114 protein-coding genes and 1 tRNA gene (2 of these 115 running past the window's edge) are annotated in these 109127 nt (G+C 68.3%); 66 read left to right on the forward strand and 49 right to left on the reverse strand.

Annotated features, from left to right (window positions below; all coding sequences use genetic code 11):
- On the forward strand, nt 1–831 hold the 3' portion of the coding sequence (locus ABIE19_RS12580) for an acetamidase/formamidase family protein (RefSeq protein ID WP_354089534.1). 465 nt of this gene lie to the left of the window's left edge; the window shows 831 of its 1296 coding nt (coding positions 466–1296); its start codon lies off the left edge, out of view; it ends in the stop codon at nt 829–831.
- A gap of 66 nt (nt 832–897) precedes the next feature.
- Here ABIE19_RS12580 and gltA read toward each other — a convergent pair whose 3' ends face one another.
- Both gltA and gltX (ABIE19_RS12590) read right to left on the reverse strand, forming a co-directional pair.
- A complete protein-coding gene (gltA, locus tag ABIE19_RS12585) occupies nt 898–2199 on the reverse strand; it encodes a citrate synthase (protein ID WP_354089535.1) in 1302 nt (433 codons plus the stop codon).
- 63 nt (nt 2200–2262) lie between these two features.
- Nucleotides 2263–3678, reverse strand: coding sequence for a glutamate--tRNA ligase (gene gltX, locus ABIE19_RS12590; RefSeq protein WP_354089536.1), 1416 nt, complete (start codon nt 3676–3678; stop codon nt 2263–2265).
- Between gltX (ABIE19_RS12590) and ABIE19_RS12595 the strand changes: the two genes are divergently transcribed.
- A complete protein-coding gene (locus tag ABIE19_RS12595) occupies nt 3650–5851 on the forward strand; it encodes a ComEC/Rec2 family competence protein (RefSeq protein WP_354089537.1) in 2202 nt (733 codons plus the stop codon). The two genes, gltX (ABIE19_RS12590) and ABIE19_RS12595, sit on opposite strands and share 29 nt — an antisense overlap.
- Here ABIE19_RS12595 and lexA read toward each other — a convergent pair.
- The 4 genes from lexA to ABIE19_RS12615 all read right to left on the reverse strand — a co-directional run bounded on the left by lexA (nt 5832) and on the right by ABIE19_RS12615 (nt 9591).
- Entirely contained in the window at nt 5832–6524 is a 693-nt protein-coding gene (gene lexA / locus ABIE19_RS12600; RefSeq protein WP_354089538.1) for a transcriptional repressor LexA, read from the reverse strand. The two genes, ABIE19_RS12595 and lexA, sit on opposite strands and share 20 nt — an antisense overlap.
- 640 nt (nt 6525–7164) lie before the next feature.
- Nucleotides 7165–7962 (reverse strand): indole-3-glycerol phosphate synthase TrpC, encoded by a 798-nt coding sequence (gene trpC / locus ABIE19_RS12605; RefSeq protein WP_354089539.1) that lies wholly within the window; start codon nt 7960–7962, stop codon nt 7165–7167.
- Nucleotides 7959–8996, reverse strand: a complete 1038-nt coding sequence (gene trpD, locus ABIE19_RS12610) for an anthranilate phosphoribosyltransferase (protein ID WP_354089540.1) — start codon at nt 8994–8996, stop codon at nt 7959–7961. Before trpD ends, trpC begins: the two co-directional genes overlap by 4 nt.
- A gap of 4 nt (nt 8997–9000) precedes the next feature.
- A complete protein-coding gene (locus tag ABIE19_RS12615; protein ID WP_354089541.1) occupies nt 9001–9591 on the reverse strand; it encodes an anthranilate synthase component II in 591 nt (196 codons plus the stop codon).
- Between the two features lie 109 nt (nt 9592–9700).
- Between ABIE19_RS12615 and ABIE19_RS12620 the strand changes: the two genes are divergently transcribed.
- Nucleotides 9701–9889, forward strand: coding sequence for a hypothetical protein (locus tag ABIE19_RS12620; protein WP_354089542.1), 189 nt, complete (start codon nt 9701–9703; stop codon nt 9887–9889).
- On the opposite strand, the gene trpE is transcribed toward ABIE19_RS12620, so the two are convergent.
- Together trpE and ABIE19_RS12630 are read right to left on the reverse strand one after the other, a co-directional pair.
- The gene (gene trpE, locus ABIE19_RS12625) at nt 9886–11427 is read right to left on the reverse strand and encodes an anthranilate synthase component I (protein WP_354089543.1); all 1542 of its coding nucleotides are present in this window, start codon (nt 11425–11427) and stop codon (nt 9886–9888) included. The two genes, ABIE19_RS12620 and trpE, sit on opposite strands and share 4 nt — an antisense overlap.
- Nucleotides 11424–13349 carry a peptidylprolyl isomerase gene (locus ABIE19_RS12630; RefSeq protein WP_354089544.1) on the reverse strand — a complete coding sequence of 642 codons (1926 nt, stop codon included), beginning with the start codon at nt 13347–13349 and terminating at the stop codon, nt 11424–11426. Before ABIE19_RS12630 ends, trpE begins: the two co-directional genes overlap by 4 nt.
- 141 nt (nt 13350–13490) lie before the next feature.
- Between ABIE19_RS12630 and tpiA the strand changes: the two genes are divergently transcribed.
- The 3 genes from tpiA (at nt 13491) to pyrG (ending at nt 16539) form a co-directional block, all read left to right on the forward strand.
- Complete coding sequence (gene tpiA / locus ABIE19_RS12635; RefSeq protein WP_354089545.1) at nt 13491–14240, forward strand: triose-phosphate isomerase; 750 nt, start codon at nt 13491–13493, stop codon at nt 14238–14240.
- Between the two features lie 103 nt (nt 14241–14343).
- Nucleotides 14344–14766, forward strand: coding sequence for a preprotein translocase subunit SecG (gene secG, locus ABIE19_RS12640; RefSeq protein WP_376856484.1), 423 nt, complete (start codon nt 14344–14346; stop codon nt 14764–14766).
- Between the two features lie 120 nt (nt 14767–14886).
- The gene (gene pyrG / locus ABIE19_RS12645; protein ID WP_354089547.1) at nt 14887–16539 is read left to right on the forward strand and encodes a CTP synthase; all 1653 of its coding nucleotides are present in this window, start codon (nt 14887–14889) and stop codon (nt 16537–16539) included.
- A 131-nt stretch (nt 16540–16670) separates the two neighbouring features.
- Here pyrG and glnA read toward each other — a convergent pair whose 3' ends face one another.
- Both glnA and ABIE19_RS12655 read right to left on the reverse strand, forming a co-directional pair.
- Nucleotides 16671–18080 (reverse strand): type I glutamate--ammonia ligase, encoded by a 1410-nt coding sequence (glnA, locus tag ABIE19_RS12650; protein ID WP_354089548.1) that lies wholly within the window; start codon nt 18078–18080, stop codon nt 16671–16673.
- 68 nt (nt 18081–18148) lie between these two features.
- Nucleotides 18149–18487 (reverse strand): P-II family nitrogen regulator, encoded by a 339-nt coding sequence (locus ABIE19_RS12655; protein WP_292082843.1) that lies wholly within the window; start codon nt 18485–18487, stop codon nt 18149–18151.
- 119 nt (nt 18488–18606) lie between these two features.
- Here ABIE19_RS12655 and ABIE19_RS12660 point away from each other — a divergent pair, with 119 nt between their 5' ends.
- Nucleotides 18607–19431, forward strand: a complete 825-nt coding sequence (locus tag ABIE19_RS12660; RefSeq protein ID WP_354089549.1) for an NAD(P)H-hydrate dehydratase — start codon at nt 18607–18609, stop codon at nt 19429–19431.
- Nucleotides 19432–19435: 4 nt separating this feature from the next.
- On the opposite strand, the gene ABIE19_RS12665 is transcribed toward ABIE19_RS12660, so the two are convergent.
- Together ABIE19_RS12665 and ABIE19_RS12670 are read right to left on the reverse strand one after the other, a co-directional pair.
- Nucleotides 19436–19520, reverse strand: a tRNA-Leu gene (locus tag ABIE19_RS12665).
- Nucleotides 19521–19712: 192 nt separating this feature from the next.
- Entirely contained in the window at nt 19713–21371 is a 1659-nt protein-coding gene (locus ABIE19_RS12670; protein ID WP_354089550.1) for an amino acid permease, read from the reverse strand.
- A gap of 157 nt (nt 21372–21528) precedes the next feature.
- On the opposite strand from ABIE19_RS12670, the gene hrpB reads away from it, so the two are divergent.
- Together hrpB and ABIE19_RS12680 are read left to right on the forward strand one after the other, a co-directional pair.
- Nucleotides 21529–23964: an ATP-dependent helicase HrpB gene (hrpB, locus tag ABIE19_RS12675; RefSeq protein ID WP_354089696.1), complete on the forward strand. Its 2436-nt coding sequence runs from the start codon at nt 21529–21531 to the stop codon at nt 23962–23964.
- A 65-nt stretch (nt 23965–24029) separates the two neighbouring features.
- Entirely contained in the window at nt 24030–25316 is a 1287-nt protein-coding gene (locus tag ABIE19_RS12680; RefSeq protein ID WP_354089551.1) for an MFS transporter, read from the forward strand.
- Here the strand turns inward: ABIE19_RS12680 and ABIE19_RS12685 are convergent.
- Complete coding sequence (locus ABIE19_RS12685; protein WP_354089552.1) at nt 25313–25861, reverse strand: cytochrome b; 549 nt, start codon at nt 25859–25861, stop codon at nt 25313–25315. The genes ABIE19_RS12680 and ABIE19_RS12685 overlap by 4 nt on opposite strands.
- Before the next feature lie 58 nt (nt 25862–25919).
- On the opposite strand from ABIE19_RS12685, the gene ABIE19_RS12690 reads away from it, so the two are divergent.
- Nucleotides 25920–26573 (forward strand): dioxygenase family protein, encoded by a 654-nt coding sequence (locus ABIE19_RS12690; protein WP_354089553.1) that lies wholly within the window; start codon nt 25920–25922, stop codon nt 26571–26573.
- On the opposite strand, the gene ABIE19_RS12695 is transcribed toward ABIE19_RS12690, so the two are convergent.
- From ABIE19_RS12695 to ABIE19_RS12705, 3 genes are read right to left on the reverse strand one after another with little or no spacing between them, the layout of a single operon-like run.
- Nucleotides 26570–27373, reverse strand: a complete 804-nt coding sequence (locus ABIE19_RS12695; protein WP_354089554.1) for a TrmH family RNA methyltransferase — start codon at nt 27371–27373, stop codon at nt 26570–26572. The two genes, ABIE19_RS12690 and ABIE19_RS12695, sit on opposite strands and share 4 nt — an antisense overlap.
- Nucleotides 27373–28269, reverse strand: coding sequence for an RsmD family RNA methyltransferase (locus ABIE19_RS12700; RefSeq protein ID WP_354089555.1), 897 nt, complete (start codon nt 28267–28269; stop codon nt 27373–27375). Before ABIE19_RS12700 ends, ABIE19_RS12695 begins: the two co-directional genes overlap by 1 nt.
- Before the next feature lie 16 nt (nt 28270–28285).
- Nucleotides 28286–29701 (reverse strand): glycosyltransferase, encoded by a 1416-nt coding sequence (locus ABIE19_RS12705; protein WP_354089556.1) that lies wholly within the window; start codon nt 29699–29701, stop codon nt 28286–28288.
- A 120-nt stretch (nt 29702–29821) separates the two neighbouring features.
- Between ABIE19_RS12705 and ABIE19_RS12710 the strand changes: the two genes are divergently transcribed.
- The 6 genes from ABIE19_RS12710 to recO are packed head-to-tail and all read left to right on the forward strand — an operon-like array spanning nt 29822 to nt 34235.
- Entirely contained in the window at nt 29822–30454 is a 633-nt protein-coding gene (locus tag ABIE19_RS12710; protein WP_354089557.1) for a TetR/AcrR family transcriptional regulator, read from the forward strand.
- The gene (locus ABIE19_RS12715) at nt 30451–31260 is read left to right on the forward strand and encodes an ABC transporter substrate-binding protein (protein ID WP_354089558.1); all 810 of its coding nucleotides are present in this window, start codon (nt 30451–30453) and stop codon (nt 31258–31260) included. Before ABIE19_RS12710 ends, ABIE19_RS12715 begins: the two co-directional genes overlap by 4 nt.
- Complete coding sequence (locus ABIE19_RS12720; RefSeq protein WP_354089559.1) at nt 31257–32237, forward strand: FecCD family ABC transporter permease; 981 nt, start codon at nt 31257–31259, stop codon at nt 32235–32237. Before ABIE19_RS12715 ends, ABIE19_RS12720 begins: the two co-directional genes overlap by 4 nt.
- A complete protein-coding gene (locus ABIE19_RS12725; RefSeq protein ID WP_354089560.1) occupies nt 32234–32989 on the forward strand; it encodes an ABC transporter ATP-binding protein in 756 nt (251 codons plus the stop codon). Before ABIE19_RS12720 ends, ABIE19_RS12725 begins: the two co-directional genes overlap by 4 nt.
- Before the next feature lie 47 nt (nt 32990–33036).
- The gene (locus tag ABIE19_RS12730; RefSeq protein WP_354089561.1) at nt 33037–33504 is read left to right on the forward strand and encodes a nuclear transport factor 2 family protein; all 468 of its coding nucleotides are present in this window, start codon (nt 33037–33039) and stop codon (nt 33502–33504) included.
- The gene (gene recO / locus ABIE19_RS12735; RefSeq protein ID WP_354089562.1) at nt 33504–34235 is read left to right on the forward strand and encodes a DNA repair protein RecO; all 732 of its coding nucleotides are present in this window, start codon (nt 33504–33506) and stop codon (nt 34233–34235) included. Before ABIE19_RS12730 ends, recO begins: the two co-directional genes overlap by 1 nt.
- Here the strand turns inward: recO and ABIE19_RS12740 are convergent.
- Nucleotides 34232–35962 carry a cytochrome c biogenesis protein DipZ gene (locus ABIE19_RS12740; RefSeq protein ID WP_354089563.1) on the reverse strand — a complete coding sequence of 577 codons (1731 nt, stop codon included), beginning with the start codon at nt 35960–35962 and terminating at the stop codon, nt 34232–34234. The genes recO and ABIE19_RS12740 overlap by 4 nt on opposite strands.
- A 51-nt stretch (nt 35963–36013) precedes the next feature.
- Nucleotides 36014–37084: an NAD(P)H-dependent flavin oxidoreductase gene (locus tag ABIE19_RS12745; protein WP_354089564.1), complete on the reverse strand. Its 1071-nt coding sequence runs from the start codon at nt 37082–37084 to the stop codon at nt 36014–36016.
- Between the two features lie 102 nt (nt 37085–37186).
- On the opposite strand from ABIE19_RS12745, the gene parC reads away from it, so the two are divergent.
- The 3 genes from parC to ABIE19_RS12760 all read left to right on the forward strand — a co-directional run bounded on the left by parC (nt 37187) and on the right by ABIE19_RS12760 (nt 41101).
- Nucleotides 37187–39400: a DNA topoisomerase IV subunit A gene (gene parC / locus ABIE19_RS12750; protein ID WP_354089565.1), complete on the forward strand. Its 2214-nt coding sequence runs from the start codon at nt 37187–37189 to the stop codon at nt 39398–39400.
- Between the two features lie 90 nt (nt 39401–39490).
- A complete protein-coding gene (locus tag ABIE19_RS12755) occupies nt 39491–40060 on the forward strand; it encodes a LemA family protein (protein WP_354089566.1) in 570 nt (189 codons plus the stop codon).
- A gap of 6 nt (nt 40061–40066) precedes the next feature.
- Nucleotides 40067–41101, forward strand: coding sequence for a M48 family metallopeptidase (locus tag ABIE19_RS12760; protein WP_354089567.1), 1035 nt, complete (start codon nt 40067–40069; stop codon nt 41099–41101).
- Nucleotides 41102–41103: 2 nt separating this feature from the next.
- On the opposite strand, the gene ABIE19_RS12765 is transcribed toward ABIE19_RS12760, so the two are convergent.
- Nucleotides 41104–41838: an arginyltransferase gene (locus ABIE19_RS12765; protein WP_354089568.1), complete on the reverse strand. Its 735-nt coding sequence runs from the start codon at nt 41836–41838 to the stop codon at nt 41104–41106.
- A gap of 115 nt (nt 41839–41953) precedes the next feature.
- The gene (locus ABIE19_RS12770) at nt 41954–42856 is read right to left on the reverse strand and encodes a flagellar motor protein MotB (RefSeq protein WP_354089569.1); all 903 of its coding nucleotides are present in this window, start codon (nt 42854–42856) and stop codon (nt 41954–41956) included.
- A gap of 130 nt (nt 42857–42986) precedes the next feature.
- On the opposite strand from ABIE19_RS12770, the gene ABIE19_RS12775 reads away from it, so the two are divergent.
- Nucleotides 42987–43490 carry a flavin reductase family protein gene (locus ABIE19_RS12775; RefSeq protein ID WP_354089570.1) on the forward strand — a complete coding sequence of 168 codons (504 nt, stop codon included), beginning with the start codon at nt 42987–42989 and terminating at the stop codon, nt 43488–43490.
- Here ABIE19_RS12775 and hemB read toward each other — a convergent pair.
- On the reverse strand, nt 43487–44488 hold the full coding sequence (hemB, locus tag ABIE19_RS12780; protein WP_354089571.1) for a porphobilinogen synthase: 1002 nt from the start codon (nt 44486–44488) through the stop codon (nt 43487–43489). The genes ABIE19_RS12775 and hemB overlap by 4 nt on opposite strands.
- A 341-nt stretch (nt 44489–44829) precedes the next feature.
- On the opposite strand from hemB, the gene ABIE19_RS12785 reads away from it, so the two are divergent.
- Genes ABIE19_RS12785 through ABIE19_RS12795 form a run of 3 tightly spaced genes read left to right on the forward strand, consistent with a single transcriptional unit; the run spans nt 44830 to nt 46689 of the window.
- The gene (locus tag ABIE19_RS12785; protein WP_354089572.1) at nt 44830–45966 is read left to right on the forward strand and encodes an isobutyryl-CoA dehydrogenase; all 1137 of its coding nucleotides are present in this window, start codon (nt 44830–44832) and stop codon (nt 45964–45966) included.
- A gap of 53 nt (nt 45967–46019) precedes the next feature.
- Nucleotides 46020–46289, forward strand: coding sequence for a type II toxin-antitoxin system Phd/YefM family antitoxin (locus tag ABIE19_RS12790; RefSeq protein ID WP_354089573.1), 270 nt, complete (start codon nt 46020–46022; stop codon nt 46287–46289).
- Nucleotides 46267–46689, forward strand: coding sequence for a type II toxin-antitoxin system VapC family toxin (locus tag ABIE19_RS12795; protein ID WP_354089574.1), 423 nt, complete (start codon nt 46267–46269; stop codon nt 46687–46689). The genes ABIE19_RS12790 and ABIE19_RS12795 overlap by 23 nt, the downstream gene beginning before the upstream one ends.
- Before the next feature lie 15 nt (nt 46690–46704).
- Here the strand turns inward: ABIE19_RS12795 and ABIE19_RS12800 are convergent, their stop codons facing one another.
- Nucleotides 46705–47133, reverse strand: coding sequence for a hypothetical protein (locus tag ABIE19_RS12800; RefSeq protein WP_354089575.1), 429 nt, complete (start codon nt 47131–47133; stop codon nt 46705–46707).
- 105 nt (nt 47134–47238) lie between these two features.
- Here ABIE19_RS12800 and ABIE19_RS12805 point away from each other — a divergent pair, with 105 nt between their 5' ends.
- From ABIE19_RS12805 to ABIE19_RS12835, 7 genes are all read left to right on the forward strand, one after another.
- Complete coding sequence (locus ABIE19_RS12805) at nt 47239–48294, forward strand: enoyl-CoA hydratase/isomerase family protein (protein ID WP_354089577.1); 1056 nt, start codon at nt 47239–47241, stop codon at nt 48292–48294.
- Nucleotides 48295–48345: 51 nt separating this feature from the next.
- Nucleotides 48346–49716, forward strand: a complete 1371-nt coding sequence (locus ABIE19_RS12810) for a class II 3-deoxy-7-phosphoheptulonate synthase (protein WP_354089578.1) — start codon at nt 48346–48348, stop codon at nt 49714–49716.
- Nucleotides 49713–50282, forward strand: a complete 570-nt coding sequence (locus ABIE19_RS12815) for a prephenate dehydratase domain-containing protein (protein ID WP_354089579.1) — start codon at nt 49713–49715, stop codon at nt 50280–50282. Before ABIE19_RS12810 ends, ABIE19_RS12815 begins: the two co-directional genes overlap by 4 nt.
- A 421-nt stretch (nt 50283–50703) precedes the next feature.
- Entirely contained in the window at nt 50704–51465 is a 762-nt protein-coding gene (locus ABIE19_RS12820) for a chorismate mutase (RefSeq protein WP_354089580.1), read from the forward strand.
- A 79-nt stretch (nt 51466–51544) separates the two neighbouring features.
- On the forward strand, nt 51545–52171 hold the full coding sequence (locus ABIE19_RS12825) for an SPOR domain-containing protein (protein WP_354089582.1): 627 nt from the start codon (nt 51545–51547) through the stop codon (nt 52169–52171).
- A 99-nt stretch (nt 52172–52270) separates the two neighbouring features.
- Nucleotides 52271–53104 (forward strand): division plane positioning ATPase MipZ, encoded by an 834-nt coding sequence (locus ABIE19_RS12830; RefSeq protein WP_354089583.1) that lies wholly within the window; start codon nt 52271–52273, stop codon nt 53102–53104.
- Between the two features lie 7 nt (nt 53105–53111).
- Entirely contained in the window at nt 53112–53531 is a 420-nt protein-coding gene (locus tag ABIE19_RS12835) for a J domain-containing protein (protein WP_354089584.1), read from the forward strand.
- 36 nt (nt 53532–53567) lie between these two features.
- Here the strand turns inward: ABIE19_RS12835 and cobS are convergent, their stop codons facing one another.
- Genes cobS through ABIE19_RS12850 form a run of 3 tightly spaced genes read right to left on the reverse strand, consistent with a single transcriptional unit; the run spans nt 53568 to nt 56130 of the window.
- A complete protein-coding gene (cobS, locus tag ABIE19_RS12840; protein ID WP_354089585.1) occupies nt 53568–54572 on the reverse strand; it encodes a cobaltochelatase subunit CobS in 1005 nt (334 codons plus the stop codon).
- Between the two features lie 10 nt (nt 54573–54582).
- On the reverse strand, nt 54583–55689 hold the full coding sequence (locus ABIE19_RS12845; protein ID WP_354089586.1) for an FAD-dependent oxidoreductase: 1107 nt from the start codon (nt 55687–55689) through the stop codon (nt 54583–54585).
- Between the two features lie 12 nt (nt 55690–55701).
- Nucleotides 55702–56130 (reverse strand): organic hydroperoxide resistance protein, encoded by a 429-nt coding sequence (locus ABIE19_RS12850; RefSeq protein WP_354089587.1) that lies wholly within the window; start codon nt 56128–56130, stop codon nt 55702–55704.
- Between the two features lie 132 nt (nt 56131–56262).
- On the opposite strand from ABIE19_RS12850, the gene ABIE19_RS12855 reads away from it, so the two are divergent.
- Nucleotides 56263–56547 (forward strand): hypothetical protein, encoded by a 285-nt coding sequence (locus ABIE19_RS12855; protein ID WP_354089588.1) that lies wholly within the window; start codon nt 56263–56265, stop codon nt 56545–56547.
- Here the strand turns inward: ABIE19_RS12855 and ABIE19_RS12860 are convergent.
- Nucleotides 56507–57175 carry a J domain-containing protein gene (locus ABIE19_RS12860; RefSeq protein ID WP_354089589.1) on the reverse strand — a complete coding sequence of 223 codons (669 nt, stop codon included), beginning with the start codon at nt 57173–57175 and terminating at the stop codon, nt 56507–56509. The two genes, ABIE19_RS12855 and ABIE19_RS12860, sit on opposite strands and share 41 nt — an antisense overlap.
- 45 nt (nt 57176–57220) lie before the next feature.
- On the opposite strand from ABIE19_RS12860, the gene ABIE19_RS12865 reads away from it, so the two are divergent.
- From ABIE19_RS12865 to ABIE19_RS12885, 5 genes are all read left to right on the forward strand, one after another.
- Entirely contained in the window at nt 57221–57529 is a 309-nt protein-coding gene (locus ABIE19_RS12865; protein ID WP_354089590.1) for a BolA family protein, read from the forward strand.
- A 78-nt stretch (nt 57530–57607) separates the two neighbouring features.
- Nucleotides 57608–59428, forward strand: coding sequence for a response regulator (locus ABIE19_RS12870; protein ID WP_354089591.1), 1821 nt, complete (start codon nt 57608–57610; stop codon nt 59426–59428).
- 78 nt (nt 59429–59506) lie between these two features.
- Nucleotides 59507–60400 (forward strand): mechanosensitive ion channel family protein, encoded by an 894-nt coding sequence (locus ABIE19_RS12875; RefSeq protein WP_354089592.1) that lies wholly within the window; start codon nt 59507–59509, stop codon nt 60398–60400.
- 3 nt (nt 60401–60403) lie between these two features.
- Nucleotides 60404–61420, forward strand: a complete 1017-nt coding sequence (locus ABIE19_RS12880) for a beta-eliminating lyase-related protein (protein ID WP_354089593.1) — start codon at nt 60404–60406, stop codon at nt 61418–61420.
- Nucleotides 61421–61469: 49 nt separating this feature from the next.
- Nucleotides 61470–63359: an ABCB family ABC transporter ATP-binding protein/permease gene (locus tag ABIE19_RS12885; protein WP_435521151.1), complete on the forward strand. Its 1890-nt coding sequence runs from the start codon at nt 61470–61472 to the stop codon at nt 63357–63359.
- Here the strand turns inward: ABIE19_RS12885 and ABIE19_RS12890 are convergent.
- The 6 genes from ABIE19_RS12890 to ABIE19_RS12915 form a co-directional block, all read right to left on the reverse strand.
- On the reverse strand, nt 63341–63829 hold the full coding sequence (locus ABIE19_RS12890; RefSeq protein WP_354089594.1) for a chemotaxis protein CheE: 489 nt from the start codon (nt 63827–63829) through the stop codon (nt 63341–63343). The two genes, ABIE19_RS12885 and ABIE19_RS12890, sit on opposite strands and share 19 nt — an antisense overlap.
- Nucleotides 63826–64401, reverse strand: a complete 576-nt coding sequence (locus tag ABIE19_RS12895) for a response regulator (RefSeq protein ID WP_354089595.1) — start codon at nt 64399–64401, stop codon at nt 63826–63828. Before ABIE19_RS12895 ends, ABIE19_RS12890 begins: the two co-directional genes overlap by 4 nt.
- Before the next feature lie 87 nt (nt 64402–64488).
- The gene (locus tag ABIE19_RS12900; protein WP_354089596.1) at nt 64489–65439 is read right to left on the reverse strand and encodes an acetyl-CoA carboxylase carboxyltransferase subunit alpha; all 951 of its coding nucleotides are present in this window, start codon (nt 65437–65439) and stop codon (nt 64489–64491) included.
- A 34-nt stretch (nt 65440–65473) separates the two neighbouring features.
- Nucleotides 65474–65710, reverse strand: coding sequence for a type II toxin-antitoxin system HicA family toxin (locus ABIE19_RS12905; protein ID WP_354089597.1), 237 nt, complete (start codon nt 65708–65710; stop codon nt 65474–65476).
- Nucleotides 65711–65811: 101 nt separating this feature from the next.
- On the reverse strand, nt 65812–66036 hold the full coding sequence (locus tag ABIE19_RS12910; protein WP_354089598.1) for a DUF1902 domain-containing protein: 225 nt from the start codon (nt 66034–66036) through the stop codon (nt 65812–65814).
- Between the two features lie 17 nt (nt 66037–66053).
- Nucleotides 66054–66956, reverse strand: a complete 903-nt coding sequence (locus ABIE19_RS12915) for a site-specific tyrosine recombinase XerD (protein ID WP_354089600.1) — start codon at nt 66954–66956, stop codon at nt 66054–66056.
- A gap of 60 nt (nt 66957–67016) precedes the next feature.
- Here ABIE19_RS12915 and ABIE19_RS12920 point away from each other — a divergent pair, with 60 nt between their 5' ends.
- From ABIE19_RS12920 to ABIE19_RS12930, 3 genes are read left to right on the forward strand one after another with little or no spacing between them, the layout of a single operon-like run.
- Complete coding sequence (locus tag ABIE19_RS12920; protein ID WP_354089601.1) at nt 67017–67598, forward strand: shikimate kinase; 582 nt, start codon at nt 67017–67019, stop codon at nt 67596–67598.
- Entirely contained in the window at nt 67595–68704 is a 1110-nt protein-coding gene (gene aroB, locus ABIE19_RS12925; RefSeq protein WP_354089602.1) for a 3-dehydroquinate synthase, read from the forward strand. The genes ABIE19_RS12920 and aroB overlap by 4 nt, the downstream gene beginning before the upstream one ends.
- Entirely contained in the window at nt 68701–69288 is a 588-nt protein-coding gene (locus ABIE19_RS12930; RefSeq protein WP_354089603.1) for a GNAT family N-acetyltransferase, read from the forward strand. Before aroB ends, ABIE19_RS12930 begins: the two co-directional genes overlap by 4 nt.
- 1 nt (nt 69289) lies before the next feature.
- Here ABIE19_RS12930 and ABIE19_RS12935 read toward each other — a convergent pair whose 3' ends face one another.
- Entirely contained in the window at nt 69290–69703 is a 414-nt protein-coding gene (locus tag ABIE19_RS12935) for an MliC family protein (RefSeq protein ID WP_354089604.1), read from the reverse strand.
- Nucleotides 69704–69735: 32 nt separating this feature from the next.
- A complete protein-coding gene (gene tadA / locus ABIE19_RS12940; protein WP_354089605.1) occupies nt 69736–70218 on the reverse strand; it encodes a tRNA adenosine(34) deaminase TadA in 483 nt (160 codons plus the stop codon).
- Between tadA and ABIE19_RS12945 the strand changes: the two genes are divergently transcribed.
- Genes ABIE19_RS12945 through ABIE19_RS12960 form a run of 4 tightly spaced genes read left to right on the forward strand, consistent with a single transcriptional unit; the run spans nt 70207 to nt 73780 of the window.
- Nucleotides 70207–71745 carry a pseudouridine synthase gene (locus tag ABIE19_RS12945; protein ID WP_354089607.1) on the forward strand — a complete coding sequence of 513 codons (1539 nt, stop codon included), beginning with the start codon at nt 70207–70209 and terminating at the stop codon, nt 71743–71745. The two genes, tadA and ABIE19_RS12945, sit on opposite strands and share 12 nt — an antisense overlap.
- Before the next feature lie 17 nt (nt 71746–71762).
- Nucleotides 71763–72191, forward strand: a complete 429-nt coding sequence (locus ABIE19_RS12950; protein WP_354089608.1) for a GFA family protein — start codon at nt 71763–71765, stop codon at nt 72189–72191.
- 1 nt (nt 72192) lies between these two features.
- Nucleotides 72193–72759, forward strand: coding sequence for a 16S rRNA (guanine(966)-N(2))-methyltransferase RsmD (gene rsmD / locus ABIE19_RS12955; protein WP_354089609.1), 567 nt, complete (start codon nt 72193–72195; stop codon nt 72757–72759).
- Between the two features lie 40 nt (nt 72760–72799).
- Nucleotides 72800–73780, forward strand: coding sequence for an acyl-CoA thioester hydrolase/BAAT C-terminal domain-containing protein (locus ABIE19_RS12960; protein ID WP_354089610.1), 981 nt, complete (start codon nt 72800–72802; stop codon nt 73778–73780).
- Nucleotides 73781–73796: 16 nt separating this feature from the next.
- Here the strand turns inward: ABIE19_RS12960 and ABIE19_RS12965 are convergent, their stop codons facing one another.
- The 4 genes from ABIE19_RS12965 to mutL all read right to left on the reverse strand — a co-directional run bounded on the left by ABIE19_RS12965 (nt 73797) and on the right by mutL (nt 77364).
- On the reverse strand, nt 73797–74435 hold the full coding sequence (locus ABIE19_RS12965) for a hypothetical protein (protein WP_354089611.1): 639 nt from the start codon (nt 74433–74435) through the stop codon (nt 73797–73799).
- Nucleotides 74436–74524: 89 nt separating this feature from the next.
- A complete protein-coding gene (locus ABIE19_RS12970; protein WP_354089612.1) occupies nt 74525–74800 on the reverse strand; it encodes a YjhX family toxin in 276 nt (91 codons plus the stop codon).
- Between the two features lie 175 nt (nt 74801–74975).
- A complete protein-coding gene (locus ABIE19_RS12975; protein WP_354089613.1) occupies nt 74976–75443 on the reverse strand; it encodes a low molecular weight protein-tyrosine-phosphatase in 468 nt (155 codons plus the stop codon).
- A 4-nt stretch (nt 75444–75447) separates the two neighbouring features.
- On the reverse strand, nt 75448–77364 hold the full coding sequence (gene mutL / locus ABIE19_RS12980; RefSeq protein WP_354089614.1) for a DNA mismatch repair endonuclease MutL: 1917 nt from the start codon (nt 77362–77364) through the stop codon (nt 75448–75450).
- 181 nt (nt 77365–77545) lie between these two features.
- On the opposite strand from mutL, the gene ABIE19_RS12985 reads away from it, so the two are divergent.
- From ABIE19_RS12985 to ABIE19_RS13030, 10 genes are all read left to right on the forward strand, one after another.
- Nucleotides 77546–78259: a YceI family protein gene (locus tag ABIE19_RS12985; RefSeq protein WP_354089615.1), complete on the forward strand. Its 714-nt coding sequence runs from the start codon at nt 77546–77548 to the stop codon at nt 78257–78259.
- Nucleotides 78260–78332: 73 nt separating this feature from the next.
- Nucleotides 78333–79628 (forward strand): YceI family protein, encoded by a 1296-nt coding sequence (locus tag ABIE19_RS12990; protein WP_354089616.1) that lies wholly within the window; start codon nt 78333–78335, stop codon nt 79626–79628.
- An 85-nt stretch (nt 79629–79713) separates the two neighbouring features.
- A complete protein-coding gene (gene serS, locus ABIE19_RS12995; protein WP_354089617.1) occupies nt 79714–81222 on the forward strand; it encodes a serine--tRNA ligase in 1509 nt (502 codons plus the stop codon).
- The gene (surE, locus tag ABIE19_RS13000; RefSeq protein WP_354089618.1) at nt 81222–82013 is read left to right on the forward strand and encodes a 5'/3'-nucleotidase SurE; all 792 of its coding nucleotides are present in this window, start codon (nt 81222–81224) and stop codon (nt 82011–82013) included. Before serS ends, surE begins: the two co-directional genes overlap by 1 nt.
- A complete protein-coding gene (locus ABIE19_RS13005; RefSeq protein ID WP_354089619.1) occupies nt 82010–82654 on the forward strand; it encodes a protein-L-isoaspartate(D-aspartate) O-methyltransferase in 645 nt (214 codons plus the stop codon). Before surE ends, ABIE19_RS13005 begins: the two co-directional genes overlap by 4 nt.
- A 127-nt stretch (nt 82655–82781) precedes the next feature.
- On the forward strand, nt 82782–83885 hold the full coding sequence (locus ABIE19_RS13010; RefSeq protein ID WP_354089620.1) for a peptidoglycan DD-metalloendopeptidase family protein: 1104 nt from the start codon (nt 82782–82784) through the stop codon (nt 83883–83885).
- Nucleotides 83886–84007: 122 nt separating this feature from the next.
- On the forward strand, nt 84008–84322 hold the full coding sequence (yajC, locus tag ABIE19_RS13015) for a preprotein translocase subunit YajC (protein WP_354089621.1): 315 nt from the start codon (nt 84008–84010) through the stop codon (nt 84320–84322).
- 42 nt (nt 84323–84364) lie between these two features.
- Nucleotides 84365–85963 (forward strand): protein translocase subunit SecD, encoded by a 1599-nt coding sequence (secD, locus tag ABIE19_RS13020; protein ID WP_354089622.1) that lies wholly within the window; start codon nt 84365–84367, stop codon nt 85961–85963.
- A complete protein-coding gene (gene secF, locus ABIE19_RS13025) occupies nt 85963–86934 on the forward strand; it encodes a protein translocase subunit SecF (protein ID WP_354089623.1) in 972 nt (323 codons plus the stop codon). The genes secD and secF overlap by 1 nt, the downstream gene beginning before the upstream one ends.
- A 128-nt stretch (nt 86935–87062) precedes the next feature.
- On the forward strand, nt 87063–87695 hold the full coding sequence (locus ABIE19_RS13030) for a squalene/phytoene synthase family protein (RefSeq protein WP_354089624.1): 633 nt from the start codon (nt 87063–87065) through the stop codon (nt 87693–87695).
- A gap of 9 nt (nt 87696–87704) precedes the next feature.
- On the opposite strand, the gene ABIE19_RS13035 is transcribed toward ABIE19_RS13030, so the two are convergent.
- A complete protein-coding gene (locus tag ABIE19_RS13035; protein ID WP_354089625.1) occupies nt 87705–88190 on the reverse strand; it encodes a MarR family winged helix-turn-helix transcriptional regulator in 486 nt (161 codons plus the stop codon).
- A 65-nt stretch (nt 88191–88255) separates the two neighbouring features.
- On the opposite strand from ABIE19_RS13035, the gene ABIE19_RS13040 reads away from it, so the two are divergent.
- Nucleotides 88256–89473: an MFS transporter gene (locus ABIE19_RS13040; protein ID WP_354089626.1), complete on the forward strand. Its 1218-nt coding sequence runs from the start codon at nt 88256–88258 to the stop codon at nt 89471–89473.
- Nucleotides 89474–89492: 19 nt separating this feature from the next.
- Here ABIE19_RS13040 and trmFO read toward each other — a convergent pair whose 3' ends face one another.
- Nucleotides 89493–90887: a methylenetetrahydrofolate--tRNA-(uracil(54)-C(5))-methyltransferase (FADH(2)-oxidizing) TrmFO gene (gene trmFO, locus ABIE19_RS13045; RefSeq protein WP_354089627.1), complete on the reverse strand. Its 1395-nt coding sequence runs from the start codon at nt 90885–90887 to the stop codon at nt 89493–89495.
- 100 nt (nt 90888–90987) lie between these two features.
- Between trmFO and ABIE19_RS13050 the strand changes: the two genes are divergently transcribed.
- On the forward strand, nt 90988–91914 hold the full coding sequence (locus tag ABIE19_RS13050) for a hypothetical protein (RefSeq protein WP_354089628.1): 927 nt from the start codon (nt 90988–90990) through the stop codon (nt 91912–91914).
- Nucleotides 91915–91935: 21 nt separating this feature from the next.
- Nucleotides 91936–92820, forward strand: coding sequence for a hypothetical protein (locus ABIE19_RS13055; protein WP_354089629.1), 885 nt, complete (start codon nt 91936–91938; stop codon nt 92818–92820).
- Nucleotides 92821–92850: 30 nt separating this feature from the next.
- Here ABIE19_RS13055 and uvrA read toward each other — a convergent pair whose 3' ends face one another.
- Entirely contained in the window at nt 92851–95793 is a 2943-nt protein-coding gene (gene uvrA, locus ABIE19_RS13060; RefSeq protein WP_354089630.1) for an excinuclease ABC subunit UvrA, read from the reverse strand.
- A 132-nt stretch (nt 95794–95925) separates the two neighbouring features.
- On the opposite strand from uvrA, the gene ABIE19_RS13065 reads away from it, so the two are divergent.
- A complete protein-coding gene (locus ABIE19_RS13065; protein ID WP_354089631.1) occupies nt 95926–96207 on the forward strand; it encodes a hypothetical protein in 282 nt (93 codons plus the stop codon).
- Nucleotides 96208–96368: 161 nt separating this feature from the next.
- Nucleotides 96369–96482, forward strand: coding sequence for a type II toxin-antitoxin system RelE/ParE family toxin (locus tag ABIE19_RS13070; RefSeq protein WP_354089632.1), 114 nt, complete (start codon nt 96369–96371; stop codon nt 96480–96482).
- Here ABIE19_RS13070 and ABIE19_RS13075 read toward each other — a convergent pair.
- A complete protein-coding gene (locus ABIE19_RS13075) occupies nt 96479–97039 on the reverse strand; it encodes a group III truncated hemoglobin (protein ID WP_354089633.1) in 561 nt (186 codons plus the stop codon). The two genes, ABIE19_RS13070 and ABIE19_RS13075, sit on opposite strands and share 4 nt — an antisense overlap.
- A 120-nt stretch (nt 97040–97159) precedes the next feature.
- Between ABIE19_RS13075 and ABIE19_RS13080 the strand changes: the two genes are divergently transcribed.
- Together ABIE19_RS13080 and ABIE19_RS13085 are read left to right on the forward strand one after the other, a co-directional pair.
- Nucleotides 97160–97297 carry a hypothetical protein gene (locus ABIE19_RS13080; RefSeq protein WP_354089634.1) on the forward strand — a complete coding sequence of 46 codons (138 nt, stop codon included), beginning with the start codon at nt 97160–97162 and terminating at the stop codon, nt 97295–97297.
- The gene (locus tag ABIE19_RS13085) at nt 97263–98846 is read left to right on the forward strand and encodes an ABC-F family ATP-binding cassette domain-containing protein (RefSeq protein WP_354089635.1); all 1584 of its coding nucleotides are present in this window, start codon (nt 97263–97265) and stop codon (nt 98844–98846) included. Before ABIE19_RS13080 ends, ABIE19_RS13085 begins: the two co-directional genes overlap by 35 nt.
- Here ABIE19_RS13085 and ABIE19_RS13090 read toward each other — a convergent pair.
- From ABIE19_RS13090 to ABIE19_RS13105, 4 genes are read right to left on the reverse strand one after another with little or no spacing between them, the layout of a single operon-like run.
- Complete coding sequence (locus ABIE19_RS13090; RefSeq protein WP_354089636.1) at nt 98843–100426, reverse strand: EAL domain-containing protein; 1584 nt, start codon at nt 100424–100426, stop codon at nt 98843–98845. The two genes, ABIE19_RS13085 and ABIE19_RS13090, sit on opposite strands and share 4 nt — an antisense overlap.
- 45 nt (nt 100427–100471) lie before the next feature.
- A complete protein-coding gene (locus tag ABIE19_RS13095) occupies nt 100472–100912 on the reverse strand; it encodes a flagellar basal-body protein FlbY (protein WP_354089637.1) in 441 nt (146 codons plus the stop codon).
- On the reverse strand, nt 100909–101229 hold the full coding sequence (locus ABIE19_RS13100; protein WP_354089638.1) for a rod-binding protein: 321 nt from the start codon (nt 101227–101229) through the stop codon (nt 100909–100911). Before ABIE19_RS13100 ends, ABIE19_RS13095 begins: the two co-directional genes overlap by 4 nt.
- Entirely contained in the window at nt 101229–102347 is a 1119-nt protein-coding gene (locus ABIE19_RS13105; RefSeq protein ID WP_354089639.1) for a flagellar basal body P-ring protein FlgI, read from the reverse strand. Before ABIE19_RS13105 ends, ABIE19_RS13100 begins: the two co-directional genes overlap by 1 nt.
- Nucleotides 102348–102528: 181 nt before the next feature.
- Between ABIE19_RS13105 and ABIE19_RS13110 the strand changes: the two genes are divergently transcribed.
- The 4 genes from ABIE19_RS13110 to gltX (ABIE19_RS13125) all read left to right on the forward strand — a co-directional run bounded on the left by ABIE19_RS13110 (nt 102529) and on the right by gltX (ABIE19_RS13125) (nt 105635).
- Nucleotides 102529–102951, forward strand: coding sequence for a flagellar assembly protein FliX (locus ABIE19_RS13110; protein ID WP_354089640.1), 423 nt, complete (start codon nt 102529–102531; stop codon nt 102949–102951).
- 230 nt (nt 102952–103181) lie between these two features.
- Complete coding sequence (dksA, locus tag ABIE19_RS13115) at nt 103182–103577, forward strand: RNA polymerase-binding protein DksA (RefSeq protein WP_354089642.1); 396 nt, start codon at nt 103182–103184, stop codon at nt 103575–103577.
- A 130-nt stretch (nt 103578–103707) separates the two neighbouring features.
- Nucleotides 103708–104067 carry a DUF4377 domain-containing protein gene (locus ABIE19_RS13120; protein ID WP_354089643.1) on the forward strand — a complete coding sequence of 120 codons (360 nt, stop codon included), beginning with the start codon at nt 103708–103710 and terminating at the stop codon, nt 104065–104067.
- 218 nt (nt 104068–104285) lie between these two features.
- On the forward strand, nt 104286–105635 hold the full coding sequence (gene gltX / locus ABIE19_RS13125; protein ID WP_354089644.1) for a glutamate--tRNA ligase: 1350 nt from the start codon (nt 104286–104288) through the stop codon (nt 105633–105635).
- An 83-nt stretch (nt 105636–105718) separates the two neighbouring features.
- Here gltX (ABIE19_RS13125) and ABIE19_RS13130 read toward each other — a convergent pair whose 3' ends face one another.
- Both ABIE19_RS13130 and ABIE19_RS13135 read right to left on the reverse strand, forming a co-directional pair.
- Nucleotides 105719–106015: a DUF8200 family protein gene (locus ABIE19_RS13130; protein WP_354089645.1), complete on the reverse strand. Its 297-nt coding sequence runs from the start codon at nt 106013–106015 to the stop codon at nt 105719–105721.
- A gap of 115 nt (nt 106016–106130) precedes the next feature.
- A complete protein-coding gene (locus ABIE19_RS13135) occupies nt 106131–106736 on the reverse strand; it encodes an LOG family protein (protein WP_354089646.1) in 606 nt (201 codons plus the stop codon).
- A 121-nt stretch (nt 106737–106857) separates the two neighbouring features.
- Here ABIE19_RS13135 and ABIE19_RS13140 point away from each other — a divergent pair, with 121 nt between their 5' ends.
- Together ABIE19_RS13140 and ABIE19_RS13145 are read left to right on the forward strand one after the other, a co-directional pair.
- The gene (locus ABIE19_RS13140) at nt 106858–107562 is read left to right on the forward strand and encodes a hypothetical protein (protein ID WP_354089647.1); all 705 of its coding nucleotides are present in this window, start codon (nt 106858–106860) and stop codon (nt 107560–107562) included.
- 223 nt (nt 107563–107785) lie between these two features.
- Entirely contained in the window at nt 107786–108580 is a 795-nt protein-coding gene (locus ABIE19_RS13145; protein WP_354089648.1) for a transporter, read from the forward strand.
- Here ABIE19_RS13145 and ABIE19_RS13150 read toward each other — a convergent pair.
- Nucleotides 108577–109127, reverse strand: the 3' portion of a protein-coding gene (locus ABIE19_RS13150; RefSeq protein ID WP_354089649.1) for an alpha/beta hydrolase family protein. Its footprint extends 466 nt past the window's final position; the window shows 551 of its 1017 coding nt (coding positions 467–1017); its start codon lies beyond the right edge, outside the window; the stop codon is at nt 108577–108579. The genes ABIE19_RS13145 and ABIE19_RS13150 overlap by 4 nt on opposite strands.

A 109127-nucleotide genomic window follows, 5' to 3' on the forward strand; every position in this document is an offset into this window, starting at 1 on the left:
GATTCCGGCGGCGTGGACGAGCACGGCCGCACGGTCGCCCTGTACGGCAATCCGCAGACCGGGCCCTTCTTCATCGCCGGGGCCAATCCGGGCGATGTCCTGGCCATTCACATCCGAAAGCTGGCGCTGAACCGCGACTATGCGGACAGCCTGGACGGCTTCGCCAGCAGCGCCATGTCGCTACGATTGGCCGCGCGGGCTGCCGATCTGGGGCAGAGGGTGCGGTGGCGCCTGGATCGCGTCGCGGGAACGGCCCGGCTGGAGAACCCGCCCGCCGCGCTGAAGGACTATGTCGTCCCGGTGCGGCCGATGCTGGGCGGCGTCGGCGTGGCGCCTGACTTCGGCTTCGCTCCCTTCTCAACCGGAGACACAGGTCGTTTTGGCGGCAACATGGACTTCAATCAGGTGGGGCAGGGCGCGACCCTGTACCTGCCGGTCTATCAGCCGGGCGCTCTGCTCTTCCTTGGGGACGGTCACGCGCTGCAAGGCGACGGGGAGACGACGCAGTGGGCGCTGGAAACCTCGTTGGACGTCGAGTTCAGCGTGGAGGTTCTTCCGAGCCGGCCGTTGGCCGGTCCGCGTGTCGAAACGGCAGACGCCGTCACGGTCATCGGTCAGGCCGGTTCCCTGGATGAGGCCGTGCGGGCGGCGACCGGCGCCATGGTCCAGTGGCTGGAGCAGGACTACGGCCTCAGCGTCTCGGAAGCCTCGCTGATCCTGGGGACGGCGGCGCAGTATCGGGTCGTGACCCTGGCAGGACGAAACGCAGGCATGGCCCTGAGCCTGGACAAGGCGCGATTGAGCCATCTGCCCAGAAAACCGAAGGCATAGCCTTCGACAAACAAAAAGGCCGGGGCGTGAACCCCGGCCTTTTCCATTTCAGCCTGTGGCCGTCGATCAGCCGCGCTGTTCGATCGGCACGTAGTCGCGTTGCGTCGGGCCGGTGTAGAGCTGGCGCGGGCGGCCGATCTTCTGGGTCGGATCCGACATCATTTCCTGCCACTGCGAAATCCAGCCCACGGTGCGGGCCAGGGCGAACAGGACGGTGAACATGGTGGTCGGGAAGCCCATCGCCGACAGGGTGATGCCCGAATAGAAGTCGACGTTCGGGAACAGCTTGCGCGAGGTGAAGTACTCGTCCGACAGGGCGACCTTCTCCAGTTCCTTGGCGACCTGGAACAGGGGATCGTTCTCACGACCCGTGGCGGCCAGCACTTCATAGGCCGACTGCTGCATGACCTTGGCGCGCGGGTCGTAGTTCTTGTACACGCGGTGGCCGAAGCCCATCAGCTTGTAGCGCTTGTCCTTAACGCCCTGAATGAACTCAGGAATACGGTCCGGCGTGCCGATTTCCTTGAGCATGTTCAGCGCCTCTTCGTTGGCGCCGCCGTGCGACGGGCCCCACAGGCAGGCGATGCCGGCGGCGATACAGGCGAACGGATTTGCGCCCGACGAGCCGGCCAGACGGACGGTCGAGGTCGAGGCGTTCTGCTCATGGTCGGCGTGCAGGGTGAAGATGCGGTCCATGGCGCGAACCAGGGCCGGATCGACGTGGTAGTCCTCGGCCGGCACGGCGAAGCACATGCGCAGGAAGTTCTCGGCGTAGGACAGGTCGTTGCGCGGCGAGATGAAGGGCTGGCCGACGTGGTACTTGTAGGCGCGGGCCGCGATGGTCGGCATCTTGGCGATCAGGCGGATGGCCGAGATGTCGCGCTGCACCGGATCATGGATGTCCAGGCTGTCGTGATAGAAGGCCGATAGGGCGCCGACGGTGCCGACCATGATCGACATGGGGTGGGCGTCGCGGCGGAAGCCTTCGAAGAAGCGGTCGAACTGAGCGTGCAGCATGGTGTGCCGCGTGATGCTCTCCTCGAACTTCTCATATTGCGCTGCGGTGGGCAGTTCGCCGTGCAGCAGCAGGTGGCAGACTTCGATGAAGTTCGATCGTTCGGCCAGTTGGTCGATCGGATAGCCGCGGTGCAGCAGCACGCCGGCGTCGCCGTCGATATAAGTCAGGGCCGACTCGCAGGCGGCGGTCGAGGTGAAGCCCGGGTCGAAGGTGAAGGCGCCGGTCGCGCCGTACAGCTTGCGGATGTCGATGACGTCCGGACCGGTCGAGCCCGCCAGGACGGGAAGTTCGACGTTCTTGTCGCCGTAGGTGAAGGTCGCCGTGCCGGCGGGTTTCGCTTGTTCAGTCATCTAGGCCCCTTTGTTTTCTTCGGCCGGGCGCGGGGAGGCGTCAGCCTGTATGGTTATGGGTGATCACTTAGTCTGTTGCAGCGCATCATCCAAGCGCCCCAGACCTTCGTCGCGTCCCAGGGCGGCAAGAATTTTTGCAATGTCTGGGGAAATGCTGCCGCCGGTCAGGGCTCCGCGCATGGAAGGGCCTATTTTTCCGAAGCCTACGCCTTCTTCTTCGGCGAAGTTCTTAAGTTCGGCTTCGAGGGCGAAGACGTCCCAGCTCTGGAAAAGCTGAAGACGTTCACGGAGTCGTGAAATTCTTTCGCCACCTTCGCCGGTCAAAAGACCCTGGGTTTTCTCGTCCAGGGCGAGCGGGCGGGCCTTCAGCACGAACTCCGTCTGGGTCGCCAGTTCCAGGATGGTCTTGGCGCGATCCTTGACGAAGGGCATGGCGCGCAGAAGCCGTTCCTCGTCGTCGGGCTGGATCGTGCGGCCGCGCGCCAGGTGGGCGTCCAGGGTCAGCTTGGCCAGGCGGTCGTCGTCGGCCAGGCGAATCCAGTGGGCGTTGACGTGGGCCAGCTTGTCGAAGTCCAGGCGAGCCGGAGCCTTGTTCACGCCCGACAGGTCGAACCAGGCGACGGCCTGTTCGTCGCTGAACAGTTCATGGTCGCCGTGGGCCCAGCCCAGACGGGCCAGATAGTTGCGCATGGCCTCGGGCAGGTAGCCCATCTCGGCGTATTCGTGCACGGCCTGGGCGCCGTGGCGCTTGGACAGCTTGGCGCCGTCCGGACCGTGGATCAGGGGGATGTGGGCGAAGGTCGGGCGCGTCCAGCCCAGGGCGTCGTAGATCAGGCCCTGGCGCGCGGCGTTGTTCAGGTGGTCGTCGCCGCGAATGACGTGGGTCACGCCCATGTCGTGGTCGTCCACCACCACGGCCAGATTATAGGTCGGAGCGCCGTCGGAGCGCAGGACGACCAGGTCGTCCAGCGACGAGGATTCCCAGCGCACGGTTCCCTGCACCGCGTCCTCGACCACGACGGCCTGATCCAGCGGGCGGCGGAAGCGCACGGTGTGGGGCTTGGCCAGGTCGTCCACCGTGGGCGCGCGGTCGCGCCACGGCGAGACGAAGTCGCGCCCCTCGGCCTTGGCCTGGTCGCGAAGGGCCGTGGTTTCCTCGGCGCTCAGGAAATCGCGATAGGCGTGACCCGAGGCCAGCAGTTCATCGACGACTTCACGATGGCGCTCGGCGCGGGCGAATTGGAAGACGGGCTCCTCGTCGCCGAACAACTCCAGCCAGGACAGGCCGTCGAAGATGGCCTTGACCGCCTCGTCGGTCGAACGCTCGCGGTCCGTGTCCTCGATGCGGATCAGGAACTTCCCGCCCTGGCTCCTGGCGTAGAGCCAATTGAATAACGCGGTTCTCGCCCCGCCGATATGCAGGTAGCCTGTGGGCGAGGGGGCGAAGCGGGTGACGACAGTCGAGGAGGGGGAGGTCATAAACAAGGGGTCCGTTGCGGAGGCCCTTATACGCTCGCGCGCGCCAAAACGAAGCCTTGCCGTAAGGCTTCTTGATGTCGCGCGGGCGGAGGCGGCGGATCAGACGGATCGCTGGCGGCTGTGGGCGCCGGTCTTTTTCGGCGCGGGATGCGCAGCCTATTTCGCCCTGAAGACCGAGCCTCCGGCCTGGCCCCTGATCCTGGCGGCCGTGGTTACGGGCGGCGTCTGGATTGCGGCGAGGCGGCGAGGCCTGGGGCGGCGGTGGACGCTGATCCTGTTGATGCTGGCCTGTCTGTGCGGCGGGCTGGCGGTCGCCAAGCTGAGGACGGAGGCGGTCGAGGGGCCGATCGCGCCGAGCATGGACCGGCCGACCCTGGTCGAGGCCTGGGTGATGGACGTGGACAGTCCGGGGGAACGCGGGGCGCGCATCGTCATGGCGCCGGTCCGTATCCGTGGACTGGCGCCGGAGGCGACGCCGGTGCGTCTGCGCGCCACCGTGCGGGGCGAGCCGCCACGTCCGGGCGAGGCGGTGCGGCTGTACGGCATACTGAACCCGCCGCCCGCGCCGGCGTCGCCCGGCGCCTACGACTTCGGGCGCAACGCCTTCTTCCAGGGCATGGGCGGGACTCTGTTCGCGTTGAGCGATACGCGGGCCGCGACCCTGTCGCCGCCGCCGTGGCGGGTCCGCATGGCGATGAAGATCAACGCCGTCCGCTACGCCCTGGCGCAGCGAATCGTCGAACGTCTGGGGCCGCGCATCGGCGGGATCGCCGCCGCCATGACCACGGGGCACGAAACCTGGATCGGTCAGGAGGATCTGGACGCCATGCGGGATTCCGGCCTGGCGCACATCCTGTCAATCTCGGGCCTGCACATGGCCGTGGTGGGGGGATTCGTCTTCTTCGCCGTTCGTCTGGGCGTGGCGGCATGGCCATGGCTGGCCTTGCGGGTTTCGGGAAAGAAGGTCGCCGCGATCGCGGGTCTGGCGGCCGTCGCGACCTATCTGGTGATTTCGGGCGCGCCGCCGCCCGCGGAACGGGCGGCGATCACGGCGTCCATCGCCTTCGCCGCCATTCTGCTGGATCGGCAGGCGGTGACCATGCACGCCCTGGCGGTGGCGGCCTTCGTGGTCCTGGCGCTTCAGCCCGAGGCCGTGGTCACGCCGGGGTTCCAGATGTCCTTCGCGGCGACGGCGGCCCTGGTCGCCCTGGTCGAGGCCTGGCCGAAGCGCATCAAGGAGATTTCCGCGCCATGGCCCATCGTGGCGGCCCAGAGGTTGGGAAGCTGGCTGGTCGCGGCCTGCACGGCCAGCCTGGTGGCCGGGTTGGCGACGGGGCCGTTCGCCATGCAGCATTTCAATCGCACGGCCATGTACGGCCTGTTCGCCAACCTGAGCGCCGCGCCGGTGGCTGACTTCGTCCTGATGCCGGCCCTGGCCCTGGGAGCAGCCCTGGAGCCTCTGGGTCTGGGCGCGCCCTTCCTGTGGCTGGCGGGCAAAGGGGTGGAGGTCATGCTGGCCGTCGGGCACTGGACGGCCGATCTGCCCGGAGCGGTGCGCACCGTGGCCAGCGCGCCGACGGCGGCCCTGCCGCTGGCCTTTGTCGGCGTCCTTTTCATCTGCCTGTGGCGCGGACGATTGAGGTGGTTGGGCCTGCCCCTGGCCGCGGCGGTGCTGATCTGGCCGCGTCCGGCGGCGCCGGATGTCTGGATCGGCGACGGCGGGACCAACGCCGCCTTTCGTCGAGGGGAGGTGGCCGTGGTGATCCGTCCCCAGGTGAGGACCTTCGCCGTTGATCTCTGGTCGAGGCGACGGGGCCTGACGCCTGCGCCTCGAGCGGAGGAGGGCTGGGCTTGCAAGCGATCCTTCTGCGCGCCGGAAACGGCTGAGGCGGGACCCGTGGCCCTGTGGTGGGGCAAGGCGGCGCCTGGGATCGAGCAGATGGACGCCCTGTGCCGATCGGCGCAGATCATCAGCAGCCGCGCCGAAATCCGCGCCCTGCCGCCCTCATGCGAGGGGCGGCTGGTGCTGGACGGCGTGGACTATGGGCGCGGCGGCTCTGTCGAGCTGTGGCGCGAAGGCGCGGGGTGGAAGGCGGTGTGGGCGGCCGACGTGCGGGGGCGGCGCCCCTGGACCCGTCAGGCCGATCCCGACTTCAGTGATAGCGGCGGATAAGGCCGACCAGCTTGCCCTGAACCGCGACCTGGTCCGAGCCGTAGATCTTGGTCTCGTAGTTGCGGTTGGCGGGCTCCAGGGCGATGGAGGCGCCCTTCTTGCGCAGGCGCTTCAGCGTCGCCTGTTCGCCCTCGACCAGGGCCACCACGATCTCGCCGGAGGAGGCGTCGGCGGTCGACTTGATGATGACCATGTCGCCGTTGAGGATGCCGGCCTCGATCATCGAGTCGCCCTCGATCTCCAGCAGATAGTGTTCGCCCGCGCCCAGCATGGTCTCCGGCACCGGATAGCGGGCGGTTTCATGCTCGATGGCGTCGATGGGGGTGCCGGCCGCGATCTTGCCCATCAGCGACAGTTCGCGGGTGTCGTTAGCCGGTTCGGCGGCCTTGGGACGGCCGCCGCCCTCGATCACGCCGGGCTTGAAGCCCGCATGGCCGCGCGGCGCGCCCGCCGTGGCCTGTTCCGGCAGCTTGGTCACTTCCAGGGCCCGGGCGCGATGGGCCAGGCGGCGGATGAAGCCGCGTTCCTCCAGCGCCGTGATCAGGCGGTGGATGCCCGACTTGGACGCCAGATCCAGCGCCTCCTTCATCTCGTCGAAGGAGGGCGAGACGCCCGTTTCCTGAATCCGTTCGTGAATGAACATCAGGAGTTCGTGCTGCTTCTTGGTGAGCATGGGCGCAGGGCTTCCAGAACAAGGCGTGAACCGTTGAGGATGTTCTGTAAGTGTTCTCGCCGAATGTCAACTCGGCTGCAATCAGTCGGCCTTTGCGCCTGAACGCAATAGCAACGGGATTTCCTTCGTCAGAGACCTTGCCGTTTAAAACAGTCCCTCTGAATGTCGTCTAAGGGGCAGGAAGCCGGCCTTGCAGAAGGCGTTTAATCCTTATCACGGGGAGCTCCGTGTCTGGCGGCCTTAGGTTTTCCAGCGAACTTCGCGATGCCCCACAAGATAGGAAGCGGAATCCATAGCACCGCAAACGTGATTAGAGCGGGCACGCTGCCGTCGAGCAGTAGCTTTGGGCTACTCAAAATCCATGGCAGCAAGCACTTGCGGCTGCATATGACATTGTATGAATCGGGCCAGCCGCTCCATTTAGAAGCCCACTCCATGGATGGTATCCAAAGCAACGCGACCAATCCGCAACTGAGTATTGTTATCCAATACCGGTACGGTCCGATTTTTTTTAAATGCGCTTTTTGATCCCTGATCCAATTCATATGCAGATGTTATTGCCCTTTCTTCAAAATGTGAATGGCGCAACAATTCGCTACGGAACGGATGCGAATATTCTCTGCCGAGCCAATATCTGACACTAGCCCGCCGACAGCAGCGCCCTTGTCGCGGCCTCCACATCCTCCTGACGCATCAGGCTTTCGCCGACGAGGATGGCCTGGGCGTGGGCGTCGGCGACGCGCTGGACGTCGTCGGGGGTGAATATGCCGCTTTCGGCGACCAGCAGGGCTTTCACGGGGCTCAGCATCGACAGGCGTTCGGTGGCGTCGAGATCGACCTCGAAGGTGCGAAGGCTACGGTTGTTGATCCCGACCAGATCGCCGCCCAGCTTGCAGGCGCGGGCCATTTCGGCCTCGTCGTGGGTCTCGATCAGGGCGTCCATGCCGAATCGTTCGGCCTCGGCCAACAGGTCGGCGGCCAGGGCGTCGTCCACCATGGCCAGGATGATCAGGATGCAGTCGGCGCCCAGGGCGCGGCTCTCGGCCACCTGCCACGGGTCGACCAGGAAGTCCTTGCGCAGGCAGGGCAGGGCGACCGCGTCGCGGGCGGCGGCCAGGAAGGCGTCGTCGCCCTGGAAGCTGGGGCCGTCGGTCAGGACGGACAGGCAGGTCGCGCCGCCGCGTTCATAGGCTTTCGCTAGGGCGGGCGGATCGAAGTCGGCGCGGATCAGGCCCTTGGAGGGGCTGGCCTTCTTGATCTCGGCGATCAGGGCGGGGCGGCCGGTTTCCTCGGCCACGCGTTCCAGGGCGGCGCGGAAACCGCGCGGGGCGGAGGCCTGGGCGGCGAGCGCCTCGACTGCGTCCTGAGAGGTCGCGGCCTTGCGGGCGGCCACGTCTTCGCGCTTGTAGGCGGCGATCTTCGCCAGAACGTCGGTCATGCCGTCTCTTCGGGTTCGATGGGTGTGTGGGAGACGCGCGCCAGGGTTTCGAGAGCGGCGGCGGCCCGGCCGTCGTCGATGACGGCGGCGGCGGCTCTGGCGCCTTCGCGCAGGTCGGCGGCGCGGTCGGCCACCACCAGGGCGGCGGCGGCGTTCAGCACGACGATGTCGCGATAGGGACCGGGTTCGCCGGCCAGCAGGGCCTTGAGCGCCGCCGCATTATGCTCGGCGTCGCCGCCGCGCAGGTCGTCCAGGGTCGCCATGGGCAGGTCGGCGTCGGCGGGCGTGACAGTGAAGCGGCGGACGGCGCCGTCCTTCCATTCGGCCACCTCGGTCGAACCCGTGGTGGTCAGTTCGTCCAGGCCCTGGCCGTTGATGGTCCAGGCGCGCCGCGCGCCGAGGCGTCCCAGCACCTCAGCCAGGGGCTCCAGCAGGGCGGGATCATAGACCCCCATGACCTGGCGCGTCGCGCCGGCGGGATTGCACAGCGGACCCAGCAGGTTGAACACGGTGCGGAAGCCGATCTCCGTCCGCACCGGTCCGACGTGGCGCATGGCCCCGTGATAGGTGGGAGCGAACAGGAAGGCGATGCCGGCCTGATCCAGGGCCTGGGCCTGTTGCGCGGGCGTGGCGTCCAGGTTGACGCCGAGCGCGGCCAAGACGTCGGACGAGCCGGACTTGGAACTGATGGCGCGATTGCCGTGCTTGGCGACCTTGAGCCCCGCGCCCGCCAGGACGAAGGCGGCGGCGGTCGAGACGTTGTAGGTGTGCTGGCCGTCGCCGCCGGTGCCGCAGGTGTCGATCACCTCGTCGAATGAATGATTCAGCGACAGGGCGGCCTCGCGCATGGCGGTGGCGAAGGCGACGATCTCGTCCACCGTCTCGCCGCGGATGCGCAGGGCGGTGACGGCGGCGGCGACCTGGGACGGGGTCGGCTCGCCGCGCAGGCAGGCGGAGAAGAAGGCGTGGGCTTCATCCGGCGTCAGGACGCGCCCGTCCACCAGCTTGCCCAGCAGAGGCTTGAAACCGTCCATGGCGTCAGACCATCGCCAGTCGCTTGACGCCCGCCAGATCGAGGAAGTTGGCGATCATGTCGTGGCCGTGTTCGGTGGCGATGGATTCCGGGTGGAACTGGACGCCGTGGATCGGCAGGGTGCGGTGAGCCAGGCCCATGATCTCGCCGTCGGCGGTCCAGGCGGTGACTTCCAGTTCGTCCGGCAGGGTTTCGCGACGCACGGCCAGGGAGTGATAGCGGGTGGCGGTGAAGGGCGAGGGCAGGCCCTTGAACAGGCTGCGGCCCTCATGCTCGATCGGCGAGGTCTTGCCGTGCATCAGGGTCTTGGCGCGGATGACGTCGCCGCCGAAAGCTTGCCCGATGGCCTGATGGCCCAGGCAGACGCCGAAGATCGGCATGTCCTGCGGCGCGGTCGTGATCAGCGGCAGGCAGATGCCCGCCTGATCCGGCGCGCAGGGCCCGGGCGACAGCAGCACGGCCTCGGGCTTCAGAGCCCAGGCTTCTTCGACCGTCAGGTCGTCGTTGCGGACGACATGCGTCTGGGCGCCCAACTCCGCGAGGTAGTGGACGAGGTTGTAGGTAAAGCTGTCGTAGTTATCGACGACGAGGATCATGGCAGGGTTCTTAGGACGGGAGGGAGGACGCGCCAAGCGAGGGCGGACTGAAAGCGGACGTTAAGCTGTCCGCGCGATACAGGAGCATCGCCATCGGAAGAAATCCGTCTTGAACCGCTTAGAAGCCATCCGCGACGCCCAGGCCCTGCTCAATGAGCCGACCATAGACCAGCCCAAGCCGCTGCGCTTGCTGGCGGCGGCGGCCTTCGCCGCGACGGCGGCGGTGCTGCTGGCGGGGACCATGGTGGTGGGCCCCGGCGTATCGTTCGACCAGGGTCCCACGGTTTCCAATCCTTAGATCTTGCCGTCGGCGCCCTGGCCACGCGTGGTCGCGGTGAATCGCCACGCGTCCTCGGCCGCCTTCATCGGGGCGCGGGCCTTGGCCAGGGTTTCAGCATATTCGGCGGCGGGATCGCTGTCGGCGACGACGCCGGCGCCGGCCTGAACGAAGATCTTGTCCTGGGCGAACATTGCGGTGCGCAGGACGATGCAGATGTCCGCCTCGCCATTGGCCGAGATATAGCCCACGCCGCCGCCGTAGCCGACGCCGCGCTTCTCGGTCTCCAGTTCGTCGATGATCTCCATGGCGCGGACCTTGGGCGCGCCGGACAGGGTGCCGGCGGGCAGGGCGGCCAGAAGCGTGTCCACCGCGTCCAGCCTGGGATCAGCCGCGCCGTTCACGTTCGAGACGATGTGCATGACCTGGCTGTAGCGCTCGACGACGAAGCTTTCCGTGACCTCGACCGAGCCGGGCGACGAGACGCGGCCCACGTCGTTGCGGCCCAGGTCCAGCAGCATCAGGTGCTCGGCCCGTTCCTTGGGATCGGCGAGCAGCTCGACTTCCAGCGCCTTGTCCAGTTCAGGCGTGGCGCCGCGCGGGCGGGTGCCTGCCAGGGGGCGGATGGTGACGCGTCCGTCCTTCAACCGGACCAGGATTTCCGGGCTGGAGCCGGCCAACTGGAAATCGACGTAGTCGAGGAAGAAGAGGTAGGGCGACGGATTGCCGCGCCGCAGCGAACGATAGAAGGCGAAGGGGTCCTGGCTCCAGGGCGCCGAGAAGCGGTGGGCCAGCACGACCTGGAAGATGTCGCCGGCCGCGATGTAGTCCTTGGCCTTGGCCACCATGGCGTCGAAGCCCCCGCCGTCGACCGGCGAGCGGAAGTCGGGCGCGGGAACCGGCGCGGCTTCGCGCTGGATCGGCAGGGGGCCGCGCAGGCGGTCCTCGAAGTCGTCCAGGCGTCCGATGGCGGCTTCGTAGGCCGTGTCCGCGTCGGCGCCGCTGTCGGGATAGGCGGCGGCGATCAGGACGATCTCGTGCTTCACCGAATCGAAGATGGCCACCAGGGACGGGCGAGCCATGACGGCGTCGGGCAGGTTCAACGGGTCGGGATTGGCGGCGCCGAGCGGCTCCAGCAACCGGACCATGTCATAGCCGAAGACGCCGAACAGACCCGCCGCCATGGGCGGCAGGTCGGCGGGCAGGTCGAACTTCGTCGCGGCGATCAGGGCGCGCAGGGAGTCCAGCGCAGGCTGTTCGTCGGCCGTGAACCGGTCGGACAGCAGGTCCGTCCCCCGGGCGATCTCGGCCTTGCCGTTCCGGCAGCGCCAGACCACGTCCGGCGACAGGGTTACGAAGGAATAGCGGCCGTTGACCGCCCCGCCTTCGACTGACTCGAAGAGGCTGGCGTAGGGCCGCCCGTGCCCGACCTTGAGGAAGGCCGAGACGGGCGTTTCCAGGTCGTCGATCAAGCGACGAACGACGACCTGGGGGCGGCCTGCAGTCAGGCCCGAGACAAACGCGGCGCGTTCAGCTTCCTGTTCGACGCCTTGGCTCATTTCTTGGCGGGAGCAGGGGTCGGAGCCGCCGGAGCGGCGGGCGAGGCTTCGACGCCCAGGGCGGCCAAGGCGGCGGCCGGGTCGTTCTTGGCCTTCACGCGGGCGGCGCCGGCGCTGAAGCTCTGTTCGACCATGGCGTTGGCCAGTTCCTGGGTCAGGCGCGGACGAACCTGCTCGACCAGGGGCGCGGCCAGGGCGGGCGAGGCGGGATGAACGCCGTCGACGCTGCCGACGATGAAGCCGGCCTGGCCCTGGCCGGTGAAGACCTGGCCCTTGCCCTGGCCGAACAGGCCGCGCAGCACGCCCTCGCCCAGTTGCTGCTGGGCTTCGCGGTTCTGCTGGACGCCGGCGCGGGTGTTCAGCTGGGCGCCCGCCGAGGCGGCGACCTTGGCGATGTCCTCGCCCTTGCGGATACGCTCGGCCAGTTCCTCGGCCTTGGTCGACAGACGACGGGCGTTCTCGCGCTGGGTCCAGGCCTGGGCCAGGGGCGCGCGGAATTCCTTCAGGTCGGGCAGGGCGGCGGGGGCGATGTCGTCCAGGCGCAGGGCGAAGTACTGGCCCTCGGCGGCGGTGATCAGGTCGCTTTCCCCCCCCTTGGACAGGCCATAGGCGGTGTCGATGATCTGACGCGGCGCGTTGAACGGCTGGCCGTTCTCCAGTTGGCCCTCTTGGGTGAAGGCGGGCATGGAGATGATGCGGGCGCCGGCGGCCGTGGCGGCGTCGGTCAGGTTCTTGCCCTCGGTGCGGGCCTTTTCAAAGGCCTCGACGCGCTCATAGGCGACCTTCTTGACGGCTTCGAGCTGCAGTTCCTGCACCAGGGCCGGGCGAGCCTCGGCCAGGGTCACGGGCTTGGCGGCCTCGATCGAGGCGATCTTGGCGACGCTGAAGCCCAGACGGCCCTGGACCGGATTGGTGACGCTGCCGGCGGCGGCGGCGAAGACGGCGTCGGCGACGGCCGGGTCGCCCAGGGCGGCCTTGGGCGTGCCGGCGTAGTCGCCGGGCTGGATGCGGTTGGCGGCGGCCACCTCGGCGGGCGTCTTGCCCGCGCGCAGGTCGGCGGCGATCTTGTCGGCGGCGGCCTTGGTCGGGACGGTCAGGACGACGAAGGTCCGCTTTTCAGGGGCGTTCAGGCTGTCCTTGCGGAACTCGTAGCGCTTCTGGATTTCCTCTTCCGTCACGGCCGGGCGCGGATCGTTCGGGCCGGGGGTGAAGAGCACCAGGGAGACCTTGCGGAATTCCGGACGGCGGAACTGGGCGGCGTTCTCGTTGATGAAGGCCGTCAGTTGCGCGTCGGTCGGGGCCGGCGCCTGGCCGACCATGGCCGGGGTGACGGTGAACCAGCGACCGTCGCGGGTCTCCATCGCCTGGCCGGCGAGCAGGGCGCCGTAGATGCGCGGCACGCGAGCGCCGGCGAAGACGCCTGCGCCGAATTGGCTGGCGACGTACTGGTCGCGCAGGTCCTGCTCCAGCATTTCAGACGTCATGCCCTGTTGCGCCAGGGCCTGTTCATACATGTCCTGGTCGAACTGACCGGACACCTGGTTGAAGAAGGCCGGGATGCGGCGGATTTCCTTCAGCACCAGCTCCTTGCCGGGGCGGATGCCCGCGTCCCAGGCCCAGGCCAGGAAGCCCAACTGCTGGGTCCGGCTTTCAAGGAACTGAACATGGATGTTCTCCTTGACCATGTCCTCGAAGCTGACGGGACGACCGGCCTGCTCCTGCAGGTTGCCGCGCACGCGCTCGAAATCTGCGCGGAAGCGCTGGGCGTCGACGCTGCGGTCGCCCGCGTCGATCACATGCTTCGGCCCGAAGCTGGAGAAGACGTCAGATTGCGCGCCCACGATCAGGAAGCTGAGGATCAGCAGGGCGAAAAGGCCCGCAGCCCATTTCGATTTGGCGAAGTTGCGGAACAGCGTGATCATCGAGAGAAACCTGACGAGGGTCGGCGTCAAAAATGGCGACGCTACGCCTATACGGGCAGTCGCTAGGCGGCTGCAAGGGAACCGGCGCATCTCTGTCTGCGACGACTTGGCTTATCCGGCGGCGGCGCCTAAACAGGCCGCATGAAACAATCTGTGAAGCTGGTCGCCGGCAACTGGAAGATGAACGGCCTGGGCGCGAGCCTGGGCGAGGCTGAGGCGCTGAAACAGGCCCTGACGGAGCAGGCCGCGGGGTGCCGCGTCGCCCTGTGCCCGCCCGCCACTCTGATCGAGCGCATGGCGCGCGTCCTGGCGGGCGGCGCCGTCGAACTGGGCGGTCAGGACTGCCACGCCGAGGCCTCAGGCGCCTTCACCGGTTCGGTCTCGGCCGAGATGCTGACGGACGCAGGCGCGAATCTGGTGATTCTGGGCCATTCGGAGCGTCGCACGGGCTTCGGCGAGACCGACGCCGACGTGGCGGCCAAGACCGAGGCCGCGCTGGCCGCCGGTCTGGAGCCGATCATCTGCATCGGCGAAACCTTGGCTGAACGCGAGGCCGGGCAGGCGATCGAGATCGTCAGCCATCAGATCGCCGGTTCCCTGCCGCTGAGCCTGTCGGGCAAGGCCTTCGCCGTCGCCTATGAGCCGGTCTGGGCCATCGGCACGGGCCTGACGCCTACGCTGGAGCAGATCGAGGAAGTGCACGCCGCCGTGCGCGCCGCCATGGTCGCCAGGCTGGGTGAGGGCGGTCGGACCGCGCCGATCCTGTACGGCGGCTCGGTCAAGCCGTCGAACGCGGCCGAGATTCTGGCCGTGGCGGAAGTCGGCGGCGCCCTGGTCGGCGGCGCCTCGCTGAAGGCGGCTGATTTCCTCGGCATTATCCGCGCCGCCTGACGCCTGCGACGACGCAAACCTTCTTGGTGTTTGCCCCGATCCCGCATCGGTGTTAGACGCCGCCGCTTGATCGGCGCAACTGCGCGCCCACATGAATGACGCCATGCTTCAGACCATTCTGCTCGTCGCCATGATCCTGATCTCGGTCGCCCTGACGGCCGTGATCCTGCTGCAACGCTCCGAGGGCGGCGCCCTCGGCATGGGCGGAGGCCCCTCGGGATTCATGACCGCGCGAGGCGCGGGCAACCTGCTGACACGGGCGACCTCCATCCTGGCGATCGCCTTCTTCGTCTGCGCCATCAGCCTGACCGTCGCCGGCAACTTCGCACGCGGTTCGCGTTCGGTGATCGACGCGGATGCGGTCGGCGCCATCGCCGTCGGCGACGAGGCGCAGCAGGCCCCGGCCGACCAGGCCGCTCCGACCCCGGCCGCGCCCGCCGCGCCGTCGCTGGATGATCTGGAAGCCAGCCTTCCGGCCGCGGCCGCTCCGGCGCCCGCGACGACGACTCCCGCGCCGGCCCAGTAAGCCGCCGCCGACAGACGACCCTTCGAAAGCGCGCCGCAGGGCGCGCTTTCTTCTTTTGATCAACAGTTGTTCGCGGCGGGTCATGTCCCCGCCGCGAATCATGGAGTAAGGTTCCCGCCCATGCCTCGATATGTGTTCATCACCGGCGGCGTGGTTTCTTCGCTTGGAAAAGGCCTCGCTTCAGCCGCCCTCGGCGCCCTGCTTCAGGCGCGCGGTTACAAGGTCCGTCTGCGCAAGCTGGATCCCTATCTCAACGTCGATCCGGGCACCATGAGCCCCTATCAGCACGGCGAGGTCTTCGTGACCGACGACGGCGCCGAGACGGACCTGGACCTAGGCCACTATGAGCGCTTCACCGGGGTTTCGGCCGCGCGCTCTGACAACGTCACGACGGGCCGCATCTATTCGACCATCCTGGAGAAGGAGCGTCGCGGCGACTATCTGGGCGCGACCGTCCAGGTCATTCCGCACGTCACCGACCAGATCAAGCAGTTCTGCCTGAGCCCGGCCAAGACCGACGCGGGCGAGGATGTGGACTTCGTCCTGGTCGAGATCGGCGGCACCGTCGGCGACATCGAAGGCCTGCCCTTCTTCGAGGCGATCCGCCAGTTGGGCCAGGACCTGCCGCGCGGCCAGTCCTGCTTCATGCACCTGACCCTGCTGCCCTTCATCAAGACCGCCGGCGAGATGAAGACCAAGCCGACGCAGCACTCCGTCAAGGAACTGCGCTCCATCGGCATCCAGCCCGACATCTTGTTGTGCCGTTGCGAGCAGCCGATCCCGGCGGACGAAAAGCGCAAGATCGCCCAGTTTTGCAACGTGCGGCCCGACAGCGTCATCCAGGCCATGGATTCGGCTGACATCTACGCCGTGCCGCTGGACTATCACGCCGAGGGTCTGGACACCCAGGTCCTGACCCACTTCGGTCTGAACGACGCGCCGGAGCCTGATCTGGCCAGCTGGACCGAGATCGTGCGCCGCCGCCTGCATCCGGACGGCGAAGTCACCATCGCCGTGGTCGGCAAGTACACGGTCCTGAAGGACGCCTATAAGTCGCTGATCGAGGCCCTGCAGCACGGCGGCGTGGCCAACAACGTCAAGGTCAACATCGACTGGGTCGAGGCCGACACCTTCGAGGGCGACCCCCAGGCCTGCGCCGAGCGTCTGGAAGGCGCCCACGCCATCCTGGTGCCGGGCGGCTTCGGCGAGCGCGGGGCCGAGGGCAAGATCGAGGCGGCCCGCTTCGCCCGCGAGCGCAAGATTCCCTATTTCGGCATCTGCTTCGGCATGCAGATGGCGGTGATTGAGGCGGCGCGGAACCTGGCCGGCTTCCCCAAGGCGACCTCGACCGAGTTCGGCCCGGCGGAGGAACCCGTCGTGGGCCTGATGACCGAATGGACTCAGGGCAACCAGCGCGTCCTGCGTCAGCAGGGCGGCGACCTGGGCGGCACCATGCGCCTGGGCGCCTACGCCTCTACGCTGAAGGCGGGATCGAAGATCGCCGAGATCTACGGCGCGACCGAGATCAGCGAGCGCCACCGTCACCGCTACGAGGTGAACATCAACTATCGCGAGACGATCGAGGAGAAGGCGGGTCTGGTCTTCGCCGGCCTGTCGCCCGACGGCGTCCTGCCCGAGACGGTGGAGCGCGAGGACCATCCCTGGTTCATCGGGGTCCAGTACCACCCGGAATACCGCAGCCGTCCATTCAAGCCGCATCCCCTGTTCGCCAGCTTCATCGGCGCCGCCCTGGTGCAGAGCCGTCTCGTCTGAAGCGCTCGACGACCTGAACAGACAAACGCCCGGCGCGCACAGCGTCGGGCGTTTTTGTTTGGCCGCAGGCCGCATGAAAAAGGCGCCGGACGTTTCCGTCCGGCGCCCTTATCTTCAGCCTGATCCGTGGATCAGCAGCTGTAGTACATGTCGAACTCGACCGGATGCGGGTGCAACTGCAGGCGGGCGACCTCTTCCATCTTCAGCGTGATGTAGCTGTCGATGAAGTCGTCATCCATGACGCCGCCCTTCTTGAGGAAGGCGCGGTCGGCGTCCAGGGCGTCCAGGGCCTCCTTCAGCGAGCCGGCGACCTCGGGGATAGAGCCGCGCTCTTCCGGCGGCAGATCGTAGAGGTTCTTGTCGGCGGCGGCGCCCGGATCGATGCGGTTCTCGATGCCGTCCAGACCTGCCATCAGCAGGGCCACGAAGGTCAGGTAGGGGTTGCCCATCGGATCGGGGAAGCGGGCCTCGATACGCTTGGCCTTGGGCGAGGAGACGTGCGGAATGCGGATGGAGGCCGAACGGTTGCGGGCGGAATAGGCCAGCTTCACCGGGGCTTCATAGCCGGGCACCAGGCGCTTGTAGGAGTTGGTGGTGGAGTTGGCGAAGGCGTTGATGGCCTTGGCGTGCTTGATGATGCCACCGATGTACCACAGACACTCCTGCGACAGGCCGGCGTACTTGTCGCCGGCGAACTGGGGCTTGCCGTCCTTCCAGATCGACATGTGGACGTGCATGCCCGAGCCGTTGTCGCCGAACATGGGCTTGGCCATGAAGGTCGCGGTCTTGCCGTAGGCGTGGGCCACGTTGTGGATCACGTACTTATACAGCTGCATCCGGTCGGCCATGGTCAGCAGGTCGCTAAACTTCAGGCCCAGTTCGTGCTGGGCCGGAGCCACTTCGTGGTGATGCTTTTCCGGGTCCATGCCCAGGTCCTTCATCACGCCCAGCATTTCGCCGCGCAGGTCCTGGCCCGAGTCGACCGGGTTGACCGGGAAGTAGCCGCCCTTCGGCCCCGGGCGGTGGCCCAGGTTGCCCTCGGCGTATTCAGCGCCCGTATTGGCCGGCAGCTCGACGGAATCGAAGCTGTAGCCGGTGTTGTGTGAGGCGGTGTTCCAGCGCACGTCGTCGAAGATGAAGAACTCGGCTTCCGGGCCGAAGAAGACGGTGTCGCCCACGCCCGACGACTGGACATAGGCCAGGGCCTTCTTCGACATGGAGCGGCTGTCGCGGTTGTAGGGCTCGGCCGTGTCGGGGTTCAGCACGTCGCAGAACAGGCACAGGGTCGTCTGTTGATAGAAGGGGTCGACATAGGCCGACGACAGGTCCGGCTTCAGCAGCATGTCGGACTCGTTGATCGTCTTCCAGCCCGCGATCGACGAACCGTCGAACATGGTGCCTTCTTCCAGCAGTTCTTCGTCGACCAGGTCGATGTCGAAGGTCACGTGCTGGAGCTTGCCGCGCGTGTCGGTGAAGCGAAGATCGACGTACTGGACGTCCTTGTCCTTGATCTCTTGAAGGATCTTCTGGGCGGTGCTCATGGCACGGGTCCTGTGGGCTAGGGGAGGAGAACGAAAAGCGGCCGCCCGGAAGGGACGGCCGTGGTGAGTCAGATAGCCTGTGCGCCGGTTTCGCCGGTGCGGATGCGGATCACGTCTTCGAGCGAGGAGACGAAGATCTTGCCGTCGCCGATCTTGCCCGTGCGGGCCGCCGTCTGGATGGCGTCGATGACCGCCGGCGCCAGATCGTCGGCCACCACGACCTCGATCTTGATCTTGGGCAGAAAGTCGATGACGTATTCGGCGCCGCGGTAAAGTTCGGAGTGACCCTTCTGGCGGCCGTATCCCTTGGCTTCCAGCACGGTCATGCCCTGCACCCCGATGTCCTGGAGCGCATCCTTAACTTCATCCAGCTTGAACGGCTTGATGACGGCTTCGATCTTTTTCATGGCGAGTCCCGAGCCGGGTCCGTGGTTGGTCCGACGCTCGGGAGCTAAAGGGACATTGCATTGCACAATAAGGCAAGCAATTTTCGTCTCCCAAGGCCCTCCGTGAACGGATTTCGGCGATGACTCCTGTGAACGATTCCTCGAACTGGCTGCAAAGCCTGCCCCGGCCCGGAGCGGAGGCGCACAAGCATGTGCGCGGCCGGCTGGGCGTGGTGTCCGGCGGGCCGCTTTCGACCGGGGCGGCGCGACTGTCGGCGCGCGCCGGGCTGAGAATCGGAGCCGGGCTGGTGAAGGTCTTCTGTCCTCCGGACGCCGTCGGCGTCCTGGCTCCGGCGCTGGAGGCGGTGATGCTGGCGAGCTTTTCTTCCGCCGATCAACTGGCGAGCCTGGCCCAGCCGATGGACGCCGTGGTGATCGGCCCGGCCGCCGGCCTGACGGAGGCGACGGCCGCCAATGTCGCGGCCCTGGGGCGGACGGGGGCCGCCCTGGTCATCGACGCCGACGCCCTGACCCTGTTCAAGGATCGACCCAGCGACCTGTTCGCCTGTCTGGATCGGGACGACGTCCTGACCCCGCACGAGGGCGAGTTCGAGCGCCTGTTTCCCGGTCTTCTGGCTCAGGGCCGAGACGTCGCCGCGACCGAGGCGGCGGCGCGGGCCGGCGCCGTGGTGGTGCTGAAGGGCTTTGAGACCGTCGTCGCCGCGCCGGACGGTCGTCGGGTCGTCAACGGCAATGGCTCGCCCTGGCTGGCGACGGCGGGCAGCGGAGACGTCCTGGCGGGGATGATCGGCGGCCTGCTGGCCCAGCACATGGACAGCTTCGACGCAGCATGCGCGGCGGTCTGGATGCATTCGGATGCGGCGAACCGGTTCGGACCGGGCCTGATCGCGGAGGACCTGCCGGAGCTGATCCCGGCGGTGCTGGTTGATCTGTACGGGCGTTGAAGCCTGGTGCGGATGAGAGGACTCGAACCTCCACGCCTCTCGGCGCCAGAACCTAAATCTGGTGCGTCTACCAGTTCCGCCACATCCGCATAGGTAGGCTGAAGCCTGTAGGCGAGGGCGAGAGATCAGGCAACCGGCAAGCGGTGCGCGGACATGAAAAAGGCCCCGGATTTCTCCGGGGCCTTCTTTGTTTTTTGGCCTACCGCGCTTCGCGCTGCTTGAGGCCGTTGTTTGGCCTACTGCGTTTCGCGCTGCTTGAGGCCGTGAGCAGAAACTGAGGATCAGTCCTTCTTGTTGTCGACGCCGTGGCCGAGAGCTTCCACGGCCGATTCCAGCGTGGCGTCCTCGGTGATGTCGATGCCCTTGGCCAGCTTGGAGTGCCAGAAGCCGTAGGCGGCGTAGATGACGGCGCCGATGGCCGCATAGCCGCCCAGCAGCATCAGGGGCAGGGGATTGTCCTCGGCCGCATGCTGGAACATGGGGATCAGGTTCTGGCTGGCCAGGAACAGGCAGGCGCAGATGCCCAGGACGGCGGTGACGATGCCGCCCGGAACCTTGAACGGACGCTCCATCTCCGGGTGCTTCACGCGCAGGACGATGACCGACAGGCAGACGATGGCGAAGGCCGTGGCCGTGCCCAGCGACACCAGGTCGCCCAGGATGGAGATGGGCAGGAAGGCCGCCGCGATGGCGATCAGGATGCCCAGGACGATGGTGCCGATCCAGGGCGTGCGGAACTTCGGGTGGACCTTGGCGAAGGCCTTCGGCAGCAGGCCGTCGCGGGCCATGGTGTAGAAGACGCGCGTCTGGCCGTAGCAGAGCACCAGCATGACCGAGGACAGGCCGGTGATGGCGCCGATCTTGATCAGGAAGGCGATCAGATTCAGTTGACCGCTCGGCGAAGAGGCCAGCGGCACATTGGCCCATTCCAGGCCCATGCGGTCGATGGCGACGGCGATCGGGGCGGGCGAGGCCAGCTCCAGGTAGGGCACGACGCCCGTCATGACGGCGGCGACGGCCATGTAGATCAGGGTGCAGACGAACAGGGCGCCCAGGATGCCGATCGGCACGTCCTTCGACGGGTTCTTGGCTTCGGCCGCGGCGGTCGAGACGGCTTCGAAGCCGACGTAGGCGAAGAAGATGATGGCCGCGCCGCGGAAGATGCCGCCGACGCCGAACTGACCGGCCTGGCCGGTGGGTTCAGGGATGAAGGGGTGCCAGTTGTCCGGGTTGATGTACTGGACGCCGACCGCGATGAAGGTCAGCAGGACGATGATCTTGATGACGACGATGGCGTTGTTGATGTTCGCCGATTCCGACACGCCCAGCACCAGCAGGCCGCAGACGGCGGCGATGCCGACGGCCGCGACCAGGTTGAAGGTGCCGGTCATCGGGAAGGACGCGCCTTCGGCCGACTGCACCAGCTGGACAAGCGGGGTCGCCCATTGTGGGCCTTCGCCGCCTGCGTAACTTATTGTCGGGAATAGACTGGCGCTGAGGCCGAAGTCATTCATGATCGACACCACATAGCCGGACCAGCCGACCGCCACGGTCGAGGCCGCGACGCCGTATTCCAGCACCAGCAGCCAACCCATGATCCAGGCGAAGACCTCGCCCAGGGTGCCGTAGGCGTAGGTGTAGGCCGAACCCGAAACGGGCATGGTCGAGGCCAACTCGGCGTAGCATAGGCCCGCCAGGGCGCAGGCGATGCCGGCGATGACAAAGGACAGCATGATCGCGGGACCGGCGTTGGCCGATGCGACCTGGCCGGTCAGAACGAAGATGCCGGCGCCGATGATGGCGCCGATGCCCAGGCTCATGAGGTTGATGGGGCCTAGGGTCCGTTTCAGCTCGCTCTTAGCGGCTTCCTTCTGGATCTGGCCGATGGATTTTTTAAGGAATAGCCGATTACCGGCCGGCTTTACGCCATTTGCGGACATGAAGTCGCGCCCCCAATCTACGCGACGACCCCTCCCGGGTCATCTTCTTGAGCGCGGACGCTAATCATCAAGGGCGCCGTGCGCAACGCGGTTTCGACGTGATGAACAACCGACGACGCTTTCGTGAACCCGGGCGTTGCGGCTAGAGCGCAGGATGATGTTGCCGATTCACGCCGTATTGGAGCCGCTGAAGGCGGCCTTGGCCCAGACAGGGGCCGTCGTCCTGGCCGCGCCGCCGGGCGCGGGCAAGACCACGGTCGTGCCCCTGGCCCTGCTGGATCAGCCGTGGCTGGGCGACGGCAAGGTGCTGGTGCTGGAGCCGCGTCGCTTGGCCGCGCGGGCCGCGGCGGATCGCATGGCGGCCACCCTGGGCCAGAAGGCGGGCGGGACCGTCGGCTATCGCACCCGTCTGCAGAGCCGGATCGGCCCGGACACCCGAATCGAGGTCGTCACGGAGGGCGTCTTCACCCGCATGATTCTGGACGACCCGGCGCTGGAAGGCGTCGGCGCCGTCCTGTTCGACGAATTCCACGAGCGCAGCCTGGATGCGGATCTGGGCATGGCCCTGGCGCGCGAGAGCCAGTCGGTGCTGCGCGACGACCTGCGCCTGCTGGTCATGTCGGCGACGCTCGACATCGCGGGGGTGTCGCGCCTGCTCGACGGCGCGCCCGTCATCGAGGCCGAGGGGCGGATGTTCCCGGTCGAGACCCGCTACCTGGGTCGCAATCCGGTGGAGCGGTTCGAGGACGCCATGGCCAAGGCCGTGGTCCAGGCCCTGCATGACGAGATCGGTTCCATCCTGGCCTTCCTGCCGGGGCAGGGCGAGATTCACCGCACCGTTCAGCGCCTGAACGAGCGGCTGCGCGATCCGGCGGTCGACGTCGTCGCCCTCTATGGCGCGCTGGACAAGGGCGAGCAGGACCGCGCCATCGAACCCGCCGCGCATGGCCGCCGCAAGGTGGTGCTGGCGACCTCGGTGGCCGAGACCAGCCTGACCATCGAAGGCGTGCGCGTCGTCATCGACGGCGGCCTGTCGCGCGTGCCGCGATTCGAACCGTCCAGCGGCCTGACCCGGTTGGCGACGGTCAAGGTCAGTCGATCCTCGGCCGAGCAGCGGCGCGGCCGCGCCGGTCGGGTCGAGCCCGGCGTCTGCTACCGCCTGTGGGACGAGGAACAGACCCGCGGCCTGGTCGCCCATCAGCGACCGGAGATTCAGGAGGCGGACCTGACCGCCTTCGCCCTTGACCTGGCGCGCTGGGGCGCGAAGTCGGTCGAAGGGCTGGCCCTGCTGGACCCGCCGCCTGCCGGGGCCATGGCAGAGGCGCGAAAGGTGCTGACGCGACTGGGCGCGCTGGACGCCAAGGGCGATTTGAGCCCGCACGGACGGCGGCTGACCCGCATCCCCCTGGCGCCGCGCCTGGCCCACATGGTCGCCGTCGCCTCGGATCAGGGCGACGCCCTGGGCGGGGCGAAGATCGCGGCGGTGCTCAGCGAGCCGGGGCTGGGCGGGAACGGCGTCGATCTGCATGATCGGCTGAAGGGGCTGGAGCGGGATCGTGCGCCGCGCGGTCGCGACGCGATGAAACTGGCCGAGCGCTGGGCGCGGGCGGCGGGCGGTGGAAGCGACGGCGAGGTCGATGCGGGCCTGTTGCTGGCCGAAGCCTTCCCCGAACGCATCGCCCGCGCCAAGGGCAGGCCGGGGGAGGTGTTGCTGGCCTCGGGGCGCGGCGCCTTCATCGAACCGACGGACCATCTGGCGCGCGCGCCCTGGTTGGCCGTGGCGGAACTGGGCGGCGGGGATGCGCGCGACCGCATCCGCCTGGCGGCGGGGCTGGACGCCGCGACGCTGGAAGCCGATCTGGCGCATCTGATCGAGATCGAGGACCGGCTGGCGCGCGAACCGTCGGGCAAGCCGGTGATCCGCCGCATCCGACGCATCGGCGCCCTGGTGCTGGACGAAAAGGTCGTCGGCGCGCCGGATCGGGCGACCATGACGGCGGCGCTGAAGTCGGAGATCGAGACGGGCGGCCTATCCGCCCTGAACTGGGGCGAGCACGCGGGGGCGCTGCGGGCGCGGCTGGCCTTCCTGCGCGGGCTGGACGAGGCCTGGCCCGAGGTTTCGGCCGACGGTCTGATGGCCGCGCGAGAGGACTGGCTCTGGCCCCTGCTGGACGGGGCGCGGTCCCTGGCCGACATCGGCGACGGCAAGCTGGCCGAAGCCCTGCGCGGCCTGATTCCATGGGACCTGCAGCGCAGGTTGGACGACCTGGCGCCGACGCGCCTGACCACGCCCCTGGGCAGCGCGAGCATCGACTACGCCGCCGAGGGCGGGCCGCGCGTCGAGATCAGGGTGCAGGAACTGTTCGGCGTGAAGACCCATCCGACCGTCGGCGGCGGCCGCACGCCCCTGACGCTCAGCCTGCTGTCGCCGGCGCGGCGACCGGTGCAGGTGACGAAGGATTTGCCGGGGTTCTGGGCCGGATCCTGGGCGGCGGTGCGCAGCGAGATGCGGGGGCGCTATCCGCGCCATCCCTGGCCGGAGGATCCGGCCAATGCGACGGCGACCAACCGGGCCAAGCCGCGCGGAACCTGAGCCGTTCGCTTGACGGCCTGATGCGGCGCGGCGCAATGATCGTGCGTCCAGCATAGGGATTTCGCGTGACCGACGCCGCCGTTTCACCGCCGTCCGCCTCCAAGCGGCGCGTTCTGTTCGCCAGCCTGATCGGCACGACGATCGAGTTCTACGACTTCTACATCTACGCTACGGCGGCGGTTCTGGTGTTCCCGGACCTCTTCTTCCCCGGCGGCGACCGGATGACGGCCATGCTGTCGTCCTTCGCCACCTTCTCCATCGCCTTCTTCGCTCGGCCGATCGGAGCCGTGGTCTTCGGCCATTTCGGCGACCGGGTCGGGCGCAAGGCGACCCTGGTGGCGGCCCTGATGACCATGGGGTTGTCGACCATCGCCATCGGCCTGCTGCCGACCTGGCATTCGGTCGGGGTGATCGCGCCCCTGCTGCTGGCCCTGTGCCGGTTCGGCCAGGGGCTGGGCCTGGGCGGCGAGTGGGGCGGAGCGGTCCTGCTGGCGACAGAGAACGCCCCGCCGGGCAAGAAGGCCTGGTTCGGCATGTTCCCGCAACTGGGCGCGCCGATCGGCTTCATCCTGTCGACCCTCAGCTTCATCGTCCTGGGCCAGGTGATGAGCGAGAGCCAGTTCATGGCCTGGGGCTGGCGCATCCCCTTCATCGCCAGCGCCCTGTTGGTCATCGTCGGCCTGTGGATGCGGCTGAAGATCACCGAGACGCCCGAGTTCAAGCGCGCCGTCGACCGCGCCGAGCGGGTGGAGACGCCGGCCCTGACCCTGATCTCTCGGCACAAGTGGGCGCTGTTGACCGGGACCCTGGCCGGACTGGCGACCTTCGTCCTCTTCTATCTGATGACCGTCTTCGCCCTGGGGTGGGGCACCACGGCCATGGGCTATACGCGCGAGCAATTCCTGCCGATCCAGTTGCTGGGCGTCTGCTTCTTCGGCCTGTTCATTCCGCTGTCCGCCCTGGCGGCGGATCGGTGGGGGCAGGGACGGACCCTGCTGGCGGCCTCGGTCGGCATCGCCCTGTTCGGCCTGATCCTGGCGCCTCTGTTCGGCGGCGGCATGGGCGGGATCGCAGCCTTCTTCATCATCGGCTTCAGCCTGATGGGCTGCACCTACGGCCCGCTGGGCACGGCCCTGGCGCGGCCCTTCCCGACGACCGTGCGCTACACGGGCGCGTCCATGACCTTCAACCTGGCGGGAATCCTGGGGGCGTCGCTTGCGCCCTACGCCGCGACCTGGCTGGCCCAGCAGCACGGCCTGCCGGCGGTCGGCGCCTATATGACGACAGCCGCCCTGCTGACCATAGCGGCCCTGATCGGCATGAGCCGGATCAAGACCGAGGGCGAGGCCTAGTCCAGCATGCGACGGACAAGTCCGTCCTTCAGCACGAACTGGTGATAGAGGGCGGCGGCGATGTGCAGGGCGACCAGCCCCGCCAGAATCCAACCGGCGAAGAAGTGCACGTACCAGGCGCCGGACCACAGGCTTTCATCGTCCGGCGAAGGCGTGAAGACGGTCGGGACCACGACGAGGCTGAACAGGTCCATGGGCTCGCGCATATGCACCCAGACGACATAGCCGCTGATCGGCAGGATGATCAGGACCAGATAGATGAGGCCATGCGCCGTCGCAGCCAGCCCATGTCGCCATGCCGGCTCGCCGGGCGGCGGAGGCGGCGCGGCGTGGCTCAGTCGCCAGAACAGTCGCATCAGGATCAGCCCCGCCAGCAAGACGCCCAGTTGGAAATGACTGCGGCCGAACAGGAACTCCGCCTGTCTGTCCGGCGCTTTTTCAGTGAGCCAGCCCAGGACGAACTGGCCCAGGATCATCGCGGCCGTGGTCCAGTGCAGGATCTGGGCGATCCGGTTCCAGGTGCGCGGGGACGGGCTTTGGGGCATGCTTCTCCTCCCTCGCGAACCTGATATATTTCCGTTCTCGACGGAAGGGTGCGGGACCATGGCCTGGGGCAGAAGAAGCTTTGTCGTCGCGGGACTGGCGGGGGCCTTTGTGTCCTCCTCGGCCTGTTCGCGCGACCGCGCCGTCGTCGTCGGGCCGAAGGAAAAGGCGCGCCCGAATCTCTATGCCTGCGAAGGCTGTGAGGCGACCGGGGAGCGGAACCCGGGCGATCTGTCCTGGTCGGTCGTCCTGGCGGGACCGCAAGAGCCCGGCGAGCGCATGCGTCTGTCGGGAAGAGTTTATGAGTCGGACGGCGTCACGCCGAAGTCCGGCGTCGTCATCTACGCTCACCACACCAACGCTGAGGGTCTCTACGCCGACGGCTCAAGCGAGACAGAGTGGAGCCGGAGACATGGTCGTCTACGCGGTTGGGCGCGCACCAACGCCGACGGCGACTACCTGTTCGACACCATCAAGCCTGCGCCCTATCCGGACCGGACAGGACCGGCGCACGTGCACCTCTTCATCCAGGAGCCCGGCAGACCGCCCTATTATATCGACGACGTCGTCTTCGAAGGGGAGTTTCGCGTCGATGACGCCTATCGCGCCAGGCAGGAGCTGCGTGGCGGATCCGGCATTATTCGGTTGGGCGGAAACGCGGCGTCGGGCTGGACGGCGGTGCGCGACATCCGGCTGGAGACGCATCCCGCCTAGGCGGGGGCGGCGTCCGTCACGGCATAGACCATGATCCCCGTGGCCACGGCCAGGTTCAGGCTGTCGGCCCGTCCGCGCATCGGAATCTTGACGTTCAGGTCGCAGGCGGCGGCCAGTTCGTCGGTCAGGCCTGCCTGTTCATTGCCCATCAGGATCAGGGCCGGATAACGAACCGGGCTGTCGCGATAGCCGTGTGTCGCGTCCAGGCGGGTGCCGATGACGCTGCCCGGCCATTTCGCGCGCCAGGCCAGGAATTCCTCGCGCGTCGCCCTGCTGACGGTCACGGCGAAGACCGAGCCCATGGTGGCCCGCACCGCCTCGACCGAGAAGGGGTCGACGCAGTCGCCGATCAGGATGACCCCGCCGCACCCGGCCGAGTCCGCCGTGCGGATGATGGTGCCCAGGTTGCCGGGATCGCGCACCTGCTCCAGCGCCACCCAGCAGGGCTTGGCGTCGGGCTGGATGGCGTTCAGCGGCGTGTAGACCTGTTCGAACACGCCCAGCACCGTCTGCGGATTGTCGCGGCGGCTGATCTTTTCGAGGATGGCGTGGGTGACGACGATGATCTGGCCGCCGGCCTTCCTCGTCTCGGCCTTGGCGCGATCCAGCAGGGGGTGAGGCCGGGCCTCGTCGCCCACCAGCAGCATGACCGGGGCGCGGCCCTGATCCAGGGCTTCGCCGATGAATTTCAGCCCTTCGGCCAGGAAGCGGCCGGTCGCTTCGCGCTCCTTGCGCATGTGCAGGGCGCGGACCGACTTGATGGTGTCGTTGGTCAGGGAGGTGATGAGGCGTTCGGACATCAGGCGCTCCATCTGGCGAAGAAGGACAGGCCGATGGCCCGCGCGTCCTTGCCGTCCTCGGACAGGGCCAGTTCGCCCCAGTCGATGCGCCCGCCGCGATCATGCGTCGCCTCGGCCATCATATGGGCCAGCGACAGTCCGGAAATCCGCGCCGCATAGGCGTTCAGCAGCAGGAAGGAGGCGTCGTCGGACAAGAGGGCGGCGCAGTCCTTCAGCAGACCCGGCATGTCCTCGAACAGGCGCCAGACCTCGCCGTTGGCGCCGCGTCCGTATTTCGGCGGGTCCAGGATGACGCCGTCGTACTTGCTGCCGCGACGGACTTCGCGGGCCACGAACTTGCGGGCGTCCTCGACGATCCAGCGGATCGGACGGTCGGCCAGGCCTGAAAGCTCTGCGTTCTCGCGGGCGTAGGCGACGGACTTCTTGGAGGCGTCGACGTGGGTGACGTGTGCGCCCGCCGTCGAACAGGCCAGGCTGGCCACGCCGGTGTAGCCGAACAGGTTCAGGATCTTCGGCTGCTTCAGGGTGCGGACGCGGGCGTCCAGCCATTCCCAGTTGGCCGCCTGTTCCGGGAAGAAAGCCAGGTGGCGGAAGGGCGTGAACCGGCCCATGAAGCGCACGTCGCGCCATTGCAGGGGGAAGGCGTCGATCGGTCCGTGCCTGTCGAAGCGCCAGCGGCCGGAATCTTCTTCCTCCTGCTGCGGATCGAACATGGCGTTGGCGCTCTCGAACGCGCCTTCGGCATGGGCCTTCCAGAAGCACTGGGGTTCCGGCCGCACGACGGTGTAGCGGCCGTAGCGCTCCAGCTTGCGGCCGTCGCCGCTGTCCAGAAGGGCGTAGTCCGACCACCCGCGCGTGACGAGGGTTTCGGGCGTGGAGGAGAGAACCGGGGCCATGCGCGCTGATAGGCGCTCAGGCGGCTGTTCGTCCAGAGTCGGCGATCAGAGCCCCGGTCTCCGGCAGGATTTCATTTGCGGGCAGGTCGGGGGCGTGCGGGGTCTTGTCCCAGCGATGGGGCTCGAAGATCAACCGGATGAAGGCATGGCCGAACGCCAGGGTCAGCAGGGACCAGTAGACGGGCGCGCCCAGCATGTCCTTCCAGCCGTAGGGAACGCCAGCCCTGCGCGCGCCGACCAGGGTTGTGAGCACGGCCGTCGCCGCCCCGCCCGTGAGAACGGCCACGCCGGTCCAGGGCGTCTGCGGCGGCTGCTGCGCCATGGCGGCGAAAAGGAAGGCCAGCATGACCCAGGACACGGCGAAGGCGTGAACGGCGGCGGCTGAGAGCGCCGCGCCTAGGGTCATCAGCACCGCCCACCAGCCGCGCCAACCCATACCGTCGAAGGTGCGGGTGTGGACCATGATCGTCTGCATATATCCCTTCAGCCAGCGCGTGCGCTGTGGCAACCACAGAAAGAGGGGACCCGGCGGGGTTTCATAGGTCGGGCGGGTCAGGACGCCCATGCGCCACCCTCTGCGCCAGACGCGGAAACCGAGATCGGCGTCCTCGGTCACGTTCCAGGCGTCCCAGCCGCCCATGGCGCGCAAGGCCGACACGCGGAAGTGGTTGCTGGTCCCGCCCAGAGGAAAGGGCAGGCCCATGCGCGCCAGGGCGGGCAGGGCGATCTCGAACAGGGCGGCGTATTCCGCCGCGAACTGACGGTCGAGGAAGGGGGAGGGCTTCTTGCCGCCCTGACGGCCGCGAATGCGCAAGGGCGCCTGAAGGCAGGCCAGGGTCTCGTCCTCGGCGGCGAAGCGGGCGGCGGCTTCACGCAGTTGCAGCGGGTCGGGATCGTCCTCGGCGTCATAGATGGTGACGAAGTCGCCCTTGATCCGCGACAGGGCGTGGTTGAGGGCGCGAGGCTTGGTTGACGGCCGGCCCGGCGGCACAACCAGGACCTGAAGCCAGGACGGCAGGTCCAGGGCGCGGGCCGCAGCGATGGTGGCCTCGTCTCGCGCTTCCAGCGCCAGATAGCCGTCCAGCAGATCCACGGGATAGTCGATGCGCGACAGGCGTTCGACCAGTTGGGGCAGGACCTCGGCTTCGTCATAGAGGGCGACGATGACGGAGTAGCGGCGGCGCGGAGCTTCATCGAGCGGCATGGTCGGAGGTCGAGTACGGCTGGCCCGGAGAATCGCCAGCCGCCAGACCATGACGATCAGGAAGCTGAACTGGATCAGGATGGCGAACACCCGATCCGCGCCGGGCAGGAAGACGAAGGCGGCGAGCTCGCCGATCAGAAGAAGAAGCAGGATCGTCAGTTGGCCGCCGGTCGCGGTGCGCCGGGCGTTGAAGGCGAAGTCAGGCCTTGTTTTCAGGCGTCCATGCATCCAGGCCCCCCGCCTGCCGATGAAGGGCGCATTTCTGTATCAATGTTCTTTCAGTTGCAAGCGATTGGCGATTTCGCGCCGGCCCGCTATTCAGGAGATCGACAGTGATGGAGTCTCGGATTGTCTGGCGCCACGATCCCTACGCCGCGATCGGCTCGGAAGCCCAAGGGCGAAGGCCATGAGCGGCGCGCCGAGATACTGGCGGCGGCCGAACGCATCTTCGTCGAGCACGGCTATGAGGGCGCCACCATCCGCAAGATCGCGGACGAGGTCGGGCTCTCCTCGACGGCGCTCTACATGCATTTCGCCGACAAGAGCGAGATGCTGCACGAGATCTGCCGCGGCACGTTCGAGAACCTGATCGAGGGACACCGCAACCTGCTGAGCGAGGATCAGCCGCCGGAAGTGCGGCTGCGCCGGATGGTCGAGGCCTATATCCAGTTCGGCTTCGAGCATCCCAACGCCTATCGCTTGACCTATCTGACCCGACCCATCGAAGCCCAGGAAGGCGCGCAGTCGGTGGCGCAGGAAACGGGGCATGAGCTGTTCCGCGCCTTTGCGGCCGTGGTCGAGGAAGCCGTGACCGCGGGCCGAATTCAGGGCGATCCGCAGGCTGTGGCCCAGTCCATCTGGGCGGCGGGGCATGGCCTGGTCTCCTTGCGGATCACCAAGCCCTATTTCGAATGGGCCGATCGGGACACGCTGACGCGAACCCTGCTGGACGCCCTGTTCGCGGGACTTCTGAAGTCGTGAAGGCCTGGGCGGGGGCTGCGGCGGTGCTGTTGTCGGCGACGCCGGGTCTGGCGGAGGCCGGGCCCTTGCGCGTCATGTCGTTGGATCAATGCGCGGATCAATATGTCCTAGCCTTGGCGCCTGAGGCGGAACTGGCCCTGTCGCCGCGCGCCGACGATCCGGACGCCTGGCTGCGCGAGGCGGCGCGAGGCCGGGCGCGGGTGCGGCCGACCCTGGAGGCGGCCAGCGGCTTTCGACCTGATGTCGTCGTGCGCTACTGGGGCGGAGAGCCGCGCCTGCTGGCCGCGTTGGAACGGCGCGGAACCCGGGTTCTGACCATCGAGGACGCCACGGACATGGCCGGAGTCCGGGCGAACCTGCGCAAGGTTTCGACGGGCCTGGGGCAGGTGAAACGCGGCGACGCTCTGATCCGGCATATGGATCGCCGACTGGCGCAGGCGGCCGGGGGCGGACGCGGGCGCGAGGCCGTCTATGTCACGCCCGGCGGCTACACCAGCGGATCGGGAACCCTGATCGACGCCATGCTGAAGGCGGCCGGATTTCGCAATGGAACCCGCGCGCCGGGGTTTCAGCCGCTGGGGGTCGAGCAGATCGCCCTGCAGGCGCCGGCCCTGTTCGTTCGGGGCTTCTTCAACCTGTGGCGCAGCGACTGGCGAGGGCCTGGGCGGCATCCGGTTGTCAGTCGTGCGGCGCGCGGACGGACGGTGACGGACCTGCCGCCGGCGGCCTTGGGGTGCCCGGCCTGGTTCGCGGCCGACGCGTCGGCGCAACTGGCCGATGCGGCGCGCAAGGAGACGGGTCGATGAGGGGGCTGAACCTCGGCCTGGTTCTCGCCGTCGCGGTCGCCGCCGTCGCAGCCGTCCTCATGGGCGAAACCGCCTTGTCGAGCGCCCAGTACGGGCAGGCGCTGAGCCATCCCCTGTCCGGACCTGGAGAGGTGCTGTGGCAGGTGCGGGCGCCGCGAGCGATCTGCGCCCTGCTGGTCGGGGCGGCCCTGGGCCTGTCGGGGGCGGTGATGCAGGGGCTGTTGCGCAATCCCCTGGCCGATCCGGGCGTGCTGGGCGTTTCGGCGACGGCGGCCATGGCGGCGGCGGGCGCCATCGTCCTGGGCGCGGCGGCCGTGCCCGGCGTCGTCGAGGGCGCGGCTCTGATCGGCGCCGCCCTGTCGGGACTGGTTCTGATCGCCGTGGCGGCGCGGGTGCGGGCGCCGGAGGCCCTGATCCTGTTCGGCGTGGCCCTGTCCAGCTTCGCCGGCGCCCTGACCGCCCTGATCTTCAACCTGTCGCCGTCGCCGATCGCCTCGGCCGAGGTGATGAACTGGCTGCTGGGCTCCGTGCAGAACCGAAGCTGGATCGACGTCGCCTGGGTCGCGCCGGCCCTGGCCGTTGCGGCCTTCCTGGCCTGGCGGGCCGCGCCCGGTCTTCGGATGCTGACCTTGGGCGAGGAGGCGGCGCGGGCGTCGGGCCTGTCCATGGGGCGGATGCGGATCCTGGCTCTGTTAGCCACGGCCGTGGCCGCGGGTGCGGCGGTAGCGGTGGCGGGCGTGATCGGCTTCGTCGGCCTGGCCGCGCCCCACCTCGTGCGGGCGGCGGTGCGGGGCGATCCCGGACGACTTCTGGCGCCCTCCGCCCTGGCGGGCGGGCTGATGCTGATGCTGGCGGATCTGGCGGCGCGGCTGGTTCCGACGGACCAGGAGCTGAAACTGGGTGTGTTCACCGCCCTGGTCGGCGCGCCCCTATTCGCCCTGATCGCCTGGCGCGCGGCGCGGGAGTGGCGGCTGTGAGCGCCCTGCTGCAACTGGAACGGGCCGAGGTCCGCGTTGGGGGCCAGACGGTCCTGAAGGACGTCAGCCTGTCGGTCGCGGCCGGCGAGCTGGTGGCCCTGTGCGGCCCGAACGGGGCGGGCAAGTCCAGCGCGGTGCGCGCCGCCCTGGGCCTGGCCCCGCTCAGTGACGGCGTCGCCCGACTGGGCGGACAGGACGTCAGGCGTCTGTCCGAACGCGAACGCGGGGCGCGGGCGGCCTATCTGCCGCAGGAACGGCACGTGGCCTGGAACCTGCCGGCGGTCGAACTGGCGGCCTTGGGCGCGCCCTTCCTGTCGGGTGGCGAGGCCCTGGCCCGCGCGCGCGCCGCTCTGGACGAGGTGGACGCCGGGCATCTGGCGGATCGCGGGGTGGCTGAGATGTCGGGCGGAGAGCGGGCGCGGGTCCTGCTTGCGCGGGCCTTGACGGTCCAGGCGCCGCTGCTGGTCGCGGACGAACCCATCGCCGGCCTGGATCCGGACGCCCAGTTGCTGGTGCTGGAAAGGCTGCGGACGCGGGCGGACGCGGGCGGCGGGGTGCTGGTCAGCCTGCACGACCTGACGCTGGCCGCGCGGATCGCTGATCGGATCGTGGTGCTGGATGAGGGGCGGGTCGCGGCGGACGGTCCGCCGACCCAGGCCCTGTCGCCCACCGTTCTGAAGAAGACCTTCCGGCTGGACGCCGTCTGGCTGGACGCCCTGGACGGGCCGATGCTGGCGGCGCGACGCCTGTAGAGGTTTCGGCGCTTTCGCATGAGCGAGAACAGGACTAGAACATCCCCATGATCATCGCCGCCCTGATGTTGCTGACCTCTTCCGTCGAGTCGCCCGTGGAGACAGAGACCGCGCCGGTCGAGCGCGTGCTGGACGGCATGCATGCGGCGGCCTCGGCGGCGAACGGCGCGGCCTATTTCGACAGCTTCACGCCGGACGCGCGCTTCATCGGCACGGATGCGACGGAACGCTGGAGCCTGCCGGAATTCAGAGCCTACGCCATGCCCTATTTCTCGCAAGGAAAGGGCTGGACCTATCGACCGGTGAGCCGGACGGTGAGCATGGCCCCGATCGAATGCCGCTGCATCGCCTGGTTCGACGAGGTGCTGGACAACGACGCCTATGGGACCACGCGCGGATCGGGCGTGCTGCGCCTGACGGACCAGGGCTGGAAGATCGAGCAGTACGTCCTCAGCTTCGCCGTTCCGAACGAGAAGTCGCGCGCCGTGGTCGGCGTGATCAAGCAGGCCGACTGATGGAGGTGGAGGACGAAGCCTTCGTCCTGTCGGCGCGGGCGCACGGGGATACGGGAGCGGTCGTCGAACTGCTGACCGAGCAGCACGGCCGTCGCGCGGCCTATGTGGCCGGAGGCGCATCGCGTCGCATGCGGCCCTTCCTGCAGCCCGGCGCCAAGGTGGTCGCGGAACTGCGCGCGCGGACATCTGATCAACTGGGTTCGGCGCGACTGGAGCCGGTGGGCGAGGGGCCGGCCGCCCTGTTCGACGATCCCCTGGCCCTGACTGGCCTCAGCGCGGCGGCGGCGGTGGCCCAGGGCGCCCTGCCGGAACGCGAACCGCATCCGGGCGCCTTCTACGCCTTCGAGGCCCTGATGACCGCCTTCGCCGTGCCCGAGGTCTGGCCCGCCATATTCGTGCGGTTCGAGGCGGGCCTGCTGGAGAATCTCGGCTTCGGCCTCGACCTGTCGCGGTGCGCTTCCACGGGGTCGATGGACGATCTGGTCTGGGTCAGCCCCAGGACCGGCCGCGCGGTTAGCCGCGACGCCGGCGCGCCCTACGCCGACAAGCTGTTGCCCCTGCCGCCCTTCATGCTGGGGGCCCAGGCGGGCCTGGGCGAAGGCGACGTGAAGGCGGGGCTGGACCTGACCGGCCACTTCCTGGAGCAGTTCGTCTTCCACGTCCTGAACAAGCCGCTGCCGCCCGCGCGGGTCTGGATGATCGACAAGCTGGGCGAGGCGGGAAGGCTCTAGCCGAAGGTGAAGGCGAAGACCTGAACCCCAGGGTCGAGGAACTCGATCTCGAAGGTTCGTTCGCGCGCGCCGCCGGACTGGCGCACCAACTGATAGAGGCGCTGGTTGTCGACCCGGCCCATGCCCTGGGCGTCGATGTCCACGCCTGCGTCGACGCCCGGCGCCTGACCGTCGATACGGACGCGGAAGCGTACGGGCCTGCCCGTGCTGCTGGGCCCCATGACCAGATGCAGGTCGCGAGCCTTGAAACGGAAGGCCAGCCGTCCGCCCGCCGTCTGCAGGTCGGCGTGTTCGGCGCGCACGATCCAGTCGCCGAACAGGCTCCAGTCGTTCAGTTTCAAGGGGGCGGCCGCATAGGTCTTGCGTGCGTCGAAATCAAAGCCGTCGGGCGAGACGAAGTTCTCGGCGCGGGCGTAGCCGACATAGGTTTCGGGCGATCCGATCCCGGCCATGTCGGCGGCGGCCTCGGCGCCCTGACCGCGTACCTGGACCACGGCCTGATCGACATCGGCGGCGCCGGCCTCTTTCAGAAGCTGCTGGATGACCCGCTCGGAGTGTTCGTAGTCGCCCTCGCCGAAGTGGTGGTAACGGATGTTCCCCTTGGCGTCGATGAAGTAGTGGGCGGGCCAGTAGTTGTTCTGGAAGGCGCGCCAGATGGCGAAGTCGTTGTCCATCGCGACCGGGTAGGTGATGCCGAAGCGGCGCATGGCGTCGCGAACATTGGCGGGCGATTTCTCGAAGGCGAACTCGGGCGTATGGACCCCGATCACCACCAGGCCCTGATCGCGATACTTTTCGGCCCAGGCGCGGACGTAGGGAATGGTCCGCACGCAGTTGATGCAGGAGTAGGTCCAGAAGTCGACCAGCACCACCTTGCCGCGCAACTGCTCAGTGCTCAGGGGCGGACTGTTGATCCACTCGGTCGCCCCGGTCAGCGGCGGCATCAGCCCTTCGACGGGCAGGGCGTTCAGCGGCGCAGATGGAGTGTTCATCGGCTGGCCTGCGCCAAAGCGGCTGAGCAGGCTCTGTTCGATGCGGTTGGCGCCGCCGCTCGACAGCCGGGTCAGCAGGCCAGTGTCGAGGCCCAGGGCAATGACGGCGACGCCGATCAGGACCAGCACGCCCAGGCCCTTTCGCACCCATTCGCCGACGCCCAGCGACGTCTTCATCGCATGAAACACCTTGCCGCCGATCAGCAGGGCCAGGGCCAGGGAGGTCGCGGCCCCGGCGGCGTAGGCGAGCAGCAACAGGGTCGTGCCGACGCCGGCCCCTTGCAGCGCCGCGCCGGTCAGGATCAGCCCCAGGATCGGCCCGGCGCACGGCGCCCACAGCAGGCCCGTGGCCACGCCCAGCAGGAAGGAGGGCCAGACGCCCCCGCCGGACTGCTGTTCCGCGCTGGCCTTCTCCGTCAGACGCGAACCGAGCGCCACCAGAGGCCGCGTCAGCCGGTCCGCCAGCGGCGGAAACACCAGGGTCAGTCCCAGCACCGCCATGACGGCCAGGGCGATCCAGCGCCCGACCTGATTGGCCTGCACCGCCCAGCCGCCGCCGACCGCCGCCAGCGTCGCCACCCCCGCGAAGGTCAGGGCCATGCCCAACAGCAGGGGCAGGCCGCTTCTGACGAAGGGCTGGCCGGCGCGCGCAAACACGAAGGGCAGGACCGGCAGGATGCAGGGGCTGAGAATGGTCAGCGCCCCGGCCAGATAGGACAGCAGGATCAGAAGCATGGCGTCGTTCTCTGGTCTCGGTTCTTGGTGAACGCGCTGGACGGCGTCGGGTTACAACAGCCGTTGCAGGTCGCGGACAGCGTCGCGGGTTTCCTGGGCCAGAACCTCGACCAGTTCGGCGGCGGGCAGGGCGCGTCCCAGCGGCGCGGCCTGACCGGCCCATTGCGGGGCGTAGCCGTCGTCGCCTTGCAGGCCGGCGGCGGCGTTCAGGGCCTTGCCGATGTCGTAGGCGTAGGGATAGGCGGCGACGAGGGCTTCGTCCGCGCGTCGCATGAAGGTGTTTTCGATCCCGCGCGCCGGACGGCCGGAGAGGACCGGGCTGACGCGGGTGCGTTCGGCGCGAGGGCCGGCCAAGGCGGCGCGATAGGCCGGATTGGCGGCGGACTCCGGACAGGAGACGAAGGCCGTGCCCAACTGCGCGCCCGCCGCTCCCAGCGCCAGGGCCGCCGCTATCCCAGCCCCGTCCATGATCCCGCCCGCCGCAATGACCGGAACGTGCAGTTCGCGCGCCAGCAACCGGGTCAGGGGCAGGGTCGCGAAGCGCGGGTCGTCCGCCGGATCGAAGACTCCGCGATGGCCGCCAGCCTCCATGCCTTGCGCCACCACCATGTCGATACCGGCGGCGACGGCCGTTCGCCCTTCCTCCGGCGTGGTGGCCGTGGCGATCAGGGCGATCCCGGCCGCTTTCAGCGCCGCGACCTGATCCGGTCGCGGCAGGCCGAAATGGACGCTGACCACGGCCGGCCTTTCCTCCAACAGGACGGCCAGCTTGGCGTCGTCGGTCACGAAGCTCTGATAGATGTCGTTCAGGGTTTCGGGCGGCGCGGCGCCGAAGGTCGCGAACAGGGGGCGCAGGTGGTCGATCCACGCTCTGTCGCGGACCGGATCAGGGGCGGCGGGCGTGTGGCAGAACAGGTTCACGTTGAACGGTCGATCGGTCAGGGCCTTGGTCGCCCGGATGGCCTGACGCGCCTCCTGCGCCGATACAGCCCCGACCGCGATGGAGCCTAGGCTGCCCGCGTTGGAGACGGCGGCGGCCAATTCCGGGGTCGACGTGCCGGCCATGGGCGCCTGAATCAGGGGGAATGACAGGTCGAAACGGGCGGTCAGGGCGGTCTTCATCGCGAACTCCGTGTCAGGCGTTCCACAGATAGGCGCTCCTAGTCCCCGCGTCAGGCCTCGGCTGCGCTAGACTTTGCGCGTCCGATCAGTGATTCGAAGCGCATGACCATCCACACCCCGACGCCCGACGGCGGCCGCATCGTTGAAGAACCGATGGGCGAGGCGCTGTCGAAGCGCTATCTCGCCTACGCCCTGTCGACCATCACCAACCGGGCCCTGCCCGACGTGCGCGACGGCTTCAAGCCGGTGCACCGGCGCATCATGTACGCCATGCACCAGATGCGGCTGAACCCGCAGGCGGCGGCGCGCAAGTGCGCCAAGGTCGTCGGCGAGGTCATGGGCGGCTATCACCCGCACGGCGACGCCTCCATCTACGAGGCCCTGGTCCGTCTGGCCCAGGACTTCGCTCAGCGCTATCCGCTGGTCGACGGTCAGGGGAACTTCGGCAACATCGACGGCGATAGCGCGGCGGCCATGCGCTACACCGAGTGCAAGCTGACGCCTGCCGCCGTCCTGCTGCTGGAAGGCATCGATCAGGACGCGGTCGACTTCCGTCCTACCTATGACGATCAGGACGAGGAGCCGGTGGTCCTGCCGGCCGGATTCCCCAATCTGCTGGCCAACGGCTCGTCGGGCATCGCCGTGGGGATGGCGACCTCGATCCCGCCGCACAACGTCGGCGAGTTGATCGACGCCTGCCAACTGCTGCTGGAACGGCCCGAGGCGACGACCGAGGAACTGGTGCAGATCGTGCCGGGACCCGACTTCCCGACCGGCGGGGTTTCGGTCGAAGGCCATGCCTCCATCCTGGACGCCTATGAGACCGGTCGCGGCGGCGTGCGCCTGCGCGCCCGCTGGGAAACCGAGGACCTGGGCCGGGGCGTCTGGCGCATCATCGTCACCGAGATGCCCTATCAGGTGCAGAAGAGCCGCCTGATCGAGGGTCTGGCCGATCTGATCGAGAACAAGAAGGCGCCCCTGCTGGGCGACGTGCGCGACGAGTCGGCGGAAGACATCCGCCTGATCCTCGAGCCCAAGAACCGCACCATCGAGCCCGAGATGCTGATGGAGAGCCTGTTCAAGCTCTCCGACCTGGAAGTCCGCTTCCCGATCAACATGAACGTGCTGGACGCCAGCGGCACGCCGCGCGTCATGGGCCTGAAGGACTGCCTGCAGGCCTTCCTCGACCATCGCCGCGTTGTGCTGAACCGCCGGTCGCAATGGCGGATCGAGCGGGTCGAAAAGCGCCTGCACCTGCTGGAAGGCCTGCGCATCGTCTTCCTCAACCTGGACGAGGTGATCCGCATCGTCCGCGAGGAGGAGCAGCCCAAGGCCGTCCTGATCGCGCGCTTCGGCCTGAGCGAGCCGCAGGCCGACTACATCCTCGACACCCGTCTGCGTCAGCTGGCGCGGATCGAGGAAATGGCGATCGAGAAGGAATTCAATGAACTGTCGGCGGAACTTGCGGCGCTGAAGGCGCTGACCTCGTCTGAAGCCAAGCAGTGGAAGGCCATTGGCAAGGAGTTGGAGGCGGTCCGCAAGGCCCTGATCTCCCCACGCCGCACCACCATCGGCGAGGCGGTGGACAGCTCGGCCCTGGTCGCGCCCGAGGCCTTCATCCCGCGCGAAGCCATCACCGTCATCCTGTCGGAGCGCGGCTGGATCCGCGCCGCCAAGGGCAAGGTGGAGGATCCCTCGGAGCTGAAGTTCAAGGAAGGCGACAGCCTGGGCTTCCTGGTCCCGGCCTTCACCACCGACAAGCTGCTGGTCGGGGCCTCGGACGGGCGCATCTTCACCATCGGCGCCGACAAGCTGGCCTCCGGTCGCGGTCACGGCGAACCGCTGCGCCTGATGATCGATCTCGACGAAAAGGCCGAGATTATCAATGTCGTGGCGCACGAACCGAATGCGAAGCTTCTGGTGGCGTCCAAGGCTGGCTACGGCTTCATCGCGCCCGAGAACGAGCTTCTGGCCCAGAAGCGCGGCGGCAAGCAGGTGCTGAATGGCGAGATGCTGTCCATGCTGCGCATCCCGTCGAACCCGCAGGGCGACCACGTCGCGGTCATCGGCGAGAACATCAAGGCGTTGATCTTCCCGCTGGCCGAACTGCCCGAAATGGGCCGCGGCAAGGGCGTGAAGCTGCAGAACTACAAGCAGGGCGGTCTGGTCGACGTGGCGGTGTTCAACGCCGAGGCGGGGCCGGAGTGGGCCGACGGCGGCGGTCGCCGTCGCAACTGGCCCGATTGGAAGGACTGGCTGGGCAAACGCGCCGGCGCCGGCCGCCAGGGCCCGCGCGGGATGAGGAAGTTCCGCTGAGGCCAAGGTGACGGCGATTTCATTGGAGGTCGCCGTCAGCCCTTGCGATAATCCCGTCCAAGGCCGATCGGGCCGAGGTTGGAGATTTCAATGATCACCCTGATCATCATCGGCGTCATCGTCGTCGTTCTGCTGTTCGTCGTGGTCGGCGCCTACAACCGGCTGGTGAAGCTGGATCAGACGGCGAACCAGTCGTTCGCGGACATCGACGTGCAGTTGAAGCAGCGTCAGGACCTGATCCCCAACCTGGTCGAGACGGTAAAGGGCTACGCCACGCACGAACGCGGCACCCTGGACGCCGTGACCCAGGCCCGCGCCGCCGCCGCCGGCGCCCGCACGATCGACGAGAAGGTGCAGGCCGAGAACATGCTGACCGGCGCCCTGGGCCGTCTGTTCGCCGTATCGGAGGCCTATCCCGACCTGAAAGCCAACACCAACTTCCAGCAGTTGCAGATGGACCTGTCGGACATCGAGAACAAGCTGGCCGCCGCGCGCCGCTTCTTCAACAATGCGGTCAGCGAGTTCAACGCCGTGCGCCGTCAGTTCCCGACGGTGCTGTTCGCCGGCATGTTCGGATTCGGCGCCGACAAGCCCTTCTTCGACGTGGGCGAGGGCGAGCGCGCCGCCCTGAACGCCGCCCCGCCGACGGTGAAGTTCTAAGCCCCAATGGCGGTTTTCGGTCGGGCCGTCGGCCTCAAGACCCACATCTGGCAAAACAACGCCCGGTCGGCGATCCTGCTGGCCGGGTTCCCGGTGTTGCTGGTCGGCATCCTGTTCGGCGTCCAGGTGCTGATGATGGGCTTCGGCCTGCTGCCCAACTCGGGCGGCGACCTGGGCCAAGACCTGGCGCTGGCGGCGTCCATGCTGGGCTGGACCGTGCCCTTCGCGGCGGTCGCGGCGGCGGTCTGGTTCGTCATCGCCTATTTCGGCAACCAGATGATGATCGACGTCATGACCGGGGCGCGCAAGGTCGAGCGCAGGGCCGAGCCGGACCTCTACAACCTGCTGGAAAACCTGGCGATCTCTCGCGGGATGAAGACGCCGACACTGCGGATCATCGAAAGCCCGTCGCTGAACGCCTATGCGTCCGGCCTGCACGAGGGGAACTACAGCGTCACGGTCGCGCGCGGCCTGATGCAGACCCTGAGCCGAGACGAGATGGAGTGCGTCCTGGCCCACGAACTGACCCACGTCATCAACAAGGACGTGCGGACCATGGTGATCGCCTCGATCTTCGCCGGGATCATCAGCGTGATAGCCGAACTGGTGTTCCGCAGCCTGTTCTACATGCGTGGCGGGCGTGGGCGGGACAACAAGAACGCCATGCCCCTGATCCTGATCGGCCTGGCCATCGGGGTGATCGGCTTCGGCCTTGCCGCCGTCATCCGCATGACCCTGTCACGGACGCGGGAATATGTAGCCGACGCCGGGGCGGTGGAACTGACCAAGAACCCCGACGCCATGATCTCGGCCCTGCGCAAGGTGTCGGGTCAGTCCAAGATCGAGGCGCCGGACGAACTGCGCGGCATGTTCCTGGACAATACGGCGGACAAGGCGGACTTCGCCGGTCTTTTCGCCACCCATCCGCCGATCGAGAAACGGATCGCGGCCCTGGTGAAGTTCGCCGGCGGCCGGGACGAGGGGCCGTGGGGACCGACGCCTGTCTCGCCGTCCAGCGGCACGGCTGTTCCGACCACCTGATTCTAGGTCAGGCGTTCCCAGCCCAGGGGCCGTAGCGCCTCCATCGGCCTGAACTTCGCCTTGTAGTCCATCTTGGGCGAGCCTTGGACCCAGTAGCCGAGGTAGAGGTAGGGCAGACCGACCGTGGAGGCCTGGCGCAGGTGGTCCAGGATGGCGAACTGACCCAGGCTGCGGCGTTCCATATCCGGGTCGAAGAAGCTGTAGACCATGGACAGGCCGTCGTGCAGCAGGTCGGTCAGGCAGACCCCGACCAGATCGCCGGGACCATCGTCGTTCGCGGGCAGGCGGTATTCGATCAGATGGGTGCGGACGGCCGTATCCTCGACCATGCAGACATAGTCGGACCAGGCCATGTCGCTCATGCCGCCGCCAGGGTGCCGGGCCGCCAGGTAGCGGCGCAGCAGGTCGAACTGCTCCATCGTCGCTTCGGCCTCGACCAGGTCGCGCGACAGGTCGGCGTTGCGGTTCAGGATCTTGCGCTGGGACCGCGAGAAGACGAACTCGGCCACCGGGATGCGGACGGAGACGCAGGCGGCGCAGGCCTCGCACGCCGGGCGATAGGCGATGTTCTGGCTGCGGCGGAATCCGGCCTGGGTCAGGGCGTCGTTGACGTCGGCGCCGTCGCTGAAAGGCAGGTTGGCGAAGACCTTCCGCTCGAACCGGTCGGGCAGATAGGGGCAGGGCGCATTGGCGGTCATGAAGAACCGCAGCTGTCGGGTCGGGAAGTGCTGGGTCACGGCCTAGGGTCCGTTTCAGGCCGTGGCGTCGGGCGCGCCTGGATGCTCATGTCCCGATTTGGCGCCCAAGCCGGGGATTTCGCAAGCGCCGACCGCGAGGGAGCGGCGCTTGCGGTCACAGGCTGGTGTCCGTGGGCAGGACCGGCGCCTCGCGCAACAGGACGATGGCGATGCGGCGGTTGCCGGCCAGGGAAGGATCGTCCGGATACAGCGGATCGGACCCGGCCTTGCCCGCGACGGAATAGACGCGGTCGGCGTTGACGCCCGACCCCTGCAGCACCAGGCGCGAGGCGTCGGCGCGAGCCGAGGACAGGGACCAGTCGCCGGGACCGCTGGCGCGGCTGGAGCCGGCGACGGCGCTGGTGTGGCCGGTGACGGAAATGCGGTTGGGCAACTGGTTGACGACCTTGGCCACGGCGCGCAGCAGCAACTGGGCGCGCGGGTTGGGGCGGGCCGAGCCGTTCTCGAACATGGACCGGCCTTCCTGGTCCACCAGCTGGATGCGCAGGCCTTCGGGCGTCTGGTCGATGATCAGCTGTTTCGACAGTTCGGCCAGTTCGGGCATGGACTGCATGGCCTGGCGCAGGCTCTCGGCCGCGCTGGCGAAGTCGGCGGCCTCACGCCGGGCGATCTCGGCGCGCAGGGCGGCCTCACTGGCGGAGGCCAGGTTGGAGTTCTGTCCGGCTTCCTGGGGCGCGTCGGGCGCTTCCGGAGCCAGTTGCTGGATGACGGAGTTGGCGCCGGCGCCCTTGGCGCCCATGTCGTCGCCCAAGGCGGTGCCGCCCAGGATGCCGCCGGAGCCGGAGGTGGAGGCCGAGACATTGGCCGGGGCGAAGTATTCGGCGATGCCGCGCTTCTGTTCCGGATCGGTCGTGTTGATCAACCACATCAGCAGGAAGAAGGCCATCATGGCCGTCACGAAGTCGGCGTAGGCCACCTTCCAGGCGCCGCCGTGGTGGCCCCCGCCGGAGACCTTCTTCACCTTCTTGATGAGGATCGGGCGATCGCTCATGGCCATGGGGGCGGTCCGTCTTAACCCTGTTCTACCGTCCTCAATCCCATGCGGGCCTTAAGAAGCGGTTGCGGAACGGAAAGATCGCGATCGCCCCGCCCTTGCCGCGAGGGCGGCCACGGCCTAGCTGAGGGCCATGTCACGTCCGCCCGCCGTTCCCGCCGACTTCGACCCTCGCGCCTATCGCAAGGCCCTGGGCGGGTTCGCGACCGGGGTCTGCGTCGTCACGGCCCATACAGCGGAGGGGCCGCTGGGCATCACGGTCAACAGCTTCACCTCCGTGTCCCTGGATCCGCCGCTGGTGCTGTGGTGCATGGACGTGAAGTCGGATCGGCACGACGCCTTCGCCGGCGCAGAGCGCTTCGCCGTGCATATGCTGCCGGTCGAGGATCAGGCCATGTCGGACCGTTTCGCCTGGGGCGTGTGCCGCCTGTCGGACGGAGAGTTCGCGGTCGACGATCCCGCACCGCCGCGCCTGCTGAACGCCGTGACGCGGCTGAGCTGCCAGACCCATGACCGCATCCTGATGGGCGACCACCTGGTCATCGTCGGCCGGGTGGAGACCTTCGAGACCCGGCCCGGCGACGCCCTGACCTATTTCCGCGGGAAGTACGGACAGGCGACCGATCCGACGGCCTAGCCCAGCAGTCTCGCCGCCTTGGGCGCGAAGTAGCTGAGGACGCCGGAGGCCCCGGCGCGCTTGAAGGCGTGCAGGGTTTCAAGGATGGCGCGGTCTTCCTCCAGCCAGCCGTTGGCGATGGAGGCCTGCATCATCGCGTACTCGCCGGACACCTGATAGGCGAAGGTCGGGATCTTGAAGGTGTCCGAGACCAGGCGGACGATGTCGAGATAGGGCAGGCCCGGCTTGACGATCAGGGCGTCGGCGCCTTCGGAAATGTCCATCGCCACCTCGCGCAGGGCCTCGTCGGCGTTGGCGTAGTCCATCTGATAGGTCTTCTTGTCGCCGGTCAGCGACTTGGACGAGCCGACGGCGTCGCGATAGGGACCGTAGAAGCTTGATGCGTATTTGGCGGCGTAGCTGATGATCAGCGTGTCCGACAGGCCGTTGGCCTCCAGCGCCTCTCGCACGGCCTGGACGCGGCCGTCCATCATGTCGGAGGGGGCCACGGCGTCGGCGCCGGCGTGGGCGTGGATGAAGGCCTGTTCGGCCAGGCGTTCCAGCGTGGCGTCGTTGACGATGCGGCCGTCCTCCAGCACCCCGTCGTGGCCGTGGTCGGTGTAGCAGTCCAGCGCCACGTCGGTCATGACGCCGATCTCGGGCGCGGCGTCCTTGATGGCCTTGATGCAGTCGGGGATCAGGCCGTCCGGATCGCTGGCGGCCGTGCCGATATTGTCCTTCAGCCCGTCGTTCACGTTCGGGAACAGGGCGACCATGGGGATGCCCAGATCACGCGCCTCGACGGCGGCCTTGGCGGCTTCCTTCGGCGACAGGCGGAAGACGCCCGGCATGGAGGCGATCGGCTGACGATCCTCACCGCCGTCATGGACGATCAGCGGCCAGATCAGGTCGGCGGGCGTCAGGGTCGTCTCGGCGACCAGGCGACGCACCCAGGGCTGCGAACGCAGGCGACGCGGACGGGCGTAGGGGAAGGCGGCGGGCTGGAAGGGCAGGGTCATGGAGGGCTCATAGACCCCGAAGCGGGGCAGGGAAACGGGTTTGGGGTTTGGCGGCGCGTTGTCAGGCCCAAATCTGGGTCTGAATCGTCTGAAATGTCTGAAACCCGAGCCGGAACGGAGGCTGGGGCGCCCGAAAACGGAGTCTGAATCGTCTGAAACGGCGGTCGGAGGCGGCCAGTGATGAATGTAGGGCGGCAGGGCGGGAAGGCCAGCCTAGCGCGCGGCGACGTCGGAAACGGGCGTAAGGCGTCGGGGTGGGGTGACGTTTCGGAAGGGCTTGGATAGAAGCGGCGCAAACGCCCCGTAAGAGGGCAGGCCGGACTTCGGGAGTAAGAGAGATCATGGACTTCGCCCTCAACGACGACCAACGCGCCATTCAGGACGCGGCTCGCGCCTTCGCCGAGGCCGAACTGGCTCCGCATTCGGCCCAGTGGGACGAGGACAAGCATTTCCCGGTCGATGTGCTGAAGGCCGCCGCCGAGATGGGCTTCGCCGGCATCTATACGGGCGAGGAACACGGCGGCATGGGCCTGGGCCGGGTCGAGGCGGCGCTGATCTTTGAGGAACTGTCGCGCGGCGACGTGGCGACGGCGGCCTTCATCTCGATCCACAACATGGCGACATGGATGATCGACAAGTTCGGCTCGGACGAGCTTCGGGCGCGCTTCGTGCCTTCCCTGGTCGGGATGGAGAAGATCGCCAGCTACTGCCTGACCGAGCCGGGCTCGGGCTCGGATGCGGCGGCGCTGCGGACGACGGCGGTGCGCGACGGCGACCACTATGTGCTGAATGGGGCCAAGGCCTTCATCTCGGGCGCCGGGACGTCGGATGTTTACGTCGTCATGGTCCGCACCGGCGGCGAAGGTCCCAAGGGAATCTCGACCATCGTGGTGGAGAAGGACACGCCCGGCCTGTCCTTCGGCGCCAATGAGAAGAAGATGGGCTGGAACGCCCAGCCGACCGCCGTGGTCAGCTTCGACGACTGCCGCGTGCCGGCCGCCAACCTGGTGGGTGAGGAAGGCGCGGGATTCAAATACGCCATGGCCGGCCTGGACGGCGGGCGCCTGAACATCGCCGCCTGCTCGCTGGGCGGGGCGCGTCTGGCGCTGGAGACGGCCCAGGAATATGTCGCCGGCCGCAAGCAGTTCGGACAGGCTATCGGCCAGTTCCAGAACACCCAGTTCGAGTTGGCGGACATGGCCACGGACCTTGAGGCCGCCCGTCTGATGGTGCTGCGCGGCGCCTGGGCCATCGACACCGGCCACGCGGAAAAGACCAAGTGGTGCGCCATGGCCAAGCGCCTGACCACCGACGCCTGCTTCCAGATCGCCGACCAGGCGCTGCAACTGCACGGCGGCTACGGCTATCTGAAGGACTATCCGCTGGAACGGATCGTGCGCGACCTGCGGGTGCATCGCATCCTGGAAGGCACCAACGAGATCATGCGCGTGATCGTGGCGCGGGAACTGGCGCGGTAGCGTGAAGCTCCTGCTTTCGGTATCCTGACCAGAATTATGGTCAGGAGGTCGTCATGCGTTCCGTGGGCGTGCTGGAAGCCAAGACTCATCTGTCGACCTTGCTCGACGAGGTGGAGCGAGACGGCGAAGTCATTGTCATCACCCGGCACGGGCGGGCCGTGGCGCGCCTGACGCCCGAGCCGACGGCGCGACGGGCGACGGCTGCGCAACTGGCGGAGCGAACACACGCCTTTCGTCACAAGCAGGCGGCGGATGTGCAATGGGCCGCCCTGTCCTGGGAAGAGCTGAAGGCGATCGCGCGTGACGAAGACGCTGATCGTTGACGCCTCTGCGGCCGCCGCATGGCTGTTGGCGTCGCAGACGACGCCTTCCGCGCTGGCTCTGCTGGAACAGCTCGACGCCTGGCGATTGGCGGCGCCCCATGTCTTTCACTGGGAGATGACGAACCTGCTGGTGCGGCAGGCGCGACGCGATCCTGGTTTCGATTTGAGCGAAGCCTTCGAACGCCTGGCCGATTTCGAGATCGAGGTCGAGCCGGCGCCTGATGCCGCTACGATCAGGCGGCTGGCGCATCTGGCGGCGGCCAACGGACTGAGCCTGTTCGACGTCAGCTATCTGTGGCTGACATTGGCGGTCGACGGGACGCTCGCATCCCGCGACGGCGCCCTTCTGGACGCCGCGCGGGCGGCGGGACAGCCGGTTCTGGACCTCAGAAACGACTGACTAAGAACTCAGTCGTCAGCCGCAGCGTTTCGCCAGATCCACCAGGGCTGCAGCCTGGCCCAGATACCAGGGCTCGTCCGCTTCGTTGGGGGCGTCGAGGTCGACGTTTCGCGCCCGCCGCAGGGCGGCCTTTCCTTGGGACGAGAGGGTGTAGACCTGCCTGTCCATGTCATCGACCGAGGGCGCCAGCCGGTGGGAGGCGCCGTCGATCAGCAGGGCCAGAGGGGCTTCAGCCGGGCTCGGCGCCTCCGGGAAGGTGTAGAAGTACTGGAGCGTGACCTGTCCGTTCGCACAGTGAGCGCGAGTGATGACGTTGCTGTAGTTCCAGCTCAGGAAGCTGGCGATCGGTCCTTCGCCCGATACGTCCCGCGCCAGCCATTGATCGCTGTTCCCATCGGCGGGGACGGTTAGGGCCAGGGCGGCGGTCATCGCGGTGGCGAGCATGAAGAACCTCTCGTCTGCAAACTGACGCCATACCACCGTCCCGGCGACGCGAATGCAAGCCGGTCTCGGCTTTACCCGTGAAGGCGTCGGCTCTAGATCGGTCGCATGAGCATCGAAGCCGAAGTCATCACCCGCATCGAGAACCACGTCGGTCGCATCACCCTGAACCGGCCCAAGGCGATCCACGCCCTGAACCGGGCCATGTGCGAGGCGATGATCGAGGCCCTGCTGGCCTGGCGCGACGATGCCGCTGTGAAGTCGGTGCTGATCGATCACGCGGGCGAGCGCGGCTTCTGCGCCGGGGGCGACATCCGCATGATCGCCGAGAGCGGGGCAGGGGATGCGTCGGAGGCCAAGGCCTTCTTCATGACCGAGTATCAGCTGAACCATCTGATGTTCGAATATCCCAAGCCGATCACGGCCGTCGTCGACGGCATCGTCATGGGCGGCGGCGTGGGCATCAGCGAGCCGGCGGGCGTCCGCATCGCCACCGAACGCACCACCTACGCCATGCCGGAGACGGGCATCGGCCTGTTCCCAGATGTGGGCGGGGGCTGGTTCCTGCCGCGCCTGCCGGGGCAGACGGGCGTCTGGCTGGCGCTGACAGGCGCGCGGCTGAAGGCGGCCGACACCGTGGCCCTGGGCGTTCACACCCATTTCGTGGCGAGCGAGAACATCGAGGGGCTGAAGGCCGAGTTGCTGGCGGTGCCGGCGGACCCCAAGGCCGTGGCGGATCGCCTGGCCGACGACGCGGGCCCGGCGCCGTTGGACGCGCATCGCGAGGCCATCGACCGTCTGTTCGCCTTCGACACGGTCGAGGACATCTTCGCCGCCCTTCAGGCCGACGGCTCGGACTGGGCGCTGAAGCAACTCGATATTCTGAAGACCAAGTCGCCGCAGTCGCTGAAGGTCTCCCTGCGCCAGATCCGCACCGGGGCGAAGCTGACCGCCTTCGCCGACAACATGGCGATGGAATACGCCCTGGGCGGGCGGGTGGTGCGGACCCACGACTTCCAGGAAGGCGTGCGCGCCGTCATCGTGGACAAGGACAATGCGCCCCGCTGGTCCCCGGCCGAACTTTCGGCGGTTTCGGACGATCTGGTCGAGGATCTGTTCGCGCCCCTGCCGGAAGGTGAGGCATGGAAGCCGCTTATCGGCTGATTTTCTGCAAGGTTTGTTGTTCCAGATCGCCGGAAAGCCTATCTTGGCGAAATGACTAAGCGCTGGACCCCTGAATCCTGGAGAAACAAGCCCGTCGTCCATATGCCGACGGACTATCCTGACGCCGCCGAACTGGTGCGCGTCGAAGACGAACTGCGGGCCATGCCGCCCCTCGTCTTTGCGGGCGAGGCGCGCAAGCTGACCAGCCATCTGGCCCAGGTCGAGGCCGGAAACGCCTTCCTGCTGCAGGGCGGCGACTGCGCCGAGAGCTTCAAGGAGTTCTCGACCGACAACATCCGCGACACCTTCCGCCTGATCCTGCAGATGGCGGTGGTCCTGACCTTCGCCGGCCGCAAGCCGGTGGTGAAGGTCGGCCGTATCGCCGGTCAGTTCGCCAAGCCGCGCTCGTCGCCGATCGAGGAGATCGGCGGGGTCGAACTGCCGTCCTATCGCGGCGACATCATCAACGGCATGGGCTTCACGCCTGAAGAGCGCGTGCCCGATCCGCAGCGCCTGCTGAAGGCCTATAATCAGTCAGCCTCGACGCTGAACCTGCTGCGCGCCTTCGCCGGCGGCGGCTATGCCGACCTCTACAACATCCACCGCTGGACCCTGGGCTTCGCCGACAACGGCGCGGGCGCGGCCTACCGCGAGCTGGCCGACAAGATCACCGAGGCCCTGGCCTTCATGGAGGCGGTCGGCGTCACGCCCGAGACCCATCCCGACCTGTCGCGCGTCGAGGTCTTCACCAGCCACGAAGCCCTGCTGCTGAACGTCGAAAGCGCCCTGACGCGCCTGGAAGGCTCGACGGGCGAATGGTTCGACACCTCGGCCCACATGCTGTGGATCGGCGAACGCACCCGTCAGCTGGACGGCGCCCACGTCGAGTTCATGCGCGGCATCTCGAACCCGATCGGCGTGAAGTGCGGGCCGACCATGACGGCGGAGGACATCCTGCCGCTGATCGACGCCCTGAACCCGAACAACATCCCGGGCCGCCTGACCCTGATCGGCCGCTTCGGCCACGACAAGGTCGGCGACCGCCTGCCGGCCCTGATGCGGGCAGTGAAGGCCGAGGGCAAGCGCGTCATCTGGTCGATCGACCCGATGCACGGCAATACGCTCAAGGCCGCCAACGGCTACAAGACCCGACCGTTCGACCGCGTCATGGGCGAGGTCCGCAGCTTCATCGACGTGGCCGAGGCCGAGGGCGTCCACCCCGGCGGCGTCCATCTGGAGATGACCGGCCAGAACGTCACCGAATGCCTGGGCGGCGCCCAGGCGGTGACCGAGGACGATCTGTCCAGCCGCTATCACACCCACTGCGACCCGCGCCTGAACGCCGACCAGGCGCTGGAGCTGGCCTTCCTGGTGGCGGAGCGGCTGAAGGCCGGGCGTTTGGCCCGCGCCGAGGCGGCATGACAGCAGGGACAGAGGAAGAGCCCGGCCGCGTCGCCTATCAGGGCGCGCCGGGCGCCTTCAGTCACGAAGCCTGCCTGGACCTGCGTCCCTGGGACGAGGCGGTAGGCCATGAGACCTTTCAAGGGGCGATCGACGCCGTCCTGAGCGGCGATTGCCATTGCGCCCTGATCCCGGTCGAGAACTCGACTGTCGGCGTGGTCGAGCCGGCCGCCACCCTGGTGCGGGAGGCCGGTCTGACGCCGATCAGCGACGCCTGGCGACCGATCCGCCTGGCCCTGCTGGGCGTGCCGGATGCGCGTCTGTCGGACGTGAAGACGGCCGAAAGCCATCCCGTGGCCCTGCAGCAGTGCACGAAGGCCCTGGGCGAGATGAAGATCGTCGCCGTGGAGGTCTTCGACACCGGTGGAGCCGCCGCCGCCGTGGCCGAGGCGGGCGACGTGACGCGCGCCGCCGTGGCGCCGGCCCGCGCGGCCGAGGTCTACGGCCTGTCGGTTCTGCGCAACGATCTGCAGGATTTCAGCGACAACCGGACGCGATTTGTCCTGTTCACTGCGCCAAGAGCCTGACTGCTTGAGGTGAAATTCCGTCGGCGCCGTGAGGCGCGGCTCTTGGATAATTCTGGAGCGAATATCTGGGTTCGAATGGGAAAACATTCGAACCGATTTCGCTCGAAGGCTTGACCGCGCACGAAGTTTGCGTCTTTAAGACCTGATCGGATCGACCCTGATCCAGAAACCGGACCGGACCCATGTCCTCGCTGCGCGCACAAATGACCCTTGAAACCACCTCGCGCGCGGTGGCCGGCTTTTATTTTGGCTACGGCTATTACGGCTTTCGATACGCCGGCTGAGGCGTCGGGCTTCTAACCAAACCTGACAGTCTCTCCGGCGACCGCTTCTCACCGAGCGGCCTCCATGCGCGTCCCTGTCTGTAGACAGGCGGACGCGGCTCTCCCTATCGAAATTCCCATGCCGAAAGCCTATTCCCATGTCGCAATCCGCCCTCCAGCAAGTCTGGCCCGCTGACCAAACCGAACTGTCGCCCGAGCAGAAGGCCCTGGCCGCCCTGCGCGCCGAGATCGACAGCCTGGACGATCAGATCCTTGAGCTGTTCGAGCGCCGCCTGGCCGTCGCCGCCCAGGTGGGCAAGGCCAAGGACGCCCCGACCGGCCCCCACACCAAGCTGCGCCCCGACCGCGAGCAGGCCGTCCAGGCTCGCGTCCTGAAGCAGTGCCAGCCCGAGAACCGCGAGGCGGCCGAGCATCTGTGGCGCGAGATCGTCGGCTGGGGCCTGGCCCGTCAGGGCCGGCTTCAGGTCCATGTCTGGGCCCCGATCGATCCGGCCAAGGCCGTGGACGGCGCTCGCCTGCGCTTCGGCGCCGCCGCCGACATCAAGCTGGTCCGCGACCCGCAGGCCGCCCTGGCCCATGCGGCCGAGGGGCATGGCGTGGCGGTCCTGTCGATCAACACCGAGGACGCCTGGTGGATGGGCCTGCGTCGCGAATGGTCGATGCTGAGCGTCTTCGACGGCTACGGCGGCGAGACCCCGACCTCCCTGGCCGTGGGCAAGATCGATCCGCCGGCCCTGCCCAAGGGGCGGCGCGTGGTGGTGACGGTCGGCGGCGACGCCGGCGACGGCTCGGGCGCCCGCCGCTGGGGCCTGAACACCCACCACGGCTGGACCCTGGCCCTGACCGACGCCGACGTGGCGCCGGGCGACGTGGAAGGCTGCGTCGGCGCCATCGGCTGAGCTTTTCCTAAAACAGGGTGAACGGGTTTTAAGCCTGTTCGTGAACCCTGCTGCAAAGGAAGGCGTTCAAGGTGGCGTCATGAACGCCGCCTCTCTTTTCAAGCTTGTGCCGGCCGGCGCCCTTGCGGCGCTCCTGGCCGGCTGCGGCGTTACGGAGCGCGATCCGCATCGGTTCGAGGCCATGGCCGACCGGATCGCGGCCATTCCCTTGACGACGGACGAGGCCGCGGCGCCGCTGAAGGCCGAACCCGTTCGGGACGCTTCGCCGGACGAGGCGGAGCGGCGGCCCCTGAGGGTCGAGCTTCTGACGCCGCATCAGCTGTGGGACGCCCGCGACGGGCTGACCGGCAAGGCGGCCCAGGTCCTGCCCGCCATGGTCCCAGACTTCATCGATCCGGAGGCGCCGAAGGCCGAGCCGGCCGCGCGTCCGGCGCCGCCTGCCCATCGACCGGCCTCGGCGGTGCTGATCCAACTGGGCGCCTTCGCCAGCCGCGATGCGGCCCAGGCGGCCTGGGGGCGGTTGAGCCGGGACGCCGATGGACTGACGCCAGTTTATGAACCGGTCGAGGTGAACGGACGTCGTCTGGTGCGCCTCAAGGTGCGGGCGGCTTCCGGACAGGCGGCGGCCCTGTGCGCGGCGGCGGCGGCCTCTGATCCCTGGTGCGTTCGGGCGGCGGAAGCCGCGTCGTCCACAGGCAAGGCTTAAGGTTTCGTTGACGACCGGCGATCGGGGCACGATCTTCCCGGTCATGGGCGGGCGGCGAGCAGAGATGAGTCGCGCCTGCTGAAAACAACGGGACTTCTCATGGCGCAGCCTCTGGTCATCGTCATCGGCAACGAAAAGGGCGGGGCGGGCAAGTCCACCCTGGCCATTCACATCGTCACCGGCCTGCTGCACGCGGGCCGCAAGGTGGCGATCATCGACCTGGACCTGCGCCAGCGGTCGATGGAGCGTTTCTTCTCCAACCGCGCCGCCTGGGCGGCGGCCAACGGGCACGACCTGCCCTTGCCCTTCGTCCCCGACATGGGCGACGGCAAGGCCCTGGCCAAGGCCGACGAAGCGGAGCAACTGGCCCGGTTCGAGGCGGCCTACGCCGAGGCGCAGGCCGCGGCCGAAGTCATCCTGATCGACACCCCGGGCGGCGATACGGCCCTGTCGCGGGCCGCGCATGGCCGCGCCGACCAGATCGTGACGCCGATGAACGACAGCTTCGTCGACTTCGATCTCCTGGGCGAGGTCGATCCGGTGACGCTGGAGCTGAAGAAGCCCTCCATCTATTCCGAGAGCGTCTGGGAGGCGCGCAAGCACCGCGCCATCACCGAGGGACGTCAGGTGACGATCGACTGGATCGTCGTCACCAACCGCCTAGCCGTGGCCGAGGCGCGCAACCGTCGTCGCCTGGAAGAGCGGATGAACAAGCTGGCCAAGCGGGTCGGCTTCCGCGTCGGGCCGGGCCTGCGCGACCGCGTCATCTATCGCGAACTCTTCCCCTTCGGCCTGACGGTGGCGGATCTGTCGAACGAGGTCCGACCCGTGTCGGTGTCCCTGGCCCACGTCGCGGCGCGGCAGGAACTGCGGAACCTGATGCTGGCCCTGGGGCTGGAGGACGCCCTGGCGCCTCTGGACGCCGCGGCCTGAGACGTCGATGGGCCTGATCTGGCTGGCGCTGGCCGCCGTGGCGGTCTGGGCGCTGGTCCGACTGGGGCGTCAGACGGAGCGCGCGGGGCGCGGCCATTGGCGCGTGTCCGCCACCTTGTTGAGCGCGGTCCTGCTGGGCGGAGCGGCCCTGGCTGCGGCGCGCGGCGCCTATCTGATCGCAGCGGGAATGGCGGGGACGGGGCTGTGGCTGGCCTATCAGTCGCGCGTTCGACCCCTTCCGCCGCGCGCGGAACGCATGACCGAAAGCGAGGCGCGTTCCGTTCTGGGCGTTTCGGCGACGGCCGGTCCGGCTGAAATCCAGGCGGCGTGGCGCAAGCTGATGGCCCGCGCCCATCCCGATCAGGGCGGCACCGAAGGCCTCGCCGCGCGCGTCAACGCCGCGCGGGACCTGCTGATGCGGAAGTAGGACCGCCTTCTTCCTGAACGGAAGAAGGCGGTGGGATCAGCCGATCTTCACCCGCGTCGCCGATTCCGGCAGGTCCTCGCCGAAGGCGCGCTGGTAGAACTCCGCGATGGTGGGACGTTCCAGTTCGTCGCACTTGTTCAGGAAGGTCAGGCGGAAGGACAGGGCGAGGTCGCCGCCGAAGATGATGGCGTTCTGGGCCCAGGTGATGACCGTGCGGGGCGACATGACGGTGGAGATGTCGCCGTTCATGAAGGCGTTGCGGGTCATGTCGGCGACGCGGACCATGGCGGCGATCCGGCGCTTGCCCTCGGCGTCGTTCCACTCCGGCACCTTGGCGACGACGATCTCGGCCTCCACGTCGTGGTCGAGGTAGTTGAGGGTGGTGACGATGTTCCAGCGGTCGAGCTGGGCCTGATTGATCTGCTGGGCGCCGTGGTACAAGCCCGTGGTGTCGCCCAGGCCGACGGTGTTGGACGTGGCGAACAGGCGGAACCAGCGGTTCGGACGGATGACGCGGTTCTGGTCCAGCAGGGTCAGGCGGCCCTGGGCCTCCAGCACGCGCTGGATGACGAACATGACGTCGGGACGGCCGGCGTCATATTCGTCAAAGACCAGGGCGACGGGACGTTGCAGCGCCCAGGGCAGGATGCCTTCACGGAATTCGGTGACCTGCTTGCCGTCCTTCAGGACGATGGCGTCCTTGCCGATCAGGTCGATGCGGCTGACGTGGCTGTCCAGGTTGATGCGGACCAGGGGCCAGTTCAGGCGGGCGGCGACCTGCTCGATATGGGTCGACTTGCCGGTGCCGTGATAGCCCTGGACCATGACGCGGCGGTCGTAGGCGAAGCCGGCGCAGATGGCGATCGTGGTCTGGGGATCGAAGCGATAGGTGTCGTCGATCTCGGGCACATGGCTGTCGCGCGTGTCGAAGGCGGGCACGACCATGTCGGAATCAATGCCGAACGCTTCCTTCAGCGTGACCTTGCGGTGCGGTTCCAGCGTGACGAGCGGATCGGGGGAGGCGTCGAGCGGAGAGGTCATGCAAGAGCGATTAGCGCAGGCGGACCGGGTGGTCGAGGCCCAGACCGATCCGCGCGACACGTTCGATCAGGAAGGGCAGGCGGGCGGCGACGGGAATGGCCGCGCGCCGCGCCAGATCGGCCCCGGCGCCCGTGTTCCGCACGAAGGCGGTCAGGGCCCGGACGCGCCGCACCACGGCCATGTCCGTCGGCCGGCGCAGGCGGTCGTAGTCCCTGATTCGCTCCTTCTGGCCGCTGAGGAAGTCGGCGGCGCAGTCGGCGAAGACGAAGGCGTCCTCGATCCCCAGGTTCATGCCCCGCGCGCCGATCGGGGAATGGATGTGGGCGGCGTCTCCGCCCAGGGCGACATGGCCCAGGCTCATGGCCGCGGCCATGCGGTGCGAGATGTGGAAGTCCGAGCGCCAGCGCACGGCGCCGGCCCGCCAGCCTTCAGGCAGGTTGTCCAGCAAGGGCGGGCCGAAGCCGATCAGTCGAAACCGCGCGCCGGAATAGGGCAGGCAGACGAAAAGAGCGTCTTCGCGGAAGTCGATCCAGGCCTCATCGCCGGGAGGACCGTCCAGGTCGACGTCGATCAACTGCCAGGGCTCGTCCCAGGCGTCGCCGGGGAAGTCCAGGCTCAGGGCCTTGCGCACGGCGGAATGGGCGCCGTCGGCGGCGAACAGCAGGGGCGCCCGCACGGATTCGCCGGAAGACAGGGTCGCCGTGACCATCTCCGCGTCCTGCAGGTCGATCAGGGCCAGGTCGCGCTCCACGGCGACGCCGCGAGCGGCGAGGGCCTCGGTCAGCAGGGCCTCGGTGCGGGCCTGGGGAAGGATGGCCAGGGGGAAGCGGGCGTCGAGGTCGAGCTCGTCGAGGTGGATCTGCGCCAGGGTTCGGCCGTGGCGATGGATATGCAGGCGGGCGACGGTCTGGGCCTCGGCCAGTATCCGGGCTGTGACGCCGGAAGCCTGCAACAGGTCCAGGGTGCGCGGATTGACGCCCAGCGCCTTTGACGTGGTCGTGGGCGTCGCGGCCTGGTCGATGATGCGGGCGGCTACGTCGCGCATCGACAGAAACAGGGCCGCCGCCAGTCCCGTGGGACCGGCGCCGACGATCAGGACCTGAGGGGACCCGTCCACCTCGCAGGCGCCTCAGCCTGCGCTGAGGGCCACGTCGATATTGCCGCGCGTGGCGTTGGAATAGGGGCAGACCTGATGGGCCTTGTGGATCAGGTCGTCGATCACGGCCTGATCGAGGCCGTGGTCCGTGACCTGGAGCGAGACGTCCAGGTTGAAGCCTTCGCCGCGCGTGTTCTTTCCGAAGCCGACGCCGGCGGTGACCTTGGTGTCCGGGCCGACCGGGGTTCCGGCCTTACCCGCGACCAGCCGCAGGGCGCCCAGGTAGCAGGCGGCGTAGCCGGTGGCGAAGAGCTGTTCAGGGTTCGTGCCGTCGCCGCCCTTGCCGCCCATTTCGGTGGGGACGGACAGGCGGACGTCGATCTTGCCGTCGTCGGTGGCGGAGCGGCCTTCATCGCGGCCGCCTCCCGAAGCCGTGGCGTGGGCGCGGTACAGGACTTCCATCGGGGCGTCTCCTGGGTTCAAGGCCGATGGAAAGGATATGGGAGCGGCCAGCCGGCGCACAACGTTTCCGTGATTTGTAAACTTCACGGAACGGCGTTAACAATTGTGGCGACTTTCGTCGGGGAAGACGTCATGCAACGGCATGCTCAGTACTTCTGCTATGTCTACGACGCGCCTGAGCGCACGCCGATAATGTTCGCCCTGGACGCGGACAGCCTGGCCGAGGCGGTGACGGAGACGCGACGCATGATGGCCGACGGCGGCGGCGCGGGCTTCGCCGAAATCTGGGACAGCGGTCGCGACAGCATCGTCAGGCGGATCAAGGCTGCGGCCGAAGGCGCCCCAGGGCCGGAAGGCGAGGGGCGCCTGCGCTGGCTCAGGCGTGGCCGGCCTTCTTCAGGGTCTTCCAAGCCTTGATGACGCGCTGAAGCTTGGCTTCGGCGCCGCGATCCCCGCCGTTGGTGTCGGGGTGGAAGCGTTTCAACAGTTCATGATAGCGGGCCTTGACCGCGGCCTTGTCGGCGCCGGGCGCCAGGTCGAGGTCGGCCAGGGCGGCGCGTTCCAGCTTGCCCATGCGGTGATCCTCGGCGGCAGGACCGCTGAATTCCTGGGTCCGGCGTCCGAACAGGCCGTAGCTGTCGCGCCATGAGCCTGCGCCCTGGTTGGGCGCAGAGCCGAACTTGGCGGCGAAGGCGGCGGCTTCGCGCGTGTTCTTGCCGGCCTTCATCTCCCAGGTCGGGCGGCCGCCGGTCATGGCCTCGTTTTCCTGGGCGGTGCGAATCTCGCCCTCGCTCATGCCGGCGTAGAAGTTCCAGCCCTTGTTGTACTGGCCTGCGTGGGCCTGGCAGAAGTCATAGAACTCGTTGATCTGCTCACGCGATTTGGGCGCGCGGGCGGTCGCGGGGCGCGAGCAATCGGGCCATTGGCAGGGCTTTTCGCCGGGTTTCAGGCGCAGGACGTCGGCCTCCGCCTGTTCATCGTCAGGCGCGGGGGGCTTCACGCGAATATCGGTGAAGCGAGGCTTGTATTGAAAAGACGCGGACATCGCCCGAAGTGTAAGCCCGATTTGGACAGCTTCAAGGAATGACCGATGTCAGATGGCCCCGTCGCCGCAATTATCCGCCGGAAATTGACCGAGGCCTTCGCGCCTGACCGGATCGAACTGGAGGACGACAGCTGGAAACACGCCGGTCATCACCATGAAGGCGGAATCGATGCGAAGGACGGCGGCGAAAGCCATTTCCAGCTGCTGATCGTCGCCGACGTGTTCGAGGGGCAGGGGCGCGTGGCGCGCCAGCGCGCGGTGAACGCCGCTCTGAAGGAAGAACTGGCCGGACCGGTACACGCCATGTCGATCCGTGCGCTGACGGTTTCAGAAGCGGGCGTCGCGGGCCTGTAACAATGATTTTTGCTATTCACTTCGTCTTAGGTACTTGGGCCTAGCGTTCGCGCCGAACTGATTTGCAGATGCGGGGGCATGCGAGTGGTGGGATCCGACGGCTTCAAGGGTTTGGATGGACAAGCTCCGGGTGAAGCCGCGCAAGCGCTGACCGCCATCCTGCAGACCCACTACCTGCGCTATGTGATCATCGTCAGCTGGGCGATCAGCCTGATGGTGACGGTCGGCATGACGCCGAGCCTCTTGTGGCTGGTCGCCACCATCTGCGCCGGCGCCCTGCGCGGCGAAACGGAAAAGCGGGTCAGCCAGCGCGCCGGCGCGGGCTGGGGCATGGTCTTCCCGGCCGTGGCGACTGCGACGACGGCCGTCTGGGCCGTGGCGCCCCTGTTGGCCTGGTATTCGGCCTCGCACTTCGGCCGGGAACTGGCGATCGCCCTGCTGGTGTCGGGCTATGTGCTGGTCTTCGCCCAGCTTCGGAATTCGCCGCGCCAGGCCTTGATGATCTCCTCGCCCTATGGGGCGGCGGGGCTGATCATTGCGGTCAGCCTGATCGGCGGTCCGCTGTTCTGGCCCTTCGTGACGGTCCTGCCGTTCACGGCCGCCAGCCTGTTCGTCCTCGTGACCATGACCATGCTGCGCGAGGAGCGTATCCGCGCCTTCCAGGAGCATCAGGCCCACCTGATCGAGGAACTGGAGGCCGCACGCGACAAGGCCGACGCCGCCAGCCAGGCCAAGTCCAACTTCCTGGGCGTCATCTCGCACGAGCTGCGCACGCCGATGAACGGCGTCCTGGGTGCGGCCCAGTTGCTGAGCGCGACCCGGTTGGAGGGCGCGCAGCGCGAGTATCTGTCGATCATCCGCAACTCGGGCGACAATCTGCTGAGCCTGCTGAACGACATCCTCGACATGACCAAGATCGAGGCGGGCAAGATGAGCTTCGACATGGTCGACATCCACATGGACGACCTGCATCGGCGCATCATCGGTCCGTTCGAGGCTCAGGCGGCGGCCAAGGGGCTGACGCTGAGCTCTTCCTTCGAGGGCGAGTTGCCGGCCGTGGTGCGCGGCGACCCCTTGCGGGTCTGCCAGGTGGTGCAGAACCTGCTGTCGAACGCGGTCAAGTTCACTGACCAGGGCGAGATCCGCTACGTCGTGCGCGGTCGGCGCATCTCGGAACGGCGCGCCGGTTTCGAATTCACCGTCATGGACAGCGGGGCGGGCATATCCGCCGAGGACCTGGAGCGCCTGTTCCAGCCCTTCACCCAGGTGGACAACTCCTCCACGCGCCGATTCGGGGGGACAGGCCTGGGCCTGACCATCGCGCGGCGCATGGCCCATATCATGGGCGGCGACATCACCGTCTCCTCGCGTCTGGGCGAAGGGTCGACCTTCGTCCTGGCCATCGAGGGCGAGGTGGTGGAATGGAGCCCGGCCGCCGAGGCCGAGGAAGCCGACGCCGCGATCGAGGACGGCGACCACATGAACGTGCTGGTGGTCGAGGATCACCCCGTCAACCGCATGATCCTGGAAGCCTGGATGGGCGCGGCGGGCCACCGCATCGCCACGGCCGAGAACGGTCAGGCGGCGCTGGACCTGGCCCGCGACCAGCGGTTCGACCTGATCATCATGGACGTCAACATGCCGGTGATGGACGGCCTGACCGCGACGCGACGCATACGCGAGGGCGGGGGGATCAACGCTGAGACCCCGGTCGTGGTCCTGTCCGCGTCCGCCCGGATCGAAGATCATGAGGCGGGGCTGGAGGCGGGCGCCGACGCCTATCTGAACAAGCCGATCGACTTCCGCAGCCTGGCGGCCCTGATGGCCGAAGCGCCCAGGGGACGGCAAGCGCTGAACCAGGCCGGAGCCGAGGCGGAAGCGGCGGCCAAGGCCGCCTGAGACGCCGGATCGCCGTTATCGGCCAAAAAGGCGCGACGGCGGGCTTCCATTCGCGGAGGCAGGCGCTAGACCCGGTGCATGGCTCCCATTTCTGAAACCCTGACCCAGGCCGTCGCGACCGGCGAGAAGCGATTGAGCGTGGACGCCGCCGTCCTGGCCAAGCTGGCCGATGTCGCGGGCGACCTGGCGATCAACCTGACCGTCGCGGCGCTGATCTTCATCGTCACCCTGTTCGTCGCCCGATGGGCGTCGGGGGTGACGCGCCGGGTGCTGGGGCGCACGCGCGCCTTCCGCAATGACCAGACGGTCCTGTCCTTCGCCGCTCAGGTGGTGCGCGTGGTGGTCATCATCATCGGCATGATCGCCGTGCTGCAGCGGCTGGGCGTGCAGACGACCTCGATCATCGCGGTCCTGGGCGCGGCCTCGCTGGCGGTCGGCCTGGCGCTGCAGGGCACCCTGTCGAATGTGGCGGCGGGCGTGATGCTGCTGATGCTGCGCCCCTATCGCGTGGGCGAGGTGATCGACGTCAGCGGCGCATCCGGCACGGTGCAGAAGCTGGATCTGTTCACAACCCAGCTGACCAACGCCAACAACCACAAGATCGTCATTCCGAATTCCAAGGTGCTGAGCGACGTCATCGTCAACCTGACGGGCCAGAAGACGCGCCGGATCGAGATCAAGTTCACCGTCGGCTACGGCGACAACCTGAAGTCGGCCTGCGATGTCCTGGCGACGGCGGCGAAGGCGCACAAGGCCGTCCGGACCGACCCCGAGCCCTGGACCGGGGTGACGGCGCTGAAGGACAGCGCGGTGGAGATCACCCTGCACGCCTGGGTCGGCGTCGGCGACTGGTGGCAGACCCAGGCCGACCTGATGCAGGGCGGCAAGGAGGCCCTGGACGCGGCGGGGATCGAGATCCCCTATCCGCATCAGGTCGAGATTCCCTACCGTGACCGCGCCGAGAAGGACTGAGACGTGCGCTACGACTTCGGATCGGACAACACCGCGGGCATGGCGCCCGCCGCCCTGAAGGCGCTGGCGGCGGTCAATGTCGGCTATGCCCGGGCCTATGGCGCGGACGAGGTGTCGGAACGCGCGGCGGACCTGATCCGCGAACGGCTGGACGCCGACGCAGAGGTGAGGTTCGTCTTCAGCGGCACGGCGGCCAACGCCATCGCCCTGTCGATGCTGGCGCAGCCCTATGAGGCGGTGCTGGCCCATCACGCGGCCCATGTCTGCACCGACGAGACGGGCGCGCCGGGCTTCTTCGGCCAGGGCGTGGGGCTGATCGGCCTGCCGGGCTATTCGGGCAAGATCGACGTGGGCGGCCTGTATGCGGCCCTGGAGGAGCCGGTCGTGGGCCACCGGCAGCCGCCGGCCGCCCTGACGGTGACCCAGGCGACGGAATACGGCGCGGTGTATTCGGAAGAGGAACTGCGGCGCCTGATCGAGCCGGCCAAGCAGGCGGGGCTGGGCGTGCACATGGACGGGGCGCGGCTGGCCAACGCCGCAGCCGCGGGGTTCGACCTGAAGGATATTCCGCGCCTGGGCGTGGACGTCCTGGTCTTCGGCGGGGCGAAGGCGGGGGCGAACTGCGCCGAGGCCCTGGTGATCTTCGACAAGAGCCTGACGCGCCGGATCGACAATCGCCTGAAACAGGCGGGGCAGACGGCGTCCAAGGGGCGGTTCCTGGCCGCACCCATCCTGGGCCTGCTGGAAAGCAAGGCCTGGGACGACGGCGCCGTGCACGCCAACCGCATGGCGCAGCGCCTGGCCGACGGGATCGAGATGGGCACGTCCTTCGTCCTGGCCCATCCGGTGGAATCCAACGCCGTCTTCGTGCGTATGCCGGACGAGGCGCACCAGCGCCTGAACGCCATGGGCTGGGCCTGCTACCAGTTCGACGACGGGTCGGTGCGGTTCGTCTGCTCCTGGGCCACGACTGAGGCCGCCGTGCTGGAACTGCTGGAAGCCATGGCGAGCCTGGGCTGAATGACGTCTTCCTTCCGGCGCGGGGCCGCCCATATGCCGGAGCATGGCGATGCGTGGTGAAAGATCGGGTCGAAGAGGCGACGCCGCCTCGAAGGCGATGACGGCGGGCGAGGACCCGACGAAACAGGATGCGCCGCCGACGCTGCAGGCCCTGACCGACCTGATCCGCGTCGTGGGCCGTTCGGGCGCGCCGCAACTGCCGTGGCGCGTGGCGGGATCGATCATCCTGACCCTGGCGGGCAAGGGGCTGGGCGTGGCCGCGCCCCTGATGCTGGGTGCGGCGGTCAATCATCTGGCGGCGGGGCAGGGCGCGGCGGCGGCCGTGGGCTGGGGCTTCGCGGCCTTCGCGGTCGGCTGGGCGCTGATCCGTTTCCTGTCGGCGGCGACGCCGCAACTGTCGGACGTGGTGTTCGCGCCCGTGCGGGCGGCGGCCCAGCGCAGGACGGCGGCCGAGACCTTCGCCCACGCCCTGAGCCTTTCGCTGGACTTCCATCAGACCAAGCGGTCCGGCGCCCTGTCGCGGGTGATGGACCGGGGATCGCGGGCCGTGGACTTCTTGCTGCGCATCCTGGTGTTCAACCTGGGGCCGACGGTCATCGAACTGGTGCTGGCGGCGGCGGTTCTCAGCGGCAAGTACGACTGGCGTTTCGGCGCCGTGGCGATCGGGGTGGTGGCCGTCTACGCCGTGGCGACCTTCGCCATGGCCAACTGGCGGCTGGAGCATCGTCGCGCCATGAACGCCGCCGACAGCGAGGCGGCGGGCCTGTCGGTCGACGCCCTGCTGAACTACGAAACGGTCAAGTCGTTCGGAGCCGAGACGCGCGCGGCCCAGGCCTATGACCAGTCCCTGTCCACCTATGTGGACGCGGCGCTGAAGGCCAATACCTCCCTGGCGACGCTGAACCTGATCCAGGGCCTGATCATGAACGTCGGCCTGGGAATCATGGCGGTCATGGCCGGGTTCGAGGCGGCGGCCGGTCGGATGGGCCCCGGCGACGTGACGGCGGCGGTGCTGATCATGATCTCCCTCTACGCCCCGCTGAACATCCTGGGCTTCGCCTATCGGGAAATCCGCCAGTCCTTCATCGACATGGAGGAGATGCTGAAGGTGACGCGTCAGGCGCCCCAGGTCGCGGACGCGCCCGATGCGATCGCCCTGCCGAGACCGGCCGGCGGGTGCGGGGCGGAGATCGTCTTCGACCATGTGGGCTTCCGTCACGATGCGCGCTCCGCCGGGCTGGACGACGTCAGCTTCGTCGTTCCGGCGGGCACGACCACGGCCCTGGTGGGGCCGTCGGGGGCGGGCAAGTCGACCATCGTCAAGCTGGCGCTGCGCCTGCTGGACCCGCAGGAGGGGCGAGTGCTGATCGACGGCCGCGACGCGCGCGGCCTGACCCAGGCGTCCTTGCGGGCGGCGGTGGCGCTGGTGCCGCAGGACGTGGCCCTGTTCAACGACAGCATCGCCGCCAACATCGCCTTCGCCCGTCCCGATGCGGACGATACGGCGATCTGGGCCGCGGCCGAGGCGGCGGAGCTGGCCGACTTCATCCGCAATCTGCCGGACGGGATGGAGACGCGCGTCGGGGAGCGCGGCTTGAAGCTGTCAGGCGGCGAGCGTCAGCGCGTGGGCATCGCCCGCGCCCTGTTGGCCGATCCCTGCATCCTGATCCTGGACGAGGCCACCAGCGCCCTGGACAGCCGCACCGAGGCGGCGATCCAGAAGACGCTGCGAAAGGCGAGGACGGGCCGGACCACCCTGGTGGTGGCGCACCGGCTGTCGACCGTGGCGGACGCCGAGCAGATCCTGGTGCTGAAGGCCGGGCGGATCGTGGAACGCGGGGCGCATCACGAACTGGTGGCGCGGCAGGGCGGGGAGTATGCGGCCCTGTGGCGCAAGCAGACGCGCGGGGCGAAGACGGCTCAGCCCTCGTCGGGTTGAGGGTTGTCGGGGACCTTGGCCTTCAGCACATCCTTGAGGCTGGCCAGAACCTGAGCGCGGGCATCGGCGGCCTCGGCCGGCAGACTGAGCAGCAGGCGCAGGGCCTGGGCGTGGACCACGACGATGCGCCAGTCGAACATGCGGCCTTCCGGCGCCGCGTCGATCAGGTCGCACAGATTGGCGGCGGCGGCGCACAGGTCCTTGAGGTCGAACGGGCCGGCGGCGTCGATGACGGCGCTGGAATAGTCGTAGGCCAGGTCCAGGTTCCGGCCGTTCTCCTCCAGCGAAGTCGGCTGGGCGAGGGCGGACAGGGCGGCGACCTGTTCGTCGATCGCGGCGCGGCTGCGCGCCTCCAGCCCGGCCAGATTGGCCTTGGCCTGGGTCAGGGCGACGCCGACGCTGACTCCGCCTGGCTGGTCGATCAGGGTCGACAGGCGGGAACGACGGCGATTGTGCGTAATGACGGTCATAGCGTGATCGACGCTCTGCGTTGGGCTTCGAATTCGGCCTTGCGGATTTCCTCGGCTCGCCGCTCGAGGCCCTCCCAGGGCTCTGTGCGGAAGCGGCGGTCGGGACCGAAATAGTCGCCGACCTCGAGGAAGGGACGGGCGTCGCGGGCCACCCAGACGATGCGTTCCAGCAGGACGCCCGCGCTGAACGGCTTGGTGATCAGGAAGTTGGCGCCGCAGTCGCGCGCCTCGGACACCTTGGACCGGCGCACGTGGGCGGCGGTCATGATGACGGGGGCGAAGGCGTTCGGCTCCAGCCCGGAGCGACGCAGCCAGCGGACGAACTCATAGCCGCTCATGCCCGGCATTTCACAGTCGACCAGGATCAGGTCCACTGGATGGTCGCGCAGGATGGCGATGGCCTCGGCGGCGCTGCCGCAGGCGTGGCGCACCTTGATGCCGAAACCCAGCAGGGCCTGGGCGGTCAGTTCCAGGGCGAAGGGCGAATCGTCGATGACCATGGTCATCGTGCCCGTGAAGTTGAACACGGCGCTTTCGCGCAGGGATTCGCCGACCCCGTTCATGCCGCGCATGAGGTCTTCCCGAAGCTCAGATCGGTCGAGGGAGCGAGTCGCATGGCGGGAGTGTCGAATGCGACGCGCCGTCGCGCAATGCGAAGATCAGCCCGCCCGGCCGATGGCGTAGAAGCGGTCGGCCCGCATCTTGCGAATCTGGTCGGCGGACAGGCCCGACAGGGACTTCAGTTCGTCTTCCAGGACGTCGCCGACGTTGCGGATGGCGGTCTCCGGATCAGAGTGGGCGCCGCCCAGGGGTTCCGGGATCACGCGATCGACGATCTTCAGCCCGGTCAGGTCCGGGGCCGTGATCTTCATGGCCATGGCGGCGTCCTTGGCGCGCGTGCCGTCGCGCCACAGGATGCCGGCTGCGCCTTCCGGCGAGATGACCGAATAGATGGAGTGCTCCAGCATCAGGACGCGGCTGGCGGCGGCGATGGCGATGGCGCCGCCCGAACCGCCTTCGCCCGTCACCGTGGCGATGGAGGGGACGCCCAGGGTCAGGCCTCGCTCGGTCGAGCGGGCGATGGCCTCGGCCTGGCCGCGTTCCTCGGCGCCGATGCCGGGATAGGCGCCGGCGGTGTCGACGAAGGTCAGGACCGGCAGGCCGAACTGCTCGGCCATGTCCATCAGGCGGACGGCCTTGCGATAGCCCTCGGGCCGGGCCATGCCGAAGTTGTGGGTGAGACGGGTCTGGGTGTCGTGACCCTTTTCGTGGCCCATGATCACGACCGGCTGGCCGCGGAAGCGGGCCAGGCCGCCCAGGATGGCCTGGTCGTCGCCGAACTGACGGTCGCCGTGCAGTTCCACGAAATCGGTGAACAGGCCGTCGACGTAGTCGATAAAGTGCGGACGCTGCGGGTGGCGCGCGACCTGGGTGCGCATCCACGGGTCGAGGTTGGCGTAGGTCTTCATCCGCAGGGCGTCGGCCTTCTTGCGAAGAGCGGCGATCTCGGTCTCGAACGAACCGCTGGTGGGCGCCAGATGCGACAGCTCCGCGATCTTGGCTTCCAGCTCGGCGATCGGCTTTTCGAATTCGAGATAGTGCGTGGCCATAAGGCGTCCGTGGAGGAGGAAGCGCCGGTTGGCGCTACGGAAAGCGGCGGAACCTAGAGCGGGGAACGCCGGGGGGCAAGTCGGGTTCAGAAAGCCTTGGGTGTTTGAGCACGGTGTTGGCGGTGTGGCGGCTCTTGGAGCGGGGGACGATCACGGTGTGAGCGACATCAGGATGGCGCCATTTCTCATGGCTGCCCTTGGCGTTCTCCATGCGTCGCCAGCCAGCGGCATAGAGGAGGGTGGTCAGTTCGAGGTAGAAGTCCTTGGGCATGTCCAGATCACTTTCGGGTCTGGAACACTGACGGCGTCACGACACGCAGCAGAGAATGCACCGCTTGTTGTACGGGGCGACCTCGGCAACAGCGCAAGATGTTAGGCCGCGAGAACTTCAAAGCCGCCCGAAGCCTCGAACCGGATAGGGACGGGGCCGTGGAGGTCGAGATTTTCAGCCAAAAGCTCGGATGAGAACTGGCGGGCCAGGGTTTCGAACTCGGCCAAGGTGGCGGTTTCAAGAACCAGTCCAGGAATGTCGGATTCGCTGCACCAGACCTGTGCTTCTGGGTCCCAGATCGCCTTGACGTAGAAGGTGCGTGCCATGCCTGAACTATGGGCTTTCAGTCGTCCTTCGCCAAGGGGTGCTTGGAATGAAGCACCTGGGACAGGCGGTCCGTGGCGACGTGGGTGTAGATCTGGGTGGTGGAGATGTCGGCGTGGCCCAGCAGGGTCTGGACCACGCGCAGGTCGGCGCCGCCTTCCAGCAGGTGGGTGGCGAAGGCGTGGCGCAGGACGTGGGGACTGACGCGGGCGGGGTCGATGTTCGCCGTGATCGCCGCCTGATCCAGAAGCTGGGCGAAGCGGCGGGGGGTCAGATGGCCGGTCTTGCCGTGCGAGGGAAACAGCCAGGGGCTGTCGGGCGTGTTCGGCTTTCGGGCGGCGTCGCGGGCGTCGAGCCAGGCCTTGATCGCCTGGCGTGCGGCGGCGTTCAGGGGCACCAGCCTCTCCTTGCCGCCCTTGCCGCGCACGATCAGATAGGCGGGGTCGCGGCGAACGGCCTCGACCTTGAGGGCCAGAAGCTCCGAGACGCGCAGGCCGGAGGCGTAGGCCATCTCCATCAGGGCGATCAGGCGCAGGCTCGCCGCGCCGTCGTGGGTCGCAGCGGCGGTCAGCAGGGCCTCGACCTCTTCCCGGCTGAGGGTCTTGGGCAGGCTGCGGCCTTGCCGGGGGGCGTCGATGCGGCGTGACGGGTCGTCCTTGCGCCAGCCTTCGCCCAGGGCGAAGCGGTAGAACTGGCGCGCGGAGGCGCGTCGGCGGGCGGCCGTCGAGGCCGAGAGGCCGCGTCGGGACAGGTCGGCGAACCAGGCCTCGACCGCTTCTTGAGAGGCGCCCATCAGGCCGCCGGCGTCGCCCAGCCAGGTCTCGGCGTCGGCCAGATCGCGGCCGTAGGCGGCCAGGGTGTGGGGCGAGGCGTCGCGCTCCACCGCCATCATTTCCAGGAAGGCTTCGATCTGGGGCGTCATGCGACGGGACCAACTGGGGTGTGGAGCGAGCGGCTGTGTCGTGTAGAGGGTATTGAGACCATGCCTTCCGACGCCTCGCCCGATTCCTCGCCTCTGTCGCCTCTCACGGCGCTGGACCGCACCATAACCCTGGTGGGACTGATGGGCGTGGGCAAATCGACCGTGGGCCGACGATTGGCGCAGAGGCTGGGCCTGCCGTTCGCCGACGGCGATCATGTGATCGAAGAGGCGGCCGGGATGACGATCAGCGAGATCTTCGCCAGCCGGGGCGAGGCGGAGTTCCGGGCGGGCGAGGCGCGGGTCATGCGCCGTCTGCTGGAAGGGCCGCCCATCGTTCTGGCCACCGGCGGCGGCGCCATGATGAACCCGGAGACGCGCGGCCTGATCAAGACGCGTTCGATCAGCGTCTGGATGAAGGCGGACCTGAAAGTGATCGCGGACCGGGTGCAGCGGCGCGACACGCGGCCCCTGCTGCGCGGCCGCGACCCGCTGACGGTCCTACGCGAACTGGCCGAGACGCGATACCCGATCTACGGCGAGGCGGACCTGACGGTCGAGGTCGGGGGCGGGGCGCACGGCCAGGCCGTCGACGCCATCCACAGGGAACTGCGGCGCTATCTGCGCGAGGAGAAGAGGCGATGACGACGACCATTCCGGTCGGGGGCGACGGGTTCGCCGCCTATGAGGTGGTGGTCGGGCGCGGCCTGCTGAAGACCGCCGGAGCGCGGGTGGCGGCCCTGGCGCCGACCCAGGCCTTCATCGTCAGCGACGAGACGGTGGCGGCGATCCACGGCGAAACGGTGCGCGCCTCTCTGGAGGCGGCGGGGCTGAAGACCGGCGTCGTGACCGTGCCGGCGGGAGAGGCGTCCAAGTCCTTCCCCCATCTGGAGGCGGTGCTGGACCGGTTGCTGGCCGAGGGGCTGGATCGTCGGAGCCTGGTCGTCGCCCTGGGCGGCGGGGTCGTGGGCGACCTGGCCGGGCTGGCGGCGGCCCTGTTCATGCGCGGGATCGACTTCGTCCAGGTCCCGACGACCCTGCTGGCCCAGGTCGATTCGTCCGTGGGCGGAAAGACGGCCATCGACACGCCGCGCGGCAAGAACCTGATCGGCGCCTTCCATCAGCCGCGTCTGGTGCTGGCGGATATCGAGGCCCTGGCCACCCTGCCGACGCGGCAGGTGCGGTCGGGATGGGCCGAGGTGCTGAAGCACGGCCTGATCTGCGACGCCGCCTTCTTCGACTGGCTGGGCGGCGAGGGGGCGGTCGGCGCCGAGGGGGACGCGGACGCCCTGGAGCGGGCCGTGATCCGTTCGGTCGAGATCAAGGCCCAGGTCGTCGGCGAGGACGAGAAGGAGGCGGGGCGGCGCGCCCTGCTGAACCTGGGCCACACCTTCGGCCACGCGCTGGAGGCGGAACTGGGGTTCGACGACCTGTTGACCCACGGCGAGGCCGTGGCCCTGGGGTGCGCCATGGCCTTCCGCTATTCGGCGCGCCAGGGGCTGTGTCCGGCGGCCGACGCCGAGAAGGCCGAGGCGGGCGTTCGCGCAGCAGGCCTGCCGACGCGCCTGTCCGACGTGGACCACGCCTTCAGCGCCGAGGCCCTGCTGGGCCGGATGGCCGGGGACAAGAAGGCCGAGGGCGGACGGCTGACCCTGATCCTGGCGCGAGGCATAGGCGAGGCCTTCGTCGACAAGGCCGTGGACGCGGAGGCGGTGCGCGCCTTCCTGATCGAGGAAGGGGCGACGGCGTGAGACTGGACGCCCGGGCCCTAGAGAACAACTTCGTCCGGTTGGAGCCTTTCACGGCGGAGCTGGAGCCGGAGGTCCGGGCGGCGCTGGACTGCGATCCGGAGGCCTGGAACGGCATGGTGAGCGCGGCCTACGGCCCGCATTTCGACGGCTGGTGGTCCGCGGCGCTGAGGGCCATGGAAACGGGAAGCCGCATCGCCTACGCCGTGCGGCGCAAGGCGGACGGGGCGGTCGTGGGAACCAGCAGCCTGTACGAGATCCGGCCGGAGCATCGGCGCTGCGAGGTCGGCTCCACCTTCTATCGGCCTGAGGCGCGGGGCGGGCCGGTCAATCCGGCGTGCAAGCGGCTGTTGCTGGGTCACGCCTTCGATGCGGGGGCGGTGCGGGTCGAGATCATCACGGACGCCCTGAACGCCGGGAGCGCCGCGGCCATCCGCAAGCTGGGCGCGCGGGACGAGGGCGTGCTGAGGAAGCACAAGATCACCTGGACCGGCCGCGTGCGCGACACGGCCCAGTTCGCGGTGCTGGACGAGGACTGGCCCGAGGTGCGGCGTCGGCTCGACGAGCGGCTGGCGAAGTTCGGCTGATCTAGTCCACGGCCCGGCAGTCGGTGGCGTCGCGGCCGTCGGCGGTCCAGGTCGCCTGAATCCCCTTGCCGCGCAGCTCATAGCCGCTGGCGCGATACCAGATGCCGCTGGCGGCGCGTTCCTGGAACAGGTCCACGGCCTCGCCCGAGGACTGGCGCACGGTGGCCATGCGGCGCGGGTTGTCGAAGTCCACCGACAGGCGCTCGCCGTTGTTGCAGAGATAGACGGTGCGGATGACCCGGTTCAGGACGCGATCCTGGATTTCCGCCCCCGTGCGGGTGCGGGCGGTCTGGGCCTCCACCGCGCGTTGCCGGACCGCGTCCCCGTCGGTCGGCGCCTGGCGCGGTTCCTGACCGCAGGCGGCGAGGAGAAGGCCGGCGGCCGTCAGGAGAGGCAGGGAACGGATGGTCGGCACGGAGCGCCCTTCATGAAGCCAAGCTTGGGGCTTCAACGTGCCGGGGCGGGGCGTGTTCCGCGACGCGCCCGGAAGAAGGCGCGCAGGGTCTCGGCCGCCGGTTCGGCCATGACCCCGCCCTCGGTCGCGGGGCGCCAGTGGCAGGTCGGCTGGTCGAAGAAGCGGCCGCCGTGGATCACGGCGCCCCCCTTGGGATCGTCGGCGCCCCAGACGACGCGGCCGATGCGGGCGTGGCTGACGGCCCCGGCGCACATGGCGCAGGGTTCCAGCGTCACATAGAGGGTGAGGTCCGTAAGGCGATAATTCTGCAACTTCGCCGCCGCATCTCGCAGGGCGACGATTTCGGCATGGGCCGTCGGATCATGGGCGGTGATGGGGCCGTTTTGCCCGCGTCCCAGCACTTCGCCGGTCGATTCATCGACAATTACCGCGCCGACGGGCACTTCGCCGGCTTCAGCCGCCGCTTGCGCCAAGTCGAGCGCCATGCTCATGAACCGCTCATCATGGATCGCCATCCCAAAGACAACGACAAGAAGCCCCGCTCCCGTCAAGACGACGGCCCGCGCGGTCCCCGCAAATTCGCCGACGCGCGTCCCGACAAGGGCGGCTTCGGAGACCGCAAGGGCCCGCCGCGCGGCGACAAGCCCTTCGTGAAGAGCGCCGGCAGGCCGGATGCGAAATCCGGTCCCAAGGGCGCGTCCAAGGCCAAGGAGCCGGCGGCTCCGGTCCGCAGCGAGCGAATCGCCAAGGCCATGGCCCGCGCCGGCATCGCTTCGCGTCGCGAGGTCGAGCGCCTGATCGGCCTGGGCAAGGTGGCGGTGAACGGCCGCATCCTGGACACGCCCGCGACCCTGGTGACGCGCGATGACGTGATCACCGTGGACGGCAAGCCGATCGGCGCGGCCCAGGCGACCCGGGTCTGGCGCTATCACAAGCCGGCCGGCCTGATCACCAGCCACAACGACCCGGCCGGTCGCCCCACGGTGTTCGACGCCCTGCCCAGCGGCCTGCCGCGCGTGATCTCGGTCGGTCGTCTGGACCTGAACACCGAGGGCCTGCTGCTGCTGACCAACGACGGCGAGCTGAGCCGGGCGCTGGAGTTGCCCGACAGCGCCCTGGTGCGCCAGTACCGCGCCCGTGCGCGCGGCCGCATCACCCAGGAGCAACTGGACAAGCTGAAGACCGGCTGCACCGTGGACGGCGTCCACTACGGCCCCATCGTGGCGACCATCGACAAGGCCAAGGAGAAGGAAGACGGCGAGCGCAGCTCGGCCAACCTGTGGCTCAGCGTCTCGATCACCGAGGGCAAGAACCGCGAGGTCCGCAAGGTGCTGGAATCGGTCGGCCTGACCGTGAACCGCCTGATCCGTCTGGCCTATGGCCCGTTCCAGCTCGGCACTCTGCCGGTCGGAGCGGTCGAGGAGGTCGGTCCGCGCGTGATCCGCGAGATGCTGGCCGACCATATCCGCCCCGAGAACCTGCCGACCGGCAACACGGTCTCGACCCCCGCGCCGACGCCGGGCCGCCGCACCTCGTCGCCGATCGTGACGGGCAAGTCGGGTTCGGCCCTGTCCGATCCCTCGCGCAAGCCCAGCCGCGTCCGCGCGGCTACGGCGGCGCAGGCCGACGCCGTCGATCGTCGTGAGCGTCCGGCCAAGAAGGAAGGCTGGGCCAAGGCGGCGCCGAAGTTCGAGCATACCAAGACCTTCAAGCCGCGCGCCCGGCCGCAGGCCGCCGAGGGCGAGGCGTGGTCGGAACGCAAGCCCTTCAAGCGGAGCGAGCCGCGCAGCGACCAGTTCATCGACGACCGCCGCGCCCCGCGCGACGGCGCCAAGGGCGGTTTCAGCGACCGCCCGAAGCGGGACTTCAAGCCCCGCGACGGCGCGGCCGGGGATCGTCCGCAGCGCGACTTCAAGCCGCGTTCCGGCGGCAAGCCGGGCGGGTTCGGGGGCAAGCCGGGCGGTTCGCGTCCGGGCGGGAGCAAGCCCTTCGGCGGCAAGCCTTCGGGCGGCGGCCGGGGCGGTCCGCGCGGCCGTAGCTGACGACTGGGGAGACAAGCATGGCTGGAACTGAAGAGGCGGGACGCCTGTCGGGGCGCTGCCTGTGCGGGGCGACGACCTTCACCGCTGTTCCGCAGGGCGGGATGCACGCCTGTCACTGCGAGAGCTGCCGCCGGACGTCGGGCGGGGTGTCGCTGAGCGTCGACTGCGGCGACAGCGTCGAGGTCCAGGGGCCGGTGGCGACCTATGACTCGTCGGAGTGGGCGGTGCGCGAGTTCTGCGGCGCCTGCGGGTCCAACCTGTTCTGGCGGCTGAAGGCCGGGGGCATGACCATGACCTCGGTCCAGGCCTTCGACGACCCGTCCGCCTTCGCCTTCGAGAACGAGATCTACATCGACTCCAAGCCCGGCAACTACGCCTTCGCGGGCGAGCGGCCGCGCCTGACGGGCGCTGAGGTCGAGGCCATGTACGCGCCGGACGAAGGCTGACGTGCGGATCGTCGCGGGAAGCCTGAAGGGCCGGGCCATCATCGCGCCGGAGGGGCAGGGGACGCGCCCGACCTCGGACCGGGCGCGGCAGGCCATCTTCAACGTGCTGGAGCATGCGTCCTGGGCCGAGGGACTGCACGGGGCGCGGGTGATGGACGTCTACGCCGGGTCGGGCGCCCTGGGGTTCGAGGCCCTGTCGCGTGGAGCGGCCTTCGCTCTGTTCGTCGAGATCGACGACGGTGCGCGGGGCGTGATCCGCGAGAACATGGACGCCTATGGCCTGTTCGGGCGTGGGCGGGTGCATCGCCGCAGCGCCACGGATCTAGGCGAACGACCCGGCTCGGTGGGAGAAGCTTTCGACCTGGCCTTCCTCGATCCGCCCTACGCCAAGGGACTGGGCGAACAGACGCTGGAACGTCTGCGCGAGGGTCAGTGGCTGGCGTCGGGGGCGATCGTGGTGTTCGAGCGCGGCTCGGACGAGCCGGAGATCGAAACGCCGGGCTATGAGCGCCTGGACGCGCGCGACTACGGCGCCGCGCGGGTGCTGTTCCTGCGCAAGGAAGGCTGATACGCCTTCGGTCTGCGTCTTGGCGGACTGGGAGGGCGTCATGTTCGGAGCGATCGCACGACGTGCGGTGATCGGGGCGGTTCTGGCCGTGGGCCTGACGCCGGGATTGAGCCTGGCGGAGGGGGCGACGACGTCGTCGCCCATCGCCGGCTTCCCCCACGCCAAGGTCTATGTGCAGGAGGACGGGAAACTGCATCCCGTCGTCGTGATCCTGCATGGGGCGGAAGGCGGGACAGAGGCGGGCGACCGCTATGGTCCCATCCTGGCCGGCATGGGCTATGCGGCCGTGGGCCTGCCCTATTATTCGCCGGACTGGGCGGAGTACGGACCGCCCAAGGCCCTGCCGGAGATCGCCGGTAGCTTCGTCGACATCCGCGTGGACCAACTGGCCGAGCTGCGCGACGCCCTGCGCGGCATGCCGGGCGTCGACGTCGAGCGCTTCGGCCTGTTCGGCGCCTCCAAGGGGGCGGAGTTCGCCCTGATCGCGGCCAGCCGGTACGACTGGATCGACGCCGTGGTCGCCTATGCGCCGACCGACGTGGTGTGGGAAGGCTGGGGGCTGGAGACGGTCCAGGCCGAAGGGACGCGCTCGTCCTTCTCGTTCCAGGGGCGGCCCTTGCCCTTCATGCCCTATCGCGGCTTCATCGAGGGCCTGCTGGCGGGACCGGGCAAGGCCGATCTGAGGGCCATTCACGCCAATGGACGCGCCGACCATCCGGAAAAGGAGGCCGAGGCGCGCATACCGGTCGAGGCCTACGCCGGGCCCCTGATCCTGATCGCGGGCGAACGCGACGCCCAGTGGAACTCCGCGGCGGCCGTGCGCGCCATTGCGGCGTCGCGTCAGGCGGCGGGACGAGAGACGACGGCCCTGATCTATCCCGAGGCCGGTCATGACCTGGTCGGCGACGGGGGACCGCGCGAAAGTCCGCGCAGCGGCGGCGCGCCGGAGGCGGACGCGGCGGCGCGGCGCGACGCATGGCCCAGGGCGACGGCCTTCCTGGCGGCCGCGCTCAAGCCCTGACGGCGACGCGCGGCGGTCAGGTTCCGGTCTGGGCGCCGCTTCGTCGGAGCGCGCGCTGCTGACGGCGGCGTTCGGCGCGGGGCAGGAGCGGAGGCGGGTCCGCGTCGGGCGGCGAATCCGCACTCGAAAAAACAGGGTGCACATCGTGCACATTTTCGGGGCGAGCCGGATCGGGCGAGGCGGGCAGGGCGCGGCGCAAGGCGGCGGACAGGCGTTGGACCTCTTCCGCGATGTCGTCGGCGTCGGCCTCTGCAGCCAGCATGTCCTGGATTTCCGACGGGCTCATGTGGGGCAGGAGGTCGGCATCCAGGGCGTCGCGTTCGTCGCAGAGTTCGCGCCACAGTCTGCGCCAGCGCGCAGCCTCCATGGGCTTGCCGTGGTGCAGGGCCTGGTTGAAGCGTTGCCGGGCCATGTGGATCTGCTCGTCGATCCCAACGTCGTCGTAGATGGACAGGCCCAGGTCGTCGTCAGGCGGCGTGGAGGAAGCGTCGCCCTGGTCGGTGCGGCGCCAGCCCTGTTTGCGGGCGCGGCTGCGAAAGGCGGACAGACCCAGGTCATGTCGACGGCAGACGGCCTCGGCCGTCAGTCCGGCCAGATAGTCGTCACGCGCCTGGAGCCAGGTTTCGGGCGATCGGATGCGATAGGTCTCGGTCATGGCCGCCAGCATGTGGGGCCGGTGCGACAGAAACGGTCGTGGAAGGCCGGGAAAGGGCGCGCGACGGTCGGGCCGCGCGCCCTGCGGCGTCAGAAGCCGCGTCCGGAGACGCGGTTGTCCAACTGGCTGCGCATCCGGGTCAGGCCCTCGCGGTTGACGACATAGGGGCCGCCGCCGCGAGAGATGATGACGCCCTTGCGTTTCAGGCTGCGCCATTGCGCCAGGTCGCAGCCGTCGAGCACCCAGCCTTCGCGGGTGAAGCAGCGGGCGGCCAGGATGCGGCCCTGTTCGTCGCGTTCCAGCAGGATGCGACCGCCCTGGGCCAGGGCGTGGAGCGTGCGTTGTTCCGCACGAGAGATGTTCATTTCGGATTGTCCGTGACAGGCGTCAGCGTGCGCCCGGCGTCGATCGTTCAGACGCGGGGCGTTACGTGCGGCCTCGGACGGGGTTCAGCGTCCGGGCCTCAGGCCGTGAACACAATCTCAGACATAGACAGTCCCAAAGGGTGGAGGGCCAAGATAGAGGCCCCGCAGCCGGGTTTCAATCGTTCCGACGCAGCTTTTGGGCCAGTCCGCGCGCGCCCTCTGTCACCTCGGCCCAGGTGACGTCGAAGCCCTCGTCGTCGCCGAAATAGGGATCGGCGACGGGCTGGCCCTCGCGGCCGGCGACGTGATCCAGCAGCAGGCTGAGGTCGGCCGTGGCGTCGGCGGGGGCGAGGCGGCGCAGGTCAGCGAGGTTGTCCCGGTCCAGGGCCACGATATGGGTGAAGCGGCGGAAGTCGGCGGGCTTCACCTGGCGGCCGCGCAGGGCGGAGACGTCGACGCCGTTGCGCAGGGCGACGGCCTGGGCGCGCGGGTCGGGCGGGGCGCCGACGTGCCAGCCGCCCGTACCGGCGGAATCGACGACCACGTCCAGCCTCTGGCGACGAGCCTCTTCGCGAAACGCCGCCTCCGCCAGGGGCGAGCGACAGATGTTGCCGAGGCAGACGAAGAGGACGCTGTAGGACATTGAACTATCTGCGCCCGAACAGCTTTTCGAGGTCGTTGAGCTTCAGCTCCACATAGGTGGGGCGGCCGTGGTTGCACTGGCCGGAATGGGGCGTGGCCTCCATCTGGCGCAGGAGGGCGTTCATCTCGGGGGCGGACAGGACGCGGCCGGAGCGGACCGAGCCGTGGCAGGCCATGGTGCCGCAGACCTCGGCCATGCGTTCCTTCAGCGACAGGGCTGCGCCGTGTTCGGACAGGTCGTCGGCGATGTCGCGGATCAGGCCCTGGACGTCCGTGTCGCCCAGCAGGGCCGGGGTTTCGCGCACCAGGACGGCGCCGGCGCCGAAGGCCTCGACGATCAGGCCCATCTCGGCCAGTTCCTCGGCCTTGGCGGCGACGCGGTCGGCCTCGGCCGGGTCCAGTTCGACCACCTCGGGCGTCAGCAGGGCCTGACGGGCGACGGCGCCGCCCGCCATCTGGGCCTTCATCCGCTCATAGACCAGGCGTTCGTGGGCGGCGTGCTGATCGACGATGACCAGGCCGTCGCGGGTCTGGGCCACGATGTAGTTGGCGTGAAGCTGCGCCCGGGCGGCGCCCAGGGGATAGTCGATCAGGTCGGGCGGCGCGGCGGCGGGCGTCAGGCCCGCCTGTTCGGCCTGCACCTCGGCCAGGGTGCGGAAGTCGGGGGCGGCGGCCTGGCCGTTCCAGACATGCTCGACGCGGGCCGAGCGTTCGTTCAGGCCGGGCAGGTTTTGGGCCGCGGCGGCCGGTTGCGACCAACCCTGCCAGCCGCTCCAGCCGGGCGCGGCGTTTCCGAAGCTCTGGGGCGAGGCGGGGGCGTGGAGGGCCTCGCCCGTATGCGGCCGGAACCCCGAAAGGGCGTCGGCGGCGACCGTGGTCGAGGCGCGGTGGCCGGCGGCGTGCAGGGCGTGGCGCAGGGCGCCGACGATCAGGCCGCGCACCAGGGAGGGGTCGCGGAAGCGGACCTCCGCCTTGGCCGGGTGGACGTTCACGTCGACATAGAGCGGGTCGATGTCGATGAAGAGGGCTGCCGCCGGGTGCCGGTCGCGGGCCAGGAAGTCGGCGTAGGCGCCGCGCAGGGCGCCCTGCAGCAGGCGGTCGCGCACCGGGCGGCCGTTGACGAACAGAAACTGGTGCGCCGCATTGCCCCGCGAATAGGTGGGCAGGCCCGCATAGCCGGACAGGCGCACGCCGTCGCGCTCCTGATCGATCAGCAGGGCGTTGGCCTCGAAGTCGCGACCCAGCAGGGCGCCCAGGCGTTTCAGCCGTCCGTCGTCGCCGGGGTGTTCGGCGGGCAGGCGCAGCGTTGTCTTGCCGTCCAGGGTCAGGGTGAAGGCGACGGCTTCGTGGGCCATGGCCTGGCGCTTGATCTCTTCCGAGATGGCCATGGCTTCCGACCGTTCGGACTTCATGAACTTCAGTCGGGCGGGCGTGGCGTAGAAGAGGTCGCGCACCTCGACCCGGGCGCCGTGCGGGCCGGGGAAGGCGGCGGGCGACAGGGGACGCTGGGCGCCGCCCTCGACGGCGATGGACCAGGCTTCGTTCTGGGGCGATCCGGCCTCGGTGCGGGCGCGGGTGGTGATGTTCAGTCGGGCGACCGAGCCGATGGAGGGCAGGGCCTCTCCCCGGAAGCCCAGGGTGAAGATGCGCAGCAGGTCCACGTCGCCGGCGTCGTCCGGCTCCAGCTTGGAGGTGGCGTGGCGTTCGATGGCGATGGGCAGTTCGTCGCGCGGAATCCCCTTGCCGTCGTCGGCGATGAGGATGCGGGTCAGGCCCCCGCCGTCGGCCTGGATCTCGATATGGGCGGCGCCGGCGTCGATGGCGTTTTCGACCAGTTCCTTGATGGCGCTGGCCGGGCGTTCGACCACCTCGCCGGCGGCGATGCGGTTGACGGTTTCGGGGGGAAGGCGACGAATGGGCATGTGAGTCGCAAGATAGGCGGACGAAGCCCGGCGCGCACCCCGATCCGCATTTTTGAGCGAACGGGTCTTGAAGGCGTGAAATGGCAACTTATACTGTTGCAATCTGAACGACGCGTCGTCGGGCAGAGCAAGTCTTTCTGGGCCTCGTGTCCAGTCCTGAACATTCAACGAGGTCCTCCCCATGAAGATCAAAGCCGCCCTTCTGGCCGTTTCCGCTGCAGCCCTGCTGGCCGCCTGCAGCCCCGCCGCCGACAAGTCCGGCGCTCCGGCCGCCGACGCCGCCTCGACCGCGCCGGTCGAGCTGAAGGCTCCGGCCGGCGTCTACGCCATGGATCCGACCCACGCCTCGCTGCAGTGGTCGATCGCGCACAATACGATTTCCAACTATACGGCCCGCTTCAACACCTTCTCGGCCAAGATCACCCTGGACCCGGCCAACCTGGCCAACAGCACGGTCGAGGCGACGATCGATCCGGCCTCGGTCGACGCCAACTATCCGGCCGACTACGTCGGCGCGCACGCGGCTTCCGGCTTCAAGAGCTGGAGCGAGGACATCGCCAGGAACAAGAATTTCCTGAACGCCGGCGCCTTCCCGCAGATTACCTTCAAGTCGACCAAGGTGGAGCTGACCGGCCCGCGCACGGCCAAGGTGACGGGCGACCTGACCTTCCTGGGCGTGACCAAGCCGGTGACGCTGGACGCGACCTTCAACGGCGAGTTGGAGAAGCATCCCTTCATGCAGGTTCCGGCCATCGGCTTCGCGGCCGAGGGTCGCTTCAAGCGTTCGGACTTCGGCATGGCCGTGGGTCCGGTCGGCGACGAGGTGACGATCCGCTTCGACGCCGAGTTCATCAAGGAGGCGGCCCCGGCCGCCGCGGCCGCGCCGGCGGCCTGACCGGGCGATGGAATGAAGGGGCGGGGCCGTTCGGTCCCGCCCGCTTCATGTTGAAACCGATGCGAGAGCCGTCATGACCGCCCGTCCCAGCCGCTACAGCGCCGTCGCCATCGCCCTGCACTGGCTGATCGCGATCGCCATCGTCACCATGATCCCCATGGGCTGGTGGATGAGCGACGCTATCGCCGAGCCGTCGAACCAGGCCCTGGCCTATCGCGTCTTCCAGATTCACAAGTCGATCGGCTTCCTGATCCTGGCGCTGACGGCGCTGCGCATCCTGTGGCGGCTGACGCATCCGGTTCCGGCCCTGCCGGGGCGGATGAAGGGATGGGAGCAGTTCGCGGCGCGGGCGACCCATGCGGCCTTCTACGGCCTGATGCTGGCCCTGCCCCTGACGGGGTGGGTCTATGTGTCGACGGGCTGGGCCGTGACGACGGACACGCCGCTGGCGGTGGCGACGAGCTGGTTCGGCCTGTTCTCCATTCCGCACCTGCCCTGGATCGAGCACGCCTCGGACGCGGTGCGGCGAACGACAGCCTGGATGGCCATGGGCGCGCACAGCAAGCTGGCCTGGGGGGCGATCGTCCTGATCGTCCTGCACGTCGGGGCGGCGCTGAAGCACCAGTTCCTGGACCGCGACGGGGTGCTGTCGCACATGATCCCGGCCCTGCCGCACGGCGAGGAAGCCGGGGCGGCCGAGCCCGGAGCGGCGACGCGCTGGGCCGAGCGGCTGGCGGGCCTGGCCCTGGTCGCGGTGATCGGGGTCGCCTTCGGGCTGGCGGCCAGACCGGCGCCGAAGACGACGGAGACGGCGGCGGCTTCCGCCCCGGCGCCGGTCGCGGTCGATGCGGCGGTCGCGCCGGGAACGGCGGCGGCCTGGACCGTGGATCGGGCCGCGTCGAGCATCGAATTCAGCGGAACCCACGCCGGAAACGCCTTCAAGGGCCGCTTCGAGCAGTGGGAGGCGCAGGTCTGGTTCGATCCGGCCGACCTGGCGGGCTCCAAGGCCGTCGTGACGGTCCGCACCAGCACGGCCAAGACCGGCGACGCGACCCAGGAAGGCAGCTTGACGGGGGCGGAATGGTTCGATCCGGAGACCTATCCGACGGCCCGGTTCGAGGCGGCGTCGTTCAAGGCCCTGGGCGGAAACCGCTATGAGGCGACGGGGACGCTGAGGATCAAGACGGCGACGGTTCCCGTGATCCTGCCCTTCACCTTCGACGAGGCGAACGGGACGGCCGCGGTGGCGGGCAGGCTGGAACTGGATCGCACGGCGCTGAACCTGGGCATGACGTCCGACGCGGGCGGCGACTGGGTGTCCAAGGCGATCAGGGTGGAAATCAAGGTCAAGGCGACGCGAGCGGGCTAAGAAATCGGGCGCGGGGTTTGCCCGACTCCGCGCGGGGCGTTACAGCCTTCGGCTTCTCCTCAACGAGCGCCCGAAGAGCGACGCCATGCACGACATCAGAGCCATTCGCGACAATCCGCAAGCCTACGTCGCCGGCTGGTCGTCGCGCGGGGTGGAGGACGCCCAGTCCGTCGTCGACCGCATCCTGGCGCTGGACGTGGACCTGCGCGCCGCCCAGACGCGCGGCCAGGACGCCCTGGCCAAGCGCAACGCCGCCTCCAAGGCCATCGGCGCCGCCATGGGCAAGAAGGACATGGCCGAGGCCGACCGGCTGAAGGCCGAGGTCGAGACGCTGAAGTCCGACATCGCCGAGGCGGGCGAGGCCGAAACCGCCAAGGGCGCCGAACTGCGCGATCTGCTGGCGGGGCTGAAGAACCTGGCCGCCGACAATGTGCCGGACGGCGAGGACGAGAACGACAATGTCGAGGTCCTGAAGTGGGGCGAGCCCCGCACGACCGGCCCGGCAAAGGATCACGCCGATCTGGGCGAGGCCCTGGGGCTGCTGGATTTTGAAGCCGCCGCGAAGATGTCCGGCTCGCGTTTCGCCGTGCTGAAGGGGCAACTGGCACGTCTGGAGCGGGCCATCGGCCAGTTCATGCTTGACCTGCAGACGGACCAGCACGGGTATCTGGAAGTGAACCCGCCGCTGCTCGTTCGTGACGAGGCGATGTTCGGCACGGGCCAGTTGCCGAAGTTTGCAGAAGATCTTTTTGCTGCTGGGGAGTTTTCGCCCGCCGATCTTCGTAGCGATGCGGTGATTGATCTTTTGGCTGAGTATTCTGGCAATCGCATAATGGCTGAAGCCATGGTGGGAACTCGTAGCCTCGCATCTTTAGGCATTGACGATTCAGACGCTGCTGGTGAGTTGCCAAGGCAAATGGCCGCGCTAAACGCGCGCCTCAAGGACGTGGTCAAGGACGGTAGCCTTGCTGACAAGCGCTGGCTCATTCCCACCGCCGAAGTCTCCCTGACCAACCTCGTGCGGGAACAGATCCTGTCCGAGGACGAGGTGGCGGAGCCGATGCGTCTGACCGCCCTGACGCCCTGTTTCCGGGCGGAGGCCGGGTCGGCGGGGCGCGATACGCGCGGCCTGATCCGCCAGCATCAGTTTTCCAAGGTTGAGATGGTCTCCATCTGCCGCCCCGAGGACTCGGAGGCCGAGCATGAGCGCATGACCGGCTGCGCCGAGGCGGTGCTGCAGGCGCTGGAGCTGCCCTATCGCAAGGTGCTGCTGTGCAAGGGCGACATGGGCTTCTCGGCGCAGAAGACCTATGACCTCGAGGTCTGGCTGCCCAGCCAGAACACCTATCGCGAGATCAGCTCCTGCTCCAACTGCGGCGACTTCCAGGCCCGGCGCATGGACGCCCGGTTCAAGCGCGCGGGCGAGAAAAAGACCGAGTTCCTGCACACCCTGAACGGCTCGGGTCTGGCGGTCGGCCGCACCCTGGTCGCGGTGATGGAGAACTATCAGCAGGAGGACGGCTCGATCGCCGTTCCGAAGGCGCTGCTGCCCTATATGGGCGGCCTGACGACGGTGGGTTCGGTTTCCAACTGATGCGTATCCTTCTGACCAACGACGACGGCATCGAGGCGGAAGGCCTTGAATGTCTTGAAAAGATCGCTCGCGCCCTGTCGGACGACGTCTGGGTCGTCGCGCCCCAGACCGAGCAGTCGGCCAAGGGACGGGGCATCACCCTGACCGAGCCGCTGCGGGTCAACCAACTGGGCGACAAGCGCTTCGCCGTGACGGGGACGCCGACGGACTGCGTCATCCTGGCGGTCAACGACCTGATGCCCGAGAAGCCCGATCTGGTGCTGTCGGGCGTCAATCGTGGGCACAATGTCGGCGAGGACGTCAGCTATTCCGGCACGGTGGCCGGCGCGCTTCAGGGCATGGCCTTCGGCATCCGCTCCATCGCCCTGTCGCAGTCGCTGGAACGCTTCCACGACGACGTGACGGCCCACTGGGAGACGGCCGAGGCCTTCGGGCCCGGCATCATCGCCCGCCTGCTGGAGCAGAAGTGGGGGGAGGGCGTGGTCATGAACGTCAACTTCCCCAAGCTGCCGCCGGAACTGGTCAAGACGGTCGAGGTGACGCGTCAGGGCTTCCGCGACATCGGCGAGATGCACGCGGTGCGCCGCACCGACCTGCGCGGCCGCGACTACTACTGGATGGCCTTCCGGGGAGCGCCGCAGGAGCATGCCGAGGGCACGGACCTGCGCGCTATGGACGAGGGACGAATCTCCGTCACCCCCCTGCATATCGACCTGACGCACATGCAAATGGTCCATGACCTGAAGAAGGTGCTGGGCGGCGCCCCGCCGAAGGGACCCCGCGAAGGATGAACCTGAGGGACGACCGCGCGGGCCGGCTGATCCTGTCGTTGCGACGGCAGGGTGTCACGGACGCGCGGGTCCTGACGGCCATGGAATCCATCGACCGGGCCGTCTTCGTCCACGAGAAGTTCCTGGATCAGGCCTGGGAGGACCAGGCCCTGCCGATCGACTGCGCCCAGACGATCAGTCAGCCCTATATCGTCGGCCTGATGACCCAGGCCCTGCAGGTCGGGCCGCGTCACCGCGTGCTCGAGATCGGCACGGGCAGCGGCTATCAGTGCGCGGTGCTGAGCCGCCTGGCGCGCTTCGTCTACTCGGTCGAGCGTTACAAGAGCCTCTTAAGCGAAGCCGAGAACCGATTGAAAATCCTGGGCATCGACAATGTCTTTACCCGTCATGGCGACGGCGGGCAGGGCTGGATGGAACAGGCGCCCTTTGATCGGATCATGGTCACGGCGGCCTCGCCGCACGAGCCGACGGAGCTGCTGAAGCAGTTGAAGCCCGGCGGTGTGCTGGTGGCGCCGGTCGGACGCACGTCCGTGCAGATGCTGAACCGCTACACCGGCCAGCCGGACGGCAGCTTCCAGCGGGAAAGCCTGTGCGAGGTGCGCTTCGTTCCCCTGGTGGAAGGCATGGCGAAAGAGGGCTGAGAGGCCGGCTTTCTGGATGCGGTTAACCTTTCCGCCCCACTTTGGCGCCCTTTGGCGGGTTGGCTTCGGGCCGCTTCCGGGGCAAACCGGGGGTGAACGAGATTCAAGGTTAATGCAGGAGGGGCGCATGGGCGGCTTCACGGGCTGGATCAGGGCGGGGGTCGTCGTCGGCGGGATGCTGACGCTCACGGCGTGCGCGAGCTATCCGACCGAGCCGCGCTATTCGACCCGTCCCATGCCCCTGCCAGGCCAAACGCCGGGGCAGGGCGGCTATCCGCAGCAGCCCCAGCAGCCGCAAGGCGGAACCGTCAACAACCCCTATTACAATCCGCAGGGCCAGACTCCGACCCAGCCGGTCCAGCCGCCGGTCGACCAGGGGCCGCGCGCCCCGGCCGGCAGCATCGAGGGAGGCGGCCTGCCGCCCGCAGGCGGTCCGACCTATCCGTCGACGGGAGCCCCGGTCACGGTGACGCCGCCGCCGTCTTCGTCCGGTTCGGTCTCGACCCTGCCGGGCGCGACCTATGTCATCCAGCAGGGCGACACGATCTCGGGCGTCGGACGACGGTTCCAGACGCCGGTCCAGGCCCTGATCGACCTGAACGGCCTGGGGCCGCGCGGCGCCATTTCGTCGGGGCAGCGGATCATCCTGCCGGAAAGCGCGGTGGACACGGGTTCCGATCCCTATGCGACGGGACCGTCGCCGGTGGGGGTGCGGACGCCGAACAACGGAGTGGCGCCGCCGCCGCCGCCTCCGCCCAGCGGCAATGCGCCCCTTCCGCCGCGCGCGGCCCCGCCGTCCTCGGCTCCGGCTTCGCCCGTTCAGGGCGCGGCCGTGGGGCAGGCCCTGGTGATGCAGTGGCCGGTGCGCGGCGACGTCCTGCGCCGTTTCGGCCCCGTCGGCATGGGCGAGCGCAACAACGGGATCAATATCGGCGCCGCCGCCGGAACCGAGGTCAAGGCGGCCGCGGCAGGACGCGTGGCCTATGTCGGCGACGACATCGTGGGGCAGGGGCTGACGGTCCTGATCGTCCACCGCGACGGCTGGCGCACGGTCTACGGCCATCTGGGTTCGGCCACGGTGCGGGACGGCGCCGAGGTGCGGGCCGGCCAGGCCGTCGGCACGGTCGGTCTGACGGCGGGCGACGGCCGCCCCTCGATCCATTTCGAGGTGCGTCAGATGCGCGGCGACGACCCCGTCGCCCTGGATCCCCTGACCGTTCTGCCGCGCTGATATCGCCTATCCGACGTTCAGGACGTCAGGCCGCGTTGCAAATCGGCACGGCGCGCCCTAGGTTCCGCGCCTCATTTTAATGGGGCCCCCGTTTCGAGGTCGGCCCGGTTCGGGGAATTTCCATGCCTACTGGTTCCGAAGGCGGCCTGATGGCCATCGTCATGCAGATCGCGCCGATCGTCGCGATCTTCATCCTGTTCTACTTCCTGATGATCCGTCCGCAGCAGAAGCGGATGAAGGCGCACCAGGCCCTGATCGCCGGCGTGAAGCGCGGCGACGAGGTCGTCCTGTCCAACGGAATGGTGGGCAAGGTCACGCGCGTCGAGGACGCTGAGGCCATGGTTGAAATCTCGCAAGGCGTGAACGTCCGCGTGGTCAAGGCGATGATCGCCGAGGTCCGCAACCGCACCGCCATCGCCGCCAACGACAAGGGCTGAGCGGCGTCCCGCCGCTGACGCCCGCCCGAAAAGAGCCCTGACATGATTCAGCTTGCGCGCTGGAAAGTCGTCCTGGTCGTGCTGTCGCTCGTCGTCGGGCTGCTGCTGGCCTTCCCGAGCGTCCTCAGCCAGGCCCAGCGCGACGCGCTGCCCGGCTGGCTGCCCAAGAACGGCCTGAACCTGGGACTCGACCTGCAGGGGGGCTCCTACCTGCTCCTCGAGGTCGACGTGCCGGAGATGCGCACCAAGCGCATCACCAACCTGATGGAGGACGTCCGGGTCACCCTGCGCGAGAAGCAGGTGAACATCGGCGCCATGCAGCGCGAGACGGGCGGCGTCGTCGTCACCATCCCTGACCAGGCCCAGTATGATCTGGCCTTCACCGAGCTGCGCAACATGGCGCAGTCCGGCGCGGCCGCCACGGGCCAGCCGGACCGGACGGCCACGCGCCTGAGCGGCAACCGCATCCGTTTCGCCTTCACCGACGCCGCCCTGAACAGCATGGGCGCCACCGCCGTCGATCAATCGATCGAGGTCGTGCGCCGACGTCTGGACAGCTCGGGCACCAAGGAAATCGCCATCACCCGCCAGGGCGCGGACCGCATCGTGGTCCAGGCGCCGGGCCAGAGCGATCCGGCCGAGCTGGAACGCCTGGTGGGCCGCACGGCCCAGCTGACCTTCCAGATGGTCGACACCTCGCCGACGGGTCTGCAGGACGCCATGGCCGGCCGCGTGCCGCCGGACGCCGAACTGCTGAGCGACGACCAGGGCACGCCCTATCTGGTCAAGAAGCGCATCCTGGTCTCGGGCGAGAACCTGACCCGCGCCGGCGTCGGATCGGACCAGAACGGCCGCCCGGCCATCGACTTCCGCTTCGACGGCCAGGGCTCGCGCCGCTTCGGCGAGGCCACGGCCCAGAACATCGGCAAGCCCTTCGCCATCATCCTGGACGGCAAGGTCATCTCGGCCCCGACGATCCAGGGCGCCATCACCGGCGGCACGGGTCAGATCACGGGCAGCTTCTCGATCCAGTCCGCCTCGGAACTGGTGAACCTGCTGAACGGCGGCGCCCTGCCGGCGCCCCTGAAGGTCGAGGAACGCCGCGTCGTCACCGCCGAGCTGGGCGCCGACGCCGTCCAGGCCGGCATGGTCTCGACCATCATCGGCTTCATCCTGATCTGCGTCTTCATGATCGGCGCCTACGGCTTCCTGTTCGGCGGTGTGTCGGTGCTGGGCCTGATGCTGAACGGCATCCTGATCATCGCCGCCATGTCGCTGTTCGGCGCGACCCTGACCCTGCCCGGCATCGCCGGTCTGGTGCTGACCTTCGCCGTGGCCGTGGACGCCAACGTGCTGATCTATGAGCGGATGCGCGACGAGGCGCGGGCCGGACGGTCGGTCATCGCGTCGATGGACGCCGGCTTCAACAAGGCCATGGGCACCATCATCGACGCCAACCTGACCACCCTGGTGGCGGCGCTGATCATGTTCATGTTCGGCGCGGGCCCCGTGCGCGGCTTCGCCTGGACGCTGACCATCGGCGTCTTCACCTCCATGTTCTCCTCGGTGATGGTCGCCCAGGTGCTGCTCGGGTATTGGCTGAAGATCGCCAAGCCCAAGAAACTGCCGATCGCGGAGTGATGGCGATGCGTGGATGGCCCCTCATCAAACTGCTTCCGCAGAAGACGAACTTCCATTTCGTCAAATACTCGGTCGTGGCCGGAGTGATCTCGCTGATCCTCTGCGTGGCGTCGATCGTCGGCTGCTTCTATCCCGGCCTGAACCTGGGCATCGACTTCCGGGGCGGCGCCTCGATGGAGGTGTCCAAGCCCGCCGGTCAGACGCTTGAACTGGACAAGGTTCGCAGCGCCGTCAGCGAACTGGGCCTGGGCGACGTCCAGGTGCAGGGCATCGACAGCGCCGCCAGCGCCATCGTCCGCTTCCAGATCCCCGAGGACGAAGGCCAGAGCGCCGTCGTCGCCCGGGTCGAGAAGGCGATCGACGAGGCGGTCGGCGAGGTGAAGTATTCCGGCGTCAGCGTCGTCGGCTCCAAGGTCTCGGGGGAGCTGTTCACCAGCGGCCTTCTGGCCCTGGGCGCGGCCATCGTGCTGATGTTCATCTACATCTGGTTCCGGTTCGAGCCGCAGTTCGGCTTCGGCGCCGTGGCGGGGCTGGTGCACGACCTGATCCTGACCTTCGGTCTGATCGTCCTGTTCCGGTTCGAGTTCAGCCTGAACACCGTGGCGGCCATCCTGACCGTCATCGGCTATTCGATGAACGACACCGTCGTGGTGTTCGACCGCCTGCGTGAGAACCTGCGGAAGTACAAGACTCTGCCGCTGCGCGAGGTGATCGACCTGTCGCTGAACGAGACCCTGTCGCGGACCATCATCACCGGCGTGACCGCCGTGGGCGTTCTGGCGGTCCTGGCCTTCTTCGGCGGCGAGGCCCTGTTCGGCTTCTCCATCGTTCTGATGGCGGGCATCGTCATCGGCACCTATTCGTCGATCTATGTCGGCGCGCCGATCATCCTGCTCTGGGGGGTGAAGCGTCGCGGTTCCACCGACGACGACGCCAAGCCGATCAAGTTCGGCATGGCCAGCCGCCCCTGATCGGGGCCGGCTGACGGTTCTTCAGACCCGCTCTCCCGATCAGGGAGGGCGGGTTTGTCGCATTATGGGGGCGCTTTCGCGCGGTCCGGGCTTGAGCCGAGGGCCGCAATGGTCGATGGGCCTGCGACATGAGCGCTTCCCTCGATCTCGACGCCCAGGTTCGTGCGGCCGACCCCGACCGCTGGCTGTCCAGCCGTTTCGTCGCGGACCCGCAAAAGCGCGCTGACCTGATCGCCCTCTACGCCTTCGAGGCCGAACTGCTGGCCATTCCGACGCGCGTCACCCAGCCCCTGCTGGCCGAGATGCGCTATACGTGGTGGGCCGAGCAGATGGACGGCGCATTCAGCGACGCGCCGCGCGTCGGCCATCCCATCCTGGAGGCCCTGACCGCCGCCGTAAGCCGTCACGGCCTGCCGCGCGCGCCCTTCGACGCCCTGATCGAGGCCCATGTGGGTCGTGTTCATGGAGAGGCGCACGACCTGGACGCCTTCTATGTCGGCCCCATGCAGGTCGCGGCTCACATTCTGGCGGGGCCGGGGCATGAGGCGGCGGTCGCTACGGCCGGGCGCATGCGGGGCCTGGGCCAGACCGGGCGGGCGGAGGAGGCGAGGGCGATCCGCGCCGAGGCTGGCGTCGCGCTGAAGGGATTGCCCGCCGAGGCCTTTCCCGCCGTCGCCCACGCGGCCCTGATCCGCACGGATGAACCGGAGCCGTTCAAGCGGTTACGCCTGTTCTGGGCGGTGTTGCGCGGGCGGGTTTAGCGCGGAGCGTCAGAGGCCCTTGATCAGGCGGGCCAGCAGGGCGCCGAGGGTCGCCTGTTCTTCGCGGGTCAGGTCGGACAGCATGTCCTGCGCCGCCTGCATGTGCAGGGGCATCAGGGTCTCGATCATGTCGAAGCCCTTGGGCGTCAGTCGCACCAGGGCGGCGCGGCGGTCGGTCGGGTGGGGGCCGCGTTCGATCAGGCCCGCCTTCTGCAAGCGGTCCAGCCGCGCCGTCATGCCGCCGGACGACATCATGGTCGCTTCATAGAGGGCGGTCGCGGTCAGGCCGTCAGCCGCCGGAGCGCGCCGCAGGGTGGCCATGACGTCGAACTCTCCGTGCTGGAGGCCGTACTGGGCGTAGAGGGGCGCCTGGCGCTCGCGCGTCACCAGGATGGAGGCCTCGTGCAGGCGGCCGAGGGTCTCCATCGCCAGCAGATCAAGGTCGGGTCGGGCCACGGCCCACTGGGCGGCGGCGCGGGAAGCGCGATCGGTCATTGTCTTGACATTAAGATACTTGATAGCGAGACACTATCCTTTTCCGAGTCTGGAGTCACGCCGCCATGTCCAATACGAGCGTCGCCGCCCTGGCGGAGACCCGTGCGCGCGGCGCGGGCCTGTTGCTGATCGTCGCCATCTTCGCCCTGGCGCTGAACCTTCGGCCGGCCATGGCGGCTGTCGGGCCCCTGTTGGACCTGATCGAGACGGCCACGGGCATGGATTCGGCAACAGCCAGCCTGTTGACCACCCTGCCGGTGGCCATGATCGGGATCGGCGCCCTGTCGATCCGGCCGCTGCGGCGGCGGCTGGGCGAGCGCAAGGGAATCCTGCTGGGCGCCCTGCTGATCGGCGGAGCCTGCCTGGCGCGACTGTTCTTCAGCGGAACCACAGGCCTGATCGCCAGCGCCGTGGTCGTGGGCGTCGGCGTGGCCCTGATCCAGGCCCTGGCGCCCGTGGTGATCAAGCGGGCGTTTCCGACGCGGTTCGGCACGGTGATGGGGGTCTATACGACCGGGATCATGGGCGGGGCGGCCGTGGCGGCCGCGACGGCGGCGGGTCTGGCCGAGGCCGTCGGCTGGGCCTGGACCCTGGCGCTGTGGTGCGCGCCCGCCTTCGTGGCAGCGGTCGTCTGGCTGATCGCCGCGCGCGATCCGGCGGCGGAAGAGCCCGACCGGACGGCCGTGGCGGAGGCGACCCATCCCGAGATTCCCTTCTGGAAACAGGGGCGGGCGTGGAGCCTGATCCTGATCATGGGGCTGGGGACCTCGGCCTATACCCTGGTCCTGGCCTGGTTGCCGCCCTTCTATGTCGATCTGGGGCAGGCGCGGGCGACGGCGGGTTATCTGCTCAGCGGCATGACGGGGGCCGAGGTGGCGGCGGGGGTCATCGTCTCCCTGGCGATCTCACGATTCCCCGACCGGCGTGGGCCGATCCTGACGGCGCTGGTGCTGGCCTTGGTCGGTCTGGCGGGCCTGGTGGTCGCGCCGGTGTCGCTGGCGGTTCCGGTCGTGGTGGTCATGGGGCTGGGCATCGGGGCCATCTTCCCCCTGACCCTGATCCTGGCCATGGACCAGATCGACGATCCGAGCCGGTCGGGCGATCTGCTCGCCTTCGTCCAGGGCGGGGGTTACATCATCGCCAGCCTGTCGCCGCTGGCCGCGGGCCTGCTGCGCGATCACATGGCCGACCTGACCCAGGCCTGGGTCCTGATGGGCGTCGGCGTCGTGGTTCTGGGCGTGATGACTTTGCAGTTCCGGCCGGGCCTGCCCAAGCTGAGCTGAGGCGGCCCGGCCGTCTGGCTTAGGCGTCGCGCCAGGCCTTCAAGGCTTCCATCGCCCGGATGCTTTGCAGACGTTTCTTGGCGCGGCCGCGTTCCTTGGGGTGGATGCGCTTGCCGTCCTCGTCGACCTTGGGCGCCTCCAGAGGGGGCAGCAGGCCGTAGTTGATGTTCATCGGCTGGAACTTGGAGCCTTCCAGGTGGCCGCCGGTGATGTGTTCGACCAGGGCGCCCATGGCGGTTTCCGGCGGCGGGGCCGACAGGTCGCGCCCGAGGGCCTGTGCGGCGGCCAGACGGCCGGTCAGCAGGCCCATGGCGGCGCTTTCGACATAGCCCTCGACCCCCGTCACCTGACCGGCGAAGCGCAGGCGCGGCATGGCCTTCATGCGCAGCTGCTTGTCCAGCAACTGGGGGCTGTTGAGATAGGTGTTGCGGTGCAGGCCGCCGAGGCGCGCGAACTGGGCGTTCTGCAGGCCGGGGATCATGCGGAAGGTCTCGGCCTGGGCGCCGTGCTTCAGCTTGGTCTGGAAGCCGACCATGTTGAACAGGGTGCCGAGGGCGTTGTCCTGGCGCAGCTGGACGATGGCGTGGGCCTTGACCGTCGGGTTGCGCGGATTGGTCAGGCCGACGGGCTTCATCGGGCCGTGGCGCAGGGTTTCGCGGCCGCGTTCGGCCATGACCTCGATCGGCAGGCAGCCGTCGAAATAGGGGACATTCTCCCAGTCCTTGAACTCGGCCTTGGGGCCGCCCAGCAGGGCGTCGATGAAGGCGTCGTACTGGTCCTTGTCCATCGGGCAGTTGACGTAGGCGGCGGCGTCGCCGCCGGGGCCTTCCTTGTCATAGCGCGACTGACGCCAGGCGATGTCGAAGTCGATGCTGTCAGCGTGGATGATCGGCGCGATGGCGTCGAAGAAGCTGAGGCTTTCCTCGCCCGTCATCTTCAGGATGGCGTCGGCCAGGGCGGGCGAGGTCAGCGGGCCGGTGGCGACGATGACATTGTCCCATTCCTCCGGCGGCAGGCCTGCGATTTCCTCGCGCACGATGGTCACGAGGGGGTGGGCCTCCAGCCTGGCCGTCACGGCCTGGGAGAAGCCGTCGCGGTCGACGGCCAGGGCGCCGCCCGCCGGGACCTGATGGGCGTCGCCGCATTCCATGATGATCGAGCCGAGCGCGCGCATCTCGGCGTGCAGCAGGCCGACCGCATTGTATTCCCAGTCGTCCGAACGGAAGGAGTTGGAGCAGACCAACTCGGCCAGGCCGTCCGTCTGGTGGGCGTCGGTCTTCACGCCCGGCACGCCGCGCATTTCGTGCAGGATGACGGGCACGCCCGCCTGGGCGATCTGCCAGGCGGCTTCGGAACCGGCGAGGCCGCCGCCGATGACGTGAATGGATTGGGGAGTGGAGGCTGCGTTCGACATGGCGGCCTTCTAGCCGTCCCGAGGCTTCGCGTCAGCCGGTTTCGAGCGGGGTGGCGCGGGAGGCCCGGCCTGGCCTATGAACGGCGCAAAGGAGCTGTTCATGAGCACGGCGTTTTCCATCGGCGAGGCCCTGGCCTCCGGTTTCAAACTGGCGCGCGCGCGGCCCCTGCATGTCTGGGCCTGGGGCGTGGTCGGAGCGGCGCCGGCCCTGATCGCCGTGTTGCTGATGCTGAAGCTGTTCGGGACCCTGTCGCCGGAGGCCCTGTCCAGCGAGGGGCCGCCGGCCGAGCTCATCGCGGAGATGATCCAGTTCCAGATCTGGTCGGGGCTGCTCAACATCCTGCAGGCCTTGATGTGGGTGGTGGTGGCCGGCGCAGTGTTCCGCGCCATCCTGTTCCCCGATCGCGCGACGCCCTATGCGGGCCTGAAGATCGGGATGGACGAGGTGCGCGTCGCCGTCGTCGGGTTGGCCATGATCGTCGCCCTCTATGCGGCGATGATCGTCATCCTGCTGATCGCCTTCGCCTTCGGCGCCGCGCTGTGGTTCGTGTCGGAGGCGGCGGCCGTGACGGTGGGATTGCTGATCGCGTGCGGCGCGGGCCTGGCCCTGTGGTGGCTGTTCCTGCGTTGCGCCATGATCATGCCGGCTAGCGTGGCTCTGAACGATTTCGCCTTCGTGCCGGGGTGGAAGCTGGCCAGGGGACAGGTGTTGCGTCTGCTGGTGCTCAGCGTGGCGATCGTCTTCATCGTCCTGGCCATCGAACTGGCCCTGTTCGCCGTGGGGGCGGTCATCCTGTTCCTGACCGTGGGCGCCAATCTGTTCAGCCTGCTGGCCGCGGCGGAGCAGGGCGCGACGCCGGATATCGACTGGGGCGCGCTGTTGGGTTGGGGTCTGGTCGCCTTTGTTCCCCTGTCCTGGCTGCACGGCTTCCTGAATACGGTGATGCTGGCGCCCTACGCCCAGGCGTGCCGATCCCTGCTGGCGCAACAGCCGCAGGACGCGACGCCGCCGGTTGAGCTAGGCTGATCGGGAATCGAGGACGACGACATGACTTTTTCCGCCACCGACTGCGCCTTCGAGGGCTTCCGACTGACGCGCCGGGCACCCTTGGCCGTGCTGGCGTGGGCCCTGGCCTATGCGGTCTTTTTCGGCCTGTTGTTCCTGCTGGTCGGGCCGCATTTCGCGACCGTCATGTCGTTGATCTCCCAGCTGGAAGGGCAGGGAGAACCGTCGATGGAGGCCATGACGCCCATCATGCAGGCCTATGGGGCGATCATCGCCTGGGCCATGCCGTTGGGCGTGTTGTTCAGCGCCGTGATCAGCACGGGCATCGCACGTTCGGTCATTCGGCCGGAGGACGGCCAATTCGGCTATCTGCGCCTGGGAATGGATGAGGCGCGGGTGCTGGGCGCCAGCCTGATCGTCGCCCTGATCATGTTCGTGGTTTCGGTCGTCGGCTTCGGGGTCGTCAGCATGATTGCGGCGGCGGCCGTGGCCGCGCCGGCCCTGTGGCTGGCCGTCGTCCTGTTGTCGCTGGCGCTTCTGGCCCTGATGGTCTGGCTCTCGGTTCGGTTGAGCCTGGTCACGCCGGCCACGGTGGCTGAACGCCGGATCGTGGTGAAGGAGGCCTTCGCCATGACGCGGCCGGTCTTCTGGCCCCTGCTGGGCATGGCGGTCATCGCCTGGATCATGGCCATGCTGGTCGGCCTGCTGGGCTCGGCCGTGGCCGCGCCGCTTACCCTGATGGTCGGCGGGGCGGAGCGTCTGGTCGGTCTGGAAGGCGCCGGGGCGGCGCAACTGCTCCAGGCCGCCGGACCGATGCTGGCGGTTTCCCTGGTGGTCAACGCCGTTCTGTCGGCGGCGCAGATCGTCATCATGTATGCGCCCCTGTCCGCCGCCTATCAGCAGATCAAGGGCGCGACGCGCGTCTGAGACCGGCTTAAGGCCTGACCTGGAATCAGGTCAGGCGCTCTTGCGGGCGCGGGGCTTGGAGGATTTGGCCGCCGCGACGTGAGGCAGGGCGGCCACGCGAGCCTTGCGGCGTTCCTCGTGACGATCCAGCACCTCCTTGAGGTAGCGGCCCGTCCAACTGGCGGGATTGGCGGCGACCTGTTCCGGCGTGCCGACGGCGACGATCTCGCCCCCGCCGTCGCCGCCCTCGGGCCCGAAGTCCAGCAGGTGGTCGGCCACCTTGATGACGTCGAGGTTGTGCTCGATCACCACGATGGTGTTGCCGTTCTCGACCAGTTCCTGAAGCACTTCGAGCAGCTTGCGCGTGTCCTCGAAATGCAGGCCGGTCGTCGGCTCGTCCAGGATGTAGAGGGTCTTGCCGGTGGCCCGCTTCGACAGTTCCTTCGACAGCTTGACCCGCTGGGCCTCGCCGCCGGACAGGGTGGTCGCCGGCTGGCCGACCTTGACGTAGCCTAGACCCACGCGCTCCAGCGTCAGCATCTTGTCGCGGATCGAGGGCACGGCGGTGAAGAAGCGCGCGGCTTCTTCGACCGTCATGTCCAGAACGTCGGATATGCTCTTGCCCTTGAAGACGATTTCCAGCGTCTCGCGGTTGTAGCGCTTGCCCTTGCAGACGTCGCAGGTGACGTAGACGTCGGGCAGGAAGTGCATCTCGATCTTGATGACGCCGTCGCCCTGACAGGCCTCGCAGCGGCCGCCCTTGACGTTGAAGCTGAAGCGGCCGGGGCCGTAGCCGCGCGCCTTGGACTCCGGCAGGCCCGCATACCAGTCGCGGATCGGGCCGAAGGCGCCGGTATAGGTGGCCGGGTTCGAACGCGGGGTGCGGCCGATCGGCGACTGGTCGATGTCGATGACCTTGTCGAAGAACTCCAGCCCCTCGATCCGGTCGAAGGAAGCGGGGGCGTCCGAGGCGTTGTTCAGGCGGCGCGCGGCGGCCTTGTACAGGGTCTCGATGGTGAAGGTCGACTTGCCGCCGCCCGACACCCCGGTGATGCAGGTGAAGACGCCGACGGGAATTTCGCCCGTGACGTTCTTCAGATTGTTGCCCGTGGCGCCCGAGACCTTCAGCATCCGCTTGCGGTCGATGGGGCGACGGCCCTCGGGCGGCAGTTCGATCTCTCGCGCGCCGGTCAGATACTGGCCGGTCAGGGAGTTGGGGTTGGCCATGACCTGGGCGGGCGTGCCCTCAGCGCAGACCGTGCCGCCGTGGACGCCGGCGGCTGGGCCCATGTCGATGACGTAGTCGGCCGTCAGGATGGCCTCTTCGTCGTGCTCGACCACCAGCACCGAGTTGCCGAGGTCGCGCAGGCCTTTCAGGCTGTCCAGCAGGCGGGTGTTGTCGCGCTGGTGCAGGCCGATGGAGGGTTCGTCCAGCACGTAGAGGACGCCGGTCAGGCCCGAGCCGATCTGCGACGCCAAGCGGATGCGCTGGCTTTCGCCGCCCGACAGGGTGCCGGAACTGCGCGACAGGTTCAGATAGTCGAGGCCGACGTTGTTCAGGAAGCGCAGCCGGTCGGTGATCTCCTTCAGGATGCGCCGGGCGATCTCGACCTGCTTCTCGGTCAGGCCGTCTTCCAGGGTCGAGAACCACAGGAAGGCCTTGGAGATGGACAGGTTGGAGATGTCGGCGATGTCCTCGCCGCCGACCTTGACCGCCAGGGCCTCGGGCTTCAGGCGCTTGCCGCCGCAGACCTCGCACGGGGTTTCGGACTGGTAGCGGCCCAGCTCCTCGCGGACCCAGGCGCTGTCGGTCTCGCGCCAGCGACGCTCCAGGTTCGGCAGGACGCCCTCGAAGGGCTTGGAGACCTCGTATTTGCGGGCGTTGTCGTCATAGACGAACTTGACCTTCTCACCGCCGGAGCCCTGCAGGACGACCTTCTGCGCCTTTTCGGGCAGGTCGCGCCAGGCCTTGTCCATGGAGAAGCCGTAGTGCAGGGCCAGGGATTGCAGGGTCTGGGTATAGAGGGGCGAAGGACCGCGCGCCCAGGGCGCCACCGCGCCCTTGTGCAGGCTCTTGTCGCGGTCGGGGATGACCAGATCGGCGTCGAAGGCCAGCTTAACCCCCAGGCCGTCGCAGGTCGGACAGGCGCCGAAGGGGTTGTTGAACGAGAAGAGCCGGGGCTCGATCTCCGAGATCGTGAAGCCCGAGACGGGGCAGGCGAACTTCTCGGAAAAGACGATGCGGCGCGGCTCTTCGCCCTCGGCCGCATTGGCCCATTCGGCGGTGGCGATGCCGTCGGCCAGGTTCAGCGCGGTCTGGATGCTGTCGGCGTAGCGGCTCTCAAGACCTTCTTTAGTTACAATGCGGTCCACGACGATATCGATGTCGTGCTTGAACTTCTTGTCGAGGGCGGGGGCGTCCTCGATGGCGTAGAATTCGCCGTCGATCTTCAGCCGCTGGAAGCCGCTGCGCTGCCACTCGGCCATTTCCTTCTTGTACTCGCCCTTGCGGCCGCGAACGACGGGGGCCAGCAGAAGGATGCGTTCGCCGTCGGGCAGGGCGGTCAGCTTGTCGACCATCTGGCTGACGGTCTGGCTTTCGATCGGCAGGCCCGTGGCGGGCGAATAGGGAATGCCGACGCGCGCCCACAGCAGGCGCATGTAGTCGTGGATCTCCGTCACCGTGCCGACGGTCGAGCGCGGGTTCTTGGACGTCGTCTTCTGTTCGATGGAGATGGCCGGGGACAGGCCCTCGATCAGGTCCACGTCCGGCTTGCCCATCAGTTCCAGGAACTGGCGCGCATAGGCCGACAGGCTTTCGACATAGCGGCGCTGACCCTCGGCGTAGATGGTGTCGAAGGCCAGGGAGGATTTGCCCGACCCGGACAGGCCGGTCATGACCACCAGCTGTTCACGCGGGATGTCGAGATCGACGCCCTTGAGATTGTGCTCGCGGGCGCCGCGAACGCGGATGAAGTTGTGCTTTTCGGTCATGGAGATCCGGGAACGCGGGAGACCCCGAAAACGGTCCGGGGCGACGACGCTATATGGGGATCAATTCGTGCGAAACAGCAAGAACAATATGCGAACATTGTACGAGGCCGCGGGGCGGGTTATCGTCTCGTCATGGCCGACGGTTTCGACATTCACCTGAACGAGGAACAGGCGCAGCGGCTGAAGGCCGCGGCGGAGGCGGCGGGGGTCGATCCTGCGGCCTATGCGCTGGATGTGCTGGAACAGGCGTTGGAAATATCGGCTGTGCGGGGCGTGCGGGAATATCCCGCGAAGTGGGCCGCCGAGGATGAAGCGCGGTGGGCGGAGTACGAGCGCACCGGGGAATTCATTACGCTGGAGGAGTTCCTTCAGCCGTTTGAAGCCTTGTTTGCTGGTCCGAAGTCGAAAGCTTGAGTTCTAGGATCGTCTTCGCCCCGACGGCGCGAGCCGATCAGGAACGGCTTCTGGCGTTCCTGCAGGCTATGAATCCGAATGCGGCGCGACGCGCATACGGCGTCATGATCGCGGCGTTCGATCACCTTTCACTGTTTCCGCAGAGCGGTTCGCCTTCATGAATGGGCCGAGTCTACGTCAGGCGTTTCGGTCAGGGCGGCTATGTCATCCGTTATCGCGTCTATGATGAGATCATCCTGGTCACGCGCATCTTCCACACGCGCGAAGACCGCTAGGCGTCGGGCGACCACGCCTCCATCGGACGGCGGTAGCGTTCGCCGGGGCCGACGAGAACGCCGTTGGCGTTCGCGACGCCCAGTTCCAGGCTTTCGGCGACGCGGCGGGCGCGGACGATGAAATGGTCCGCGGCGACGGGCGGGCATAGGTCGCGGGCGGCCGCCTCGAAGATCTGAAGCCAGCGGTCGAAGTGGCGGGCGTCGATCGGCAGGGGCAGATGCTTGGGCATGGGGCGGCCCTGATAGACGCCGGTGGACAGGGCGACCGAGGACCAGAAGAGCTTCATCTGCTCCAGGTGCGGGCCCCAGTCCTCGATGCGTTCGGCGAAGATCGGGCCGATCAGGGCGTCTTCGCGGACACGGGCGTAGAAGCCTTCGACCAGGGCGTCGATCAGGGCCTCGTCGATGCCGGTTGCGGCGCGGATGCGCGCGACGGCGGCTTCGCGTCGGGCGGCGGCCTCCGCCCGATCGGGGGCGGGGCGGTCGATGCGGAAGGCGACGGTGCGGGCGTCCTGGCTCATGCTCGCCAGATAGGACGGCGGGGGCCTTTGCGCCATGGCGCCGATTGTCCGAGGGCGGCCGAGAATACGCAAAACCGCAGTTTGGGGGTTGCGTTGCGAAAGCTCAGCACCCATCCTTCCTATCAGCCAACGCATCAGTGAGGAGGCACGACGATCATGATCAGCGCTCTGGAAATCGGTTTCGCCCTTTCCGCTCCGCTCTTCGTGCTCGCCTATGTCCTCACCCAGCCCAAGCCCAAGCCGGTCCGTATCCGCGTTCGTGACGCTCAACAGCGTCGCGGCCCGCACGCCTGACGGCCGCACTCTTTTCGAAAACCTGAGCCTCGCCTTCGGGCGCGAGCGCACGGCCGTCGTCGGTCGTAACGGGACAGGGAAGACCACCCTGTTGAACCTTGTCGCCGGCCTGTCCGAGCCGGCGGAGGGGGATGTCGCGCGCGCCGGAAGCGTCGGCCTGTTGACCCAGGCGCAGGAGCCCGCGCCGGGTGAAACGGTCGCCGACACCCTGGGCGCGGCCGAGGGCGTGGCCGTGCTGGCGCGGGTCCTGGCCGGGGAGGCCTCCGTCGAGGACATGGCGGAGGCGGACTGGACGCTGGAGGCGCGGCTGGAGGAGGCGCTGGATCAGGTCGGCCTGGGCGGCCTGTCGTTGGAGCGGTTGATGCAGACGTTGAGCGGTGGAGAGCAGACCCGCCTGCGGCTGGCGGGCCTGATGCTGGCGCGGCCGGACCTGCTGGTGCTGGACGAGCCGACCAACCACCTGGATCAGGAGGCGCGGGAGCGGGTGGCCGAGGCGGTCGCGCGCTGGCCGGGCGGGGTGCTGGTCGTCAGCCATGATCGGAGCCTGCTGCGGCGAATGGACCGGATCGTGGAACTGTCCGGCCTGGGCGCGCGGGTGCACGGCGGGGGCTGGGATCTGTATGTCGAGCGCCGTGACGCCGAGCGGGCGGCGGCCGAGCGCGACCTGGAGACGGCGGAACGTGAGGTCGGCCGGGCGGCGCGCGAGGCGCAGACGGCCCTGGAGCGCAAGGCCCGGCGCGATCGAGCCGGGCGTCTGCATCGGGCCGGAAGCTCCGATCCCAAGATCCTGCTCGACGCGCGCGCCCAGCAGGCAGAGGAGAGCTCTGCCCGCGAAAGCCGCCTGGCGGACCGGCGGCGCGGCGAGGTCGAGGCGAGGCTGGAGGCGGCGCGCGACAAGGTGGAGCGGACGCGCCGGCTGTCCGTCCCCATGCCCTCGACCGGACTGGCGGCCGGGCGGACGGTTCTGGCCCTGGACGAGGTCGAATGGCGGGAGGCGGCTGGGCGACGGATCGTCGGCCCCGTTTCGCTACGGCTGGTCGGACCGGAGCGGGTGGCGATCACAGGGCCGAACGGGGCGGGCAAGACGACCCTGTTGAAGCTGATGACCGGCGAACTGCAGCCGAGCGCGGGCAGGATCGAGCGGCCGGCGGCGGCGGCTCTGCTCGATCAGACGGCGAGCCTTCTGAGACCGGAAGAGAGCCTGGTCGAGGCCTGGTTGCGGCTGAACCCCGGAGGCACGCCGAACGAGGCCCATGCGGCCCTGGCGCGCTTCCTGTTCCGCAACAAGGCGGCGCATCGAACGGCGGCGGAGCTGTCGGGCGGCGAGCGGCTGAGGGCCGCCCTGGCCTGCGTCATGACGGGGACCAAGCCGCCGCAACTGCTGATCCTGGACGAACCGACCAACCATCTGGACGTGGACTCGGTCGAGGCGATCGAGGAGGCCCTGACGACCTATGACGGCGCCCTGGTGATCGTCACCCATGATCGGGATTTCATGGAGAATGTGGGCGTGGAGCGGGAGATCCGGCTGGAGCGGCTGCGTGATTAGCCCCAGGCCTCGACGACGCCCTGGCGGCGGGCGCGGGGCGCGGCGGTCGGCAGGATGACCACGGGCTCGGCTTCGGCGCGACCGAAGAGCCAGCCCTGGCCCTGATCGACGCCCAGGGACTGAAGCTGTTGGGCGACGTCCTCGGTCTCGATCATCTCGGCGACCGTGGTCAGGTTCAGCGAGCCGCACAGTTCGACCAGATGGCCGATCAGGGTGCGCGTCCGGGCGTCGTCGGCGGCTCCCTGGACCAGGGAGCCGTCGATCTTGACCGTGTCGACGGACAGGCCGCGCAGATAGTCGAAGGCGGCCGAACCGGCGCCGAAGTCGTCGATGCAGACCTTGATCCCGGCGTCGCGCAGGGCGCCGAGACGGCGGTTGGCGGCGGCGATGTCGGCCAGGGCGGCGGTTTCGGTGACCTCGACCATCAGGCGTCGGCGAAGCTCGGGCTGAGGGGCCGTCATGCGCAGAAGGGCCGCGACATAGGCGTCATGGGCGAGAGAGGCGCCGGAGACGTTGAGCGCGATCTTCAGCAGGCCTGAACCCGGTTGGCGCAGGCGGCTGACCACTTTTTCAGCCACGACCAGATCGAAGTCCTCGATCAGGGCCAGTTCCTCGGCCATGCGGATCGCCGGGGCGGGGCCTCCGCCCTGGCCGAAGCGGGCCAGGGCTTCGAAGTGGTGAACCGCCCGCGTCTTCAGATCGACGATGGGCTGGTAGAAAAGAGCGAATTCGCGGTCGCGCACGATGCCGCGGAAGCGGTCGGCGTCCTTCAGCGTGCGGGCCAGGGAGTCGGCGAAGCTGAGTTCCGGCCGGCTCGCGTCGTCGCGGAGACAGCCCTCGATGGCGAAGCGCATGGCGCGCAGGGCGCACAGGGGATCCGAGCCCAGCGGCGTCTGGTCGGTTCGGGCGGTCAGGGTCAGGCCCTCGGCGCGGCCGGCCTCCTGCACCTGGGTTTCCAGGTCGGCGACGTCGTCGGCGTTTCTGACCACGGCGTAGCGGTTGGCGGTCAGGCGACCCGCGCTGAGGCCGTCATGGGACGCCTGTTGCAGGCGCGTGCCGATCCGGGCGGCGGCGCGGGCGTTCTGAGCCTCGTCCGGACCCGTCAGTCCCTGAACCTCGATGAAGGCCAGGGCCAGACGGTGCAGGGCGTGGCCGGGAGCGGCCGAAAGGCTGTCGCGCGCATGGGTCATGAAGGCCTCGGCGTCGGCGAGCTCCGTCGGCGCAGGCGTGCCATGACGCACAGGGGAACCGCCGTAGACCAGGGAGCAGGAGACGGCGGGCGCGAGGTCGGGAAGCATGAAGGCGCGAAAGACGGCGGGGCGAGCCAGGCCGTCGCCGCAATCGACCAGGACGTCCAGGGGATCGCTGCGGCCGCCGGGCGCCAGGCCGCGAACGGCCTCGGCCACGGCGGGGCAGGAGGCGGCGATGAAGAGGGCGTCGTAGGCGCGGCCGATCCAGGCGTCGGCCGCCTGTCCCGTCACCGGGCCGGACCCCAGAGCCAGGGCGACCTTTCCCTTCCCGTCGATCTCGAACAGGGCGTCGGCGGCGGCGAAGGCCATCCCAAGCAGGCGGGGTTTCATACTCATGTCCGGCAAGATGCCCGCCGCCGGTTTAGAAAAGGCGAATCAGGCCGTCCGGTTGAAGGTGACGGCGCGGCCGTCGCCCTCGGTCGCGCGACCCGAAGCGCCGTAGCCCGCGCCCAGGGCCCGAGCGCCGGCGATCTCGGCCGCTATGGTGCGGACCAGGCCTTCCGAGACCTGGCGCGCGGCGTCGACGACGGAGGCGTGTTCAGCCAGGACGGCCTCAAAGGCCTGGGTGGCGGCGATCAGGGCGTCGCGATCGGCGGCGTCGACGACGGAGAGGAAGGCCGGGGCGGCCTTGGCCTGGGCCGACTCACGGCGATAGAGGTTGGCCATCTCCTGGGTTTCGGCCATGCCGCCGGCGACGTCCTGGGGGCGATGGGCGCGGAAGGCCTCGCATTCGACGCGCAGGCGCTCCGTCAGGCCTTCGGTCAGATTGATCAGACGGCGGACGCGCAGGACGGAGGTTTGAACGTCGGGGGTCATGCGGGCTTCTGCTCCTGCATCTTCAGCATTTCGGACATGACGGTGTCGGCCAGGCCGACGCCGCCGGCCTTGACCGTCTGCTGGGCCATGGCGTCGATCAGGAAGCTGCGCCAGGTGGCCTCGCCCTCGCCGCCGCCGAAGGGGCCGTCGGTGCTGAGGCCCTCGAACATGGGCTTGAACATCTGGGAGAGGAAGCTGGCCTCGAAGGCCTCGGCGGTGGCGCGCATCTCCTCGGGCGACTGGCCGCGACGCAGGGTGGTGTCGGCGGGGCGGGCCAGGTCGGGGGATGCGGCCGAGATGGGGGCGGAGAGGTTCATCACATCACCTCGATGTCGGCTTGCAGGGCGCCCGCGGCCTTGATGGCCTGGAGGATGCTGATCATGTCGCGCGGGCTGACGCCCAGGGCGTTGAGGCCGTTGACCAGGGTCGAGAGGGAGGCGCCGCCGTTGACGATGTGCATGCGGCGGCCGGTCTCTTCCTCCACGGTGACCTGTGACTGAGGCACGACGACCGTCTGGCCGCCCCGGCTGAAGGGCTCGGGCTGGCTGACCATGGGGTTTTCCTGGACCGAGACGGTCAGGTTGCCCTGGGCGATGGCGACGGTGGAGACGCGGACGGCCTCGCCCATGACGATGACGCCGTTCACCTCGTCGATGATGACCTTGGCCGGGGCGTCGACCTGGACCGGCAGGTTCTCGACCCGGCTGAGGAAGCCGGCCATGCCGTAGGCGCCGGGCGCACGGACGGCGACCACGGTGCCGTTCTCGGCCATGGCGCTGTCGGGATAGGTCTGGTTGATGGCGGCGGCGACGCGCTGGGCCGTGGTGAAGTCGGGATTGCGCAGGGTCAGGCGGACGACCGGCATGGAGGCCAGGTCGAAGCCGGTCTCGCGCTCGACCACCCCGCCCGAGGCGATGCGGCCGGCGGTCGGCACACCGCGCGTGACCGAGGAGCCGGAGCCGCCGGAAGCGGAGACCGAGCCGGTCTGAACCGAACCCTGGGAGACGGCGTAGACTTCTCCGTCCGCGCCCTGCAGGGCCGTGACCAGCAGGGTGCCGCCCAGCAGGCTCTTGGCGTCGCCCATGGCCGAGACGGCGACGTCGACGCGCGAGCCCGGCGTGGCGAAGGGCGGCAGCTCAGCCGTGACCATGACGGCCGCGACGTTCTTGGTGTTCAGGTTGGCGCCGCGGATGTTGACGCCCTGACGCTCCATCATCCCTTCCAGCGACTGGCGGGTGAAGGGAGAGTTGCGGACGCTGTCGCCGGTGCCGTTCAGCCCGACCACCAGGCCGTAGCCGACGAGTTGGTTGGAGCGGACTCCCTCGATCGAGACGATGTCCTTGATCCGCGACTGGGCCAGGGCCGCGTGCGGCGAGGCGGTCAGAATCAGGGCCGCCGTGGCGGAGGCGAGGAGGGCGGTGAGCAACTTCTGCATAACGAAAGACGTCCCGTGAGGCGTTCGCGATTAACCATGCGAACTTCGTGCCGGAGGAAAAGTCGTGCAAAATCAGTAAATGATGACTGAGTTGTCTTGGCTTGGCGGCAAATTGTGCCGGGGCGTTAACCAAGCGGTGACCGTCCGCACGCATGGTGCGGAACGATCGGGAGCATGGATCATGAAGGTCACCGGCCCCACAGGCCCCACATCGACGCAAGGGCGCCCCGCGACACGCGCGACGGGCGGGGGCTTCAGCCTGCCCGCCGGCGGCGCGGCTTCGGGCCCGGCCTCGGCGACGGCGGCGGCTTCGACATCCAGCGTGGCGGGGGTCTCGGCCCTGATGGCGCTGCAGGGCGTCGAGGACCCGACCGAGCGTCGGCGCCGCGCCGTCCGTCGGGGCGGGGGGCTGCTGGATCGACTGGACGAGTTGAAGCTGGCGCTGCTGAACGGGCAGGACGGCGCGGTCGCTCTGGAGCGCCTGGCCCGGGCCATCCGCGAGGAGCGTCCGGACGACGACGAACCGGGCCTGAAGGACGTGCTGGACCAGATCGATCTGCGGGCCGCCGTGGAGATGGCCAAGGCGGAGCGCGGACGCGCCTAGGGCGAAGCGTCTGAAAAAGGCGGGTGAAATTCGGATTATCACCCCGAACTGCGGACAATTTGCCACAGTGCCGCAGGGTTAACCTAGCTACGCAGTATCACGGACTCGCGAAGCTTGTTGCCGCGACTCTTTCACTTCCCTATACCGCCCATGCGCCGCAGGGGGGCGCAGACATATTGAGCGTGAGTGCGATGAACGCATTAGCGTCTGTAGTTGATGGGGACACAGTCATGTATCGTCCCACGGAAGACGAGCCGTTCATGAATGAACGGCAATTGGCCTATTTTAAGGCCAAGCTGCTGACCTGGAAGGAGGACATCCTCCGCGAATCCAAGGGCACGGTCGTCAATCTGAAAGCTGAAACCGAAAACCACCCGGATCTGGTGGATCGGGCCTCGTCGGAATCCGACCGGGCGCTGGAGCTTCGGACTCGCGATCGGCAGCGCAAGCTGATCTCCAAGATCGACGACGCCTTGCGTCGGATCGAGGACGGCACCTACGGCTATTGCGAGGACACGGGCGAACCGATCGGCCTGGGCCGGCTGGAAGCCCGTCCGACGGCGACCCTGTCGGTCGAGGCCCAGGAGCGTCACGAGCGCCGTGAGCGGGTTCATCGCGACGACTGATCGGCCTGGCGTTTTCGTCAGATGACGAAAAATTCGGGAAACCTCCAAGTTTGAGCCATGTTGCGATGCAATATGACGCGCTGTGGCGATGTTTCTGTCGCCATGACGTCAAATCGAACAAGGATCGTCCATGACCCGAGCCATAGCCTCTCTGTCCGCCTTCGCCTTGCTGGCTGTCGGCGCCTGCGCCCAGATGCCCGCTGTCGGGTCGGTCGGCGTCGGTCAGGCCGTCGAGAAGACGGTCTATGTGGCGGCCGAGACCCGTCCCTGCAGCACCGGCGTGGCGCGCGTGGAATGCCTGCAGGTCCGCGAGAGCGTGGATCAGCCCTGGACCCTGCACTACTTCGGCTATGAGGGCTTCGAGCACAAACCGGGCGTCGAGTATCGCCTGCGCGTGCGGGGAACGCCTGTCGCCAACCCGCCGGCCGACGCCTCTTCCGTGCGCTGGTCGCTTATCGAAATCCTAGATCAGAAGCCTGCGCGCCCCTGACCCCTGTGTCCGGCCCCTGTGTCCGGTCCGCGTTTCAGGCCGTGCGTCTCTTGACTTCGGCGGGCGCGTGATCGACCTAGACAGGCGCTGGAACGGCGTCGCGCCCACGCGGGTGCGACGCCTTTTCGACGTTTTCAGAGACTGGACGATCCGCTGAGCGCCTTCCCGGCCACGGCGGGCCGCCCGGCCGCCTTTGCTTTCAGGCACGCAGGATCCTCATGTCCGTCAAGGTTCGTTTCGCTCCGTCTCCCACGGGTAAGCTGCACGTCGGCAATGTCCGCACGGCTCTGGTGAACTGGCTGTTCGCCAAGGGGCAGGGCGGCAGCTTCGTGCTGCGGATCGACGACACCGACCTGGTCCGTTCGACCAAGGAGTCGGAAGACAATATCGAGATCGACCTGAAGTGGCTGGGTCTGACCTGGGACGAGCGCTACAACCAGTCCAAGCGGTTCGACCGCTATGAGGAAGCCGCAGAACGGCTGAAGGCCGCCGGCCGGCTCTACGCCTGCTATGAAACGGCCGAAGAGCTGGATCGCCGCCGAAAGGTGCAGTTGTCGCGCGGCCTGCCGCCCATCTACGACCGCGCCGCCCTGAACCTGACGGATGAGGAAAAGGCCGCGCTGGAAGCCGAGGGCCGCCGTCCGCACTGGCGCTTCAAGCTGGAAGGCAAACGGGTCGCCTGGGAGGACCTGTCGCGCGGCCACGCCGAGGTGGACACCGCCTCGATGTCGGACCCGGTGCTGATCCGCGAGGACGGCCTGTTCCTCTACACCCTGCCGTCCGTGGTCGACGACATCGACATGGAGATCACCCACATCATCCGGGGCGAGGACCATGTCACCAATACGGGCGCCCAGATCGAGATCTTCGAGGCTCTGATCCAGGAAGGCCTGGGGACCAAGGTTCCGGGCTTCGCCCACATGCCGCTGCTGGTCGGCGCCGACGGCGCGGCCCTGTCCAAGCGTCTGGGCTCGCTGGCCATCATCGACATGCGCGCCGACGGCTATGAGCCGATCGCCATCACCAGCCACCTGGGCAAGATCGGCACGTCCGACAACCTTGAGGTCGCGGCCTCGCTGGAGGAGCTGGGCGCCGGTTTCGCTTTCTCCAAGATGGGCCGTTCGCCTGCCCGCTATGACACCGCCGACCTGGATCGCCTGAACGCCCAGGCGGTGCACGCTATCGACTACGCCGAGGCCAAGCCTCGCCTGGAAGCCCTGGGCGTCGACCTGGGCGAGACCTTCTGGAACACGGTGCGGGCCAACCTGAACCGGTTCGGCGATGTGGCGGACATGGCCAGGATCGTCACCGGCCCGGTGACGCCGGTGATCGAGGACGCGGCCTTCGCGGCGGCGGCTCTTGAAGTCCTGCCCGAGGTCATCGACGAGAACGCCTGGTCGGCCTGGACGGCGGCGGTGAAGGAGAAGACCGGCGCCAAGGGCAAGGGCCTGTTCATGCCGCTGCGGCTGATCCTGACGGGGCAGGCGCACGGACCGGACATGGCGGCCATGGCGCCCCTGATCGGGCGCGAGGCAATGGTGCGTCGTCTGAAGGGCGAGGCGGGCTGATCCAACCTTTCGGTCGCCGAACATGAGAAAGGCCGCCTTCCTGCGAAGGCGGCCTTCTTCTTTTCTGGGACTGCTGAGGCCGATCAGGCGGCGTTGCAGACGGCCAGGGCCTGTTCGTCCAGGGTTTCGCCCCTGTAGCTAAAGGTCGTGACCGGACCCAGCTTGGCGACCACGCGGCGGCAGGCGCGCGAGGCGGGCTGGTTCGCGCCGCCGGTGGCGGTGCAGGCGGCGCCTTCGCAACGCCAGGCGGCGCCGTCGATGATCAGGCGGCCAGCCGGGGCCTTGGCGGCGTCGGCCAGGGTCAGGCTGGTGGCCGGGGCGTCGGAAGCAAAGGCGGGAGCGGCCGCGAACAGGACGGCGGCGGCGAGAAGAGCACGCATGGAAGGAACTCCGGAAGGGGCAGGGCTTTCGCCCGGACGCGCCATAGTCCGTTTTCTTTTGAAACTGTCAATGCGGTTTCATGTGACGGATCGACGCTGGGTGACCCGTGTTTACTTACCGACGATCATGTTTCAAGTGGGGCGTAGCCTCGGCTTTCTTCATGACCTCGATCGCTTCCTCGACCGTGTCCACGCTGACATAGGCCTCCAGGAAGCTGGCGGGGGTCATGCCTTCCTGGACGCTGTGGCGGATCAGGGCGAAGTAGTTTTCCCAGAAGCCGTTCAGATTCAGGAAGATGACCGGCTTGGCGTGGAGGTCCAGACGCTTCCACGACAGAAGCTCGATGGCTTCCTCAAGCGTGCCGATGCCGCCGGGGGCGACGACGAAGACGTCGGATTGATCATACATGAGCTGCTTGCGCTCGTGCATGGAGGTGACGACGATCGTCTCCACATCGTCGAACAGGCGTTCGCGACTGCGCAGGAAGGCCGGCATGATGCCGACGACGCGGCCGCCCTCGGCATGGGCTGCCCGCGCCGAGGCGCCCATCAGGCCGACGCCGCCGCCGCCGTAGACCAGACGCCAGCCCGCCTCGGCCGTCGCCTTGCCGAACTCGGTCGCGGCCTGGACATAGCGCGGATCGGCGCCGTCGGAGGAACCGCAGAACAGGCAGACCGAGCGCCCTTCAAAGGGGGCGATATTGGCGGACGGAAGGGACATGGAGCCTCGATACAGGTAGGGAGACAGGGCGGCGCAGGCCGCGCTATCTGAGAACGACAGGCATATAGCGACGCGGGTCAGGATGAAACGTCGGATTGTGGTTCCCCTGGGAGCGATCCTCATGTTGCTGGCCGCGTGCGGCGCGCCGGAACCGGGCGTCGGAGGCGGCCAGGCGCGCCGTCAAGACGACGGCTGGACAGCCGCGCCGCGCATCACGGCGGTGGAACGTCAGGGGACGGGCGGTCTTGTGGTGCGGGGCGCGGCCTCTCCGGGCGCGCGGGTCGTGCTGCGCGGCGGACAGGATGCGGTCTTCGCCGCCGGCGCCGATGCGACCGGGCGATTCGAACTGAACATAGGCCGCCTGACGGCCCCCGTCGTCCTGACGCCGGAGGTGCAGATCGGTCAGTATCCTGCGCCGGGGCCGGAGCGGCTGCTGCTTGTGGAACAGGCGGAAGCGCCGCTGGCGGCCTTGCTGGTGGAGGGGCAGGCCAGTCGGCGCCTGTCGCCGGCGCCGGTCCTGGACGTGGTGGACGGCGACGGGGCCGGCCTGGTGGCGTCCGGTCGCGGGCGGCCCGGCGCGCAGATTTCCGTGTCGGCCGATGGAAGCACGCCGGTGACGGTCGGGGTCAGCGCGGACGGTCGCTGGGTCGCGGCTCTGCCGTCGACGGCGGATCGGGCGACGCACATCACGGTGGGCGACATCGGCTTCGACTATCCTGGGCCAGGATCGGCCGGCGATCGAATCGAGCGTGCGGGAAGCGGGTGGCGTGTAGCGCAGGTCCTGTCGCCGTCGGCGCGTCTGACCAGCTGGTTCCCGGATATGTGATGTGCCGATTTGGCACGATTTACGCTTGGTTAACCAAACCAGTTGAACAAGGCAGACGTCTTCTTTCATCGAGGACACCACCATCACCAAACCACTTCAAGCCCGGCGCGCCTGCGTCGGGCTTTTTTCTGTCCGCTGGACCGGTTGCGTCCAGGGCGCCATGTCTGGGCGGGAAGAGAGGGGTGGTCCGATGACGGATGGTTTCAGGTTGAGAGCCCTTGCCTTGAGCGGCCTGGTCGCTGCGTTGGGAGCCGCGCCCGGTTTCATGGCGCAGGCGCAGGAGCGCGACTTCTGCGCCGCGCGGCCGGGGAAGGGCGCTCCCGCCTGCATTCTGGACGCCGGCCAGTGGCAGGTGGAACTGGGGCTGGTCGATTTCGCGCGGCAGACGGACAGCGCCGGGCGAAGCACGACCTGGACGGCCGGCGATATGCTGATCCGCAGGGGCGTCGGCCCGGCGACGGAGCTGCAACTCGGGATCGCGGCCTATAGCCGGGAACGGACGACGGAGCGCGGCGGGGCGCTGTCGCATACGTCGGACGGCGTGGGGGACTTGAGGCTGGGATTCGCCCACTCCCTGCGCAATCCGGATGGATCGGGGCTGGCGGTCGCGGTGAGCGGCTATGTCTCACTGCCGGTCGGTTCGCCCGAGGTCACGGCGGACGTGATCGAGGGCGGGGTGGTCGTGCCGATCTCGGCGCCTCTGAGCGCGGACTGGAGCCTCAGTCTTTCGCCCGGCGTCGACATGGTCGCCGACGCGGACGGCGAGGGGCTTCATGCGGCCTATGCCCTGGCCGCGGGCGTCGGTCGCAGCTTCGGCGCCTGGGCCCTGGGCGGCGAGCTTTGGGTCAGCCGGGACGAGGACCCTCAATCTCCGTCGACCCAGGCGACCTTCGATCTGACCGCCGTCTGGACCCCGCCGGGCGTCGAGGACGCCCAGATCGATTTCGGCGTCAACTTCGGCCTGAACGACGACAGCCCGGACATAGAGCTGGGGCTGGGCTTGGCGAAGCGGTTCTAGGACGCGGGCTCGGCCATGACCCTGGCCCAGACACGGTTCCAGATTTCCCCGGCGATGGAGATCTTCTTGCCCGGATTGTTCGGGTCCGGCGCGCGGAAGCCATGGTCGGCGTCCGGATAGACCCAGTAGTCGAGATTGGTGCGGCCCTGGGACAGGAAGGCGACCATGGCGAAGTCGGTGTTGATGATGGGCGCCTTGGGGTCGTCGCCGCCCTGGACGAGCAGCAGGGGGATGTCCAGGGCCAGCATGTCGTCGACCGCCGCATGGGGGCCGAAGCCCGACCATCGCCGGTTGGCCTCGCCGATGAAGCGTCTGTCCAGGCTGAGCGGATCGGCCTGGATCGCCTTGATGTCGGTGAAGATGTTCTCGACGGAGGCCTGAGCTTCCGCGCGGGAGATTTCGCCTCTTTCGGCGCGAAGGCGTTGGTCGATGATGAAGTCATAGTACTGCGGCAGGGCCAGGCCGCCCCAGCCCACGGCCTTGTCCGCATGGGCGAGGCCCGCCACGGCGAAGACGTATTGCGCACCTTCCGATCCGCCGATCACGA

It is taken from the genome of Brevundimonas faecalis, assembly GCF_040549405.1.
GTDB classification, from domain to species: domain Bacteria; phylum Pseudomonadota; class Alphaproteobacteria; order Caulobacterales; family Caulobacteraceae; genus Brevundimonas; species Brevundimonas faecalis.

What these genes read in the sequence shown, in the direction of transcription:
- ABIE19_RS13035 (WP_354089625.1), bottom strand. Translation starts at nt 88,190, where the DNA reads ATGACCGATCGCGCTTCCCGCGCCGCCGCCCAGTGGGCCGTGGCCCGA.
- ABIE19_RS12835 (WP_354089584.1), top strand. Translation starts at nt 53,112, where the DNA reads ATGGGCCTGATCTGGCTGGCGCTGGCCGCCGTGGCGGTCTGGGCGCTG.
- ABIE19_RS13080 (WP_354089634.1), top strand. Translation starts at nt 97,160, where the DNA reads ATGATCAGCGCTCTGGAAATCGGTTTCGCCCTTTCCGCTCCGCTCTTC.
- ABIE19_RS12895 (WP_354089595.1), bottom strand. Translation starts at nt 64,401, where the DNA reads ATGCGCGGCATGAACGGGGTCGGCGAATCCCTGCGCGAAAGCGCCGTG.
- ABIE19_RS12875 (WP_354089592.1), top strand. Translation starts at nt 59,507, where the DNA reads ATGGCTCCCATTTCTGAAACCCTGACCCAGGCCGTCGCGACCGGCGAG.
- ABIE19_RS12965 (WP_354089611.1), bottom strand. Translation starts at nt 74,435, where the DNA reads ATGACCGAGACCTATCGCATCCGATCGCCCGAAACCTGGCTCCAGGCG.
- ABIE19_RS13075 (WP_354089633.1), bottom strand. Translation starts at nt 97,039, where the DNA reads ATGGCGCAAAGGCCCCCGCCGTCCTATCTGGCGAGCATGAGCCAGGAC.
- trmFO (WP_354089627.1), bottom strand. Translation starts at nt 90,887, where the DNA reads ATGTCGAACGCAGCCTCCACTCCCCAATCCATTCACGTCATCGGCGGC.
- ABIE19_RS12740 (WP_354089563.1), bottom strand. Translation starts at nt 35,962, where the DNA reads ATGCTTCTGATCCTGCTGTCCTATCTGGCCGGGGCGCTGACCATTCTC.
- serS (WP_354089617.1), top strand. Translation starts at nt 79,714, where the DNA reads ATGCACGACATCAGAGCCATTCGCGACAATCCGCAAGCCTACGTCGCC.
- ABIE19_RS13050 (WP_354089628.1), top strand. Translation starts at nt 90,988, where the DNA reads ATGAGCACGGCGTTTTCCATCGGCGAGGCCCTGGCCTCCGGTTTCAAA.
- cobS (WP_354089585.1), bottom strand. Translation starts at nt 54,572, where the DNA reads ATGACCTCTCCGCTCGACGCCTCCCCCGATCCGCTCGTCACGCTGGAA.
- dksA (WP_354089642.1), top strand. Translation starts at nt 103,182, where the DNA reads ATGTATCGTCCCACGGAAGACGAGCCGTTCATGAATGAACGGCAATTG.
- ABIE19_RS13055 (WP_354089629.1), top strand. Translation starts at nt 91,936, where the DNA reads ATGACTTTTTCCGCCACCGACTGCGCCTTCGAGGGCTTCCGACTGACG.
- ABIE19_RS12755 (WP_354089566.1), top strand. Translation starts at nt 39,491, where the DNA reads ATGATCACCCTGATCATCATCGGCGTCATCGTCGTCGTTCTGCTGTTC.
- ABIE19_RS12720 (WP_354089559.1), top strand. Translation starts at nt 31,257, where the DNA reads ATGAGGGGGCTGAACCTCGGCCTGGTTCTCGCCGTCGCGGTCGCCGCC.
- gltA (WP_354089535.1), bottom strand. Translation starts at nt 2,199, where the DNA reads ATGACTGAACAAGCGAAACCCGCCGGCACGGCGACCTTCACCTACGGC.
- hrpB (WP_354089696.1), top strand. Translation starts at nt 21,529, where the DNA reads ATGTTGCCGATTCACGCCGTATTGGAGCCGCTGAAGGCGGCCTTGGCC.
- ABIE19_RS12950 (WP_354089608.1), top strand. Translation starts at nt 71,763, where the DNA reads ATGGCTGGAACTGAAGAGGCGGGACGCCTGTCGGGGCGCTGCCTGTGC.
- ABIE19_RS12890 (WP_354089594.1), bottom strand. Translation starts at nt 63,829, where the DNA reads ATGACCGTCATTACGCACAATCGCCGTCGTTCCCGCCTGTCGACCCTG.
- ABIE19_RS12865 (WP_354089590.1), top strand. Translation starts at nt 57,221, where the DNA reads ATGTCAGATGGCCCCGTCGCCGCAATTATCCGCCGGAAATTGACCGAG.
- ABIE19_RS12805 (WP_354089577.1), top strand. Translation starts at nt 47,239, where the DNA reads ATGAGCATCGAAGCCGAAGTCATCACCCGCATCGAGAACCACGTCGGT.
- glnA (WP_354089548.1), bottom strand. Translation starts at nt 18,080, where the DNA reads ATGAGCACCGCCCAGAAGATCCTTCAAGAGATCAAGGACAAGGACGTC.
- lexA (WP_354089538.1), bottom strand. Translation starts at nt 6,524, where the DNA reads ATGCTCACCAAGAAGCAGCACGAACTCCTGATGTTCATTCACGAACGG.
- parC (WP_354089565.1), top strand. Translation starts at nt 37,187, where the DNA reads ATGACCATCCACACCCCGACGCCCGACGGCGGCCGCATCGTTGAAGAA.
- uvrA (WP_354089630.1), bottom strand. Translation starts at nt 95,793, where the DNA reads ATGACCGAAAAGCACAACTTCATCCGCGTTCGCGGCGCCCGCGAGCAC.
- ABIE19_RS12830 (WP_354089583.1), top strand. Translation starts at nt 52,271, where the DNA reads ATGGCGCAGCCTCTGGTCATCGTCATCGGCAACGAAAAGGGCGGGGCG.
- trpE (WP_354089543.1), bottom strand. Translation starts at nt 11,427, where the DNA reads ATGAGCCAAGGCGTCGAACAGGAAGCTGAACGCGCCGCGTTTGTCTCG.
- surE (WP_354089618.1), top strand. Translation starts at nt 81,222, where the DNA reads ATGCGTATCCTTCTGACCAACGACGACGGCATCGAGGCGGAAGGCCTT.
- ABIE19_RS12945 (WP_354089607.1), top strand. Translation starts at nt 70,207, where the DNA reads ATGGATCGCCATCCCAAAGACAACGACAAGAAGCCCCGCTCCCGTCAA.
- ABIE19_RS13065 (WP_354089631.1), top strand. Translation starts at nt 95,926, where the DNA reads ATGGCCGACGGTTTCGACATTCACCTGAACGAGGAACAGGCGCAGCGG.
- ABIE19_RS12810 (WP_354089578.1), top strand. Translation starts at nt 48,346, where the DNA reads ATGACTAAGCGCTGGACCCCTGAATCCTGGAGAAACAAGCCCGTCGTC.
- ABIE19_RS12660 (WP_354089549.1), top strand. Translation starts at nt 18,607, where the DNA reads ATGACTCCTGTGAACGATTCCTCGAACTGGCTGCAAAGCCTGCCCCGG.
- ABIE19_RS12670 (WP_354089550.1), bottom strand. Translation starts at nt 21,371, where the DNA reads ATGTCCGCAAATGGCGTAAAGCCGGCCGGTAATCGGCTATTCCTTAAA.
- ABIE19_RS13010 (WP_354089620.1), top strand. Translation starts at nt 82,782, where the DNA reads ATGGGCGGCTTCACGGGCTGGATCAGGGCGGGGGTCGTCGTCGGCGGG.
- ABIE19_RS12920 (WP_354089601.1), top strand. Translation starts at nt 67,017, where the DNA reads ATGCCTTCCGACGCCTCGCCCGATTCCTCGCCTCTGTCGCCTCTCACG.
- ABIE19_RS12785 (WP_354089572.1), top strand. Translation starts at nt 44,830, where the DNA reads ATGGACTTCGCCCTCAACGACGACCAACGCGCCATTCAGGACGCGGCT.
- tpiA (WP_354089545.1), top strand. Translation starts at nt 13,491, where the DNA reads ATGAAACAATCTGTGAAGCTGGTCGCCGGCAACTGGAAGATGAACGGC.
- gltX (WP_354089536.1), bottom strand. Translation starts at nt 3,678, where the DNA reads ATGACCTCCCCCTCCTCGACTGTCGTCACCCGCTTCGCCCCCTCGCCC.
- ABIE19_RS12685 (WP_354089552.1), bottom strand. Translation starts at nt 25,861, where the DNA reads ATGCCCCAAAGCCCGTCCCCGCGCACCTGGAACCGGATCGCCCAGATC.
- ABIE19_RS13070 (WP_354089632.1), top strand. Translation starts at nt 96,369, where the DNA reads ATGGGCCGAGTCTACGTCAGGCGTTTCGGTCAGGGCGGCTATGTCATC.
- recO (WP_354089562.1), top strand. Translation starts at nt 33,504, where the DNA reads ATGGAGGTGGAGGACGAAGCCTTCGTCCTGTCGGCGCGGGCGCACGGG.
- ABIE19_RS12655 (WP_292082843.1), bottom strand. Translation starts at nt 18,487, where the DNA reads ATGAAAAAGATCGAAGCCGTCATCAAGCCGTTCAAGCTGGATGAAGTT.
- ABIE19_RS13110 (WP_354089640.1), top strand. Translation starts at nt 102,529, where the DNA reads ATGAAGGTCACCGGCCCCACAGGCCCCACATCGACGCAAGGGCGCCCC.
- ABIE19_RS12800 (WP_354089575.1), bottom strand. Translation starts at nt 47,133, where the DNA reads ATGCTCGCCACCGCGATGACCGCCGCCCTGGCCCTAACCGTCCCCGCC.
- ABIE19_RS13130 (WP_354089645.1), bottom strand. Translation starts at nt 106,015, where the DNA reads ATGCGTGCTCTTCTCGCCGCCGCCGTCCTGTTCGCGGCCGCTCCCGCC.
- ABIE19_RS12860 (WP_354089589.1), bottom strand. Translation starts at nt 57,175, where the DNA reads ATGTCCGCGTCTTTTCAATACAAGCCTCGCTTCACCGATATTCGCGTG.
- ABIE19_RS12820 (WP_354089580.1), top strand. Translation starts at nt 50,704, where the DNA reads ATGTCGCAATCCGCCCTCCAGCAAGTCTGGCCCGCTGACCAAACCGAA.
- secG (WP_376856484.1), top strand. Translation starts at nt 14,344, where the DNA reads ATGCTTCAGACCATTCTGCTCGTCGCCATGATCCTGATCTCGGTCGCC.
- ABIE19_RS12730 (WP_354089561.1), top strand. Translation starts at nt 33,037, where the DNA reads ATGATCATCGCCGCCCTGATGTTGCTGACCTCTTCCGTCGAGTCGCCC.
- ABIE19_RS13005 (WP_354089619.1), top strand. Translation starts at nt 82,010, where the DNA reads ATGAACCTGAGGGACGACCGCGCGGGCCGGCTGATCCTGTCGTTGCGA.
- ABIE19_RS12855 (WP_354089588.1), top strand. Translation starts at nt 56,263, where the DNA reads ATGCAACGGCATGCTCAGTACTTCTGCTATGTCTACGACGCGCCTGAG.
- ABIE19_RS13120 (WP_354089643.1), top strand. Translation starts at nt 103,708, where the DNA reads ATGACCCGAGCCATAGCCTCTCTGTCCGCCTTCGCCTTGCTGGCTGTC.
- aroB (WP_354089602.1), top strand. Translation starts at nt 67,595, where the DNA reads ATGACGACGACCATTCCGGTCGGGGGCGACGGGTTCGCCGCCTATGAG.
- ABIE19_RS13040 (WP_354089626.1), top strand. Translation starts at nt 88,256, where the DNA reads ATGTCCAATACGAGCGTCGCCGCCCTGGCGGAGACCCGTGCGCGCGGC.
- ABIE19_RS12705 (WP_354089556.1), bottom strand. Translation starts at nt 29,701, where the DNA reads ATGCATGGACGCCTGAAAACAAGGCCTGACTTCGCCTTCAACGCCCGG.
- trpC (WP_354089539.1), bottom strand. Translation starts at nt 7,962, where the DNA reads ATGACCGACGTTCTGGCGAAGATCGCCGCCTACAAGCGCGAAGACGTG.
- ABIE19_RS12970 (WP_354089612.1), bottom strand. Translation starts at nt 74,800, where the DNA reads ATGAACATCTCTCGTGCGGAACAACGCACGCTCCACGCCCTGGCCCAG.
- secF (WP_354089623.1), top strand. Translation starts at nt 85,963, where the DNA reads ATGGCGATGCGTGGATGGCCCCTCATCAAACTGCTTCCGCAGAAGACG.
- tadA (WP_354089605.1), bottom strand. Translation starts at nt 70,218, where the DNA reads ATGGCGATCCATGATGAGCGGTTCATGAGCATGGCGCTCGACTTGGCG.
- ABIE19_RS12700 (WP_354089555.1), bottom strand. Translation starts at nt 28,269, where the DNA reads ATGGCCCCGGTTCTCTCCTCCACGCCCGAAACCCTCGTCACGCGCGGG.
- hemB (WP_354089571.1), bottom strand. Translation starts at nt 44,488, where the DNA reads ATGACCCTGCCCTTCCAGCCCGCCGCCTTCCCCTACGCCCGTCCGCGT.
- ABIE19_RS12900 (WP_354089596.1), bottom strand. Translation starts at nt 65,439, where the DNA reads ATGGCCACGCACTATCTCGAATTCGAAAAGCCGATCGCCGAGCTGGAA.
- ABIE19_RS12630 (WP_354089544.1), bottom strand. Translation starts at nt 13,349, where the DNA reads ATGATCACGCTGTTCCGCAACTTCGCCAAATCGAAATGGGCTGCGGGC.
- ABIE19_RS12615 (WP_354089541.1), bottom strand. Translation starts at nt 9,591, where the DNA reads ATGATCCTCGTCGTCGATAACTACGACAGCTTTACCTACAACCTCGTC.
- yajC (WP_354089621.1), top strand. Translation starts at nt 84,008, where the DNA reads ATGCCTACTGGTTCCGAAGGCGGCCTGATGGCCATCGTCATGCAGATC.
- ABIE19_RS12905 (WP_354089597.1), bottom strand. Translation starts at nt 65,710, where the DNA reads ATGCCCAAGGACTTCTACCTCGAACTGACCACCCTCCTCTATGCCGCT.
- mutL (WP_354089614.1), bottom strand. Translation starts at nt 77,364, where the DNA reads ATGCCCATTCGTCGCCTTCCCCCCGAAACCGTCAACCGCATCGCCGCC.
- ABIE19_RS13140 (WP_354089647.1), top strand. Translation starts at nt 106,858, where the DNA reads ATGTTGCTGGCCGCGTGCGGCGCGCCGGAACCGGGCGTCGGAGGCGGC.
- ABIE19_RS13095 (WP_354089637.1), bottom strand. Translation starts at nt 100,912, where the DNA reads ATGACCCCCGACGTTCAAACCTCCGTCCTGCGCGTCCGCCGTCTGATC.
- ABIE19_RS13105 (WP_354089639.1), bottom strand. Translation starts at nt 102,347, where the DNA reads ATGCAGAAGTTGCTCACCGCCCTCCTCGCCTCCGCCACGGCGGCCCTG.
- ABIE19_RS12760 (WP_354089567.1), top strand. Translation starts at nt 40,067, where the DNA reads ATGGCGGTTTTCGGTCGGGCCGTCGGCCTCAAGACCCACATCTGGCAA.
- gltX (WP_354089644.1), top strand. Translation starts at nt 104,286, where the DNA reads ATGTCCGTCAAGGTTCGTTTCGCTCCGTCTCCCACGGGTAAGCTGCAC.
- ABIE19_RS13135 (WP_354089646.1), bottom strand. Translation starts at nt 106,736, where the DNA reads ATGTCCCTTCCGTCCGCCAATATCGCCCCCTTTGAAGGGCGCTCGGTC.
- pyrG (WP_354089547.1), top strand. Translation starts at nt 14,887, where the DNA reads ATGCCTCGATATGTGTTCATCACCGGCGGCGTGGTTTCTTCGCTTGGA.
- ABIE19_RS12975 (WP_354089613.1), bottom strand. Translation starts at nt 75,443, where the DNA reads ATGTCCTACAGCGTCCTCTTCGTCTGCCTCGGCAACATCTGTCGCTCG.
- ABIE19_RS12985 (WP_354089615.1), top strand. Translation starts at nt 77,546, where the DNA reads ATGAAGATCAAAGCCGCCCTTCTGGCCGTTTCCGCTGCAGCCCTGCTG.
- ABIE19_RS12815 (WP_354089579.1), top strand. Translation starts at nt 49,713, where the DNA reads ATGACAGCAGGGACAGAGGAAGAGCCCGGCCGCGTCGCCTATCAGGGC.
- ABIE19_RS12775 (WP_354089570.1), top strand. Translation starts at nt 42,987, where the DNA reads ATGTCACGTCCGCCCGCCGTTCCCGCCGACTTCGACCCTCGCGCCTAT.
- trpD (WP_354089540.1), bottom strand. Translation starts at nt 8,996, where the DNA reads ATGGACGGTTTCAAGCCTCTGCTGGGCAAGCTGGTGGACGGGCGCGTC.
- ABIE19_RS12850 (WP_354089587.1), bottom strand. Translation starts at nt 56,130, where the DNA reads ATGGAAGTCCTGTACCGCGCCCACGCCACGGCTTCGGGAGGCGGCCGC.
- ABIE19_RS12885 (WP_435521151.1), top strand. Translation starts at nt 61,470, where the DNA reads ATGCGTGGTGAAAGATCGGGTCGAAGAGGCGACGCCGCCTCGAAGGCG.
- ABIE19_RS12790 (WP_354089573.1), top strand. Translation starts at nt 46,020, where the DNA reads ATGCGTTCCGTGGGCGTGCTGGAAGCCAAGACTCATCTGTCGACCTTG.
- ABIE19_RS12915 (WP_354089600.1), bottom strand. Translation starts at nt 66,956, where the DNA reads ATGACGCCCCAGATCGAAGCCTTCCTGGAAATGATGGCGGTGGAGCGC.
- ABIE19_RS12745 (WP_354089564.1), bottom strand. Translation starts at nt 37,084, where the DNA reads ATGAAGACCGCCCTGACCGCCCGTTTCGACCTGTCATTCCCCCTGATT.
- ABIE19_RS12770 (WP_354089569.1), bottom strand. Translation starts at nt 42,856, where the DNA reads ATGGCCATGAGCGATCGCCCGATCCTCATCAAGAAGGTGAAGAAGGTC.
- ABIE19_RS12695 (WP_354089554.1), bottom strand. Translation starts at nt 27,373, where the DNA reads ATGTCCGAACGCCTCATCACCTCCCTGACCAACGACACCATCAAGTCG.
- secD (WP_354089622.1), top strand. Translation starts at nt 84,365, where the DNA reads ATGATTCAGCTTGCGCGCTGGAAAGTCGTCCTGGTCGTGCTGTCGCTC.
- ABIE19_RS13100 (WP_354089638.1), bottom strand. Translation starts at nt 101,229, where the DNA reads ATGAACCTCTCCGCCCCCATCTCGGCCGCATCCCCCGACCTGGCCCGC.
- ABIE19_RS12990 (WP_354089616.1), top strand. Translation starts at nt 78,333, where the DNA reads ATGACCGCCCGTCCCAGCCGCTACAGCGCCGTCGCCATCGCCCTGCAC.
- ABIE19_RS12910 (WP_354089598.1), bottom strand. Translation starts at nt 66,036, where the DNA reads ATGGCACGCACCTTCTACGTCAAGGCGATCTGGGACCCAGAAGCACAG.
- ABIE19_RS12870 (WP_354089591.1), top strand. Translation starts at nt 57,608, where the DNA reads ATGCGAGTGGTGGGATCCGACGGCTTCAAGGGTTTGGATGGACAAGCT.
- ABIE19_RS13030 (WP_354089624.1), top strand. Translation starts at nt 87,063, where the DNA reads ATGAGCGCTTCCCTCGATCTCGACGCCCAGGTTCGTGCGGCCGACCCC.
- ABIE19_RS12825 (WP_354089582.1), top strand. Translation starts at nt 51,545, where the DNA reads ATGAACGCCGCCTCTCTTTTCAAGCTTGTGCCGGCCGGCGCCCTTGCG.
- ABIE19_RS12690 (WP_354089553.1), top strand. Translation starts at nt 25,920, where the DNA reads ATGGCCTGGGGCAGAAGAAGCTTTGTCGTCGCGGGACTGGCGGGGGCC.
- ABIE19_RS13090 (WP_354089636.1), bottom strand. Translation starts at nt 100,426, where the DNA reads ATGAAACCCCGCCTGCTTGGGATGGCCTTCGCCGCCGCCGACGCCCTG.
- ABIE19_RS12960 (WP_354089610.1), top strand. Translation starts at nt 72,800, where the DNA reads ATGTTCGGAGCGATCGCACGACGTGCGGTGATCGGGGCGGTTCTGGCC.